The organism is Pontibacter amylolyticus (assembly GCF_014638845.1).
In the GTDB taxonomy this organism is placed as follows: Bacteria; Bacteroidota; Bacteroidia; order Cytophagales; family Hymenobacteraceae; genus Pontibacter; species Pontibacter amylolyticus.
Window position 1 is genome coordinate 57,672 of record NZ_BMFP01000003.1, and the last position, 115,343, is coordinate 173,014.

The window sequence follows — 115,343 nt, forward strand, 5'->3', positions numbered from 1 at the left end:
ACCAGTTGCTCCACCAGCAGTCTGTAGCTCTGATAGGTCAGCGGATTGATAAGTTCGGGGGTGAGTATATCGGGGGTGTTCATGTGTTAAATTTAAATTTCATGCAATTCTACCTATTTCCACCTCTACATAAAATGACTTAAGTCACTCACACACAATATTTAACAAACCTTATTTCAGCTGTAAAAACAAATACACATAAAATGATCTATGTCATTATTTGGACTAACTATACTCATTTTCGGGGTGTAGGAACAGGGCTAACTTGTGCCTTCATCCAGGCTCAAATTTACCTGCCATGCTGTATCGATTATTTGGTGGTTCACGCGCTCATTCGTCAACTATACCAGTCGCAGGCTTTGCCCTGCTGACGGTACACATACGCTGCACCTTGCTCACCATATAAAATGCCATACCTGAATTAGAAACACATTCATCCAAAGAACAGCCACATACATGAGTACGACAACCATACAACCGACCAGCACTTTCGACCCGAACGATTTGAAGATCGCCTTCAGCAACAAAACGGACAAGGAGCTCAAACTCGCCTACTTCCTTTTTAAGATGATGGGCAAACCCACTTTGGTGAAGTTGGGCGGTGTCGCCTCGGTCTGGGCGCTCAAGCTGGGACTTCCGATCAAGGGTCTCGTGAAAGGCACCATTTACAGCCACTTCTGCGGGGGCGAAACAGCACAGGAGGCCCAGCGCGCCATCCGCCGCATGGCCAACGCCAGGGTACACACCGTGCTCGACTATGCCGCCGAAGCCAAGGAAGACGAAGCCGGGTTCGACCATGTGCTCGACGAGATCATGCGCAACATCCGGTTGGCAAAAGTGACAGGCGAGATCCCTTACATCAGCGTGAAGCTGACAGGTATAGGCTCCCGCGATATTTTCCAAAAACTGCAGGAAGGCGCGCCACTCACTACAGAAGAACAGGCCGCTTTCCAGCGTACGGAGAGTCGCCTGGATATCATTTGCAAGGCCGCTTACGAAGCCAACATTACGGTATACCTTGACGCGGAAGAAAGCTGGCTGCAGCAGCCCATGGACGAGTTGGCCGAGAAAATGATGCTGCGCTACAACGAACACCGCGCCGTGGTGTTCAACACCTTGCAGATGTACCGCACCGACCGCATCGCCTACCTCACCGATCTGCTCAAGCGAAGCGAAGGCTACGATGTGATACTGGGTATAAAAATCGTGCGCGGCGCCTACATTGAGAAAGAACAAGAACGGGCCGCCGAGCATGGCTATCCGAGCCCGGTCTTCCACATCAAAGCTGACACCGACCGCAGCTTTGACGGGGCCATTGACATCTGCCTGCAGAACCTGCACCGCGTGGAGCTTTGTGCTGCTACGCACAACGAAGCCAGCACCCGCTACCTTGTCAACCAGATCAACCGCCAGGGTATAGCCGACCACCAGAAGCGCATCCACTTTTCGCAGCTCTACGGCATGAGCGACAACCTGACCTACAACCTGGCCAACGCCGGTTTCAACGCCTCCAAATACCTGCCTTACGGCGACGTAGCTACTACCCTGCCTTATATGATCAGGAGAGCGGAGGAAAACACATCCATCGCCGGGCAAATGGGTCGGGAGTTGAGCTTGCTGGAGGCGGAGATAAAACGGAGGGGACTTTAACCCCTCCCCGACCCTCCCCTAAAAACAGGGGAGGGAGTTAGTACACCCTCGCTCGCCTCTGGCGAGTGTGAGTTACTCGGCGGACTCTGGCCGCTAGTATCTGTGCCTATCGGCACAAGTGGCGGGACGTCACTGGATAACTCACAGTCGCGGGACGCGAGCGAGGTCAAAAAGTAAAAAGAAAGGAATAAATAAAGACTCTCAACTCCCCCTCCTGTTTTTAGGAGGGAGCTGGGGGGAGGTTAAATCAACCCGATACAGCATTTTCATTCATGATCAAAAACACACCGCACACCTTCCACATCCCAGTAATGGGCCTGGCCTTTTCCATCGATTCGCCCATGAAAGTGGCGCAGTATGGTATCTCTTCGGTTGTCTCGCTCAGCGACGACACCCTGATCGAGCAGATGCGTGAATATTACAGCCAGGTATACCAGGAACCCTTCACGCCGATCACGCCAAAAGAAGAAGACTACCGTGCCCGTCGCATAACGGCCTACCTGAACCTGGCCGACCGCATCGTGAAACTCCAGGTACAGGCGCTGAAACAGGAGCCCTTTGACTCGGAATCGCGCCTGACCAAGTATTTTTTGCTGCTGCCTGACAATGCCCCGTTGAAGGCGATGTACCGGAAAATGCTGCAGACCAGCAACCCGGAGCTGAAAAGAATCATGCAGGATGAGTTACGGCAGGCGGTGGTGCCCGGAAGCATCGATGTGAACATCATGACGAAGCTCGACAAAACCAATTACGACAAAGACGGCAATCCGCTGCCATCGGAGTACTCCGACGCGCTGGCGGCGCTGCGTGGTTTTGCCAAAAGCACAGTGCATGCTTCAGTGATTTTCTCGGCAGGTATGAACATGCGCCTCTACAGTTACCTGGAGCAATTCCCGTGCTTCTTCCCAAATAAAAACGGCCACATAGAAAAGCAAGTGGTGATCAAAGTGAGCGACTACCGTTCGGCTTTCGTGCAGGGCAAGATACTGGCCAAGAAAGGCATTTGGGTATCGGAGTTCCGCATCGAGTCTGGTCTGAATTGCGGTGGCCACGCCTTCGCAACCGACGGTTACTTACTCGGCCCAATTTTGGAGGAGTTCAAGCAAAACCGACAGGCCATGCAGGACGAGCTCTATACCTTGTTCAGCAACAACCTCGCGGCTAAAGGCCTTGCTGTACCTGACACTGCGCCTACCATGCACATTACCGTGCAGGGCGGCATCGGCACGGCGGACGAGCACAACTTTTTGCTGGAGCACTATGGCATGGACGCCGCCGGATGGGGCACGCCGTTTTTGCTCGTACCCGAAGCCACCACGGTCGATGCGGACACCATGGAGAAGCTGGCCCGTGCGAAAAAAGAAGACCTATACCTGAGTCCGATCTCCCCGCTTGGCGTACCGTTCAATTCCCTGCGTGGCACTACCTCCGAGGCGCTTACGTTGGCGCGCATTGAAAAAGGCAAGCCGGGCAGTCCCTGCGAAAAGAAGCACCTGGTCTCCAACACCGAGTTCACCAAAGAACCGATCTGCACTGCCTCCCGCAAGTACCAGCGCAACAAACTGGTGGAACTGCAAGGTATGGGGATGCCGGAAGCCGAGTACAAAGCGGCTGAAGCTAAAGTGCTGGAAAAAGAATGCCTCTGCGAAGGCTTGGCCAACACTGCTCTGCTGAAGTTTGGCATCAGCCGCAAAGCCGTTGCCTCACGCCCTGTCGCGATCTGCCCTGGTCCCAACCTGGCTTACTTCTCCAACATCTTCAAACTGCAGGAAATGGTCGACCATATCTACGGCCGCGTGAACGTGCTGAACAACACCTATCGTCCGCATGTGTTCATCAACGAGCTCAGCATGTACGTACAATACTGGAAGAACAAGAAGGCTGAACTGCAGGAGACCATGACCGATAAGCAGGAGAAATACCTGCAGAGCTTCTGGCAGAACCTGCAGCAAGGTATAGCCTATTACAAAGAACTGGTGCCGACGCTTTTCAAAGACCAATTGGAGAAGCGTGTGTTGATGCTGAATGAATTACTGGAGGCTGAGAACCAGTTGCAACTGGCGAATCAGAAAATCTAACAGCACATGAGTAGAATACGATTAACCCGCCTGTTCACGTTTGAAGCCGCGCACGCCCTGCAGAATTACAAGGGTGGTTGCCGCAACATTCACGGGCATTCCTATAGGCTCGAAGTAACCATTATCGGCACTCCCATCGTGAGCGAGATGCACCCGAATGACGGCATGGTAATGGACTTCAAGGACCTCAAAAAGATCGTCCAGGAGACCATCATCGACCCGATCGACCATGCGTTACTGCTCCGTCAGGACGCGCCGCTGGAGTTGGTAGAGGCGCTCCGCCACTTGGATCATAAACTGGTGCTCACGCCGTTTCAACCGACCTGCGAGAACATGCTGATTGATTTCAAACAGCGGATCAAGCACTTGCTGCCGGATTACGTGGAGTTGCACAGCCTCAAGCTTTGGGAAACGGAGAAGTCCTTTGCAGAATGGTACGCAGCGGATAACGTATAGCCAAGAATCCTTCCCTTCAAAACCGCCCTGTTCGCCTGACTTAGGTCATGAACGGGGCGGCTTTTTTGTGTCTCCTCCATCAGGTTGTAACTGGTTTTCAGCACGATACTTTGAAACGAAGCCACTTTAAACTCGTTTTAGAGAGTTTAAACCAATACGTACGACTATGAAAAAGACACTTATAATTTTTGTTGGTATTTTCTTCTTCTCCTGTAGTTCTGACAACACCACACGCGACACCGCCGATGACGCCAATACACGTGACGCTGAAACAATAGATGAAAGCGTAGAAATCGGAGCTGGTGAAGAGGTAAGCCCACAACTTGATATGCAGGACGACACCGCGGCCTTCGACGTAGACACGGTATCGAACACAACCGATACGACTCAACAATAGCCTAACAGGCATAAAAAATCCCCGGCTTTCGCAAGGCGGGGATTTTTTGTGGGGTGTAACTCAGGTATGTTACTGATCTGCCAGCCCTACAGATCCCTTCTGGTGAAGGCCCTTCTGGAAACCAGCAGGGGTACGAGCACCCAGAGCACGAGTATCATGAAGGCGATGCCCACGCCCCACCCGCTACCAAAGATGCTCTTGTACAAAGCGCCCGTGTAGCCCATCATGGCCGAGACATCCAGGTTGAGCAGCACCATCACCCTGCCCAGATCCACCGGATTCAACGCCGTCAGCGCCAGGGTGGCGTACTCAAGCGGGTAGTCGCCAAAGGAGTAAAGGATGAAGAGTACGATGCCGTCGTAGATCAGGGCAAAGTAGAACCAGAGCATCAGCGCTATACCTATACCCTTGGCCTTGTCGCGGGTGATGACCGAGGCCAGGAAGGCCAGGGCCACGAAGATGAAGGTGATGAACACACCCGTCAGCACCAGGTACAGGCCTGTGGCGCCCGGCGCGAACAGCAATACCGGTATACCTACGCCGATCAGAAAAGCGGCGGATAGCGAGAGGGACACGCCCAGGTACTCACTCATGAAGATCTTGCTGCGGCGGATAGGCTGCGACACCAGCAGCTCCATGAACTCGTAGGAGTTGTAGAAGTGGGTGGTGGCGAAGACTATGCTGATCAGGGGCACGGTCAGCAGCACCAGATTGAGCAAACTCAGCAAACCCTTGTCCGGGCTGCCGCCCAGGTTGAAAAGGCCGATGGAGAGCAACAGCAGGAACAAGGTATAGGCGACGATGATCTTGCTGCGCAAAATGTCATACAGTACGTACTTGATGATCTTGTTCATGGCTTATTGCATCCTCCCTTCGTTCATGATTTTAGCGACCGCGCGGCTCAGGCGTGTTTCCTGCGTTTGCGCCTTCAGGTCAGAAATAGTTTCATAGAACATCACGTTGCCGTCTACCAGGCAGAGTATCTCATCGGCCACTTCCTCAATCTCGCTCATCACATGCGAGGTAATGAGCACCAGCTTTCCTTTCTTTTTCTCTTTCAGGATTTTGCCTTTCAAAATCTCCGCCGAGATCGGGTCGAGGCCGGCAGTAGGTTCGTCCAGAATCAGGATCTGCGGGTCGAAGAGGAAGGCCAGCGCGGCGCTTACTTTCTGCTTCGTGCCGCCCGACAGGGAGCCCATTCTTTTGTCGTACATCTCTTCCAGCCTGTACAAACCGATCAGTTCTTCGTCAACGGCGGCCTTTTTGCGGATGTCGCGCACCATCTCGATCACCTGCCGGATCTTCATGTTCTCCGGGTACTTCCCGATCTGGGGCATGTAGCCGATCTGGCTGCGGTAGAGGTGCTTTTTGAGCACACTCTCGCCGTTTATTTTGATATCGCCGCTGTCGGGCAGCACCATGCCCAGGATGCACTTGCTCATGGTGGTCTTGCCTGCCCCGTTCGGGCCTATGATCGATATCACTTTACCTTCTTCGAGCTCAACGCTCACGCCACGGAGCACTTGCAGTTTGCCGTAGGACTTGTACAAATTCTCTATTGTTATCATGATCTATCTTCTTCATTAGCGGCTGTTCGTCAACCAGGGTTTGGGGGATGATACTCGGCATTACTTTTTCCATGTTGTCCAGCAGGTCTACCATAAAGCTGCGCATGAACATGATGGAAGGCGGCACCTGCTCCACCAGCATGGAGTACAGACTCACCGGCCGGTACGGCACATCGCCTACGCCGTCTTTATCCAGGTCGTAACCCGTGTACTTGTCCCAGTAGTTGTGCTCAAAGTAATTGTGCTGCGCATTCCCGTTGGTACTGATGTCAAAAGAGTTACCAGTAAAGTTGTTCAACCGGAAAGTATCATCTATACACGTGGTCATCAATTTGATAGCCCAGCCGTTGCGCTCAAAGTCATTGTTTTTGAAATCCAGGCGGCTGGAGCTTTCCATGTGTATACCGGTGGTGTTGCGCCGGAAAATGTTGTTGTGAATAAAACTGTTGTTTATTTCTTTCAGGAGGAGCCCGTAGGAGGCGGCACCCCAGTTGTCCTCGAAGGTGTTATACTCCATGTGGACGTTGGTGGTATACATCACGGCCACACCGGCACCGTTCTTCCGGAAGGTGTTATGTGTGTACACGTTGTTATCCGAGAACATGAAGTGCAGGCCATAGCGCATGTTTTGGCGACTGGTGTTACGCACTACCTTGCTGTTCTTCACCGTCTCCAGGTAGATGCCGTCCCGGTGGCCCTGCACATCATTCCCGATGATCTGCACGTCATCTGTGTAGTAAAGGTGGATGGCGTTGCCAAGCGAGGACTCAGTCTTGCCCAGATTCTCCCCCTTTATCACGTTGTCTTTAATTACGATACTGTCCGAGTACTGCAGGTATATCCCGAAGTAGGTCTTCAGGATGGTATTGTTCAGTATCCGGATATTGTTCTGCTGCCTGACCCGGATGGCCGCATCATCGCGGGTATAGCTGGTAGCCACGTTTTGCAGCGTGAAGCCCTGGATCGTGACATTGTCAGAAGCCACCGTAATGATCTGGCCGCTGTTGTTGCCGTCTATCACCGGGTTGTTTTGCCCGATCAGGCGGATGGGTTGGGTGATGGTTATACCTGACTCTTTGTACGTGCCTCCATCCACAAGCACCACATCGCCGGCTTTCGCCTTGCTGACGGCCTCTTTCACGGAGCGGTACTCGCAGGTAGAGCACACCTTTAGTGTGCCACCGACAGCCTGCAGGCTCGTCAGCAGCAGCACGAAGGCGCATGCCGTCCAGATGATGATATGTTTACTCGGGTCTTTCATTATTTCTTACGGCTTGTTTAACTTCCTCCCAGTTCAGCAGGCGGCCCCCATACTCCTGTTGCATCTTGTTGGCCGTCGCCTCGTCCGCCACAGCAGTCAGGAACATGCCCATGGGACTGGGCAGTTCTGCGCTTTGCAGAAAGTGCGCCTTGTCCACCTCAATCAGTGTATTCGGGTTGGCAAAGTCTGTTACCAGCAGATAAGCCGCTTTGTCGCTTATCTCAGCCTGTTCCAGGGTATAAGACGCCAGGCACTCGGCCGCATCGAAGTAAAAAGCCTTTCCTTTGTCGTTCACCAGTTCAGCGCCATACCGGTTGTCCGACACGGTCATCTGGCAATGGGTGCAATTGGCCTCACCATAAGGCACAGGTTTTGGCTCCACTGAGCAGCCCGCAGTTCCAAAAAGTAGGAGTAGGAGGCTCAGTGTGTAAAGGGTGGGATTGTGTAACATGTCGAAGATTTTCGGGTTAAGTAGAATTGATTTTACGCCTGCTCAATAGGTATACGAGTCCGCCTATGACGATAGCCAGGAAGATGCCTATGCTCCCCCAGGCGGGCAGCGAGAGCGCATTGAAGTTGAGTAGTGCTTTGTGGCCCAGCAGGGGCGGAATATACGTCATGCCTGGTACTTTGATCGGAGCAGTCGGATCGAGGTTGGTTCCGAATTTGTACAGCCACCAGTAGAAGTCGGCAATACCGACAGCGCCAGCTACAGCCAACAGGATAACCCAGTACAGCACCAGATTCCTCCTGCCAAGCAGCCCCACGATCACGCCCGTCACCATAAAGAAAATGACAATATAGGGTATATACTTGAGCTCGGCAAAAGATTCGGGGTGAATGGCCTCCATTCCGATGTAGTGATTCAGGATATTGAAATTCTGCAGCACGTGGTCCGAGCTGCCGCCCAATTTGTTTATCCAGATGTGCAGTTCTAATCCCTCGGGATATTGCGGCGCCTCCAAGTATATCTTCCACATTGGGAAAAAAAACAGTGTGCCTAGTGACAAAGCTGCCACTACCATCAATATTCTCAGGTATATGCGCATCTTTTCCTATTTAGTTCGGAGGTATAAAAAGACAGCGAAGCCTGGTTTTAACAAACTCCGCTGTCCTTCACAATCAGCTAATCTTAGTTAACACTTGCCTGGGCCGGTGGAACCGGTCGCTTCTCGCCAGTCGAGAACTTGATGGGAACGTTAGATCCCCTTGGCGACACCCGCACATAGCCCTGCATTTCCTGGTGGAGGGCGGAACAGAAGTCCGTACAGTAGAACGGATATACGCCTGCCTGCTTCGGCACCCAGCGCAGCGACTGCGTGGCGCCCGGCATGATCAGGGCCTCTGAGTTGTTAGCACCCATCACGGCAAATCCATGCGGCACGTCCCAGTCCTGCTCGAGGTTGGTCACGTGGAAGATAACGGTATCGCCTACCTGCACACCTTCGATGTTGTCTGGTGTAAAGTGGCTTCGGATGGAGGTCATTTTAATTTTCACTGTCCTGCCATTGCGCGTCACACTCACGTCCGACTCCTTTTTCACGGCGTCCGGGTGGGTGTTCTCACCAAGTTTGAAGAACTTGACGCTATTTGGCGCCACTTTATCCGCCGCAATGGCCTGCGCGTAATGCGGTTCAGCCAGGGTCGGAAAGTCTAGCAGCAGCCTCATTTTCTCGCCGCTGATATCGATCAGTTGGGCAGAGTGTACCAGTTCAGGTCCGGTTGGCAGGTAGCGGTCTTTGGTGATCTTGTTCATGGCCACCAGGTATTTGCCGTTTGGCTCCTTGGTATCGCCACCCGGAATCATTAGATGGCCCGGCGAGTAATAAACCGGAATTCTATCCAATACCTGCAGGTCTTTCACATTCCACTTCACCACTTCCGATGACACGAACATGGTAGAGTAACCGTTGCCTTTGTTGTCGAACTCGGTGTGCAATGGTCCCAGGCCCGGCTCTTTTACTTCGCCGTATAGTACAGACTCGTACTTGAATACCGGAATACCGTTCACCTCACCGTCAAAGTCCTTGTTCTCGATGGCTTTCTGCATTTTAGAGAAGGAGAACACCGGCAATGACGAAGCCAGCTTACCATTCACCACCATGTACTCCCCTGTCGGGTCCACGTCGATGCCGTGCGGCGACTTAGGCGCCGGAATCAGGTACATCATGCCCGGGCATTCTTCTGGTAGCAGGTAACGGACCTTTTTTATAACGTTAGACTTTGCGATGTGCGAACCGTGGTCCATCGTGTTGTGGTAATAGTTGGCTGGCATCTCATGCGCCTTTCCTTCTGCTGCATACTTGGCAGCCAGTTTCCAGTTAATGGCCGCCAGGTAGTCGCGGTCGTTTTGCGAGGCGCCCAGTTCCTTCAAGGTACGGGCTCTCTCCGTGTTGTAAGTCGTAAAGAATACCCAATCCTCAGAAGGTCCTTTACCACCGTTAGCCAGGTCATAGTCAAAACCGGGCACCAGCACCTGGAAGTCCAGCTCCATGTGGCCGTCCTCTTCATTTGTTTTGATGAAAGAGATAGAGCCGCGGAACTTGTCTTTATACTCCTCCAGACTTGCATCTCCCATTCCACCTTTTTCCAGATCGAGTGGAACCGAGAAACGGGTACCGGCCAGAATGTATTCGTTGTTGTTGGTAGGGTATGGCGAGCAGTGGTTACCGGCAGAGTTCGGTATTTCCATGATCTCCACTGTTTCAAAAGTAGTCAGATCCACTTTTGCCACACGTGGCGTGTTGTTGCCGTTCACATAAAGGAACTTACCATCCGCCAGACCATCGGTTCGCGACAGCTTCGGGTGGTGCAGGTCATCCCAGGGCACAAAACCATGCGAGGTCATCAGCATTGGTTTTGTTTCCTCGTTGTAGCCGTAGCCGTTTTCGGCAAACTGGGAGAAAACTGGAATTACCTTCAGCAGCCTGCCCGAAGGAAGGCCGTATACTGATACCTGCCCGTTAAAACCTCCAGAAAGGAAAGAATAATACTCGTCGTGCTGTCCTGGTGGAACATAAACTGCACTTGAGGCCTCAGAGTCCACTGCATCTGATTTCTGACTTCCTTCCCCTCCTCCACATCCCTGCAGTACCACACCCGCCATCAGCGTAAACAAAACGCCAATGCCGGGTGCTGTCATTTTGAATTTGCGGTCAATTACTTTCATGATCTCTAGGGTTTAATTATTTTCCTTGTGCCTGGAGGTCATTCTGTCTTAAGAACTCCAGTATAGCGCGTGCGTCCTGCTCGTTAATGTTCTGGTTGGTCATTTGCGTCAGGTGCTCAGCCAATAGTTTTTTGGCGGTGGGGTCTTTTTTGGTCATCTCCTCCGGGTTGATCACCATGTTCATGATCCACTCCGGCTTGCGTTTTTCTGTTACACCCAACAAGCCAGGGCCAACAATTTTCTGGTCAGTGAGCTGGTGGCAGGCAGAACATTTCCCTTCAAATATTGTCTTTCCCTCAGCGGCCAGGGCATCATCAATGTTCTCACTTACTTCTATCGAAGAAACTGGTCCTATACCTTTGCCATCATCCTCTACAGGGGCCTGCTCCTGCTGGTGAGCCAGCCCGGTTTGCTCCTGTGACTCAGTTGCATTTTTTTCATTATCACCTGATGAACAACTAAAAAGCAGAGTGCCACAAAAAAGGGCCACAACGCCATACCTGATAGATCCAGGCAATTGATCTCGCAGTAATTTGTTTAATGAATAAGACTGATTTGTCATAGTTTTGATGGTTTAGTTGGATTACTATTAAACATTACTGCGATTGTGTACGCACTATAGTGCTTACGGTTTATTCCGGAGGCGTTTCCTATGCCCTTCCAGCATGCTCCAACTGCTTAGTTTTTAACACTTTTCCTGTCTGCGGAGGCGGAAATCCGGAAGTAGAAGAACTCCCTAACCGGTCGAGAAAGGCTTTGGCTAAAACGCAAAAGAGCGCCGGCCCTTCGACCTGCGCTCTTTTGCACACAAACACTGTTAGTTTTTATTATGCAGAAACGGGGATGTGTTATTTCTTACAGGTCCCGCTTCTGAAACACCCTTCTGGAGCTCAGCAAAGGAATAAATACCCACAGCACCATCACACCAAACGATAGGCCAATCCCCCACATGCTGCCGAAGATGCTCTTGTAAAGGGCACCCGTATAGCCCATCAGCGCCGACACGTCCAGGTTGAGCAGCACCATGATGCGGCCCAGGTCCACCGGATTCAGCGCCGTCAGCGCCAGGGTGGCGTACTCCAATGGGTAGTCGCCGAAGGAGTAGAGGATGAAGAGCACGATGCCGTCGTAGATCAGGGCGAAGTAGAACCAGAGCAGCAGGGCTATACCTATACCTTTGGCCTTGTCGCGGGTGATGACCGAGGCCAGAAAAGCCAAGGCCACGAAGATGAAGGTGATGAACACGCCCGTCAGCACCAGGTACAGACCTGTGGCGCCCGGGGCGAACAGCAATACCGGTATACCTATGCCAATCAGGATCGCGGCTGACAAGGACAAGGTTACGCCCAGGTACTCACTCATGAAGATCTTGCTGCGTTTGATGGGTTGGGACACCAGCAGCTCCATGAACTCGTAGGAGTTGTAGAAGTGGGTGGTAGCAAAAACGATGCTGATCAGGGGCACGGTCAGCAGCACCAGGTTCAGCAAACTCAGCAGACCCTTGTCCGGACTACTGCCCAGGTTGAAAAGGCCGATGGAAAGCAACAGCAGGAACAAGGTATAGGCCACTACGATCTTGTTCCGGATAATGTCATACAGTACGTACTTGATGATCTTGTTCATGGTCTAGTCCTCTTCATTCATAATTTTGGCAATGGCACGGCTCAGGCGCTCCTCGTTGGTGTTCTGCTTGATACCGGAGATCGTGTCGTGGAATTTCACGGCGCCGTCCATCAGGCACATCACCTCGTCGGCCACTTCCTCCACCTCGCTCATGATGTGTGAGGTGATCAGGATGAGCTTGCCCTTTTTCTTTTCTTTCAGGATCTTACACTTGAGTATCTCCGCCGAGATCGGATCCAGACCGGCGGTTGGTTCATCGAGAATAAGCACCTGCGGGTCGAACATGAAGGCCAGTGCCGCACTCACTTTCTGCTTCGTGCCGCCCGACAGGGAGCCCATTCTTTTGTCATACATATTTTGGAGGCCATAGAGGCCAATCAGTTCTTCGTCAATCACGGTGGCGTCTTTGCGGATGTCGCGCACCATCTCGATCACCTGCCGGATCTTCATGTTCTCGGGGTACTTCCCGATCTGGGGCATGTAGCCGATCTGGCTGCGATAGGCGAACTTATTCAGCACGCTCTCCCCGTTAAATTTAATGTCGCCGCTGTCGGGCAGCACCATGCCCAGGATGCACTTGCTCATGGTGGTTTTGCCTGCCCCGTTCGGTCCGATTATGGATACTACACGGCCGCCGTCAAAGTTCACGCTCAGGTTATCGAGCACAACCAGCTTACCGTAGGTTTTGGACAAGTTTTCTATCGCTATCATGATTTATCTTCTTCATTTGAGGTCGGTCATCGACCAGACTTTCAGGTATAAAACTCGGCAGCACCCGCTCAATACTATCCATCAGGTCTACCATAAAACTGCGCATAAACATCACCGAAGGCGGCACCCGCTCTACCAGCATGGAGTACAGACTCACCGGCCGGTAGGGCACATCGCCTATCTTGTCTTTGTCGAGGTCGTAGCCACTGTATTTGTCCCAGTAGTTGTTCTCGAACAGGTTCATGGTCGGGCTGCCGTTGGTGCTCACATCAAAGGAGTTGCCGGTAAAGTTGTTGAGCCGGAACGTATCCTGAATGCAGCTGGACAGCAGGCGTATGGCCCAACCGTTGCGGTCGAAGTCGTTGCTGGTGATGTCGAGCCGGCTGGAACTTTCCATGTAGATGCCGGTGGTGTTTCTGCGGAACGTGTTGTTGAGGATTACACTCTGTGAGATATCCTTCAGGAGGAGTCCGTAGGCGGCTGCCCCCCAGTTGTCCTCAAAGGTATTGTGCTCCATGCGAACGTTGCGGGTATACATCACCGCCACGCCGGCCCCGTTCTTGCTGAAAGTATTGTGGGTGTACACGTTGCCATCCGAGAACATAAAGTGCAGCCCGTAACGGTTGTTGCGCTCGCTGATGTTGCTGTGCACCCGGCTGTTGGTGACGTATTCAAAATAGATACCGTCCCGGTGTCCCTCTACTTTGTTGTTGCTTATTTCAGCTCCGTCGGTGCGCCACACGTGTATGGCGTTGCCGAGTGAGGATTCGATCTTGCCGGTGTTCTCCCCTTTCACCACGTTGCCCTTCACCACGCTGTTGTCAGCGTTCTGCAGGTATATCCCGAAGTAGGTGTTGAGCACGGTGTTGTTGAGAATCTGGATGTTCTCGCGGTCGGCCACCCGGATGGCGGCGTCGTCGCGCATGTAGCTCACGGCCACGTTTTGAATGGTGAAGCCCTCTAACTTCACATTGGAGGATTTGATGGTGATGATCTGACCGCTGTTGCGGCCGTCAATCACCGGGTTGTTGCGCCCGATCAAACTGATGGGCCGGGTGATTTCTATACCTGACTCCAGGTATACGCCTCCATCCACGAGCACCACATCGCCGGCTTTCGCCTGCCTGACGGCCTCTTTCACGGAGTGGTACTCACAGGTGTTGCATACCTTTAGTGTATCGCCGAGTGCCACAGGGCTACCCAGCAGCCACACCAAAGCGCATGCTGACCAAACTACTAAATATTTACTCAGGTTTTTCATTGTTCTTTACGGCTATCAGAGCCTCTTCCCAGTTCAGCAGGCGACCGCCTACTTCCTGTTGCATTTTAGTGGCTGCGGCTTGATCGGCCACAGCGGTCAGGAACATGCCCATCGGGCTTGGGAGTTCTTTGCTCTGTATAAAACTGACGCTTCGTGCGTCGATCAGTTCGCCTGGCTTTGTGAAATCTGTCACCAGCACAAAGGCGGCTTTTTCTGCCTGCTCCGGGTTTTGGTCTAGGTATTGGGCCAGGCACTCGGCTGAATCGAAGTAAAACGCCTTGCCTTTGTCATTGACCAGCTCTGCGCCATACCGGTTGTCCGAAACAGTCATCTGGCAGTGGGTGCAGTTCACCTCACCGTAGGCGATGGGCTTTGGCTCTACCTGGCAACCGGCCAGCAGCAGTATGACCAAAAGCACCAGGCAGCTCAGGTATAGGTTCAGTGATTTCATGCCATTACTCTCTTAGCTGTTTTCACTTGCACCGTGTTGCGGCTGAAGTAGAATACCAGGCCTGCCAGCAGTATGGCCAATCCTATTCCCAGGCTACCCAAAGCGGGCAGCGACAAGGCTTCGAAATTGAGCAGTGTCTTGTTTCCGAGCAGTGGTGGCACATAAGTCATACCGGGTACTTTAATCGGGGCAGTCGGGTCGAGGTTGGTACCGAATTTAACCAGCCACAGGTAGAAGTCGGCTATACCTACAGCGCCGCCTATCATCAGCAGCACGGTCCAGGAGAGGACCAGTTTTCTGTTGCCCAGCAGGGCTACCAGTATACCTGCCACCATAAAGAAGATGACGATGTAAGGCATGATCTTGAGTTCGGCGAAAGAGTCGGCGTGGATAGGCTCCATACCGATGTAGTGGTTTAGAATATTGAAGTTCTGGATCGCTCCATCCGTGTCACCTGAAATCTTGTTCACCCAGATATGCATCTCCAGTCCTTCCGGATACTGTGGAGCTTTGAGGTAGATCTTCCACATCGGGAAGAGGAATAACAAACCGAGAGACAGCGAGGCTATCATCATCAGCACTTTGTGGTAAGCTTTCATCCTTTTTTAGTTTAAGGTGAAAATTTAAAAATTAAGCGGAGGCTGCTTTGGGCAACCTCCGCTTTTGTTTTGCCCAGCTTTTAACTTCTGGTTAATTATACCTTCTGGTTAAGCAGCAGGCTTCTTTTTGCCTGTAGAGAAGGAAATCGGCACAGGAGATCCCTTAGGAGATACTCTGATGTAACCTTGCATTTCCTGGTGTAGTGCAGAGCAGAAGTCGGTGCAGTAGAATGGGAACACACCGGCTTTCTTCGGTACCCAGCGCAGCGTTTGCGTAGCGCCCGGCATGATCAGCGTTTCGGCTGTGTTGGCGCCCATCACCGCGAAGCCGTGCGGTACGTCCCAGTCTTGCTCGAGGTTGGTCACGTGGAAGAGTACGGTGTCACCTACCTGCACACCTTCGATGTTGTCCGGGGTCATGTGGCTACGGATGGCCGTCATTTTCACTCTCACGACGTTGCCTTCGCGGGTCACGCTGGCGTCAGACTCTTTCTTCACCGCATGTGGGTGCTTGTTCTTGGCCAGGTCGTAGAATTTCACACTGTTAGGCGCTACTTTCTCAGCTTTAATAGCCTGTGCGTAGTGCGGTTCAGCTACGGTCGGGAAGTCAAGGAGCATGCGCATTTTCTCGCCGCTGATGTCGATCAACTGGGCAGAGTGCGCCAGCTCAGGACCGGTTGGCAGGTAGCGGTCTTTGGTGATCTTGTTCATCGCTACCAGGTACTTGCCATCAGGAGTGTGCGTGTCACCACCAGGGATCATCAAGTGACCAACTGAGTAGTAAACCGGCATTCTGTCCACTACGGTGAAGTCGCTCAATTTCCATTTCACGATCTCAGAAGACACGAACATGGAGGTATAGGCGTTGCCTTTTCCGTCAAACTCGGTGTGCAATGGTCCAAGACCTGGCTCCGGCACTTCTGCTTTCAGCACAGACTCGTATTTGAACACTGGGATACCGTTGATCTCGCCGTCGAAAGACTTGTTCTTGATGGCTTCCTGCATTTTAGAGAAAGAGAACACCGGGATGGTGGCAGCCAGTTTACCGCTCACGACCATGTGCTCGCCGCTTGGGTCCACGTCGATACCGTGTGGTGACTTAGGCGCAGGGATCAGGTACATCATACCAGGGCAGTCCTCCGGAAGCAGGTAGCGAACCGTCTTCTTAATTGTAGACTTGGCGATGTGCGTATCCTTGTCCATTTTGTTGTGGTAGTAGTAGGCTGGCATTTCCTTCGCCTTGCCTTCTGCGGCATACTTGGCAGCCAGTTTCCAGTTCACAGCAGCCAGGTAGTCGCGGTCGTTCTGCGATGCACCCAGTTCTTTCAGTGTACCTGAACGTTCTGTGTTATAGGTGGTGAAGAACACCCAGTCAGAAGACGGGCCTTTGCCACCGTTGGCCAGGTCGTAGTCGAACCCTGGTACCAGGATCTGGAAGTCGAGTTCCATGTCACCTTTCTCCTGGTCCACCTTAATGAAGGAGATAGAACCGCGGAACTTGTCCTTGTACTCGTCCATGCTCACGTCAGCTGTGCCGCCTTTCATATCGAGTGGCACAGAGAAGCGTGTACCTGCAATCACATACTCGTTGTTATCGGTTGGGTATGGCGAGCAGTGGTTACCGGCAGAGTTCGGGATCTCCATGATCTCTACTGTCTCGAAGGTAGTCAGGTCGACACGGGCCACACGTGGGGTGTTGTTACCGTTGGCAAACAGCCAACGACCGTCGGTCATACCGTTGGTGCGTGACAATTTCGGGTGGTGCAAGTCGTCCCAGGGCACAAAACCGTGTGAGGTGTTGAGCATGGCCTTGGACTCCTCGTTGTAGCCGTAGCCGTTCTCGCCGTGCTGCGTGAACACCGGAATGATCTTCAGCAGTCGGCCGGAAGGAAGTCCGTACACAGACATCTGTCCGTTAAAACCGCCTGACAGGAAAGAGTAGTACTCGTCATGCTTGCCAGGGGCTACGTACACTGCCTGCGCAGCGTCTGAGGCAACACCTGCAGCCGTGGCGCTACCTTCGCCAGGTCCGCTGCTGCAACCCTGCAGTACCGCACCGCCGGCCAGTGCCAGCGTAAAGGCCGCAGCAGGAGCTGCTTTTTTGATGGTGGTGAATAATGATTTCATCGTGGTTATGGTTTTTGCTGTTTTTTTGGATTAGGAATTTTTGTCGTTCTGACGCAGGAACTCAAGCAGGGCTCTGGCGTCTGTCTCGTTGATGTTCTGGTTGGTCATTTGGGTTAAGTGCTCAGCCAGCAGTTTCTTGGCAGTAGGGTCCTTCTTGGTCATCTCCTCCGGGTTGATGATCATGTTCATTACCCACTCCGGCTTGCGCTTCTCTGTTACTCCCAGCAAGCCCGGGCCAACAATTTTCTGGTCAGTGAGCTGGTGGCAGGCAGAACACTTGCCTTCGAAAATGGATTTGCCCTGAGAGGCCAGTGCCTCGTCTACTTCCGCTCCTACTTCAACTGATGTGATAGGTCCGATACCTTTTCCGTCATCCTCTACTGGGGCGGCAGGCGCCTGATGGGCCAGGCCTGATTCCTGAGTTGCTTCAGTAGTGGCGGTGTTGTCAGAAGAGCAGCTGTAGAATACCAGCGCAGCAAGAAAAAGTAAAGCAGCGGATTTGATGGATTTCATCATGGTTGTTTTTTGTTTTTTGGATTTCATGGTTTTTACTGTTTTGCACTGTGAGAGTCAGATCCTGCTTTGGGTGTTTCGTGTTTCAAGTGCTGACCTCTCGTTACTGGGTACTTTTTGGCATTCATTTACATTACAAAGGTATTTCTGATGTGCTTTTTAATAAAAGACCTTTATCTCTTTTAATAGTGACCTTCGTCATCTTTTTCGCTTTTGCCTTTGAAATATACACGCGGAGCTGTAAATCTTTTTAAGACTGACACTCAAGTTGCCTGGGCTTTGGAGGGAAGCGGGGAAACGGTCAGCAGAAACGCGCCCTCTTCCAGCGCCTCGACGCTGTGTCGCACATGCGCCTGCAGCGTCAGCATTTGTCCTTTCGCCAGCTCCACCGACTCCGCTTCAGTGTTGAATCGGATCCGGCCTTCGATTACCTGCACACTGATGGGCCCCGGCGCCTGGTGCGGTTTTATTTCAGATCCCGCCTTCATCACGTTCAGCAGGATGCGCAGTGTTTCGGACTTGAGGATCGTCCTGGACCCTCGCCCGATCTTTTCCCAGTTCTCTTCCTCCTTCAGCACAAGCGCCAGGGCGGTAAGGTCTGTGGTGAGTAAAGCCCTGTCACTCCCGCTGCCCTGAGAGCTGCCGGATTGGGGTGCCTTGTCTGCTTCTTCTTTCATGTGGCTCTGTATTATTAAGAGTGGGTCAGGTATAGCTGCTTTCGGTAGCCTTAACCTTGCACAAAGGTATCCCCGGCCTGTCTTTTAATAGAAGACCTTTGTCTCTTTTATTAATGACCTATGTCATTTTTCTCCTTGCCACCCAGTAAGACCTTTGCAGCAGTTCAAAAACAAATGAATTGAGAATACCATGAAACGGCTTGCTATTATATTGTGTGTGCTGTGTGTGCTGGTGCAGCCCCTGAGCAAGCAGGGCATTATGATGGTATACCAACTCAACAGGGATTACATCGCCAGCGAGCTTTGCGAGAACAGGTTTATACCTGGCTCTGACTGCCAGGGCAAGTGCCATCTCCGCAAAGAGCTCAAAAAAGACACGGAGCGAAAAAAGGAGGCGCCACGCCAGCAACGCACAGTCGACATGGTGGTATATAAGGCAGAAATGCTTCATTTGGCCCTTGCCATACCTCAGGAAGAGGAAAACGAACGCTGCCTATACCTGGCCGGTGTTTATGCCTCTCCGGATTTTTCCATCTTCCATCCCCCAAGCTTCATGGCTTAACTCCTGACACCGGCGCCTCTTCGGTGCCACCCTTTTTATTTAACATTTCAAGAGAACCAAGTCATGAAAAAGATATTCCTGATCATCATTGCCCTTTTATCGATCAACATCAGCAGCCGAGCCTGCGACAAAGGCTGCACCATGGGCGGCAGTTACATGGGCATTCTGCCTCAATTCCATAAAAACTTTGTGGGACTGCGCTATACCACACGCTCCTACACCACTACCGCCACGCACGGCCACCACGTGCAGGTAACTGAGGAACATTTTGCCACCGCCGAGTTGTGGGGCCGCTTCGTACCGGTCAAAAATGTGCAGGTCTTCGCCTTTGTACCTTACATGCTCAACGAGCAGGCAGGTGGTCACCATACCATCACCAGCAGAGGCTTCGGGGATGTGACCTTGATGGCCAACTACTCGATCATCAACACCGGCGACAGAATGGACCGTAACCTGAAGCACACCCTGCAGGTGGGTGGCGGCGTGAAACTGGCTACAGGCGCCTACCGCAACCAGGAAAATGGTGAGCAGCTGGCTCCCAACATGCAGCCCGGCACCGGCACCACTGACTACCTCGTGAACGGTATGTATACCATCCGCTACAAGCAACTGGGCCTGAGCAACGACGCTACCTACCGCTTCAACAACGAGAACAGCAATGGTTATCGCTTTGGCGATCGCGTCAGCGCTGCTTCCAACCTGTTTTACTGGCAAAATGTGAAGGGCATCTCGCTGCTGCCGAGCGCGGGTGTGTACTACGAGCATGCCGAGGGTGACCAATACGAAGGGGCTCCCAACCTGCAGAAAGGCGGCGACTCTTTCTTCACTAACCTGGGCCTGAGCGTGTATGTGAAAAACATCGCGGTAGGCGGCACCCTGCAACTGCCTGTAAGCAGTACCGAGGCGCACCACCACACCGAAGGCAAGCGTCGCAGCATGATCAACCTTACTTACATGTTCTAAAAGACCATGGCAGGAATCCCGGCTATAATTCTCAACTCTAATTCAATATAAACCACTCAAATTTTTACCCTTTATGAAATACAGAAACCTATGGCTGGGGTTCATTGCCGTGATAGTCGGCTCCTTCGCCGTTCTCGGATACTACGGTATCGAGATTTACAGAGAAGCACCACCTATACCTGCCAAAGTGGTCACCACTTCCGGAAAAGTCCTGTTTACAGGAGATGACATCAAAGACGGACAAAACGTGTGGCAGTCGACGGGCGGCCAGCAGCTGGGCTCAGTTTGGGGCCACGGCGCCTACATCGCCCCTGACTGGAGTGCCGACTGGCTGCACAAAGAAGCTATGTACTTCCTCGACTACTGGGCACAGCAGGAAAAGGGCGTGCTCTATGACGACCTGGACGAAGAGACAAAGGCCATGCTGGAGGCCCGTCTGCAGAAGCAGATCCGTGCTAACACTTATGATCCGGAGACAGGTATACTGACCGTGTCGGATCTGCGTGCCGAGGCGATTGCAGAAGTGGGCAAGCACTACACCGGTCTGTTCATGAACGACCCGGCATTGGCGAAGCACCGCGATGCCTACGCCATGAAGGACAATACCGTGGAAGACCCGGTGCGAATGGAAAAGCTCAACACCTTCTTCTTCTGGACATCCTGGGCCTGCGTGACGGAACGTCCGGGCAAAAAGATCACCTATACCAACAACTGGCCCGCCGAGAAACTGGTGGCCAACGAGCCTAGCTCCGATCTTATCATCTGGACCGGTTTCTCGGTGATCATCCTGATCGCGGGTGTGGGGATGCTGGCCTATTATTATGCGTCTAACCGCGAAGAGGAGATCGACCACTCGAAACTGCCGAAGCAGGATCCATTGCTTGGCCTGACGGCCACGCCTTCTATGAAAGCGACGCTGAAGTATTTCTGGATTGTGACTGCGCTGATTCTCGTGCAGGTGACACTTGGGGTTGTCTCGGCGCACTACGGCGTGGAAGGTCAGGCTTTGTATGGCTTCCCGCTGGCTGAGTATCTCCCTTACTCCATTACCCGTACCTGGCACGTGCAGCTGGCCATCTTCTGGATCGCGACTTCCTGGCTGGCTACTGGTCTGTACATCGCGCCTGCCGTGTCGGGTCATGAGCCGAAATTCCAGAAACTGGGTGTGAACTTCCTGTTCGTCTGCTTGCTGATCATTGTGGCGGGTTCACTGGCTGGTCAATGGTACGGCATCATGCAGAAACTAGGCTATGCGGAGAACTTCTGGTTCGGTCACCAGGGCTATGAGTATGTGGACCTGGGCCGCTTCTGGCAGATTTTCCTGCTAGTGGGTCTGTTCCTGTGGCTGGGCCTGATGGTGCGTGCCATCCTGCCTGCCTTCCGCAACGACGTAGAGGGACGCCACCTGCTGGGTATGTTCCTGATCTCCTCGGCTGCCATTGCCATCTTCTACGCTTCTGGCCTGATGTGGGGACAGCATACGAACCTGGCCATTGCCGAGTACTGGCGCTGGTGGGTGGTGCACCTGTGGGTTGAGGGCTTCTTCGAAGTGTTCGCCACCGTGGTGATTGCCTTCCTGTTCGTGCGCATGGGACTGCTCGACACCAAAATCGCTACCACTACCGTACTGTTCTCGACCATCATCTTCCTGTTCGGCGGCATCCTGGGCACCTTTCACCACCTTTACTTCAGTGGCACACCGACTGCTGTAATGGCTTTGGGTGCAACCTTTAGTGCGCTCGAAGTGGTGCCACTGGTACTGATCGGTTTCGAGGCCTACCACAACCTGCAGATCAGTAAGCTCACGCTCTGGATCAGAGCTTATAAGTGGCCGATCTACTCTTTCGTGGCAGTGGCCTTCTGGAACCTGGTAGGTGCCGGTGTGTTCGGTTTCGTAATCAACCCGCCGATTGCGCTCTATTATATGCAGGGCCTCAACACCACACCGGTGCACGCCCACACGGCCCTTTTCGGGGTATACGGCATGCTAGGAATCGGCCTGATGCTGTTCGTACTCAAAGGGCTGTCTAAGCGCCGCCGCTGGAAAAACGGGGTGATCAGCTTCGCTTTCTGGTCCATCAACATCGGCCTTGCCCTGATGGTGCTCATCAGCGTACTGCCGATCGGTTTGATGCAGACCTGGGCGAGTGTGGAGCACGGCCTGTGGTACGCCCGCTCCATGGAATTCATGCAGACCGACACGATGAACGTCCTGCGCTGGCTGCGAGTGATCGGTGATACGATCTTTGCGGGTGGTGTGCTGGCCCTGGCCTGGTTCATCATCGGCCTCAAGACCGGCTGGTCTTTGGAAGAGGACGAGGATGTGACACCGCTGATCGAAGAGGAGGCTCCGGCAAAACAGGTGCGTTCTTAAGCTATACCTAAAAGCAACGCTCCCAAACAAAGCTCATTATACCTAAACCCTTTCCTTGCAAGCCCTTCTGCCTTTGGTGGGAGGGCTTGTTTTTTTTGTCACCTATACCTGTGGCTTCATGGGAAGCACGAGGATCTATGCAGGAATAGCCTATACCGTAGGTCCCGTTTATGCGTAAGGTATAGGCAGGTTTAGCTAGAAGGTGGTGACACGTAATGGCCTTTGGGGATTTACAGATCCTGAGGTAAACTCTTGGGCATGGATGTCGGGCAAATGGGATCAACAGGTTAGAACCCGTCCGAATCATTCCCAATCATTTATTCAACAACAAAACCAAAAACCATGGGCATCAAGAAAATAGTCGATAAAGTAAAAGAGGAAATTAACGTGCTGAAGGGCGACGAATCCAAAGACAAGCGATACCAGAACGAACAGGACTACCCGGATGTGGCCAGTGCGCGAGCGGCTTTTGAGGAGTCAAAGAGAAAACTGTTTAATGTGAATTTGTGGTCAAAACTGGAGGGCATCAATTCCACCTTTGAGCTGTACGATGACCGAGGGTGCAAGACGACGGCGGAGATACCGGAGATTGGTTATTATGTAAAGATCACGCTGCCGGCCTCCAATGTAGAAAACTGGGTGAATGTATCCAGTATCCGTCAGGAGGACAACCTGGCGGAGTTTACGGTACACCCCAGCGAAAAACCCAATCCACCAGCCGAGGAGGAGGCAGTTACCAAGCACTTTTTCACCAAAGAAGCCAGCAGTACCTTTCGGGTGGAACTACAGGGCACAAAACTCATTGCCTCCGAGATTGGCGAGAATGAATACATCAACAATCAGGGCGAAGAATCCGGTAACCGCTCCGTGCTGAACACCCTGATCGCGGAAGGTGGCTGGGCCGGTTTCCAGGGACTACAGTGGGACAAACTCACCAGCTACCTGGTGCATCAGGTGGAGACCAAAAGCGAATAAGACAAGCGTATACCTGAACCAGCAAACATGCGGTATGAAGATTCTGAGCCTGCTGCTCTTCCTGACCTTGCTCACCATCCTGACCTTTTATCTGGGGAGGGCAGAGCGAAGAAAATCACGCAGAAAACAGCCGCCAAAGCCCTAGTCTATACCTGAAGGGCAGCTACAAAGGTATGTGCCATACCTACATTTCCCTTATATTTGGTGACTAAACCAAACTGATCTGAATGAAACGCTTCCTCTTTCTGGCCCTTTCCTGCGGTCTTTTGCTGCAAGGCAGTGCCTTCGCCCAAAAGCTGGCGCTTGACAAACCGGTTGAAAAATCGCTTAAAAAAGTAAAGCCCAATGATATAAAAGCCCACATCCAATACCTGGCTGATGATCGTCTGCTGGGTCGCAAACCCGGCACGGAAGGCTACCAGATGGCCGTGGACTATGTGGTGGAGCACTACCAGAAAGCAGGTATAGAGCCTGGCGGTGAGAACGGCACCTACCTGCAGCTGGTGCGCCTGCGCCAGTCGTTTCCAGGCAAAGAGGCCAGCATGACGCTGGCCGACTCAATGGGTGCTGAAATACAATTGACCTACAACAAAGACTTCTCGGTATACCCGCATGCTGAGGAACCGGAGGTGCGTGTAGAAGCCCCGCTCGTGTTCGCAGGCTACGGCATCAGCGCCCCTGACCTGGGCTACGATGACTACGCAGGTATAGACGTGACCGGCAAAATCGTGGTGGTGATGCGCGGCGCTCCTGCCAGCTTCCCTTCCACGGTGTCGGCCTACAGCCGCGACATGATGACGGTGCTGAAGATCGCGGCCGAAAAAGGTGCCGTGGGTGTGATCGTGGCGACAGACAACCCCAAAGCGGGCGTTGCCAACCTCGAGCGCGGTACTTACAGCGTCATGGACCCGAACGGAAAAGTGGCCGTGTCGCGCAACTACGTGTCGGACAAGATCCGTGTGCTGGCCAACATCAACGCTGCCACGTTTGAACAGCTGCTGAAAGGAACAGGTATAGAAATGGCCAAACTAGGCGAGCAACTGAAGCAGGGCAAGCCTGCTTCTACCCCACTCGCCCATACCCTGCGCACGAGCTATACCTCCAACTACAACGATTTTGAAAGCCACAACGTGATCGGCAAGATCACCGGCTCTGACCCACAGCTGAAGAACGAATATGTGGTGCACAGCGCTCACCTCGACCACGTAGGTATAGGTCGCCCCGTAAACGGTGACTCCATCTACAACGGTGCGCACGACAACGCCTCGGGGGTGGCCAGTGTGCTTGAGATCGGCAAGGTATACTCCAGACTGAAAGAGAAACCGAAACGCTCCGTGCTGCTTGTGATGGTAACTGCTGAGGAAATGGGCTTGCTGGGTTCTGCCTACTTTGCCCGCTACCCAACGGTGCCGAAAGAGCAGATCGTGGCCAACATCAACACCGACATGCCGACCATCATCGCACCGCTTCTGTCGGTGGTGGGTCTGGGCGCCAACCACTCAACACTGGAGAATGAGGTGGCCAATGCCGCGCGCCATCTGGGCATGACGGTAGAGGAAGATCCGGAGCCGGAGCAGATGCGCTTTATCCGAAGCGACCAGTACAGCTTCGTGATGCAGGGTATACCTGCCCTGCACATCAAGTATGGCAACAAAACCAAAGACGGACAGAACAACCTGAACAAGCAGGTGGAGCAGTGGCGCAAGGTGCACTACCACCTGCCACAAGACGAGGTGACGAGCACCTTCGACTTCGACGCCGGCAAAAAATACGTCCAGCTGAATTTCCTGATCAGCTACCAGGTGGCGAATGCAGCCGAGCGACCAAGCTGGAAGAAGGGCGATTTCTTCGGAAGCCGCTTTGGACGCCAATAATGGACTGGACTTCTTGACAAAGGACAATTAGACAATTGATTTTCGTTTTTAAATAAAAAAGACGCTGCGCTAGGGATAGCACAGCGTCTTTTTTATTTTCAGACAAGACCAACCGAACGGATATTTTTCAATTCTGCTTATAAGAATCAGATAGCCGTCATGCACTAGTTAAAGGTCATTTGTCCTTTGTCAAAAATTCCTTTTTCAAATGGATCAATACATCTGCTCGTAATACTGATGGGCCATGCGGTCTGAGTCGAAGAAAGGCATCACATCGCGCATGCTCTGCTTCACGACATTCATCCACTTGACCCGGTCCTTGTAGTAAGTCGGAATGACCTCTTTCTCCAAAATGTTCATCAGGTTTTTGTGGTCAATCTCGTCCTGCATTGAGTCGGGCAAGTTAGTGTCAACCACGGGTAGTACATAGCTGTTCTCGCCGTGTCGGGCAAACTCCGGCAGCCAGCCGTCCAGCACCGACAGGTTCACGGCGCCGTTCATGGCAGCCGTCATGCCGCTGGTACCGGATGCTTCGCGCGGACGGCGCGGCGTGTTCAGCCAAATGTCGGCTCCTTGTTTCAATTTGCGGGACAAGCCAATTTCGTAGCCCGTGAGCACAGCAAAATTTTTGCGCTGGTGCGACAAGTGTACCAGGCTGTTGAACACACTCACAGCACCCTCGTCAAACGGATAGGGTTTACCGGCCCAGATGACCTGCACAGGCTGCGACTTGTTCGAGATCATCTCAAAAAAGCGCTCGATATCATGCACCAGCAAGTCAGCCCGCTTGTAGGCGGCAAAGCGACGCGCCCACACCACAGTCAGCACATCTTTCCGAAAGAGTTTGCCGGTCTGGTCAGCCACAATTTCGAACAGGTCCTGTTTCATATCAGCCTTTCGCTGCACCAGGGCCTGGGTATCGTCGCGCTCCAGGGCCTGCCGCATGGTGTTGTCCATCCAGAAGCGGGCGTTCTGGGCATTGGTGATGGCCTTGATCTCGCACACGCCTTCGTTTTCGTACCACATGTCGCGCGCCACCTGGCCATGCAGTTGCGATACGCCATTGGCGATCCTGGCGATCCGTAAAGCAGCCAGTGTGTAGTCAAAGAAGTTGCCGTGCATGCCGGTCATGCGGCGTGCCTCTTCCAGGGAGGTATTGTTGAAAAAGGACATTTTGTTGAGCAGGTGGATGTCGTGCACCTCGTTGCCGGCTTTTTCCGGGGTGTGGGTCGTAAACACAACGCGCTTTCGCACCTCCTCCGCGTTGCCGAATTTCTCGTGCAGGTAAAAAGCCAGTGGCAGGGCATGCCCCTCATTCATGTGGTACAAGTCAGCCCCACCCAGTTCCTCTACTACCTTGGCACCGGCTATACCCAGCACAATGCTCTGCGCAATACGGGTAGAAGGCTCCCTGTCATAGAGATGGAAGGTAATGGTGCGCGCCAGGTGATCATTCTCCTCGATGTTGGTGGTCAGGAAATACATGGGCACCGTGCCAAACACTTCGGGGCGCAGCACCAAGGCTTTTACTTTTACGGGGTGGCCGTTCACGTTCACGGTCACCATAATGCCGGAGTCTTCCAGGTAGGTATAGTACTTCTTCTGAAACTGCACCCGCATGGTCTGGTCATCGTTGCGGGTCTGGTCGTAGTAGCCGTATTTCCAGAGTATACCAATGCCGATCATGTTCTGGCGCAGGTCGTGCGCACTGCGCATGTGGGAACCGGCCAGGAAACCCAAACCCCCGGAATAGGTCTTAAGCGCCTGGTGAATGCCGAACTCCATGCTGAAATAGGCCACGCGCTTCTGATACTTCTCGTTGATCTCGTAAGGATGATACCACTTGTTGTATACTGTCATAATTAAATGCTACTTGTTTATTTTTGTTCAGAGGCTTGCTGTGGCACTCGCCCCTAGCCTCCGCTATGTACTAAAATGAAAGCAGTGAACAGCGTAATACCTCAGAATTTGAAAATATCACCCATTCTACTGCTTGTGTGCCGTTTTCGGCAATTGTCGCTGGGATGCAGCCTCAACAAAGGCGTCGCAAACGGACTCGTGCCCGAAAAAGCTTAAGTACAATATACTTATAACACGGCCAAAGTGATACAGTTTATTTCTAATGAGCTAAATCTACCTCACAAAAAAGGCCCTCCCAATCAGGAGAGCCTTTTTCAGGTTGATTTGCTGGTGTTTTATTTTGCCAACAGCATTTTATTGGAGAATACCTTCTGTCCTGCCTCTACCTTGTAGATGTAGGTACCGGCTGGCAGATTGTCTCCTCTGAAGTCGACCTGGTGCTCTCCGGCGGTTTTGTTTTCTGATACAAGCGTGCGCACTTTCTTGCCCAGTATGTCAAACACCTCCACCAGCACCGGACCGTCCTGCTCGACGGCGTAGCGGATGGTGGTCACCTCTGTGAATGGATTCGGGTAGCTTACCAGTTTGCCTTCTGCTGATATGGCCAGGTTGGAAGTGCCTTCTGCCGCCAATGGCTGTGCTCCGCTGTTCCACAAGCTGTGTGTGCGTGTCACGATCACGGCAAAGTCAGCGCGCGTTACGTCCTGCAGCGGCTTGAAGCTGGCATGCAGCACCGGCTCCAGATCATAAGGACCTTGTGTGGCGGTGAAGAAGGCATTGATCATGTTCAACTCCAGCGCCACGCTCACATAACCTTCCAGACCGGCAGGTATAGCGGCGGCGTCTTCTATCGGATAGCTCTTGCCATTGTAGGCTACGGTTGGTGTTTTGCCGTTGCGCTCCAGCGCATAGGCTTGTAGGCCCAGAGCTTGCACCAGCGAGTAAGCCACTTCCGCGCGGTTCACTTTGCCGTTCGGGTTGAACTTGCCCGGAGCGGCTGCCAGCATGATACCGCTCTGCTGGAGTTTCTGATCCCGCAGGGCAGCACCCATCGCGGTTACCGACTCTGCGATCAGGTTGCGTTCTTTTACGTCAGTCAAGGTATAGGAGCCGTTTACAGGCAGGTGCTGGCGTATGCCTTCGCCCATCATCAGGTAGTCTGCCATGTCGATGCGCTTCAGCAATTCGTCTGGCTTGTAGCTGCCTCCACTCAGGCCGTCGGCCAGTCGGGCGCTCACAGCCAGGATGATGGAGGCTTCAGCCGGGTGACCGGCTATATCGCTCAACCCGGAAGTGCCGGCTGCTGTCATCATGTTCACAGTACCGCTGATCTGCTCCGGGAATGCTGCTCCGTTCAGACCGGAGATACGTACCGTCCAGGTACCCGCCTCAGGAGAGGCCACTGCCACGCCACGGTCATAGCTCAGCGCAAAAAGCACCGGTATGCCCGAACGTGTTTCAGCGCCGGATGGGGAGATCAACGCCAGGTTCACAGGGTTGCCCGTTTCACCCAACAGCCCGGTTGTCTTGATCTTGGCTTCAATGGCCGTGGTGCCCTCTGCCACCTGGAAGGTATAGTCGTTGGTGGCAGTGGTCGCAGGGTTATAGTCTATCGTGAAGTTCTCTGTGATGTTATTTGCATTCACACTGCTGCGGAAGGTGCGGCTCATGTTCAGCGTCGAGCCATACGGAGCGGTTGCGCGATAAGCTCTGTCCACAGCAGCGTAGGCGTTTACATAGCCGGCACCCACTTCCCATTTCTCACGGTTCGGAATGTTGGTTGCGGTTTGCTGCAGAATTTCCTTTACCTGGTAAGGCGTCAGAGTAGGATTAGCTTCCAGCAGCAGGGCCACTATACCTGCCACATGCGGTGCGGCCATGGAAGTACCGCTCATGTGGGTGTAGTAAGGCACATGCGCCGGGTCCAGTTCCGTGGCATCCTTATCAATAGAAAGCGAAGACACCGGTGCAATGACACGGGCAGCCACAATGTCCACACCCGGAGAGGTCACCGTCGGACGGTCTTCCCAGGTATAGGCCTTGCCATCGAGTGTGAAAGAGCCTCCCTTGTTTCGGATGCCGCGCGAAGAGAAGTCTGCCAAGCGGCCGGACTTGTCGCCAGCTGCCACGGCGATAACCCAGGGCGCTTTTTTGTACTGCCCCGTGATGGTGCCGGACCCCGGACCGGAGTTACCCGCTGAGAATACCACGACAATGTTGCGGTCCACGCAGCGCTTGGTGGCCAGCGTGATCGGGTCGGCGGGGTTCACGTCGGTGCCTGTGTCGCTGGTGGTGCCGAACGAGTTGGTGATGACGCGGATGTTGTAACGGGCCTGGTTGGTAATGGCATAGTCAAAACCGGAGAGCACGTCGAGCAGTAGCAGGGCCGCGCCGGAGCCGTAGCCGATCAGATCGACGCCTGGTGCCACTCCTTCATACAAGCCTTGCGAGGCCTGCCCGGTGCCGCCCACTATACCTGCCACGTGCGTGCCATGGCCACCCGTAGCATCGGTGTTCGGCACGTTTTCCAGGATCAGGTAGGGCAACAGCGAGGATACCGCATTGAGGTTGGTGGCCGCCGTGACGTTCTGCTTCAGGTTGCGCCCAAACTGCAGGTCAGGGTGGGTACCGTCCACGCCACTGTCGTTCACCACAACGCCAACCCCCTTGCCGGTGAGTGGCATTCCGCCGTTACGGCTCATAAAGATTGGCTCGGTGCGCAGTTTGTCTACCCCGGTCAGGGCAGTAGCGGAGTTATTCTCATACTGAAGTGATTCGTTCAGGTATAGCGAGAGCACACGGGGACTTTTGGCGAGGAGCTCTACCTGCAAACCGGTGGCCAGCACACCCGCTATGGGAAGGGATTTGAGCGTGAGGCCTTTAGTGATACCGGCTTGTGTGAGAGCGGAAAGGTCGAGCAAAGTGGGGGCACTTTCGCCTTTGAATGTTACTACTACCTGCACCAACCTGGTCTTGTCGGTGATGGCAGCCCGGAGCTTGTTATCCAGGTAAGCCTGTGCAAAAACGTTGCTGATTGCCAGGAGGCTTAATGCAACTACTGCGAAGAGTTTTCTCATAAAAACAGGGATTAGTTAAACGTGTTACATAAGGTGTTTTAAGGTAAAAAACTGCCTTGGCCTAAAAGGAAGGCAGTAGGGCGGAGAAAAAATTGGTTAATAAAGGCGTCGTTGTAAAAAGTATAGTACGACACATCATCACAAAATAATTACATTAAAAAAACAAGGTATAGCATATAAAAGGGATAAAATCAATAAAACACGATCATTTACTCGATGTTATACCTTTAAATAGTTATAATCAGAATTATGTTACAACATAGGACAGAGAGCAGTTTTGAACTTTCGGCTAAGGGGATACGGAGACTTTATCTTTTGTTGATGCGGTCTATACTGGACTGCATAATTGACTCAGCATTGCTTTGGAGGTGAAGGAAATTGAAAGTGGCCAGGTACCTTTCGTATAGCAGCGCAGTAGGGACGGGTTGATTGATTGTAGGAGAATAAAAGGGAGCAGGCCTCCAACTGCCATTTTGTGAGACGGGGGAATACCGACGGATAGCCCGTGTTGAGAGGGCGCAACAAGGCGCAGTGCAGCATGACATGCCCGAAAGTTTGCAGAAAGACGGGCTCGCGCGGCTGCTGTCCTGTTGGTGTTGCTTTAGAGAGAACTGATCAACTCCCCTTACTCGAATAGCATGCCCATCTTGCCCATCTGGTAGTCGCGCATGGCCTGCATCACTTCGGTTTGGGTGTTCATCACAAAGGGCCCGTGCATGGCCAGCGGTTCATCGAGCGGCTTTCCTGATAGCAGGAGCAGACGCGTGTCCTGGCGGGCGGTGATCGTGCAGGCTTCGCCATCTCTGTTCAGGAGGGCCAGGTGCAGGCCGTCAAGCAGTCCATAGCCTTCCAGTGCTACCTGGCCATCGAGCAGGTATAGCATGGCGTTGTGATCGGCAGGTATAGGTATGGAGCACTGTCCACCCGGCTGCAGCGTGAGACGCAGCACCATCACAGGGCTCGGCGAGTTGACGGGGCCTCTTGTGCTTTTGTATTCTCCTGCCACCACCGCAAGCTGTACGCGCCCTTCGTCTTCAGAGATGGTAGGGGTATCTTCGGCTTGCAGGGCGAAATAAGCAGGCAGCTCCATTTTAAGAGCTCCCGGCGTGTTCACCCACAGTTGCACAATCTCTTGCACGCCCCCCTGCTCCTGCATTTCACGGGGAGGGCGCTCGCTGTGCACGATGCCCCGCCCGGCATTCATCCACTGGGTACCGCCGGCCCACACCACACTGTCGTTGCCGCGGGAGTCGCGGTGGTGCACGCCTCCCTGGTACACCAATGTGACCGGCGAAAAGCCACGGTGCGGATGCGGGTCCACCCCAAGCTTATAGGGATAATCTGACTGCTGGACGGTGGTGGTAAGATGGTGCAACAGCAGAAAAGGGTCGTGCTGCTCTACCTGGCGGGTGGGCAGTGGCTGCCGCAGCGGCAGGCCGCCCATGTCTGTTTCTTCAGCAAAAAGGAGTCGTGCGACGGTTCGGTTCTGTTGCATGGCGTTCCGGGGCAATGGTTTCATTTCAGCATACGAAATTACCAAAGCCACGGAACTTTGCCATACCCAAAAGGTGAGATGCGAAACGTCATGCCTGCCGGCAAATGCGCCGGGAGAAGCAGTGCTTATGCTACATCAGAAAGTTTATGCTACCTCAGGAAATCAGTCCGCGCTGCAGGGCGTATTTGATGAGCGCCGCTGTATTTCGGGCTTTGGTTTTGTCGAGCAGGTTCTGCCGGTGGGTTTCGACAGTGCGCTTGCTGGTAAACAGCTTATCGGCAATCTCGGCATTGGTAAAGCCCTCCCCGATCAGGGAGAGCACCTCCAGTTCGCGCTTGGAGAGCTCGCGGTGCTCTTCCTCATTTCCGTTTGATGAGGGCAGTTCGATGGGCAGCTGCTTTATTTTGCGGAGCAGCTCCAGCGTCACTTCCGGACTGATGTAGCGGCAACCATGCGCTATGAGTTGCAGGGCACAATGCAATTCGTCTTTACCCGCATTTTTCAAAATATAGCCTGACGCGCCAAGCTCCATCATCCGTTGCACGTATTTTTCGTGACTCAGCATCGAGAGCACCACCACTTTCAACTCCGGGTAGCGGTTGAAGATCTGGGTTGCCGTATCAAAACCGTCCATTCCTGGCATACTGAGGTCCATCAGGACAATATCAGCTTCTACCCCAGGCAATATATCCAACAATTCGCTACCACTGGCAGCTTCACCAACCACACGCACAGCACCATGGTCTTGCAGCAAAGCTTTCAAGCCATCACGCACTATTTTGTGGTCATCCGTGATTATAAGGTTTATCATGGTTCAAGTTTGAATCAAAGGTCACGAGTGACCTCTTCGTCCAGCAGTTTCAAGGTCATGAAAAGTAGAAAAAAGCCGGACATGCTATAAAGAAGATCGAATAAAGGGCAATCGGTCTAAAGATGATTCAACCAGACTGCCCCTATTGCCAGCAATTTTCAACATAAATAACTGAATGTACAATCACAAAAGCCCCGCATTACATTTAAAACTGATGCATTAGTAAAAAATAAGTATTTCGTGCAGAATCGTATACGTATTTACTACGATTATAATCGGAATTAAACAGCATGAGGACACAGACTGGTAGGTATAGCATTGAAAGGAAGATTTTTCTTTTAACTTTGAAAGCGGTGGCCCCTGCAGCAAGACAGCCTGCGTTGCATTTTTGCGTATGAGAGGCAATAACACAAACTGATCGCTTTTTTGCGGGATATAACCCAAAAAACTGCGACTGATCACGAGAACAAAACAACGATAGATGAAAACTTTTAGCGTTACGACAGATACGATTGGCAAGGGGGCATTGCTTCGGTTCAAGGGAGAGCTTGACGCCAGTTCGTCTGTATACGCCGACAACGCACTGGAAGAGGCAATTGCTGCCTCGTCAGTCTTTGTTTTGATCGAATGCGGTGAGCTGACCTACATTTCTTCGGCCGGTCTTGGTGTGCTGCTGGCTGCCTTTCAGGCCTGCAAGCTAAAGGAGATGGACCTGGTGATGGTGAACATGCAGCCCAAGATCCGCAACGTGTTTGAGATCCTGGGCCTCGACCGCCTGATCAAGTCGGCGGAAACCGTGGAAGATGCCAGACAGATGATTGCCAAATAAAAAGGGACCGCTGCATGCAGTCCCTTTTTTTATTCCAACATAGAGTCTCTTAACGGTCCCAGTCACTGCCGAAGCTTTGGTCTGGCTGTCCCCGGCGCGACTGCTCCCGGCGGGAGTAATCATAGTCAGAGCCACTGTAGCCGCCTGTGCTGCCCATGGAGCTGCTTCTGCCCTGTGTGCCCGGTGCCGAGCTGCCGCCCACGTCACGCTGCGAGCCGCTGCCAGCCCTGTAGCCCGCGGTGCCGGTGTCGCCGTAAGGTCCGCCGCTCCAGGGTCCCGCTCCGCTTCCGAAGTAGCCACCTCCCATAGAGCCGGAGCCGCCACTCCCGTAGTCGGAGCCGCGCGGAAAGCCCATGGAGCTTCTGCCGTAGCCTGCTGAAGAATCCCCGTAGCCGGCAGTGCTGCCGTAGTCGCGCTGTGAGCTGCCATAGTTTGTGTGTCCGGAAGCACCGTACTCACTCCCGCTGGAGCCGGCTCCATAATGAGAGCCACTGCCACCATAACCACTGCCCTGCGAACTACCACCATAGCCACTTCTACCCCGGGACTGGCCACGTTGCTCTGGAGAGCTTCCGTAATCAGACATACGGCCGCTGTAGCCGCTGCTCCATCCTTGCCCGGAGCGGGAAGTTTCCCCGTAGTTACTGCCCTCTGAGCGCTGTGGACTATACCTGCCCAAATGCGATTCCCCGTAGCGGTTGCCCTGCTCCCGGCTTTCCCAGGTACCTGAACCGTAAGGCGATGAGCGGTATCCTCCGCGGTCATGCTCTCCCGAATAAGGGTAATGGGCAGTGCTGCTGTGGCGGTAAGTGTCCTCATCACCGGTCATCCGCTCCCATGCATTGCTGATTTTATCACCTACCCGGTCAAAGAATCCCCTCTCCTGATCGTCTTGAGAGCGGTAGCTTTCCCTTCTATAGTCATCCTGATGATCTCTTGCCATAGCTTTCTCATTAATACAATTATAGAACTTATTGAATATATAATTAGACAAAATATGCACTTATTAAACGGTTTAGTTGGGATGGGGTTTGTTAAATTAACGGGTCCTTCCCAGCTGTTCACTGAAAAGGCGTACAAATACGGAAGGCAAACCGGTACTAAACACTTGCTGGGTTGCTCTAACTGTTCAAACTACTCATTTTCAGGAAAATCATACCTCATTTGCCTCCCCGACGTTCTCCCAAAGCCTGGCTAATCCGTACAAAACTTATGCACAGCCCTCACGGCCCGCAACCAGTTTTATGCGGGCTCTAACCTGAAGCATGAAAGCAAATGAAAATACTTGAACTGAGGATCATGCGTGGGCCTAATTACTGGTCCATCAAGCATCCTAAAATAATCGTCCTGAAGCTCGATCTGGAGAACCTGCAGGATGTTCTCACCAATGAAGTGCCACAGTTTCCGGAGCGGTTAGAAAAGCTTTTCCCGGGTATGTATGAGCATCGCTCATCCAAAGGAACGCCCGGTGGCTTTTTCAGACTTGTGCGCGAGGGCACCACCTTTAGCAAGGTGGTGCAGCACATAGCGCTCGAGCTGCAAACGCTGGCGGGTATGAACAGTGGCTATGGCAGGCGCTACGCCGGCCCCGCACCTGGTGTGGACTTCGTGGTCTTTTCCTATCAGCAGGAACGAGCCGGCGAGTACGCGGCCCATGCCGCGGTACGCATCGCCGAGCTCATGGCCAAAGGCAAGAAGCCCAGCATTGTGCAGGACATCGCCAAGCTGCACCAGATCCGGGAGGACGAGTACTTTGGCCCCAGCACCGAGGCCATTATAATAGAGGCCGTCAACAGAGGCATACCCTATATCAACAACCACCGAAGCGGACTTATTCAGCTGGGGTACGGCATCCATCAAAAACACATACAGGCTGCCATGACTTCCCGCACCTCTTATTTTGCGGTGGAGAATGCCGGCAACAAAAACGCCACCAAGTTGATCCTGGACGATGCAGGTATACCAGTTCCACTCGGCAGCATTGTGCAGGATGCCGATGACCTGGAGACCGCAATAGAGGAGCTGGGCTATCCTGTGGTAGTCAAGCCGCTGGACGGCAACCAGGGCAAGGGCGCCACCATCAATATCCATACCTGGAAAGAAGCGCTGCGGGCGCTGGCCGAAGCGCAGCGCTTCAGTAAAAAAGTGATGGTGGAGCAGTTCATCACCGGCGACGACTACCGCCTGCTGGTCATCAACGGCAAGTTCACGGCCGCTGCTAAACGCACACCCGCCATGGTCACCGGCAACGGCATCTCGACCATACAGCAACTGGTGAAGGAGGTGAACAAGGACCCGAGACGAGGTATAGGCCATGAAAAGGCGCTCACGCACATCAAAATCGACAGGCACACCCGCAGCCTGCTCAAAGACAAAGGCCTGACGCTGCAATCGGTGTTGCCTGCCGGCGAGGTGCTTTACCTGAAAAGCACGGCTAACCTGAGCACAGGCGGCACTGCCACCGACGTGACGGACCTGGTGCATGCTTACAATGTGCTTATGGCCGAGCGCATCGCCGGCATCATCGGGCTGGACGTGTGCGGTATTGATGTGATGACGACCGATATCGCCATCCCGCTGCCCGAGACAAGGGGTTCTGTGATTGAGGTGAACGCTGCCCCCGGCCTGCGCATGCACATCTCCCCGACCGAGGGCCTGCCGCGCAACGTGGCGGAGCCGATCATCAGCATGCTCTTCCCGCATGGCAACCCGACCCGCATACCCATTGTGGCCGTTACGGGCACCAATGGCAAAACGACCACCACCCGCCTGGTGGCGCACATGCTCAAGTTCAAAGGCTACCAGGTCGGGTATACCACCACAGACGGCATCTATATACAGGACAAAAAAATCATCAAAGGCGATACTACTGGGTCTTACAGCAGCGAGTTTGTGCTCAAAGACCCCACCGTGAACTACGCCGTGCTGGAGTGTGCCCGGGGCGGCATGCTGCGTTCCGGCCTGGCTTTCCGGCAGTGCGACATCGGCATCGTCACCAACGTGTCGGCCGACCACCTGGGGCTGGGAGACATCAACACGGTAGAGGAAATGGCTGAGGTGAAGGCGGTGATCCCGCGCACGGTATGCCCCGACGGGTATGCGGTGCTCAATGCGGACGATGACCTGGTCTTCGAAATGGCGACCGGCCTTTCCTGCAAGGTTGCCTTCTTCAGCCTGGACGAAAACAACCCGCGCATTCTGCAGCACATCAGCAAAGGCGGTTTGGCCGCCGTGCTCGAAAACGGGTATATCTCCATCTTCAAGAACACTTACAAGATACGAGTCGACCGTGTTGCCGACATCCCGCTGACCTTCGGGGGACGTGCCCGCTTCAACATTCAGAACGTGCTGGCCGCCACGCTGGCAGGGTATATCAACCACTTTGAGATTGCCGAGATCAGAACTGCCTTGCGCACCTTTATACCTTCCGCCGAGACCACGCCGGGCCGCATGAACCTTTTCAAGCTGCCCCGCTACGAAGTGCTCATCGACTATGCCCACAACATCGCCAGCATGGAGGCCATCGCCGATTTTATTGACAATGTGCAGGCAAGCTACAAGATCGGGATCATAGCGGGCGTGGGCGACCGGATGGAGGAGGACACCATTGAAATCGGGCGTATTGCGGCTGAAACCTTCGACGAGATCATCATCCGGCAGGACAAGGACCTGCGCGGCAAACCCGGACACGAGATCAACAGCCTCCTCAAGCAGGGCATCGGGTCTGCAAAGCCGAATATGAAAGTAACCGAGATCAACCAGGAAAGTCGTGCTTTGGCCCACGCCCTGGAGTACGCGCCGGAAGGTGCCTTCATCGCCCTGTTCTCGGAAGACATTCCGGAGTCAGTGAAAATGGTGGAGAGTTTCCGCATCATTGAACACCGCCACATCTCCTCACTCGAGCAGGATTCATTTTAAGTAAGATTTTCTACTCCAGCGGCTGCCTCTAAAACCAGATGTCGGCCGCTGAACGATTGAACTATGCCCTGAAAAACCAGGGGCAGATTGCCTCGTAATTACCAGAGGCCCTATTAAGGGGAACAAACAACTATGAAAAAATTTGCAATTGCGATACACGGAGGCGCAGAGACTATAACCCCCGGCGAGCTTGACAAGAAAAAGGAAGAGGCCTACAGGCAAGGTTTGGCAGATGCCCTGAAAGAGGGGTATGACGTGCTTGAAAAAGGCGGCAGCGCCCTGGATGCCGTAGAAGCGGCTGTCAACAGCATGGAGCGTAACCCGATGTTTAACGCCGCACGGGGCGCCAGTCTGACCCAGCGGGGCGAGACGGAGTTTGACGCCGCCATCATGGACGGCAACACCCTTCGGGTGGGGGCTGTGGGCGGCGTGCGCTATGTGCAGCACCCGATCAGTCTGGCTAAGGTAATCCTGCAGAAGTGCAAACACTGCCTGCTGGTAGGTACCGGTGCCGAGGAATTTGCCCTTGCCAACAACCTGCCACTCAAAGGACCGGAGTACTTCATAACACCTGAGAAAAGAGAGGCCTGGCTCGACAAGCAGCAGGAAAAGGCAGGGAAGAAAACCATGCCCGGCTCCATGACGGACACGGTAGGTGCTGTTGCCCTGGACATCAACGGCAACCTGGCAGCGGCCACCTCCACCGGCGGACTGACTAACCAAATGAAAGGACGCGTCGGGGATACCCCCATTATCGGCGGGGGCACCTTTGCCAACAACGAGGTATGCGCCGTGAGCTGCACCGGCGAGGGCGAAGCGATCATGCGCGGTGTGCTCGCACATGAGGTATACGCGATGATGAAGTATGCCGGCAACTCCTTGCAGGCGGCCACCGACAAAGCCATTCAGCTGCATGCCGATAAACTGCAGGGCGACAGGGGCATTCTATCGATGGACGCTGCCGGCAAGGCAGCCTTCGGGTTCAACACCGGCTTTATGAAACGGGGCTATTGGGCTGCAGAAGAAGAGCCCTTTGTGGCCTTGTGGGAGTCAGAAAAGCATAAGAAGCCTGTTAAGCTGAAGGAGATGGAAAAGTAGTCTGAAACCAAGCACTGGCTATACCTGCAAGGCATTGGCTGTATACCTGGGTATATGGCCAATGCCTTGCAGCTTCGGAGAAGATATAGCTGACTTGGATGGGGATGGCTGAAGGTCTGAAGACCTGCGTGAACCGCTAGTGGTACATGGGGATTAGGAAATCCCCTACCGTTTACTTCGGGATTTAAAAATCCCGAAGAGCCCTCAGATGCTGCAGGTTTACAAATCCACTCGAAACGAATCTCCCGACGATGCTCTTTCGGACATCTGTGTCCGGAAGTATTTCTGATGGGGACATCCTTGTCCCCGTATACCTACAAAGCAGGCACATGAGCAACAGGCTCTTTCGGATTTATCAATCCGAAAGCTAACGGTAGGGGATTCCCTAATCCCCGTATACCTGCTGACCTACGCACGGGGATGTGCACATTCCCAACAGAATGCTTCGGGACATGAATGTCCGAAAGAGCAAATAAGCATTTGAAAGAGCATTTAAAAAGATAAAGCCATTGGATGTTATACCCACTTTAATCTGCTATACCTGCCCCGTACAAGATGCAATGATCTCGACGAGCAACTGTCTTTTGAAAAGCAATTCACCAACTGGAGCGAACTTGTAGCTCGTGTCTATACCTTCCTCCGCAGCTATACCTCCGGCACGAATAACAGTATGAGCTACAAGCTCATACTAGCAGTTAGTCTTTCTGAAACCTAAATACCCAGCACCAAACCAAGGGCTAGTCCCATACCTCATTAAATTCTTAAAATTTATTTAGCCCCAAAGCTTGACTTTACGTAAACCCGTATTAACTTTGAAACTCAAAGTACTTTACCATGAATCAGCAGCAAGACCAGTTAGAAGCCCTGCATGAGATCCGCAACATCATGGATCGCTCTTCCCGCTTTATCTCCCTGAGCGGTTTGTCCGGCGTATTCGCGGGCTTGTCGGCCCTGGTGGGTGCAGCGGTGGTGAAGTGGTACTTCAGCCAGCACAACATTAATTACTACAGCGACCAGGCTTCGAACTTCAGTCGCCAGGATATTCTTTTTTTGCTGGCGGTGGCGATCGGCGTGCTAGTACTGGCCTTTGGAACGGCTACCTACTTTACGGCGCGCAATGCCCGCAAGAAAAACCAACGCACCTGGGACAACCAATCGAAGCGGTTGCTGGTGAACCTGGCTATACCTTTAGCGACCGGTGGTGTGTTCTGTGCTATCCTGCTCTACCATGGCATCCTATACCTGGTGGCGCCTGCCATGCTGGTTTTTTATGGCCTGGCCCTGCTCAACGGCAGCAAGTATACCCTGGGCGATATCCGCTACCTGGGCATTATCGAGATCATCCTCGGCCTGGTGGCCTGCGTGTTTGTGGGCTATGGCCTGATGCTGTGGACGGTGGGCTTTGGCATGTTGCACATTGTGTATGGCGCGCTGGTGTACTTTAAATACGAACGCTAGCAAACCGGTGAAAGAATACCTGGAAAATATAAACAAGGCCTTCGAGAGCAAGGCGCGGCTAGGCATTATGTCGGTGCTGCTGGTGGACGACAGGGTGGACTTCAACACACTGAAGGAAACCCTGCAACTGACCGACGGCAACCTGGCCAGTCACCTGCGGGCGCTGGAAGAGGCTAAATACCTGCAAGTGGAGAAGCAGTTCGTCGGGCGCAAACCCAACACCACCTACCAGGCAACAGAGGCAGGCCGCGAGGCTTTTAAAAGTCACCTGGACGCCCTGGAGCAACTGATTTTGAACAACAGACAAAGCGACTGATATTTTTTTTGTCGCTACACTTTGAACTTCAAAGTACTTTAATAATCAACAAAACAGACATACACACAAACACAAGATCAACATGGTACAGCAAAACGACTTTCAAAAACAAAACGCACTTGCCGCCGCGGCAGGCCGACGCGCACTCACAGGCGCTGCCTTCGCCCTAGCCCTGATTGCCCTCTTTCTGGCTGGTGTGCAGCACCCTGATCCGGCCTGGGGCAAACTCTGGATGATCAGACCACTCCTTATTGTGCCCATGGCAGGCGCACTGAGTGGCTTCATCAACTACATGCTGCTCCACTATCACCGCAGGCTCGGCATACACAAGGCCATTGCCGTGGTGCTGAGCGCGCTGATCTACCTGGTAGGCCTTTGGCTGGGCTCTGTGCTGGGTCTGGCCGGTACGCTGTGGGACTAGGGCGCAGCAGTGGTCTGGCAAAATGATCTTCAAAAATAACCTTACAGGTATAGTCCCATGAAAGAGCAAATACTATCGCACCTCGACAACCCCGGGCAGCTCGAGAAGCTGTACCGCGCCAACAAGTCTGGCTTCAAACAGGAGTTCAGCGGCATTTACCCCCAGCTACAGGACAAGGCGCTGGCCGGCTTCTGGTACGAGCGACTGAATTACGAAACAGAGGATGTTTTCTGGCGCTTTAACCGGGAGTTCCTTTTCGTGATCATCGCCGCGCTGGTCGCAGGTATACTCGTCAAACTGCCGGCCATCTTCCCCATCAGCGAGGAATTCTACTACCCGCGCAACCTCAGCTTTTTTGTGCTTCCGCCCCTGATGGCCTACTTCGCTTGGCGGAACAAACTGCCGGCAAACCGGATCGCATTTATCACTGCCATCACGGTTGTTTGCGCCCTTTACATCAACCTGCTGCCCGACAACCAGAGCGACACGCTGGTGCTGGCCTGCATCCACCTGCCTTTGCTGCTGTGGGTGCTGCTAGGGGTTTCGTATACGGGTCGGGAACTGCACCTGGCCGACAAGCGACTCAGCTTCCTGCGCTTCAACGGCGACCTGGCTGTGATGTCGGCACTTTTGGTGATAGCCGGTGGGATGCTGACAGGTATAACGATCGGCCTGTTTGCGCTGATCGGGCTCCGGATAGAGGAGTTTTACTTTGAGTACATCGTCGCCTTTGGATTGCCGGCAGTTCCCATCGTAGCCGCCTACCTGACCCAGAACAACCCGCAGTTGGTCAACAAGGTGTCGCCGCTTATCGCCCGCATCTTCAGTCCGCTGGTGCTGGTCATGCTGGTGATCTACCTGGGGGCCATCATTTACTCTGGCAAAGACCCTTACAACGACCGTGAGTTTCTGCTGCTCTTCAACGTGCTCCTGATCGGGGTGATGGCGCTGATCTTTTTCTCGGTGGCGGAGAGCTCGGGCAAGTCGGGGGCGCGCTCGGAGGTATGGGTGCTGCTCCTGCTCTCAGTGGTGACGGTGGTGGTGAATGGCATCGCGCTGTCGGCCATTTCATTCCGTATTTCGGAGTGGGGCATTACGCCAAACCGAGTGGCCGTGATGGGCGGCAACGTGCTCATGCTGGTGCACCTGCTCATCGTGTCGGTCATGCTGTGGAAGGCTGCTACTCGTAAGGCAGCCGTCACCGAGGTAGGTCGCTCCATCGTGCTCTACATTCCGGTGTACTTTGCCTGGACCATCATGGTCGTGTTTCTCTTCCCGCTCATCTTCGGGTTCGAATAGTAAGCAGTAAAAATTCTCTTCATCATAAACCAAAAACACATCATGGAAAAAACATTGCAAATCGGGAGTGTGGTCAGCTGGCTGTTTGGCTTCCTCTTTCTGGCTATCGGGTTCATCAACACTTTTTGGGGCAATGACGCCGGGTATGGCCTGTTCATCATCCTGCTGTCATTCGTTTACTTTCCTCCCATGACGGATATTCTGCGGGAGTCAACAGGCTTTTCCATTCCGTTGGCGGCCAAGGTCATCCTGGGTATCTTTATCATCTGGTCTGCGTTGGGCGTGGCCGAACTGTTTGACAAGATCGACCTGATGCTGCTTGATTTTTAACATTACAGGAATCAGGAAAACAAACCACTTTCATCATAAACTAAAACAGATATGGTAACGCAAAACAAAAGACTTATCGGCATAGTGCTCACAGTAGTAGGCCTGCTACTCATTCCGCTTATCGCCATGCAGTTCACCAGCGAAGTAGACTGGGATCTGCGTGATTTTGTGATCATGGGCATTCTGCTGCTCGGCACGGGGCTCGCGGCTGAACTCGTGCTCCGAAAAGTTAAAAACACCGAGTCGCGGCTCGTCCTCATCGGGCTCATTCTACTGGCCTTATTCCTCATTTGGGCGGAACTGGCAGTGGGTATTTTCGGAACTCCATTTGCAGGCAGTTAAACAGCAGCACTATGAAAGCCCATACCTTGACCTATCCCCTGCTCGGCTGGTTTTTCGGCCTGGTGGTCGCGGCCGTTGGTGTCCTGAACCTGGTGCTGGTGCATCCTGTGCCAGGTATAGCCTACCTATTGCTCTCGCTCGTCTATCTCCCTCCGGCCAACGACCTCCTGAAGCGACATCTGAACTTCTCTATACCTGTGGCGGTTAAAATCATTCTGGCCATCGTGTTGTTTATGTTCACACTGGGCGTAAGCGACCTGGGCGATATGCTGGACAAAGCGCTTCTTTAAGAACATCCGGCACGACATAAACGGGGCGGTTTACGGCAAAAGCTGTGAGCCGCCCCATTTTATAACAGAATTTGCTATGGATGCTTGACACATGGCCGTATCTTTACGGTAGAAAATTGATTGATCAAAAGACAATTTTAAATGGACAGAATAACAACTGATATATGCATTGTGGGTGCAGGACCTGTGGGACTGTTCGCAGTGTTTGAGGCAGGCCTGCTGAAAATGCGCTGCCACGTAGTAGATGCCCTGCCGGTGGTAGGCGGACAGCTATCTGAAATATACCCGAAAAAACCGATCTACGATATACCTGGCTTCCCGTCGATTCTGGCTGGCGAACTGGTAGACAACCTGATGAAGCAGATCGAGCCCTTCCACCCGACCTTTACCTTGGGTGAGCGCGTGGAAGAACTCGACAAACAAGAGGACGGCTCGTTCATTGTGCGCACTTCCGAAGGCACCGAGATCGCCTGCAAGGTAGTGGCCATTGCCGGCGGACTGGGTTCGTTTGAGCCGCGCAAGCCGGCCATCGACAGCCTGGAGAACTTTGAAGGCAAAGGCGTGACCTACATGGTACGCGACCCGGAGCTGTTCCGCAGCAAGAAAGTAGTGCTGGCCGGTGGCGGCGACTCTGCCCTGGACTGGGCGATCTACCTGGCCGGTGTGGCTGAAGAACTGACGCTCGTTCACCGTGGCTCTACCTTCCGGGGAGCGCCCGAGTCGGCGGAAAAAGTGCTGACCATGGCCGAGGAAGGACAGATCAAGCTGCTGCTCAAGTCGAACGTGACGGAGGTGCAGGGCAATGGCAAATTGGACGTTGTAACCGTACTCATCGACAATAAAGATGAGTATAAGATCGAGACCGATTACTTCATTCCGCTTTTCGGTCTGGTGCCAAAACTTGGGCCGCTCGAGAACTGGGGACTGGAGCTGGAGAAGGGCGCCATCGTGGTGAACACCGTGGACTACTCTACCAACATTCCGGGCGTGTACGCCATCGGCGACATCAACACCTATCCGGGCAAGTTGAAGCTGATCCTGTGCGGTTTCCACGAGTCGGCCTTAATGGCACAGAGCGCTTACAACATTATCTATCCGGACAAGAAGTTTGTGCTCAAGTACACCACCGTGAACGGCATACAGGAGCTAAGCTAATGGAGGAGCTGATCAACATACACGTGGAGCTGCCCGACGGTAGCCGCGTAACCCTGGAAGCCCCTACCGACATGGGCCTTTCGGTAATGGAAGTGATGAAGGCCAACGAGCTGGACGTGCCGGCCATTTGTGGCGGCATGGCCATCTGCGCCACCTGCCACGTGGAGGTGCTGCAGAGCGGCGAGTTGCCCGAGCCCGGCGACGACGAAGCCTACATGCTCGAGACACTGCCACACGCCACCGCAACCAGCCGCCTTTCCTGCCAACTACGCGTAAACCCCGACCTCGATGGCCTGGTGGTGCGCCTGATGCCGGAAGCCTAAGCGCTATACCTTATACCTGAAAATCCGGAAAGCCATACCTGTAAAGGGTATGGCTTTTTTGTTTGCGCTATACCTGAAGCCCCTTCAGCATGATGTTGCTTGCTATACATTAGACAGGAAAAATCCGCTCCTTGGCTTGTTTCTGGAACTGCTCCGGCGTCTGTCCGGTCATTTTTTTGAAGAACCTGCTGAAGTAGGATCTGTCATCAAAACCAAGGCCGTAGCCCACTTCCTGTATCGTCTTTGCGCTGGCGACAAGCTGCTGCCTGGCCTCCACTACCAGGCGCTCCTGCAACAACTGCGTGATTGTTTTTCCGGTCTTTTGCTTCAGGATCTGGTTCAGACGTTTGGGTGTGATGTTCAGTTTATCGGCATAGAACGCCACTGTTTTCTCTTCCCTGAAGTGGTGCTCCAGCAGCAGCAGGAAATGGTATACCCGTTTCTCATTAAGCCCCTGTCTGGTTAAGGTCTGTACCTTATACTGCATTAGCTTCAATAAAAATGCCTTCAGCAGCGCTTTAAGCACCAGGAAATTCTCTTGCTGCTGCTCATACTCGTCTTTGATGATCCAAAGAATGCTCTCCAACGTAACGGCCATGTCCTCTTCCAGCAAGATGGTGGAGAAGTTACCCGCGCCTTTCCCAAGAAAAAGCCTGATCACATCCAGCGAAAATTCCTTTACCTCATAGTCCAGCACCGATTTATGAAAGGCGATCAGCGTTCCTTTTTTGCCGGATTTTCTGGGGCGTGGGGAGCGGTTAGCCGGAATCAGGTATAGCCAGTCTCCTTTCACGCGGGGAGTACCCTCTTGTATAAAATGGATAGGCTCCTCATCCTTCAGCCAGGCAATTTCAAAGTAATCTTCCCGAGCAGGACTTTGAAGGTACGCGGTCAGCGGGGCGTCCAACGGGCTTATAAAAAACAGTTCCTTTTCCGGGCTCATAGGCTATCAGGCTTTTCGTAACATCTGGCAACACTTACTCTGGCGGTTTCCTAAGCTATACCTTGCTATTTTTCAGTAATTTCCCTTTTGTCCTACCTTATGGGTACTCTGTACTACCCCCTGCGCCTGGTATTGTTGTAAATTTGTAACAGATGCAGAGACAGTGGCATGCCGCACTTAAATATATTCAAACACATTTAAAGATATAAAATTATGAGCACGACAGTATTAGAACCTATCATAGGAAACGGAAAAGCAGAAAAGAAACTATATAAATTCCCACAACTCAAAGGCAAAGAGTTGCCACGCGATAACTTTATCGGGGGGCAATTTGTCCCACCAGTAAAAGGAGAATATTTTGATAACATTTCACCGATCAACGGGAAAGTTTTTGCGCAGGCAGCCCGTTCCACCAAGGAGGACGTGGAGCTGGCGCTGGACGCGGCACACAAGGCCTTCCCAAAATGGAGCAAGACATCTGCCAAGGACCGCAGTAACACACTGCTTCGGGTAGCCCAGACCATTGAAGACAACCTGGAGTATCTGGCTACAGTTGACACCATTGACAACGGTAAGCCGATCCGGGAGACGCGTGCTGCAGACCTTCCGCTCGTGATCGACCACTTCCGCTATTTTGCCGGCGTGATCCGCGCAGAGGAAGGCGGCGTTTCCGAGCACGACGAAAACACGGTGAGCATTGTGTTGCACGAGCCGATCGGGGTGGTAGGGCAGATCATTCCATGGAACTTCCCGCTGCTGATGGCCGCCTGGAAAATTGCCCCAGCACTGGCTGCCGGTAACACGATTGTTCTGAAACCGGCTGAGCAGACCCCAACCAGTATCCTGGCCCTGATGGAACTGATCAGTGACGTACTACCAGCTGGTGTGCTGAACGTGGTGAACGGTTTTGGAGCCGAAGTTGGTAAAGCCCTGGGTACTTCCCCAAGGATCAGCAAGCTTGCGTTTACCGGCTCCACGGCAACAGGTAAACTGATCATGCAGTACGCCTCCGAAAACATCATTCCTTCCACCATGGAACTGGGCGGTAAATCGCCGAACATCTTCTTCCCGTCTGTGATGGATGCCGACGACGAGTTCTTTGACAAAGCCCTGGAAGGAGCCGCCTTCTTTGCCCTGAACCAAGGGGAGATCTGTTCGGCACCAACCCGACTACTGGTGCACGAAAGTATAGCCGACGCCTTTACGAAACGCGTGATCGAACGCGTGAAAGCCATTAAAGCCGGTAACCCGCTGGACGGTGAAACGATGATCGGCGCGCAGGTGTCGAAACCACAGTACGACAAGATCCTGAACTACATCAAGATTGGTAAAGAAGAAGGAGCCGAAGTACTGCTGGGCGGTGAACCGCAGAAACTGGAGGGCGAATTAGCGGATGGTTACTACATCCAGCCAACCATCCTGAAGGGCCACAACAAGATGCGTGTGTTCCAGGAAGAGATCTTTGGTCCGGTAGTGGCTCTGACCACTTTTAAGACGACTGAAGAGGCCATCGAAATCGCTAACGATACGATTTACGGACTGGGCGCCGGCGTCTGGACCCGTGATGCCCATGAAATGTACCAGGTGCCGAGAGCCATACAGGCCGGCCGTGTCTGGGTAAACCAGTACCATACCTACCCGGCGCACGCTCCGTTTGGTGGCTACAAGCAGTCGGGCTACGGTAGAGAGAACCATAAGATGATGCTCGACCATTATCGCCAGACCAAGAATATGCTGATATCTTATGATAAGAAAAAGCAAGGTTTCTTTTAAGAGCTAAAGTTTGTCATTAACCTGAAATCACCTGGGGCTTCCCCAGGTGATTTTTTTTAAACATTTAATATGTAGAGATATGGAAAAGATACTAGTAACCGAAAAAGCAAAGGAAGTGATCAGCCAGTTGAAAGAGCGCTACGGCGAGCTGCTGTTTTACATGAGTGGCGGCTGTTGCGAGGGCTCTCAGCCCATGTGCTACGAGAAAGGTGAGTATAAAACTGGCTCCCGCGACGTGCTGATCGGCAAGGTGGAAGGCTGTGAATTTTACCTGTCGGACGAGCAGCACCAATACTACGAGTACTCCCAGCTGCTGTTGGACGCGGCACCTGGCATGGGCGGCGGCTTTTCGCTGGAATCTGTGCTGGGTATGGCCTTTAGTATCACGACCCACGCGCTGATCCCAAAGGAAAATGCCGCAGTAGTATAACCATCCCTGTTTGCAAGGCATATTAGATCGGCTTTCAGGAAGGATCTCAGGTATTGGAAAATACCAGCACAGCTGAAAAGGGCCCGCAGGCGAAATGCTTAGGGCCCCTTTTCATTTACGCTGATAAAGGCAAAAACATTTTATGCGACAGACAGCCGAAGAATTGACCACCCTCATTGAATCGGGAAAAGATCAGCATAAATAGCGCATTTAAGATTGCGTTTAAATATGCTGAAAAGAAACTTGCTAAGCCAAAGCCTTATACTTGCCCTGGAAACATTGTGACCTTAGCAAGAATAAGGTATAGACTGGCTGAAGCTTCGCACAATTGTATACTTTTGCAGGAATTCCCACGTCTGTACCCATGAATAAACCGCGCCTTGCCCTGCTCATCGGTATTATCTGCATCTCCATTTTCCCGGTGTTGGTAAAGCTAAACTTCACACCGGGCTTGATATCGGCCTTTTACCGGATGGCCATCGCGGCCGCGCTGCTCCTGCCCTTTGTGCTGCTGACCAGACGCCTGCACATACCGCCAACTCCAATCCTGTTGCTGGCCATGCTGTCGGGTATCTTTTTCGCATCGGATGTAGCTGTTTGGAACATCGCGATTCAACAGTCCACAGCAACGCAGGCCTCGCTGCTCACCAACCTGGCCCCGGTGTGGGTGGGTGTGGGCTCATACCTGTTTCTGGAGAACAAGCCGTCGCGCAACTTCTGGATCGGAACGGTGATTGCCCTGATGGGTATGGTAGTGCTGGTGGGGCATGAGTTTTTCCTGGAGCTGCGCTTCGACCTGGCCTTTATGTTCGGAGTGCTGTCGGGCATTTTCTACGCCGTGTACATCCTGCTGAGCAAACATGTGCTCGAACGCATGTCGGTCCTTTCGTTCATGACGATCAACTTGCTCTCCTCCTCTGTTTTTCTGGCTGTGGTCTCCTACTTACTGAACGAGCCTTTCAGCGGCTTTTCGGAGATGGGCTGGCTGGTGCTGTTTGTGCAGGGTATCCTGTGCCAGCTGGTGGCCTGGCTCCTCCTGAGCTATGCCACGCAGCACATGCGCGCCACCCGCGTCTCCCTCAGCCTGCTCAGTCAGGCACTGCTGGCCTCGTTTCTGGCCTGGTTGTTCCTGGACGAGCAAATTACGCTGCGGATGATAGCCGGTGGCCTGATCCTTTTGTTCGGGATCGGGGTCACGTTTTATGCCAATGACATCTCGCTGCGTAAAATCCTGGGCCGGTCCAGACAGGTATAGCTCAGCGTTTCTGCAGGTATGCGCCTAATCAAAAAAATACGTTACATCAATTTATAATACTATGAAGAAATACCTTATTATCGCCTCTGTTTTCGCTCTCACTCTGAGTGGATGCAGCACAGCTAAAAATGCTGACCAGGCTGCCAATAACGGCACCGTCCCTACCACAGGTGTGGAACAACAGGAGCCCACCATTACCGAAAAGCGCTGGAAACTGGTCGAGCTGGAAGGCCAACCCGTTACCATGTCCGAAGACCAGCAAGCCGAAGCGCATTTCGTGCTCCAAACGGAGGGCAATAAAGTAAGAGGCAACGGAGGGTGCAATGCCTTTAACGGTACGTACGCGCTTTCTGAAGGCAACCGGATCCGCTTTTCCGGGATGGCGATGACCAGGATGTACTGCGCGGGCGTGGAAAAGGAAGATGAGTTTATGAAAGTATTTGAGTTGGCCGACAACTATACCCTGCACGGCGACACGCTGATGCTGAACGTAGGCCGTCGGGCGCCACTGGCTGTGTTCCATGCCGTATACCTGCGCTAGTTTGATTATCCATAGAATGTACTAACTTGGCCCCTTCTCTGTACCTGAAATAATCGCACCCCTATGCGCCCCATCCTTCGCAACATTCTGGCTGTCGTGGCAGGCATCGTAATCGGCAGTAGTGTCAACATGGCCCTGATCTCGGTGAGTGGCACTATTATTCCGCCGCCAAACGGGGCCGATGTCACCACGACGGAGGGCCTGCAGGCGACCATGCATTTGTTCCAGCCGAAGCACTTTCTGTTTCCTTTTCTGGCCCATGCGCTGGGTACACTGGCAGGGGCTTTTCTGGCCACCACGATCGCGGCTACGCATAAGTTTAAGTTTGCCATAGCCATCGGGGTCTTTTTCCTGGCCGGAGGTATAGCGAGCGTGTTCATGCTCCCCTCCCCTGTCTGGTTCACGGTGCTCGACCTGACGGTAGCCTATCTCCCGATGGCTTATATAGCACACTTGCTTTCACGGCGGTTAATTTTTGCCCGAGCCTGATAACACAGTAAGAATCCGTAGCCGCTATACCTGGCTGGGGCTTCAGAAATTTCGTAAGTTGCACCTATGAATCACAGATCACCGGAGATCCGGACCGTAAACGTTATCCGCTACATTACCCCTTTGCGCGAGGGTGGGTCCCTGCCCGCCATTGTGGAGGCGGACGACGAGTTTCTATACGTCCTCAAATTCAGGGGCGCAGGCCAGGGCATCAAAGTACTGATCGCCGAACTGATCGTGGGCGAGATGGCCCGGGCGCTGGGCTTCCAGATCCCTGAGATCGTGTTCATGCACCTCGACGAAGCCTTTGGCCGAACCGAACCCGACGAAGAGATACAGGACCTGCTCCGCGCCAGCGAAGGCCTCAACCTGGGCTCTCACTACCTGCAGGGCGCCATCACCTTCGACCCTGTTGTCACGACCATCGACGCCGGCTTGGCTTCCCGCATCGTGTGGCTAGATGCCCTGGTGACTAACGTGGACCGCACTGCCCGCAACACCAATATGCTGATGTGGAAGAAAGAGCTCTGGCTGATCGACCACGGCGCTTCCCTCTTCTTCCACCACTCCTGGGATAATTGGGAAGAGCAGGCCAACCGCCCATTTGCCATGATAAAGGACCATGTGCTTCTGCCGCATGCCAGCGAACTGGAGGCGGCCGACAAAGCCGGCCGGGAGACGCTGACGTCTGCCCGTATACAGGAGATCCTGGCGCTGATACCGGACGAGTGGCTCACCGGTGTGGAGTCGCCTTTTGAGACTGCTGAGGAGCACCGCCAGGCCTACGCCCGCTTCTTCGAGATTAGATTAGCCCAATCAGACATATTTGTGAAAGCCGCCCAAGATGCAAGAAAGACACTTATTTGAGTACGCCGTCATTCGGGTGGTACCACGGGTGGAGCGGGAGGAATTTCTGAATGTGGGCGTCATCCTGCTCTGCAACTCGCGGGGCTTTTTGCAGATCCGCTATACCTTGAATGAGGCACGCCTGCAGGCTGCGTTCGGCGAGTTGGACATGGAGGAACTGCGGGCACGCCTACAGGCTTTCGAGAAGGTATGCGCCGGCCGTCGCGAAGGCGGGCCGATCGGCCAGCTGGGCACGGCCTCGCGTTTCCGCTGGCTCACGGCCAACCGCAGCACCATCGTGCAGACCTCGGCTGTCCACCCCGGACTTTGCCTCGACCCCGCCGAAACGCTGGCGAAGCTGCACCGCGATCTGGTATTATAGGCACATTTGCTGCAACTCAACTTGCTCCGCTTTTTGTTATATTCGCATAGACCAGACGGCACTTTATGAACATCTCCCGCATCATCACCATCGTCCTGACCATCGGCGCTATCGCGTTTTTAGTTCTGATCCTCTCTGACCCTTACTTTTTTGCGAGCACCAAAAAGATGCGGAAGAATGCGGAGGCGAAGCTGGAGGAAGGCATTATGGGTAACCCGACAGCGTTTAAGGAGGCCAGTTATTTCTTCAATTCCCTGATCGACCAGGGCCACGGCGACCGCCAGACCTACGACCTCCTCTACTGGAGCTACCGCTACGACAAGAACTTCATCGAGGCCGAGGAAGCCCTGAACGAGGCGCTGGATGCTTATCCAGATGATCTTGGCTTTCTGTATCACCGCGCCGAAATGCGGCTGGAGTTGGGCAGGTATGAAGAGGCGCTGGAAGATTACAATGCCGTTATACCCGCTGCCGGAAGCGAAAGCTTCTATTACGACGCGCTTTACGGCCGTGGCGCCGTCCGGTATAAGCTGGGCCAGGAGAAAGAAGCGGAGGCAGACCGGGTGAAAGCGCAGGCGCTGACGCAGGATACGCTGCAGACGTATACGGTCTTTTTTAAGGAGTAAAGACCTTATATCTCCGGGATTTCCGAACGCAAGGCAGGGTGCCCGGGCTATTCCGGTTGGACGTGTTGTTTACTCGTTGATGTTACGGGCCCCCGTTGCCCGGCCCAAAGCCAGAGCAGGATCAGCAGCAACTCTCCAACGGCATCGAGCAGGTATACGTTTCGGATCACATCGTTCAGGCTGTAGTACACATCGACAAACCCAAGCCCGGCAGCACCGCCTATGCCCAGCCATTTGATCTCGGTCGTTACCCGTTTTTTTATACCTGCCGACAGCAGAACCAGCCCGATCACCGTGATTAGAATACTGACCGTGCGCACCAGCCACAGGTCATCCTTCGGGCCGGTTACCCAAATAAAGCTGGGCATGTGCACGAGCGGCCATATACCTGTCATGGCCCAGTAGACCCCCTGAATTTTTGATATAAGCGAAAGCCTCTCCAAGCACTTACAATCGTTTACTGTCTAAATATGCAACTGGTCGTAGATAGGCAAGGTATAGGTATCGCCTGCCGCCAGCAGGTGCACTTTCATATCACGCACCGAAAAGGGTTCGCCTGTCTTGATCTCGTATATATTGGTCTCGGTAATCCCCGTACCGTCCACGATCGTGACCAGACCGGAGCCAAGCACTTTTACCTCATTTCCTTTGGTGACGCAGATAGCCGTGTCCTCTTCCAGCCCGATGCCAATACAGCCCGGGTTGGTGGCAATGCACTGCGACACCCGGATAATGCGCCCCCGCTGTATAAAGTGCGTGTCGATGGCCACATTTTTAAGGAACTCCAGGCCGGTGGTGATGCGCACATCGCCTTTGATGTAGCCCCCCTGCGTTTCGCCCTCGTAGATCATGGGCGTGGACATGGCGGCGGCTCCGGCGCTTGTGCCGGCTATCATAAAACCCTCGTCGTAGGTATAGCGCTCCTTCATGAGTTGAAGCACCGGCGAGCCGCCCAGGATGGAGGTGAGCCGCAGCTGATCCCCCCCCGTGATCATGATGCCAGCCGCCCGCTCCACCATCTCCAGAAACTCAGGTTTGGCCGCGTCCGCACGATTGCGTATATCGAGGATCTCCACGTTCTTCACGCCCAGCTTTTGAAACTCCCTGATGTAGTCCTTCGAGATCTCATCCGGTTCGGTTGAGGCTGTTGGCACCACGACCACCACAGGGTCCCTGCCTTTGAGCATCTTCACAAAATACTTAAGCACCTCCTCGCTCTCAAAGTCAGTATTTTTGCTCTGTTCCTCTGACAGCTCTTTTTCTCCTTTGTCCTCACGGCCTCCTATGGCCAGCAGACAGCCTTTAGGTACAGGGGCCTCTTTGTGATGCTTGTGTCGGTCAGATACTTTTTTCTTCGCCATTTTTATTTGCTCCTTTTCTTATAGCTTTACTGGTTAAGGTCTTTTGTAACTCACTACACGGGCCATTAGCGTATCGGCGCTGGCCGGGTCTTCTTTGAAGTTCACCCAGCCTTCCCGTTTTGAATCCTTCGGGGAAAAGGCGATGCTCAACTCGGCTCGCTCCACTTCCTCTCCTCCCCTTTCGGTGGTGAGCTCTACCTGCACTTCCTCTGCGGTTTCTCCTCCCCTGTTTTCTACCACCACCCGGTAGCGGTGCGGCGCGTTGGCGGAGGGGTCGCTATAGTACTCGACGGCCAGGTCGGGCGTGGATGGTTTGTGGGTATAAGCCATGTAACTCAGGTATACCAGTATAGCCAGCACCAGCACCAGGCTGACGCCAAACACGGTCCACTCCAGGGCGTTTTTATCATCGTCATCTCCAGCCCTGTCCGACTGTTGCTTCTTGTCAATAGCTTCTTTTTCTTTCATTATTCCGGTTACTTAATCAGCAGACGCCCTGCTGAGGCGCCTAAACTGGACAACACCCCCAGCACAATGCATTGGGCAAAGGCTACCTCAAAACTAACCCCCTGGAAGCGTCCAAAAAACCAGAGCAGAAATGCCGACGCCGCCAGCGCCGTGAGGTAACTCAGGCAGGTGTCGAGCGTAATGGCAAAGGCCAGATCGCCCTGCCGGTGTTGCCCCGTCCCCTTGAAATCGCTGAAATAGACCACTACCATACTCATGGCGAGCGAGAGCACCGCCATGAGTAAAATATGCACCGGCCTGGCCCCGATTGCAAGCACCAGTACCTCCTCGGTGGGGGCCACGTTGCCGCCCACCACGATGCTGCCGCAAAGCGCCAGCACCACCAGACTGACCTTGCTATGCAGCCCGGTGCGCCAGCCAGCCTCCTTTGCCTCTGCCTGCACTTCGTTCTCTTCTTCTGCCTCATCGTCCGCGCCACCCAGCTGCGCCGTTCCGATGGATACGCCGATGGATACGGCCATGGCCTCGACAACGATCTTTCCCATGATCTCATCGATTGACATCTCCCCGAACTGGATGCGGTTGAGCACAAACAGTACGCCGAAGGCCAGCACAATGCCCAGGCCCATTTCCTCCACCGAGTCAATGAAGACGCTTCGCCACGAGACCCCGGGCCGCATACCTGCATAGCGGTTATACCCCAGCAGCAACAGGTAAGTGACAATAACCATGATCAGTAACTGAGCGGGCGAGGCAATAAAACCCGCCCACCATACCTCCATGGTATACAGCAAAGGAAAACTGAACAGCAGCCCTCCCGCTATACCCCGGGCATACTCCTGCAGCGATTTCCGGACGGGTCTTATGTTCTTCTTATCTACCATACCTACTGCCGGACGTTAACGGGGTAAGCGAAAGGCCAGACCCGTGGTGATAAAATGGTTGGGAGCTGCTTTGTTCAGCCGCCTACCCGCCGCCACATCAAACTGCAGATTGGGTAACAGCAGGTATAGTATTCCCATATCGGCCTGGTGCTCTGCCGGCTCGCCTTTGCCCTTACTCCCAAAGACCTCCAGGTATAGCGACACTTTATTGATAAACTGCCGGGTGATGTTGGCACCGTAGGATGGTTCAGGGTTGCCATCGGTCCAGCCATAGCCCAGGTTATACGTCAGGTCCACGTTTTCGGAGAGTGCATTGCTAAAGCCCAGATTGAACTGGGGCTCTACGTTATCAGGTTTGAAAACCTCACTGGCCAGAGGCAAGGCCAGCATGGCGCCTATAGCGGCCTCCGGGCGCCAGCCGCTTTCTTCCCATAACCGCACCTTGGTTCCGACACTCAGCGGCCCCCACCCTTTGATGTGGCGCCTTGTCCCGTTCTCGATGACAGAGTCCTTTACGGCACCCTGCAGGCGCAGCTCAACACCCTCCAGTAAGCCTATGCGCAGAAGAGCTGTTGGGTAAGCATATGTCCTGATTCTGGTGTTAAGCTTCTGGTAGTTATAACCCGCCTCCAGCTGCACATACCCTCGGGAGACCACGCCGGGTCCCTGTGAATTGTCCGGCCTGTCTGCGTTCAGCTCCTCCCGTTCTTCCTGCGCCTGTGCCGGTAGTATAGGTATACCGAACAGCAGGCTCAGCAGTACCAGCATGCGCATTTTCGTTGATTTCATTGCCCTTGTGCACGTCGGTGCGTTTGTTGCGCTTTATACGCTAAAGTATGCTGCAGGGAGGCTACACAAGGCACAAATACCGCTTTGCACGGAGCAAGGCCGTATATTACCGCAAAGCATGAACAAAGGCCGAAAGTTTATAGAATTACTGTGATCTATTTGGCAAAAACAATACAGTAGCTGTTGGCCAGCCGGGGGACAAGTTGAATCTGAAGGGAAGTTTTAAGAGGGGAAAAAAGGGAGCCGGTTCCAACCGCCTGCATAAAAAAAACAGATACCGGCTCCCCCATAAACATGCACAAACCGCTAAACGCACCCCAGATAGCGGCAAGCACACGATCATCTTAAAAACAACGTTCGTTTCGGCAGGGTACTAATTAATAGTAAGCCCACATGGTTTAACCAACCTAAAACCAAGAGGCTCCACTGCCTTATCCGTGTTTTGATTTCTTATACGGCAACAGTTTGGGGAGGTGGACTCAGAAGCCACTAATTAGCTGACTTTGAGCCATTTTCAGTATTCCCAACCTCGGAGCTACGTGTTTCTACGCAGATAAAAAAAGACGCACACCTGCACTATCGACTTCAGCACCTTTCCTACATTATAATATTCCAATATTTCTATACTGGCACACTAATTGCCCTTCCTGTGCATGAACCTTAAAAAACAAACATGAAGAAAATCTTTACAACTGCCATGCTGGCATTGCTGGGTGCCGGGGCCTATGCCCAAACGATTCCGCAAACAACACAAGGATCCATCGTTGTATCAGGGTCCGTAAATCTTAGTAACGAAACCTCCGAAAACACGAGCTATGACCCTGCAAGTAAAAACACCTACCGCTCCATCAATCTGTACCCCTCGATAGGTTACTTTATTCAGGATGGCCTCGAAATAGGTACAGGTTTGAGTTTGAGGCATCAGACCAGTATAAGTAAAACAGAGGAACTTAAGCAAACCAGCAGAACGAAAACGATCAGCCTCAGCCCCTACGTCCGGAAGTATATACCGCTTCATGAGCAGCTTCATCTGCATGGTACGGCCTACGCATCTTTCGGAATTGGCAACACTACCGGCAAAAATAACCAAGGCTCATCATCGGTGGTTGTGAGCACCCACCATAATGTAGCTATAGGTGCTTACCCCGGGCTCACGTACTTTGCCACGCCCCGTCTCGGGTTCACAGCTACATTTGGCTCGCTCTCTTATGAAAACAGCAGGGAAAAGGCGAAAGAAGGGCAGGCCTCCGACTGGAGCAGAAGAAGCAACTATTTCAGGGCAGATCTTTCTCCAAACAGCATCAGCCTGGGTTTAAGTTATTTCATTTCACGCTAACCCGACGATGATGAAAAAACTGACTTTATTAGCGATTGCGGGTTTGCTGGCATTCAGCGCCCAGGCACAAACCACAAAAGGCACGCTGGTGCTGACGGGAAAACTGGGCTATTCACAGTCTAAATCCAAGCATGACAGGGATAGAAACACCCCTCGTTCTGAGTTCGAACAATACAACTATACTGTTTCTCCCTCTATAGGATTTCTGATCAAAGACAACCTGGAAATTGGGGTGAGAGCGCACAGGTATAAGTTACATCACGGGGATGCAAATTATTTTGAAAACGTCAAAAGTAACTGGGAAAATGGTGAAAACAACAAAGGTGTGAGCGTGTATGCCAGGCAATACAAGTACCTGACAGAGAAACTGGCCCTGCACGGTACCCTTTCGTCAGGAATCAGCAATCAAGTCATTACTTATGCGAGTAATACGGATGGACCGTATCCTTACACAAGCAGAGAGGAACGGGATGCCATTCTGGTTAATGGCTCTCTTTCACCGGGTATTACGTTTTTTGTCTCCAAAAAGCTGGGGATTCAGGCGGGACTGGGCGCGCTCACTTTCAACCACTCTGTTACCGATTCCTTTAGAGAGTACACGCTTTATAATACCCCTCCTTATGAGTTGCAACGCAGGGAAGATACCATAAAAAGGAATGTGCTACAATTTGACTTCTCAAGTATGCACCTGAACTTCGGGCTCTCTTATTTTATAGGTCAGTAAGGTCCTTTATACCTGTAAATAAGCAGCGGCCTCACCCTTCGTCAGAGTGAGGCCGCTGCTTTATACCTATACCTGTATTTTATACCTTACCAACCACTGGCCAGCACGTCGGCAATGTGCATGGTTTTGATCGGTTTTTTGTTCTTCTGGATGTAGCCGTTCAGGTGCATCAGGCAGCTGCTGTCAGTGGAGATGATGTAGTCGGCGCCGGTAGCCAGCGCATTTTCCACTTTCTGTTCGGCCATCGCCACCGAAATGGCCTCGAACTTCACGGCGAAGGTACCGCCAAAGCCGCAGCAGGTTTCAGTGTCTTCCATTTCGATCATTTCCAGACCGTGTACGCCCTGCAGCAGTGCACGCGGTCCTTCCTTGATGTGGCATTCGCGCAGGGCACTGCAGGAGTCGTGGTAGGTGGCTTTGCCGTCGAGGCGGGCACCGGGCACCTGCGATACCTTCAGCACATCGGTCAGGAACTCGGTCAGCTCGAACACCTTTTTCTGCATGGCGCGGTACTTCACCAGTTTGGATGACTTCACGAAGATGTCCTGGTAGGCATTGCGCACCATCCCGACGCAGCTTGCCGAGGGTGCCACAATGTAATGGGAGGTTTCGTTTGAGAAATCGTCGAGAAACTTATTGGCCACTTCACGGGCTTCATCATAAAAACCAGCGTTGAAGGCAGGCTGTCCGCAGCAGGTCTGGTTGGGGTTGTAGTTTACCTCGCAGCCCAGTCCCTCAAGCACTTTCACCATGCTCATGCCCGTCTCGGGGTGCAACTGATCCACGAAGCAGGGAATGAAAATATCTACAATTGTTCTTCTTGCCATAATCAGGAGAAAACAGAGCCTGAGGCTGCCAGCGCGGCAGCGAAAGCCTCTTTGTCGAGCTCCAAATTTAAGGCATTATTTTCGAAGTAGCTGACCAAATTTTCAGTCGCCATATTGCCCACCAGTTCGTCTTTGGCCATCGGGCAACCACCATATCCGCGCATGGCCCCGTCAAAGCGACGACATCCCGCCTCGTAAGCAGCCTCTACTTTCTCGTGCCAGCTGGTCGGCGTGGTGTGCAGGTGCGCCCCAAATTCGATATGCGGGAAAGCGGGTACCAGCTCAGTGAACAGGTAGGTAATGTTCTCCGGATTGGAAACGCCGATGGTATCTGAAAGGGAAATGATGGTCACACCCAGCTTATCCAACTCCTCCACAAAACGAATGACAGTGTCCGCATCCCAGGGATCGCTGTAGGGATTGCCGAAGCCCATGCTGATGTAAGTAACGAGCGTTTTGCTATTGCTCCGGCAAATATGCTGGATCTGGCCCAGTTGGGTCATGGCCTCGGCGATGCTTTTGTTGGTGTTACGCTGCTGAAACGTCTCCGACACCGAGAGCGGAAAGCCCAGGTAGTCGATCGCTTGGTGTGTAGCCGCTGCCTCCGCTCCCCGCACATTGGCGATGATGGCCAGCAGTTTGGAACGGGTGCGGCTCAGGTCCAGCCCAGCCAGCACTTCGGCCGTGTCGGCCAGTTGCGGAATGGCTTTGGGGGATACGAAACTACCGAAATCGATCGTGTCGAAGCCTACCCGGAGCAGCTTGTTGATGTAGTCGATCTTGGTCTGCGTAGGTATAAAATCATGGAGGCCCTGCATGGCATCGCGTGGACACTCAATTATTTTGATGGGATCGTTTATCATAGCAAAGCGATTTTGGTCGTTATGCCAAAGATACAAAGAAGCATAGGTTTGAGTTGGGAATTACCGTGAGAATTTATACCTGACACAGCCAGCAGCATTGATGGCACAACACCTATGCACCCACCCGAAACGCGGCCAGGTATAGCAGGGTTTTGTTTACGCTTTGTGCATGCATCTTATTGAGGATAAGGGTATAAAAAATTTTTGTATGTGAGCTGAATCTCCTATATTATGCTTGCGAAATGCACCCAATGTCTAAAACAACAGCATGACCCGCATCTGAACCCGCAACCAAACTCCAACCCCACACCCGCTATGAATGCAACAAACACCTTTGTCACCAAGGTCAGCCCCGCCAGGGAAGCAGACCTGCAGGCCGTGCTGGACCTGGTGCAGCAGCAACGCGCCTTTTTTGCCGGAGGCCATACCTTAGACGTCAGTTTCCGAAAAGGGCAGCTCCAAAAACTGCTGGAGGCTGTGCGCAGCCATGAACAGGAGCTGATTGATGCTATGTACGCCGACTTCCGGAAACCAGCTTTTGAGACGTATACCACTGAGATAGGCTTCGTCGAAAAAGAACTGCAGCTGGTGCTCAAAAATGTCGTGCGCTGGGCCAGGCCAAAGTCGGTGGGCGAAACACTCCTCAACTTCCCGGCCCGCAGCTACATCTACTCACAGCCTTATGGGGTGGCCCTCATCATCGGTCCCTGGAACTACCCGCTGCAACTGGTGCTCAACCCCTTGATCGGCGCCCTGGCGGCTGGCAACTGCGCTATCGTCAAGCCGTCGGAGCTCACGCCTGCCACCTCAGCGGTCATCGCCCGCCTGATCGCCAGGACATTTGATCCGCGTTTAGTTGCCGTGGTGGAAGGGGGCGTGCCCACGACGCAGCACCTGCTGGCCCAGCGCTTCGACTACATCTTTTTTACGGGGAGCACCCAGGTGGGCCGAGTGGTGATGAAGGCAGCCGCCGAACACCTGACACCTGTGACGTTGGAGTTGGGCGGAAAGAGCCCCGTGATCGTGGCTGAAGATGCAGACCTGGGGTTGGCGGCACGGCGCATCGCTTGGGGCAAGTTCATGAACGCCGGCCAGACCTGCGTGGCACCCGACTACCTGCTGGTGCAGGAGCAGGTGAAGGACGAACTGATCGAGCGACTGCGCATCGCCATTCAGGAGTTTTATGGCGACTCGCCCCGGCACAGCCCGGACTTCGCCCGCATCATCAACGACCGGCACTACCAGCGCCTGAGCAGCTACCTGCAGGACGGTATGGTGCGGATCGGCGGGCAGCACGATGCGGAGAGCCGCTTCATCGCCCCCACGGTACTGGACCAGGTAAGCTGGCAACACCCGGTCATGCAGGACGAAATTTTCGGGCCTATCCTGCCGGTGCTCACTTATACCCACCTGGACGAAGCCATCCGGCAAGTGAATGCCAGAGAGAAGCCCCTTGCGCTTTACTTTTTCTCATCGGACAAATGGGAACAACAGCAGGTGCTGGAGCAGGTGCACTTTGGTGGCGGCTGCATCAACGATACCATCTCGCATCTCATCAATCCCAGACTGCCTTTTGGCGGAGTAGGCGAAAGCGGCGTGGGCAGCTACCACGGGCAGGCCAGCTTTGAGCTGTTCTCTAACCAGAAAAGTGTCGTGCACCGCGGTACCTGGCTTGACCTTCCGCTGCGCTACCCGCCCTACGGTAATCGCTTGGCCTTTATAAGGAAGGTGTTCAAATGGCTCTAGGCCAGGGTATAGGTATCCCTTTTTTAACCATGTAGCCGTGCCATGGCGCTTCTCGTATGAAAATATATGGGCCAATTGCCGTATAGGAGTTGTACACCCTCACATACCTGAAACACTATGGAAAACCTGATAGAATACCTGGATGAATCTCTTGTTCCACTGGAGGAAAAAGTAAAAGAGTACCTGCATGTGGAGCGTGACATCCGGCTGCTGGAAGTGGAACTGCTGTCGCTGCAGAGCATGCGGCCCGACTTTGACCCGGAGCAGACGATGGAACAGCATCTAAAAGACGCGCAACCGCAGAACTCGTTGAATGATAAAGAGCAGAAGCTGAAAGATCTGCTCGCAAAGTATAAGGCCCTGCAGCAGGAGGTAATCGGCATGCTGCCTGAGCGGGACAAGTTTGTGGAGCTGAATCTGGGCTATGGACCGAGTATGGTGGGCTATTTTACGGTAGATCCGGAGACCCGCACACCGCTCGAGGAGCCGGTGCTGCGCGTGGTGCACTAATTTCAGTATCTTTGATGCCTTCATCTTTGACGTTCCAGGATTAGGGTTGTCACAGACTAACCAAAATCGTATCCACCTACATGGGTTTACTATTCCTATACCTTATTATTTCACTTGTATTTTCATTTTTATGCTCTCTGCTCGAAGCAGCTTTGCTCAGCATAACGCCCTCGCACGTAAGCATCACCTCGCAGGAGAACCCGACGGTAGGCAAGCACCTGAAGGAATTTAAAGACAACATAGACCGTCCGTTGGCTGCCATACTAACGGTAAACACCTTTGCGCATACCATCGGCGCAGCCGGTGTGGGTGCACAGGCCCAAATCATTTGGGGTGAGGAATACCTCTCGCTTATTTCAGCTATCCTCACAATTATCATCCTTATCCTCTCTGAGATTATACCTAAGACACTGGGCGCTAACTATTGGAGGCAGCTGACGCCCTTCACCGTGACCACGCTGCGCATCATGATCTACTCGCCTTTGTATCCGCTCATCGTGCTTTCCCAGTTTATTACCAAGCGTCTGAAGCGTGACAAGGACAAGAGTGTGCTGAGCCGCGCCGACTTTTCGGCCATGGCGGAAATAGGTATAAAGGAAGGCATTTTTAAGAGAGGCGAGTCCCAGATATTGCGCAATGTACTGCGCTTTAACAAAATTCTGGTGCGCCATGTGATGACACCGAGAACCGTTGTGTACGGTGCGCAGGAAGGCATGCTGATCGTTGATTTTTTCAAGCAGGCGAAAACCCTGCGCTTCTCCCGTATCCCGGTTTACCAAAACAGTCTGGACGATACAGACGGCTATGTGCTGAAGGACGAAGTACTTTCCAAACTGATCGACAACCAGGGCCACCTGCCCCTGAAAAGCATTAAACGCAGTATAGAAGTGGTGACAGAATACATGCCTATACCTGAGCTGTTCAGTCGCCTGATCAAAGAGCAAAACCACATCGCACTGGTTGTGGATGAGTATGGTGGCACGGCTGGCATCGTAACCATGGAGGACATCATCGAAACGCTGTTGGGGATGGAGATCATGGACGAGATGGACAACGTGGAAGATATGCAGAAATGGGCCCGCGAGAACTGGGAGAAACGCGCCAAAGGCATTGGGTTTAAGACAGAGTAAACGGCCATCCTATACCTTTCGGATACCCAAAAAGAAGAACTCCCCGCTGTCTGATCGATAGCGGGGAGTTCTTCTTTTGTGCGGTCAGTCAGTGCTTAATGAAACTGTTCTTCTTCGGTAGAGCCGACCAATGCGGCGGTAGAGGCAGTGCCAGACGTAACAGTGTTCTGGATGGCATCGAAGTAGGCGGTACCGACAAAGGACTGGTGTTTCACCGCCTTGAAGCCATCTTTCACTAAGCCGAACTCCCGCTCCTGCAGCTCGGAGTAACCCGCCATGCCGCGTGCCTTGTAGGCCTTCGCCAACTCGAACATGCTGGTGTTGAGCGCATGGAAACCAGCCAGTGTGATGAACTGGAACTTGTAGCCCATCTTCGCCAACTCTTCCCGGAACGTCTCCATTTCCTTTACACCCAGTTTCGCAGCCCAGTTAAAGGACGGCGAGCAGTTATACGCCAGCAGTTTGCCAGGGAATTCCGCATGGATGGCTTCTGCAAACCGGCGGGCCTGCTCCAGGTCTGGCTTAGACGTTTCCATCCAGATCAGGTCGGCGTAGGGCGCATAGGCCAGGCCGCGGGCTATACCTTGTTCAATGCCGCAATTCACTCTGTAAAAACCCTCGCTGGTACGCTCACCCGGTATGATAAAAGCATGGTCTCGTGGATCGATGTCACTGGTGATCAGGTTGGCGGCATCGGCATCGGTGCGGGCTACTAGCAGTGTCGGCACGCCCATGACGTCTGCTGCCAGTCGTGCGGCTACCAGTTTGTTGATGGCCTCCTGGGTAGGCACCAGCACTTTGCCACCCAGGTGTCCGCACTTTTTGGCGCTTGATAGCTGGTCCTCAAAATGCACTCCGGCAGCCCCTGCCTCGATCATCATTTTCATCAGCTCAAAGGCATTCAGGTTACCACCGAAACCAGCCTCGGCATCGGCCACGATCGGCACCATCCAATCGATTTCCCCCTCACCGGTCACACTCTGTATCTGGTCGGCCCGCAGCAGTGCGTTGTTGATCTTCTTGATCACGTTCGGCACACTGTCGGCTGGGTATAGGCTCTGGTCCGGGTACATGTGCCCGGCCAGGTTGGCGTCGGCCGCCACCTGCCAGCCGCTCAGGTAAATAGCGTTAAGGCCGGCCTGTACCTCCTGCACCGCCTGGTTGCCCGTCATGGCGCCCAGTCCGGCCACGTACTCTTCGGTGTGCAGCTTATGCCACAGTTTCTCCGCCCCGTTGCGGGCCAGGGTATACTCGATTTTAACGGAGCCCTGTAGTTTCACAACTTCATCGGCAGTGTACGGTCTTTTTATACCTGCCCAACGTGGGTTTACCAGCCAGTCCTGCTGGATAGCCTGAATTCTTTCGGTCTTGTTCATGGGAGTTAAAGAGTTTAGGAGTTTGAGAATTTAAGAGTTTAAGAAGTAAGAATTGATAAGTTGGGGGTTTTGGAGTTGAGGAGTTTGGGAATCAGAAATTTGAGTTAGAAGCAAGTGGTGTGGGATTGAAAAAATGAGTCACTTTCGAGCGTCTTCTCTTTTTCCTATAATCTTACATTATTGACTCCTCAACTCTCAAACTCCCCACCTCCCCAAACTTCAATCGATGTACTTATAAGCCGGGAGTGTCAGGAAATCGACGAAACAGGTAGAGAGCACGAGTTCGGAGAAGAGTTGTGAGGCGCGTTCGAAGTGGCAGTTTTTGAACATGGCCAAACCTACTTCCTCTTTGATGTGCTCAGTCTCCTCTTTGATCAGTTGCAGCACGCGCGCTTCTGTGATCGGCTCTCCTTCGGCGGTTTTGGTGCCTTCGTGGTGGAGCCACTGCCATACCTGTGCCCGGGAGATTTCGGCGGTGGCGGCGTCTTCCATCAGGTTGTGGATAGCGGCTGCCCCGGTGCCACAGAGCCAGTTGCCGATGTACAGGATACCCACATTGATGTTGAGTCGCAGCCCCGCCTCTGTGATCTTGCCTCCTTCTATGTTAAAGTTGAGCAGGTCATCAGCTTTTACCTTAACTTCTTCGCGAAGCACTTCTTTCTGGTGCGGTTTCTCACCGAGCATTTTGTCGAAGGCTTCCCGCGCCACCGGAATCAGATCCGGGTGGGCTACCCAGGTGCCGTCAAATCCGTTTCTGGCTTCAAAATCCTTGTCGGCTTTCACTTTTTCAAAGGCAGTCTTATTCACGGCCGGGTCGTGGCGATTAGGGATGAAAGCCGCCATACCACCCATGGCATGTGCGCCGCGCTTGTGGCAGGTTTGTACGAGCAGATCGGTATACGCTTTCATAAAAGGCACCTGCATGGTGATGGCCGTGCGGTCCGGGAAAATCACATCCGGCTGGTTGCGGAATTTCTTGATGGCGCTGAAGATATAGTCCCAGCGGCCGGCGTTCAAGCCGACGATGTGCTCACGCAGCTCGTACAAGATCTCGTCCATCTCGAAAGCCGCCAGAATGGTTTCGATCAGCACAGTCGCCTTAATGGTGCCGACAGGTATAGCCAACGCCTCCTGCGCCGCTACAAACACCTCGTTCCACAAGCGGGCCTCCAGGTGATTCTCCAGTTTGGGCAGGTAGAAATAGGGTCCTGTGCCCCGGGCGATCAGCTCTTTGGCATTGTGGAAGAAGAAAAGTCCGAAGTCGAATAAAGCGGCCGAGATCGGCTTACTGCCGATCACAAGGTGCTTTTCTGTCAGGTGCCAGCCGCGTGGACGAACTTTCAGCAAAGCCACCGTATCTTTGAGTTGATATACCTTGCCATTCTGGTAGGTGATAGTGCGCCGCACTGCATCGTATAGGTTGAGCTGTCCCTGCACCACGTTTTCCCATGTAGGTGAGTTCGCGTCCTCAAAGTCAGCCATGAACACATCAGCCCCGGAGTTCAGCGCATTGATCACCATTTTGCGGTCCACCGGCCCTGTGATCTCCACGCGCCGCATTTGCAGATCGGCAGGTATAGCACCCACTTGCCAGTCTCCTTCCCGAACGGCCCTGGTCTCCTTCAGAAAATCAGGACGCTCACCGGTATCGATCCTCTTCTGCCGCTCCGCTCTTGCTTTCAAAAGCTCCTCTCTTCGAATGTCAAAACGCTCGTGCAACATAACCAGGAAATCCAAGGCTTCGGGTGTCAGAACTTGCTCTATACCTTTAACAGGCAAACCTTTTACTTGGGCTGTACTTTCAACTAACATAACTATAAATTTGAAGTGATGGATTGTAATTTTATCATCTATACGCGAACATTTTATTTTTGGCGAATTTTCGCTAATAATTTTATTTACGTTTTTAGGAAATAATCGCAAAAGCCCGTTTATTAGCATAAAGACCTAGAAAATAAATTTAAATGAGGCTACAGGAAGATGTCATCCGGCTTATACTCGGACTGAAAATCAAACAGTTAAGGTCAGAAAAGAACATCTCACTGACCGACCTGGCCACCAGCACAGGTATATCAGTGTCGTACCTCAATGAGATAGAGAAAGGGAAGAAACACCCCAAGCCCAGCAAGATTGCCGTGATTGCAGATGAACTGGGGGTAACGTACGATTACCTGGTATCCCTACAATTGAGCAAGCGCCTGCAACCAGTCGGAGAACTTCTGCAGTCGAACATTCTGTCCGAACTTCCCTTGGAGCATTTTGGACTCGACATCAGCCGCCTGCTGGACCTGTTTGCCACCGCCCCGGCCAAGCTGAGCGCTTTTGTGAACACCCTGCTGGAAATATCGCGCGCCTTCGACCTGCGGGTAGAGCAGTTCTATTTCTCCGCCCTCCGCTCCTACCAGGAGCTGCACGACAATTACTTCGAGGAACTGGAACTGGAGGTGGAACAGTTCATGGAGGCACACGGCATTAGCCCGGAACTTACCCCTACTTTTGCGCAGTTGGCAGGTATACTGGAGAATGTATTTAACATAATAATAGCAACTGAGGCATTCGATCAGCACTCCGAACTGACCCCGCTCCGTTCTATCCACATACCTGGTGCAGCACCTGTGCTTTTGCTCAACCCGAATCTGACAGAGCAGCAGCGCGCCTTTGCGGTGGCCCGCGAGATTGGCTTTGAGGTGCTGCAGTTGAAACCACGGCCGCACACCTCCACCTGGGTGAAAGTAGGCTCCTTTGAAGAGGTGCTCAACAACTTCAAGGCCTCTTACTTTGCGGGAGCCCTGTTGCTCAACCGCGACCGCCTGGTACAGGACATGCAGAAGTTTTTCGCGCAGCCTACCTGGGAGCCCAACCTGTTGCTGCAGCTCATGGAAAACTACAGCACCTCACCGGAGACGCTCCTGCACCGGCTCACCTCCCTCCTGCCTCGCTTCTTCAGCATCAAGCAACTGTTCTTTCTGCGTTTTCACCACGATGTGGCCTCAAACCACTATTCACTGACCAAAGAGCTGCACCTTTCAGGGCTCCACAACCCGCACGCCTCGTTCCTGAACGAGCACTACTGCCGCCGCTGGATCTCGCTCACGCTTTTCGAGGAAATGGATAGGCAAAAACGGACGGGTCAGCTTGGGCAGCCGCTGGTAGGTATACAGCGCTCCTCTTACATCAACTCGACCAACGAATACCTGGTGCTCGCCCTGGCCCAGCCAACTGAAAGTCTGACCGGTACGATCAGCATCGGCCTGCTGCTCAACGAGAACCTGCGCCGCAAGGTCCGCTTCCTCGACGACCCGGCCATCGTGCACCGCTACGTCAATGAAACCTGCGAGCGCTGCCCCGCCCTCGACTGCCTCGAACGCGCCGCCCCACCTGTGGTTCTGGAAAAGCAGCTGTGGCAGGAGAAGGTGATGCAGACGCTGGAGGGGTTGAAGACTGTCTGAATCAGGATTTTCAGGATTAGAGGATTGACAGGATTCTCGCAGATGCCAGTAGAAGATGCCAAGACCTCGCAGCGTCTCCCAGACCTGCGAGTGTCTAATAGATCTGCCTTCGCCCAAACAGATACAGGTATAGTCGGTGCAGCTGAGTGAGACACTCGCGGGAGCTGCGCACACCGCGAGGTCTGGAGGAACAGCTTGACTGAGTCAGGAGTTAAGAATTTCAGGGACGCTCGTGCACGATTAACATCCCCCTGCCCCCTTCGAAGGGGGACTTTCTGCTACTACTATTTCACAGGTATAGGCGTTGTAGCTAATGTTACACACCACTGTCAGGTATAGCAAGAGTAACTTGCCCCGCTGGCAATGAAACAGATCACCTTTGCCAGGTGCATAAACGACGATTTTGTGTTTGAGCGGTCAGCGAGTTTAAAATCGTCTTGATTTTTTTGCCTATTTTTTTCTTTATCGAGGGCCCCTACCCCCATCAAGGAAAAAAGTAGGGCCCGACCGGCCAGGGCAAGCTATGAAACAACTTAGGTTGCTATACCTGCATAAGCAGTCCCTACAGATTCAGCTATTACAAAAAGAAGCCCATGCGTAGCTAAAACAATATTCATTAAAGGACGAAATCCCATAACGCTTTAAACAGATTTCACCGAAAAACCCTATCTTCGGGATTAGATTCCTCACACTGCCCATGGCCCAGTTTTATTTCAGCCAAACCTCCGTTACGCAGGAGTTTCACGCTCCGCTTTCGCTCTTCGAACTGCACCAGCAGATCCGGGAAGAGCTGGAGTTGGCGTTTCCGGACAGTTACTGGGTGGTGGCGGAGATATCACAAGTCACACCGGACAGACGCAAAGGGCACTGCTACCTCAACCTGGTTGATAAAGGCGATAACCCTCGCGGGGCCATACAGGCGCAGGCCCGGGCTACGATCTGGAGCAGCCGCTTTCAGATGCTGGGGCGCTACTTCGAGGAAAAGACCGGGCAGCCGCTCAAAGCCGGACTCAAGATCCTGTTTCAGGCGCAGGTGCGCTTTCATGAACTCTATGGCTTGAGCCTCGACATTGTCAACATCGACGCCAACTATACCATCGGGGATTTGGCCCGACAGCGGCAGGAAACCCTGAAGCGACTGGAAGCTGAGGGATTGCTCACAGCTAACAAAGAATTGGAAATGCCGCTGGTACCACAGCGACTGGCCATTGTGTCGTCGGCGACGGCGGCGGGCTACCAGGATTTCATCCACCAGCTCGAGCATAACAGCTACGGCTATACCTTCGACACGAGGCTTTTTCCGGCCACGGTGCAGGGCAACGAGGCACCCGCCTCCATTGTTAAAGCCATGGACCTGATTGCCAGGTATAGCCACCTGTTCGACGCCGTCGTGATCATTCGTGGGGGTGGTTCGCAGACAGATCTGGGCTGCTTTGACGATTATAAAGTAGCTGCTGCCATTGGAAACTCCCCGCTACCTGTGATAACAGGTATAGGCCATGAGCGCGACGAAAGTATCTCCGATCTCGTAGCGCATACCCGACAGAAAACACCGACGGCTGTAGCAAATTACCTGCTGGAGAAAGCACTTGCTTTCGAAACGGAGGTAGAAGGGCTGTTCGACAGCATTTACATGTTCGCCGGCCAGCAGCTTCGCCTCACAGCCGATAAATTGGAGCGGCAGAGCCTGAAAATCGCGAACCTGACCAGTAACTTTTTGCAGGAGAACCGGGAGCAGCTGGAGCATTTCTCTAAGAGCCTACTGCTCAAGCCAAAGAACTTCCTCCACAACCAAAAGCTCCTCCTGAGCGACAAAGAACAACTGATACGGGCCAATACCAAGGAACTGCTGCACCTGCGCGGCAAGGAACTAAGCCACCTGACCGTTTGTGTGGAAGGAATAGGTCAGCGCTGGCTGCACATGAAGGAGCAGGACCTGAACAAGCTCGTGCACTGCATTGAGACCGAGGCAAAGGACAAGCACAAGCGAAGTCAGCTGAGCTTTGTGAAATGCAGCGACCGCCTGCAATACAGTGCCCAGAAAAAACTAAGCGCCGATAGCCACCGGCTCGAGCTGCTCGAAATGCGCATACAGGCCAACGACCCGGAGAAGCTTTTGCTGCGTGGCTATACCCTAACGCTGCTCAATGGCAGGATCATCAAGCACATGGGACAGGTGAAAGAGGGAGATGTGATTGAAACGCGCCTGCAGGACGGCAGGGTGCATAGTTTAGTTGTAAACACAGACAAAGATGAATAACAAAGACATAAGTAAAATGACGTACCGCGAGGCCACCCAGGAACTCGAGGAAATCCTGCGGGCCATCGAAAGCGACTCCGTGGATGTGGACGAACTTACCCAGAAAGTGCAGCGCTCTTCCCTGCTAATCAAATTCTGCAAGGACAAGCTGCGCCATGCCGAGAACGCCATTAACCAGGTGTTCAACGAGGAGAACTGCGAAGAGCCGGCATCGAAATCTGAGAAAGGCAACGGAGCGAATGGCACCTTGTTTCAGTAGGTATAGCCGAACTCCCCGTGAAAAAATTTGCCCTCGTTCTGATCATGCTACTGATCGGATTGATCATTTATAACCTCACCAACATTGATTTCTCCGGCTCACTCACTTCTGTGCCTAATCAGCAGGTATACATGCGGTTGGTAGCCAACGTGCTGGTACTTTTATCGCTGGCATACAGTTACCGCAGGTATAGCAAAAGAACGGAAGAAAAGCGCTAAGCCCACCAGGCATCGTTAAAACGAAAAGCCCCGTACTGTTATGCAACAGCCGGGGCTTTTCCTGTTTCACTAAAACCAATCTACTGCAATTCTTTTGGAAGCTTTTTCTGTTTAAGCCCCACCAACCTCGAGAGCAGTTTGCGGGCCTCCTCACAGCTATCCAGGTGGTATTTGGCCACGGAGTGCGAGTTACCGATCTTCACGGTGTAGGCCTCGCGTGGCATCGCTTTGAAAATGTCCTCGTCCCCCCAGTCGTCGCCAATGGCCAGCACAAAGTCGTGCGGGTACATGTTGAGCCAGTACCCGGTTGCCTTGCCTTTGCTCACTTCCTGCGCCTTGATCTCGACAGCCATTTGCCCGTCGAGCACCTGCAAATTGCTGTTGGTGGCCAGGAAATTGAGGTGGCTCACGAGCTCACGGGCACGCAGCTCGCCCAAACCGGTTTCTACGCGGCGGTAGTGCCATACCAGCGAGTACTCTTTCTCTTCAATAAACGAGCCAGGCGTACGGTCCACATACAGGTCCAGGATCAGGCGGATATCGCTCTTCCAGTCGTCGATCAGACTGGTCATGGTCTGCCAGCCGGTGCCGCGCTGCTTGATCCAGACACCGTGCTCGGCTATCAGGTCAATGTTCAGATGCCCCAGCCAGCGCTGCATATTGTCTTTCTCGCGGCTGCTGATCACCACTACCCGGTTTTTGGGATTGCTGTTCAGCATCTGTAAAAGTTCCAGCAGGTCTTCGTCAGGGGCAGCCATGAGCGGACGGTTATGATAATCGACCAACGCACCGTCGTACTCCAGGAAGAACAGGCGGGAACTGGCCTCATCGTATGAGTTGCTGAGTTCCTGGTATGTCGCTTCGTCGAGGTAGGTGGTGGCCATGGAAAGCTGCTTGATCTTCACATAAGAGAGGCGGTCCATGAACATGCTCACCCAATGGTGGATGTTATACCTGCGCAGCGATTCCTGCATGTGCTGCATGTGCTGCTTCTGAATGTCTTCGGGCATGGTGAGGGCCGTGTGCAACGTCTCCACCATCTGATTAATGTCATTCGGATTGATCAACAGCGCCTCTGAAAGCTCTTTGGAAGCACCTGCCATTTCGCTCAGGATCAGCACGCCGGTCTGGTCGAGCTTGCTGGCCACGTACTCCTTGCAGACCAGGTTCATGCCATCGCGCATGGGGGTAACCAGCGCCACATCGGCCATTCGGTAGAAGGCGGACAACGTTTCGAGCGGATACGAGCGGTAGAAGTACTGGATCGGGTTCCAGTTCATGTGGCTGTACTTGCCGTTGATGCGGCCCACCAGCTCGTCCACTGCCTCTTTCAACTCCTTGTATTTCTCCACCGCGTCACGCGAGGGCACCACCAGCATCACCAGGGTCACTTTTTCATGAAACTCCGGGTAGCGCTCCAGAAAGAGCTCAAAGGCCTGCAAGCGTTGCGGTATACCTTTGGAGTAGTCGAGCCGGTCGATTGAAAGCACTATCTTCTTGGAGTGCAGGTTGTTGCGGTACATCTTTTCCCGCTTCATTACCTCCTCACTGGCAGCCGTCTGCTCATACTTTTCATAATCGATCCCCATCGGGAAAGAGTCAACGAGCAGGGAGCGGTTGCCGGTGTTGATCCAGCCATGCGTGCTGCCGTGGCCCACCAGGCGGTTGACCGAGCTGAGGAAGTGGCGCATGTCGTCGTAGGTATGGAAGCCGATCAGGTCGGAACCCAGCATACCTTCCAGCAGCTCCTTGCGCCAGGGCAGGAGGCGGAACACTTCGTAGGATGGGAACGGGATGTGCTGAAAGAAACCGATGGTGCTCTCCGGCAACTTTTCGCGCAGCATGGAAGGCAGTAGCAGTAACTGGTAATCGTGCACCCAGATCGTGTCGTCGGGCTCCGCCACTTTCATCAACTCATCGCAGTACTTCTGGTTTACCTCTACGTACGTCTCCCAGAGCTGGTGCTCATAAATGGCGTACTGACTGAAATAGTGGAAAGTAGGCCACAGCGTTTCGTTGCTGAAGCCCTCGTAAAACTCTTTTATTTCTTTCTCGGACAAAAAGACCGGATGCATGTTCTGCCCGTTCAGGTTGTCAGTGATCTGCTGTTGCTGCGACTCATCTTCAACCACCATGCCCGGCCAGCCAACCCACAGGTTGTTCTTCTTTTTGTAGATGGAGCCTAGTCCGGTAGCGAGGCCTCCCTCACTTGGTTTAAAATCAAGCCGGCCCTCACTTTCCTGTAGTTTTACAGGGAGCCGGTTTGATACAATAATCAATTTCGCCATGCGATTACACCTTATGTCTGGCATCTGCAGCAGCCAACCCAGGGTGTGAGCCAGCTGCATTCAGGGTCCGGATTTTGAAAAATATGCTTTGTTAAAAAAATTATGACACAAGCATCCTTTATAGCATACGGAGAAAATTGAGCGCACGTTTTGGCTATATAGTAAAATTAATATGAAATAAATTCCCTTCCTGACACTGAAGTATTTACTTCAAAGCGAAGCTTCCTTCAGCCCATAGAGCATACCTGGCGTTATGTTACCATATTCGCCAAATACTTAGTATCTTTATTTGTGAGCCCCGCCCGGAGGCTTTGCATGAAGCCCGGGCCACTGCCGATTAGAAAACTATTTCTGGTCGTTGGCAGTAACAGCTTACACATTAGCCAAAGAACAAAGCACCCCATGGATTACTTTAAAGGAATTGACCCAGAAATCGTCAATTGGGTCATTATACCTGCCCTTATATTTTTTGCCCGCATTATGGATGTGACGCTGGGAACCCTCCGCATCGTCTTCATCTCGAAAGGTGACAAGACCATCGCCCCGCTGCTGGGTTTTGTGGAAGTACTGATCTGGCTCGTCGCCATTACGCAGGTGATGCAGAACCTCAACAACGTTGCCTCCTACTTTGCCTGGGCGGCCGGTTTTGCCGCAGGCAACTTTCTGGGCCTGCGCATCGAACAGTTGCTGGCGCTGGGCCAGGTGGTGGTGCGGGTGATTACGGTAGATTCAGGCGACGAGCTCATCAGTCGCCTGACCAACAGGGGTTACCGCCTCACCGCGCTGGATGCCAAAGGCTCACGTGGCAAAGTGAACCTGCTTTTCATGATCGTGAAGCGCAAGAAAATGACAGAGGTCATCGACATCATCCGCGACTACAACCCCAACGCTTTTTACTCCATCGAAGACGTACGCTCGGTTGCGGACACAGACCTCCCCAGCGAAGAGGGCGAACGCAAAAGAAGTTTCACCAAGTTTCTGCCGCTGAGGAAGGGGAAGTGACAGCTGGGTGAGTCGGGGTTTACAGGATTCACAAAATTCTCCGGTACGATTGTGCCCATCCCTATCAGGAGGAGGATTGTCTGAATCAGGATTTGCAGAATTTAAGAATTTTCAGGATTCTTGTGCACGATTGACACACCCCTGCCCCTCTCAAGAGCGGATTTTAGGCATTGTCAACTCACAGGTGTCAGCACTGAGGTAAAGGTATACCTGTGAACACCGTCATCCCCCTGCCCCTTCGAAGGGGGACTTTTCTGTAGCTGCTAATTTGCAGGTATAAGCGTTGTAGTTTCAGTAGTTCCTTTGCAATACCGGGTCCAACCACCCCTAACCCCTCCTTGTCTAAGGCGGGGAATCTGTAACTACTACTTTACAGGTATAAGTTTTGTAGCACAGACCACTGGCAGGTATAGCAAGACTAACTTGCCCCGGAGGCTATGAAACAAATAGCATTAGCCAGGTGCACTTATCGGCGCTCCACTGTTCGAGCGTTCAGCGAGTTTGGAGCGTCTTGATTTTTTTGCTTACTTTTTTCATCAAGGAAAAAAGTGAGGCCCGCCCGGCCAGGGCAAGCTACAGGGCAAAGCAGGTTGCTATACCTATAAGCGCTGCTACGCCAGTTGCAAACTGGTATCAAACTCAATATAAAACAGTGATTTAAAGAAAAAAAGAGCGTCTGTCCAAAATCGGACAGACGCTCTTTTCTTTTATCAAAAATTAACCAAAAATCGCTACACAGGCTGGTACTTAAAATACACCACCGCCATAGGCGGCAACTTCAGGATAATGGAGTAGTCATGCCCGTGGAAGGAGTCAGGTATAGCCTGCAGGGTACCGTGGTTATGGAAGTTACTGCCACCAAAAAGACTGTCATCGCTGTTGAACACCTCAATCCAGTTACCACCCGTGGGCACGCCCAGGCGGTAATTGTCGTGTACGCCTGGCGTGAAATTGCAAACGACCAGCAACTGCTCTTCCGGCCGCTCCCCTTTGCGCAGGAAACTGATCACGCTGTTGTGGGCATCGTTAAAGTCAATCCACTCAAATCCTGCCGGGTCAAACGCTTTGCCGTATAACGCTGGCTCTTCCCGGTAAGTATGGTTCAGTGCGCGAATGAGTTTCTGTATACCGGCATGGTAGCCGTAGTCCAGCAAGTGCCAGTCCAGACTGCTGTCGTGGTTCCACTCGGTGCTTTGGGCTAGTTCGGCGCCCATGAACAGGAGCTTGGCACCCGGGTGGGCGTACATATAGGTATAGAGCGCCCGCAGGTTGGCAAAAGCCTGCCACTCGTCACCCGGCATTTTGCGGATCAGGGAGCCCTTGCCGTGCACGACCTCATCGTGTGAGAGCGGCAGCATAAAGCGCTCACTGAACGCATAGATGATGCTGAACGTGATATCGCCCTGGTGATGCCTGCGGTAGATCGGGTCTTTGGAGAAATACGTAAGCGTGTCGTGCATCCAGCCCATCATCCACTTCATGTCGAAGCCCAGACCACCGTCTGCTACCTTGCCCGTCACCTGCGGCCAGGCCGTGGACTCTTCTGCAATCGTCAGCGTTTCAGGGAACTGCGTATGCACAGCTTCATTGAAGTCTTTTAGCAAAGAAATCGCCTCCAGGTTCTCCCGCCCGCCAAACTCGTTGGGAATCCACTCGCCCTGCTTGCGGCTGTAGTCCAGGTATAGCATCGAGGCGACGGCGTCTACGCGCAGGCCATCCACATGGTACTTATCGAGCCAGAACAAAGCATTGCTGATCAGGAAAGAGCGTACCTCGTTGCGACCGTAGTTGAAAATGTAGCTGTTCCAGTCCGGGTGGTAGCCCTTGCGCGGGTCGGCGTGTTCGAACAGGTGTGTGCCGTCGAAATAGGCCAGCCCGTGCTCATCGGAAGGAAAATGCGAAGGCACCCAGTCCATGATCACGCCAATGCCCTCGCGGTGCAGGGCATCGATCAGGCACATCAGGTCTTCGGGCGAACCGTAGAGACTGGCGGCTGCAAAATAACCCGTGATCTGGTAGCCCCAGGAACCGCTGAAGGGATGGAACATCACCGGCATAAACTCCACGTGCGTAAAGCCCAGATCCTTGACATAGGCAGGCAGTTCCTCGGCCAGCTCGCGGTAGGTCAGCGGCCGGTTGTTGTCTTCGGGCTTGCGGCGCCAGGAACCCACATGCAGTTCGTACACGGAGTAGGGCTGCGGCTGGCCATGGCGCGCCTTGCGTTGCGCCAGCCAGTCCTGGTCCTGCCAGGTATGGTGCAGCTCGTGTACCACCGAAGCAGTCTGCGGCGGTTTTTCGCGGCGCAATGCAAAGGGGTCGCTCTTCTCGACATGGTACATGTGGTAGCGCGAGCGGATGTGGTACTTATAGAGCATACCTGCCTGCACATCGGGTATAAAGCCTTCCCATATGCCGGAGTTATCACCTCTTGCTTGCAGCTGGTGACTCTCGCGGTTCCAGGAGTTGAAATCGCCCATCACGGATACCTGCTCGGCATTCGGAGCCCACACGGCAAAGTAGGCGCCTTTCATACCCTGTCGTTCCATCAGGTGCGAACCCAGCTTTTCGTATAGGTTGAAGTGGCGGCCTTCGCGGAACAGGTATACATCGAACTCGGACAGTCGGCTGATGTCGTAGTAGACCGGTCCGGTTTGCTCCTGACGTGGCTGCTCCACCACCGGAGCAGGGGTGGTCGACAGACCTACCTCCTGTGCTTCCTGCTGCAGCGTTGCGGACTTGGCCGATCTGCCCCGCTTCGGTTTCATTTCACCTGGCACGGCAGTAGGTTCCGCTGACGTGGCCTGGACTGCACGCCCCCGCTTTGGCTTCACCATCATTTCCTGGGCTGCACTTTCCGTTGCGGGGCTGTCCGTTTTGCGCGGCCTGCCCCTTTTGGTCTGCGCCGCAGCAAGACCAGACTGCACCTCCACAGTGGCTGCACCTTCGGCCTTGTTGCTTTTCTTTCTGCCCCCGGCTTTGTTCGGCTGCATGTTTTCGTTCAAAGCCGGACCGTTACCGGTTTCTATACCTGTCAGCGGGTTCTGTTGTGTGTTTTCCTCTTCCTTCTTCTTAGCCATTCTGATATTTCCTCATGATGTACTTGATGCCCCTGATCGGGATGAGCACCCAATCCGGACGGTTATTCAGTTCATAGCCCAGCTCGTAGATCGCCTTCTCCAACAGGTAGGTCTCCATCAGCACCTGTATGTCTTCTTCGTTTGCCGGCACCACGCCCGAGCCCTTGGCTATACCCAGGTAGGTATGCATAAAGAAACCGCTTGCGTAGTGGTACCATTGCTCGGCCCATTGCTCCAGGTAGTCGCCGTCTTCTTTGCGGAAACTGTCCTGCTGGAACAATGCATTGTAAGCAGCATAGTGGAACGAGCGGATCATACCGGCCACATCGCGCAGTGGGGAGCGTTTCAGTCGGCGCTCACTGAACGAGCGGGCCGGCTCCCCTTCGAAGTCGATGATGGTGAAGTCGCGGCCTGTAAACAGCACCTGCCCCAGGTGGTAGTCGCCGTGGGTCCGGATCTTCATGGTGTCGATCTTGCGGCGGAAGATCATCTTGAGCCGTTCCAGCACTTGCTGGCGCATTTGCAGCACTTCCTCTGCCTCCGCCCGCACGCTCTCCGGCAGGTTGGGCAGGTGCTTGCGCAGGCTGTCGAAATTGCTGCGCACCAGAGAGGTGAGCGACGAGTAAAGGGAGCGCTGGTAATGGAGCGAAAACTCCTCCGGCGAAAAGTCTTTGGAATCGGTGATGTCGGCCAGTGCCAGGTGCATTTCAGCCGTGCGCTGCCCCAGTAGCTCGATACGCTCCACAGAGGCTCCCCCTAATTGCAACTGCATGTGCTCCGGCGCTTCCGCGAACGGAACGGGCCGTGCCAATGTGCCATTCGTGTCAGACAGCGGCTCCCGGTCTTTGTGGGTTTGCAGTCGCTCAAAGAATCGCTTCAGCGAATCTTCCATGTAAGTCCACGCATCGCCCTGGTTTGGCACCAGTTCCTGCAGCATCACGAGCACCATCGGTGGTTTGCCTTCTTCCTCGTGCTCCACCGAACCCAGGTACATCGGCACGTTCGGAAACTCCTTGTCGGTCAACGTTTGCACAATCTCCACATCCGGGTTCAGGGTACGGTCAAGCTTGCGGTATACTTTCAGGAAGAACTGGTTTTCATACAACACCGAGGTATTGCTCTGCTCCGCCCCCAGTATTTTGGAAGACAGCGTATGGCCTGTTTCTTTAATTTTGCTGGCAATGCTGCGGCTTCCGGTACCTATCACTTCGGCGCCGTCTACTTTAATGCTCCTGCGCTTGGCCATCAGGTTGAGCAATAGCTGGCGGTAGTCCTCAGAGTAAACCGCATCGTACAGAATGCCCTCTTTGCCGTCCATGGTCACGCGGGCGATCACGCTGTTGGGCTGCGTGGCAATCAGCTCCTCTTCCTGCTCACTGCTGGCAAAAGCGATCGGCAACTGGTACAGTTCGGGCAGCCCTTCGTTGTAGCTCACTTCGATGAACAGCAGCGAAGCGGCAAATCGACCTGCTACCATCGGCGTGTTGTTCACCACCTGCATGCGCTGTATCGTGCGGGCTTTGCCCCCGAACCAGCGACGGTTCATCACGTAAGGCGGCAGCACCTTGCTCTCGAGTGTTTTGAGCGCACGGGAAGGTATAGGCTGACTGAGTGGCGGCAGCTGCATGGCTGGTTTTTTCATGTCGAGCCCTTCGCGGCCACTCACTTCCTGCGGTTGCAGTTCGAACCAGTAGTAGCCGTGCGCGCCCATCGTGAGCACGTAACTGTCCTCCTTTATCTGCGGAAATTTGTTCTTGCTGAACACCTCTACCGGCACATAGCCTCTGAACTCGGGCAGGTCCAGCTCCACCGCCTCCGGGAAGCGCGACAGGTTAGCGATCACGAGTATGTTTTCGTCCTGGTATGAGCGCACGAAGGCCAGCACCTTCGCGTTAGCCGGATTCAGGAAACGGATCTCACCACGACCGAAGGCCTTGTAACGCTTGCGCATGTTGATGATGCGCCGCATCCACCAGAGCAGGGAGTTGGCGTTGTGCTGCTGCGTATCCACATTCACCGACTCGTATTTGTACTCCGGATCGATGATCACGGGCAGGTATAGCTTCTGTGGATTGGCCGTCGAGAAGCCCGCGTTGCGGTTGTCGTTCCACTGCATGGGCGTGCGCACCCCGTCGCGGTCGCCGAGGTAGTAGTTGTCGCCCATCCCGATCTCGTCGCCGTAGTACACCACCGGCGTGCCGCGCATCGAGAACAGGAGCACGTTCATCAACTCTATCTTCGCCCGGTCGTTGCCCAGCAGCGGGGCCAGGCGGTGGCGTATACCCAGGTTGATTTTGGCCAGCGGGTCGCGGGTGTATACCTTGTACATGTAGTCGCGCTCCTCGTCGGTCACCATTTCGAGCGTCAGTTCGTCGTGGTTGCGCAGGAACATGGCCCACTGGCAGGTTTCCGGTATGGCGGGTGTCTGGTCGAAAATGTCGATGATCGGGTAACGGTCCTCCATCTTCACGGACATGAACAGGCGCGGCATGATCGGGAAGTGGTAGTTCATGTGGCACTCGTCGCCGTTGCCGAAATACGAAGCCGAGTCCTCCGGCCACATGTTCGCCTCCGCCAGCAGCAGTTTTCCGGTATACTTGCTGTCCACGTGGGCGCGCAGCTTTTTCAGGAAATCGTGGGTTTCGGGCAGGTTCTCGCAGTTGGTGCCATCGCGCTCAAACAGGTAGGGCACGGCATCCAGACGGAAGCCGTCCACGCCCATGTCGAACCAGTAATCGAGCATCTTGAACACTTCCTGCTGCACGTCCGGGTTGTCGAAGTTCAGGTCGGGCTGGTGGTGGAAGAAACGGTGCCAGTAGTACTGCCCGGCCACCGGGTCCCAGGTCCAGTTGCTCGGTTCGTAATCGGTGAAGATGATGCGCACGTCCTTGTACTGCTTCGGATCGTCGGTCCAGACGTAGTAGTTGCGGTACTTGGAGCCTTTCTTAGCGCGACGCGCCCGCTGGAACCAGGGGTGCTGATCAGAACTGTGGTTGATAACCAGCTCGGTGATCACCTTCAGCCCACGGCGGTGCGCCTCTTTCACAAACAGCTTGAAATCCTGCATGTTGCCATAGCTCGGGTTGATGCTGTAGTAATCGGCGATGTCGTAGCCGTCGTCTTTGAGGGGCGACGGGTAGAAAGGCAAGAGCCAGATTGCCGTTACGCCCAGTTCTTCCAGGTAGTCGAGCTTCTGCATCAGGCCTTTAAAGTCGCCGATGCCGTCGCCGTTGCCATCCATAAAGGCTTTGATGTGCAACTCGTAAATGATGGCGTCTTTGTACCAGTGAATGTTGTCGTCGAGAAGGGTGTTGTCCTCTGCCATATTTTTTTTCTGTTTTATTCGTGTTTGCCGTGGTCATCAGGCAGCCAGTTGTCATCCAGACTGTCGTGGCCCATGCCAGGGGTTGCGGTTTCGATGCGGAACACATGCACGGGCATTTCGTGCGGCCGGAGCTCCACGTAATTCCACTCGCTGTTCCAGGTATATTTGTGTTCGGTCATCAGGTCGTGCACCATGTACTGCTGCGTGCTGTCCATGTGCAGGGCATGCAGCGGCACCTGTACCCAACCGGCCTGCGTGTTGTGCGGGTCCAGGTTCACGACCATCAGCATTTTGTTTCGCCGTTCGCTGTCCCACTTGGCATAGCACAGCAGCTGCGGATTGTCGGTTTCGCCGAAGGCGATGTTCCAGGTGGTCTGCAGTGCCGGATTGACCTGCCGTATCTTGTTTATCTTGGTAATGACCTCCCGTATCTTGGTCAGGCGGCCCCAGTCCCACTGCATGATCTCGTACTTTTCAGAGTCCCAGTATTCTTCCTTGCCCTGCACAGGTGTGTTGATGCCAAACTCGTACACAGGGCCATACATACCATAGTTGGACGAGAGCGTAGCCGCCATCACCACACGGGTAATGTGCGCCGGCTCCCCACCTGACTGCAACTCATGCGGCAGAATGTCGGGGGTGTTAGGCCAGAAGTTTGGTCGGTAGAAGTCGCGCATCTCGGTTTGGGTGAGTTCGCGCATGTACTCTTTTATCTCAGCGGCCGTGTTGCGCCACGTGAAGTACGTATAGGACTGCGTGAAGCCGATCTTACCGAGCCGCTCCATCACACGCGGACGGGTAAAGGCCTCGGCCAGGAAGATCACCTGCGGGTATTGCTGGCGCACCTCCCGGATCATCCATTCCCAAAACGCGAAAGGCTTGGTATGCGGGTTGTCGACCCGGAAGATGTACACGCCCTGCTCGATCCAGTGGGTAACGATGCTCTTAAGCTCCAACCACAGGTTTTGCCAGTCCTGGGTCTCGAAGTTGACGGGCAGCACATCCTGGTATTTTTTAGGAGGGTTTTCGGCATACTGCACCGTGCCGTCCGGTCGCCACTTGAACCATTGCGGGTGCTCCTTCACATAGGGATGGTCGGGCGAGCACTGAATGGCAAAGTCCAGCGCGACTTCAATGCCGTGCTCGCGGGCAGACTGCACAAAATGTCGGAATTCGTCTAATGTACCCAGTTCCGGCAGAATGGATTTATGTCCGCCACTTTCGGCGCCGATGGCCCAGGGCGAGCCCGGCTCTCCGGGTTGCGATGTTACGGAGTTGTTCTTGCCTTTGCGGAACGCATAGCCAATCGGGTGGATGGGCGGTAGGTAGATCGTGTCGAATCCCATTTCAGCGATGCGGGGCAGCAGCCGTTCGCAATCCTGGAAGGTGCCGTGGCGGCCTGCCTCCTGTGCGGCAGAGCGGGGGAAGAACTCATACCAGGTGCTGAAAAGCGCTTTTTGTCGCTCTACTTCCACGGTAAGTATTTTGTGGTAAGTCGTCACGTTCTGCCGGTCACAGCAGGCGTGCATCAGGTCCGACACATCCGGACTGGTAGCCAGTGCCACGGCGTCGGCAACGGAGCCGGGTTTGTTCAGTTGCTCGGCCCACTTGCGCAGCCGCTTCTGCTGGCCGGGCTTGGCCGTGGCGGCCGATTCCTCGAGCAGTTGAGCGCCTATCTGTAACTCCACGGTGATATCCTGATTGGCTTCGAATTTCTTTTTGAGCCCCTTTTGCCAGGTATAGAAGTGGTCGACCCAGCCCTGCAGCGTATACTCAAACGTGCCCATGCTATCGGGTTTGAAGCACACGCGCCAGTGGTCGTTGCCCAGGAATTGCATCGGCACTTCGCTCCACTTTTTCTTTTTGGAATGGCGGTAGAGCAGCACGGCTTTTACTTCATCATGGCCGTCTCCAAACACATCTGCCGTCACTTCGACTTCCTCTCCCACAACGCGTTTGATTGGATACTGCCCACAGTTTACCTGCGGTTTCACGTTCTCGATGACAACCCTTTTGGTTCCTTCCAATGCTTCCATGTATGCTTTTTTTCCTGATTTGATGAAGAATAGCTAATAGGTACTGCATGCGCGCGTAATAGGTTTCGAAGCCGGAAGATGCTGCTATACCTACAACTAATGTTAAGCGGGCTATTGCATCACTTTATGATCAGAAAAGATTGGATTGGCCAAAAAAGAACAACCTATTTGCGTCTAAGCGAGTTAAGAATCAGGCGTAAAAACATTGAAAATGAGCATAACACGAGAGATAGGAGCACATTATACCCCCGGCAACGGCACCCTGTTCACGGTATGGGCCCCGTCCGCCGGGCAAGTGGATGTGGTATTAAAAGATAACGATAAGATAATTCCGCTGCAGCGCGAGTCCTTCAGTTACTGGACCGCCCTGAGCGAAGAAACAGGCCCGGGAGCCCGCTATACCTTGCGGCTTGATGAAGACATGGAGCGCCCCGACCCCGCCTCCCATTTCCAACCCGATGGCGTGCACGAGCCCTCAGCCGTGGTAGACCATACTTCCTTTCAGTGGACCGACAAAAACTGGAAGCCGCTGCCGCTGGAAGATTACATTATTTATGAGTTGCACGTCGGTACCTTTTCCGAGGAAGGCACTTTTCAGGGCGTCATCAACAAGCTCCCGGAACTGGTGGACTTAGGTATAACGACGATTGAACTGATGCCGGTGGCACAATTTCCGGGGAGCCGCAACTGGGGCTACGATGGCGTATACCCCTCGGCGGTGCAGGAAAGCTACGGCGGCCCGGAAGGGCTGAAAAAACTGGTAGACGCCTGCCATGCCGCAGGTATAGCCGTGGTGCTGGACGTGGTGTATAACCACCTCGGGCCGGAAGGTAATTACCTCAACGATTTCGGTCCCTACTTTACCAACAAGTACAACACGCCCTGGGGAAAGGCCCTCAATTTCGATGACGCCCACAGCGACCATGTGCGCAACTTCTTTATCCAAAACGCCCTGATGTGGCTGCGCGATTACCACATCGACGCGCTGCGCCTCGATGCCGTGCATGCCATTCTCGACACAGGCGCCAAGCACTTTCTGCAGGAGCTGCAGGAGCACGTAGAGCACCTGGAACAGCAATTGGGCAGACACTTTATTCTGATCGCAGAAAGCGACCTGAACGATGTACGTATCATTAACCCCGTGGAGAAAGGCGGCTATGGCCTGGCCGCGCAGTGGAGCGATGATTTCCACCATGCCGTACACGCACTGCTCACCAAGGAAGACACAGGCTACTACAGTGACTTCGGAAAGCTGGAGCAGTTGCAGAAAGCGCTGCAGCATGGCTTTGTGTACGATGGCCTTTACTCCGAGCACCGCAAGCGTACCTTCGGCAGCGACGCCACCGCCAACCCCGCCCGGCAGTTTGTTGTCTGCGCCCAGAACCACGACCAAGTGGGCAACCGCATGCTCGGCGAGCGACTGTCGCAGCTGGTTTCGTATGACATGCTGAAAGTAGCGGCGGGCCTGGTACTGCTCTCCCCGTTCACGCCCATGCTATTCATGGGCGAAGAGTACGGCGAAGAAAATCCGTTCCTGTACTTTGTGAGCCACTCCGACAAAGACCTGGTAGAAGCCGTGCGCAACGGCCGCAAAGAAGAATTTTCGGCTTTTGCCTGGCAGGGCGAAGAGCCGGACCCACAGTCCGAAGAGACCTTTCACCAATCGAAACTGCAGCGCAGCTACCAGCACAGGGAAAAGAACCGTCAGCTGCGCGACTTCTATAAGGCGCTGATCCGGCTGCGTAAGTCCGCCCCTGCCCTGACAAGACCTGACAAGGCCCGCCTGCATGTTTCAAGTGACAGCCACACCCAAGTGCTGCAAATGATTCATTCGGGTGAGAGTCCGTACCTCTATACCTTGCTTAACATAAGTAATCAACCCCAAAAAACCAGAGTCGTGAAAGAGGTGGGGGCATCGTGGAAGCTGGTGCTCGGTTCGGATGAGGACAGGTATGGCGGGACAGGTATAGGGTTGCCGCAGGAGTTAAGTGCAGGTCAGGAAATAGAATTGCCGCCCGCTTCCGTTACCGTATACCAAAGTAATATCATCCTTTAAAGAGAGATTGGCCCTTAGTCAGGTATAGTCTGTGCACGTTTTCGCAGGTATACCGGACAGTCCTTTGTCTTCTGTCAAACAGTCTTTTGTCATAACAACATGAACAAGTACATCTGCATTCACGGTCACTTTTACCAGCCGCCCCGCGAAAACCCCTGGCTTAACGAGGTGGAGCTGCAGGAGTCGGCCCAACCTTACCACGACTGGAACGAGCGCATCACGGCCGAATGCTATGCCCGCAATTCTGCCTCCCGCATCCAGAACGGCAAGGGACAGATTGTGGATATTATGAACAACTACGCCCGCATGAGCTTCAACTTCGGCCCGACTTTGCTGGAGTGGATGGAGAAAAAAGCGCCCGATATTTACCAATCCATACTCGATGCAGACAAGGAAAGTCAGAAGCGCTTCTCGGGACATGGGGCTGCCATCGGGCAGGTATACAACCACATGATCATGCCGCTGGCTAACGAGCGCGACCAGCATACGCAGGTGATCTGGGGCATTTACGACTTCCGGAAGCGTTTCGGCCGCGACCCGGAAGGGATGTGGCTGGGCGAAACGGCCGCTAACACGTCTACGCTCGAAGTGCTGGCCGAGCATGGTGTCAAGTTCACGATACTGTCGCCCTACCAGGCCAGGCGCTACCGCAAAATCGACGAGAAAGAATGGCACGATGCGACTGGCGCCAGGATAGACCCGCGCCGTCCCTACCGCTGTACGCTGCCTTCGGGCCGCACCATTGCCCTGTTCTTTTATGATGCGCCTGTGTCGCAGGCCATTGCCTTTGAAGGTTTGCTGGAGAGCGGCGAGAAATTCGCGCACCGCCTCACCACCACCTTCGACGAGCAAAGCAAAGACCCGCAACTGATGCACATCGCCACCGACGGCGAAACCTACGGCCACCACCACCGCTTCGGCGAGATGGCCCTCTCCTACGCCCTGCACCACATCGAACACGAGCAGCTGGCCAAGATCACGATTTACGGGGAGTACCTGGAGCTATACCCGCCCAGGTATGAGGCCGAAATTATCGAAAACACCTCCTGGAGCTGCATGCATGGCGTGGAGCGCTGGCGCAGCGACTGCGGTTGCCATACCGGCGGCCACGATGACTGGAACCAGGCCTGGCGCGCTCCTATCCGGGAGGCCTTTGACTGGGTGCGCGATCAGCTGGAGCCCCTTTACGAACGGGAAATGCGCAAGCTGGGCGCCGATCCCTGGCAGACGCGCAACAATTACATCCAGGTGATCATGAACCGGGATGAAAACCAGGTACGCGAATTCATTGACACGCACACCGACCGCGACCTGAGTAAAGGCGAGCAGATCAAGTTTCTGAAACTGCTCGAAATGCAGTACCACGCCATGCTCATGTACACCAGTTGCGGCTGGTTTTTTGACGAAGTGACCGGCATCGAAACCATGCAGGACATCCTGTATGCGACCCGTGCCCTGCAGTTGGCCAAAGACCTGAGCGGCGAGGATTTCGAAGCCCCTTTTGTCGAGTTCCTGAAGCGGGCCAAGAGCAATAACAAAGAGTATGGCAACGCCTCCAAAGCGTACTATAAAATTGTGCAGCCAACCCAACTGGACCTGATACGGGTCGGGGCGCACTATGCCGTGTCATCGCTCTTCACCGACTCGCCGGACGAGTTGCCGCTCTATAGCTACAAAGCGACCTCGGAGTATTACGAGATGCTGGAAGCGGGGCGTCAGCGACTGGCCATCGGCAAGGCCTCTATCCGCTCGACCATCACCTGGGAAGAAGCAGATGTGTCGTTTGGCGTGCTGCACATCGGCGATCACCAGCTGTTCGGGGGTGTGCGCAAATATGTGAGCGCCGAGGCCTTCGCCACTTTGCACCATGAGCTCACCACCGCCTTCGACAAAGGCAACATCACGGAAGTGATCATGCTCCTGGACAAACACTTTGAATCGCACAACTACTCGTTCTGGCACCTGTTCCGCGACGACCAGAAAAAGATCCTGGACCAGGTGCTAGAGCAGACCCTGCGGGCACTGGAGCACGACTTTCAGCAGGTATACGACAACAACTATCCGCTCATGGCAGCCATCAAAAGCGTAGACATGAACCTGCCGCGACCGCTGCAGATCACGGTAGACTACATCGTGACGGGTCGTTTGCTGGAAGCCCTGAAGGCTGAGCGGGTGGATGTGGATACCGTGCTCAAGCTGCTGAAAGAGGTGGAGCGTATGGGTGTGAAACTGGACGAAGGTGCCGTGAATTTCGCAGCCACCGCACACGTAGAGAAAGCCATGCGCCATCTGGAAGAGCACCCCGATGACACGGAGCACATGCTATACCTGACGGAGTTGCTCACCGTGCTGAATGGCTCCAGGCTGCAGCCGGAGTACTGGCAATCGCAGAACATCGCCTACAGGATGCATCAGACCACGTACGAAGCCAGACGCCAAAACCAAGGCGAAAAAAGTGCTGAAGACGACGCCTGGTGCAGGCAGTTCAAGGAACTGTACGAAAGCCTGAATTTGAAAATTTGAATGATTCAAATTTTGACAAGGGACTGTTTGACTATTTGACACAAGACTTTTCAGGATGAAAGATGATGTGACTAAAGACGGGGTAACTGACGCTTTTGGATAAGGATTGTTGAAATCTCGCTTGAAAAACCTATTCAGATTCGAAGGTATAGGAAGTCCTTTATGAGAAAGTCCTTTGTCAAGTAGTCGGCAAATCAAAATAATATCGATAAAACATGGTCTATATACCTTCCTCCACATACAGAGTACAGCTATCACCGCAGTTCACGCTGCGGGACCTGATAAACATTCTCCCCTACCTGCGCGATCTGGGCATCAGCACCATTTACGCAGCGCCTTTTTTCACGGCCCGGCCCGGCAGTGAGCACGGCTACGACGTCACAGACCCGCACCAGATCAACCCGGAGGTGGGTACCATGGAAGAGCTGCAGGAAATAGCCGAAGAACTGAAAGCGCACGGCATGGGCTGGCTGCAGGACATTGTACCAAACCACATGGCCTTCCACCCGAATAACGCCTGGCTAATGGACGTGCTCGAGAAAGGCCAGAAGTCGCGCTTCTATACCTTCTTCGACGTCAACTTCAACCATCCGGATTTCAAAGGTCAGTTGATGGTACCCTTTTTGGGGGAACCTTTGGAGGAGGTCGTAAAAGCGGGACAACTTCAGATCACATTCGATGAACAGGGCTTCCGTCTCAACTACTTCGACAACAGCTACCCGATCAGCATCGACAGCTATACCTTCCTGTTGGCGCGTGTCGCTGAAAAGCTCACGGCAAGTGATGGCAAAACACAACTGGCTGAGCAGACACAAAAGCTGGAGCAACTGATGGCCCATGACAAACTGGCGCCAAATGACTGGCTGCAGGCAAAACAGGCACTCTACCAAGCGGCGCAGGACCAGCCGGGAATAAAGCAAGGTATAGCCGACGTGCTGCAAGGTATAAACGACGACAAGTCAGCCCTTCAGAAATTGCTGGAGCAACAGTATTACATTTTGAGCCACTGGCAGGAAACGGAAAAAAGGATCAACTACCGCCGATTCTTCACCGTCAATGACCTGATCTGCACGGCCATGGAGCGGGAGGAGGTGTTTACCCATTACCATCAGTTCATCAAGGAACTCTGCATGCGGCAACTGGTGCAGGGACTGCGGGTAGACCACGTCGACGGCCTTTTTGACCCCGACAAGTACCTGACGCAACTGCGCGAACTGGCTGGCGAGCAGGTATACCTGGTGGTGGAGAAGATCCTGGAAGGTGAAGAAAACATGCCCGACTACTGGCCAATTGAGGGCAACAGCGGCTACGATTTTCTGGCCTGGGTGAGCAACCTCTACACCGATGCCGAAGGCGAACGCAAACTGACGCAGGTATACCGCCGCCTCGTACCCGAAGCTCCGCTCGACTACGAAGGACTGGTGTACGAGAAAAAGCTGCTGATACTGGAGAACTACATGCAGGGCGAGCTGCAAAACCTGCTGCGACTGCTGCGCGACAGCGAGCTGCTGCCTGCCTCGTCAGAAAACGAGAACTGGCACCATGCGCTGGCCACGCTGCTGGCTTCCTTCCCGGTATACCGCATCTACGGCCATACCTTCCCGCTGGCGCCGGAAGCCCTGGAGGTGGTGGAGAAGGCTTTTACCATTGCGCATGAAAAAGCCCCCGATCTGAAAGCCGAGCTGGAGCATTTGCGCACCTTGTTTGCGTCCGGTGGGCAGGACAGCGAAGAACAGAGGCGCAACAAGCTCTACTTTGTGATGCGCAGTCAGCAGTTCACCGGGCCGCTGGCCGCCAAGGGGGTGGAAGATACGACCTTCTACAACTACAACCGGCTGCTGGCGCTCAACGAGGTGGGCAACAGTCCGGATGTGTTCAACCTCGACCGCCGCGACTTCCACGAGCGCATGCAGTACCGCATGCAGACCTATCCGCACTCCATCAACGCCACGGCCACGCACGACACCAAGCGCGGCGAAGGTTCCCGCATGCGGCTGCAGGTACTGAGCGAGTTGCCGGAGGAGTGGGAGAAAAACGCAAAAGCATGGATGCAACTGGCACAACGGCACAGCCACGAAAACGGCCCGACGGCAAACGACCTCTACTTCATTTTGCAAACCCTGCTGGGCGTTATGCCGATAGATAGCCAGGTGGATGATACGCTGGTGGAGCGGGTGCAGGAGTACCTGGTAAAAGCTTTCCGGGAGGCTAAGGCCAACACCAACTGGTCGGAGCCGAACGAGGGCTATGAAACGGCCACGAAAGAACTGGTGCAGAAACTGCTGCAGGAAGATGAGGAATTCATGGCATCCTTCCTGCCCTTCTTCCGAAAAGCGGCGCACTTCGGCTGGCTCTATTCCCTCTGCCAGACGCTCCTCAAAACCACCTGCCCGGGCGTGCCCGACGTGTACCAGGGCTGCGAACTCTGGGACTTCAGCCTGGTGGACCCCGACAACCGCCGCCCTGTGGACTACGAATTGCGGCAACAGTTTTTACAGGAGATAAAAGCAAGCCAACAACCTGAACAGATGCTGCAGCAACTGCTATCATCCCCGACCGATGCCCGCGTCAAGCTATACCTGCTGCACCAGGTGCTTCACCTGCGCAAGGCGCAAAAAGCACTCTTCGACAAAGGCGATTATATTCCACTGCAGCTGAAAGGCAAGCACAGCATACAGGCCATGGCCTTTGCGCGTCACCACGAAGAAAACTGGTGCATCGTCGTGGTGCCGCGCCTTTTGACCGATATCATCTCCGAAAACGAACTGCCACTGGGCGAGCAGGTATGGGGCGACACATCGGTAGAACTGCCAGCCGAATCCCCGCAGGAATGGCACCAATTGTTTGGCGGGCAGCACGTACAAGCGAAGCGCGCTATACCTTTGGCTGAAATATTCAAGTCTTTCCCGGTTGCACTCTTAACATCCACGAAGCTATGATCATACCCAAAAGAAGTAGCGGCATTCTGCTCCACATCACCTCTCTCCCATCGGCCTACGGCATTGGCGATCTGGGCTCGGAAGCCTACAAGTTCGCCGACCTGTTGGCCGAGGCGGGCCAGCGCTACTGGCAGATACTGCCCCTCAACCCGACCGAGATCGGCTCAGGCAACTCGCCCTACAGCAGTCACTCTGCCTTCGCCGGCAATCCGCTGCTGATCAGCCCGGAAAGACTGGTAGAAGACGGCCTGCTTGATAAAAAAGACCTGCGGGCAGGCGGCGGTTTCAACAAGGCGAAAGTAGACTACCCAAGGGTGGCGGACTACAAGGTAAAGCTTCTTCGGCAGGCGTACGACAACTACAAAGACGGCAAAGCGAGCAAGCTACAGGGTGAGTTCATTCGTTTTCAGGAAGCCCACAAATCGTGGCTGACGGACTTCACGCATTATGTGGCTTTCAAACAGTACTACGACCGGAAACCCTGGACCGAATGGCCTGAAAAAGTAAAGACCAGGCAAGTGCACGCCATGGAAGCGCTGACAGCCGAGTTGGCTGGCGAAATAGAACGGGAGGCTTTTCTGCAGTTTCTCTTTTACCGACAGTGGGAAGCCCTCAAATCCTACTGCACCTCCAAAGAGGTCACGTTTATTGGCGATATGCCCTTCTATGTCAGCCACGACAGCGCGGACGTGTGGTCGCACCCGCATCTTTTTAAACTGGACAGAGCCAATATGCCGACGGCTGTATCGGGTGTGCCGCCGGATTACTTCAGTGAAACAGGCCAGCTGTGGGGCACCCCGGTGTTTGACTGTGCAGCGCTGGAAAAACAGGACTTCGACTGGTGGCTGCAGCGCATTGCTCATAACCTGGAGCTGTTTGGTCTACTTCGACTCGACCATTTCCGTGCTTTCTCCGCCTACTGGGAAGTGGCGGCCGGGGAAGAAACCGCTATCAACGGCAAGTGGGTAAAGACACCCGGAACCGAGTTGCTTACGGCTGTCAAAAAGAAATTCCCGGCCATGCCCATCATCGCCGAAGATTTGGGAGAGATCGACCAACCGGTGCGCGACCTGATGGCAGCTTTTGATTTGCCAGGTATGCGTGTGCTGCTTTTTGCCTTTGGCGAGGACCTGCCGCACAGCCTGTATGCACCGCACCACCACGTGCAGAACGCCATCGTGTACACGGGCACCCACGACAACAGCACCGTGCGGGCCTGGTATGAGCACGACGCCAGCCGCGAAGACAAAAAACGCCTGAGCGACTACAGCGCCCAGCGCCTGTCGAAGGAAAACGTGAGTAGCGTGATGGCCCGATTGGCTTATATGTCGGTGGCGCAACTGGTGGTGTTGCCTATACAGGATGTGCTGGGCCTGGGCAAGGAAGCGATCATGAACAAACCCTCCACCGCTAACGGCAACTGGCAATGGCGCCTGCAGCCAGGCCAATTTACCAGGACGGTAGCACATAAGTTGAAGCAGGAAGTGGAGTTGTATGGAAGGTAGGTGAATATTCATTTTCCTGTGTATATTGTTAGCGCAATATTGTGTGTACTAACCTTATCACGGAACATGAACAAGAACCTTTCCCTTAGCCTCGCATTGCTGTTGGTATGCGCCACGCCCTTGCTGGCGCAGATGGGCGATGCTACAGAAGTAACCCAAACAACCGTCATCGAAAAAGGTGTGGGGCTGGGTTCGGTGATTGCCATAGTGGCCTCCTGGTCACGCAATCAGTCCATCCTATGGGCGATACTGCACGGGATCTTCAGCTGGTTCTATGTGATCTACTTTGCCATCACCAGAAGCTCAAGGGATCGATAAAGAAGAAAATCAACAGGTGAACGATGCCTGTTGATTTTCTTTTTTTATTCCTGCAAAAATCTTACATTGATTCAGCTTTCAGGTATAGCCTGGAAGATTCTCTCACCTAAATCTACAGCGTTATGCCATTAGCTTCCACAGCATTACCTCTGGGCACTGTAGCACCCAACTTCGCCCTGCTCGACACGGTTTCCGATCAGATCGTCTCGCTACAGGATGTCGCCTCTAACAAAGCCACGGTGATCATGTTCCTCTGTAACCACTGCCCCTATGTGCAGCACATCCTAACCGAACTGGTGCAGGTGGCCAATGAGTATCAGCAGAAAGGCGTGCGTTTTGTAGGTATCAGTGCAAACGATGCCGCCAATTCCCCACAGGACGGACCACAGCAAATGCGCGCACTGGCTAAGGAGAAAAGCTTCCCGTTTCCATACCTGTACGACCAGACCCAGCAGGTGGCCCGCACCTACCAGGCCGTTTGCACACCTGAGTTCTATGTGTTCGACCGGAACATGCGCCTGGCCTACCATGGGCAGTTCGATGATGCACGGCCTAAAAACGACGTGCCTGTAACAGGTTGCGACCTGCGCCAGGTACTGGATGCCCTGCTGGCCGGTCAGCCTGTAGTCGCTGACCAGAAGCCAGGTATAGGCTGTGGCATTAAATGGAAAACTCCGCTGGCGGAAGCTGGGTAGGCTGCGTGCTGGCCATGTAGCCCGCCACGGCATTGGCATTGTCCAGGTAGTGCGAAGTATACTGCTTGTCGCCTGAGTGAATGTACAAAGCCGTTCTTCCTGTAATAGCATCGATGATGCTTTCGTGCTCGCCCAGTGGCACCGCCGGACAACCCAGGCTGCGGCCCAGTCTGCCGTATTTGTTCATAAAGTCTTCAGTAGCGTATTCTGCTCCGTGCATTACCACCGAACGGTCGCGGGCGTTCGTATTGTAGCCTTCGTCCAGGCCGTCGAGCCGTAGCGATTTGCCGTGCTTGCCGTGGTAGATGTCGTCCGTCACATAAAAACCCACGCTGCTCATAAACGATTTGTGCTCGTTGGAGAAGGCTTGTGCCCTTACCTCACCGGAGTTACGCCCGTGCGCCACGTAGGTATTGTGCAGCACCTCGCGGCTGTTGAGGTCGAGCACCCAGAGTCTTTTATCGTTGGAGGGCTTCGTGAAATCCACCACCGTCAGGATGCCTTTGTCGGACAGGCGCCCTTCGTTGTACATGCCGTAGTAGCCCATCAGCGCGTTGTTAAACGCATCATAGCTCAGTCCGGCAGCGCTCAGTTTCATCTGGGTATAGAGGTCGAAGGAGACCTGTTCAAAGCGGATGACGGAAAGCGCCGTCACGTCGGCCTTTGCTTTTTTGTCGATCGACACATACTTGCCTGCCCCTATCGAAGCGGAGGGTGATAGTATGAGCGGGGCAAAGAGCGGTAACAGGCGTTTGCCCATCTTTCTCCTGCGGTTGCGCCACCGTTCTTTGATGCTTTTCTTTCTGACGTTCGTTCTCACAATCCGATCTCATTGGTACAGATGTTTTTTACGTGTTCGCTCATACACTGTTCGGGTTTTCCCTAAAGGTCCAACATGGCGCACAAATCATTCTATATCAGGCGAAAGGAATCAAACCGGGTATCATCTTTGTATAGATAGGGACACACATCTGTCATCCGGAAACAAAAACAAGCATGAACAGCAAGCCGATCAGCTATTCTCCTTTTATATATTCTCTATTGATCACCCTCTTTCTCACCGGTTGCGGAAGCCGGGAAACCCTGCGGGGTGTGTTCAAAAAAGAATCCCCCTACGAGGCCTATGTCTCTTCCCTGAAATCCGCCAAACTCGATGAAACCGCTGTAGGGCAGGACTGGCTGGCAGCAGGTCAGACGGCTCTGCAAACGCCTACACCGGTTACGCTTCCTTTTAAGGAAACTGGCTATTTTCCGGCTGACAAACCACGGGCACTGGGTTACAAAGTAGAGGTAAAACGCGGCGAGAAACTGGTCGTGAATCTGGAGATGAAAGCCCGCCAAACCATGCAAGTGTTCATGGACCTGTTTGAGGCTGGCACTGATCCTGCAACTGCCCCTAAACGCGTCGCCTCTGCCGATTCTACAGCCACCATCCTGACCTATGTGGTAGACGAAGACATGGCCCATCTGCTGCGGATTCAACCTGAGCTACTGCGGGGCGGCTCGTATACCATCACGATTCAGGCACAGCCTACGCTGGCTTTCCCTATACCTGGCAAATCGAGCCGCCACATCGCCAGCATCTGGGGCGACCCGCGCGATGCGGGCGCCCGCAGCCACGAAGGCATTGATATCTTTGCACCGCGTGGCACGCCCGTAATTGCATCAGTAGACGGTACGGTATCGCGGGTAGACGAGACGCCTCGCGGTGGCAGGGTTATCTGGCTTTCGGATAGGGAACGTGGGCAGAACCTGTACTATGCGCACCTGGACCAGCAGTTGGTCGCGGCCGGACAGCGCGTTAGCGTAGGCGACACCCTGGGGCTGGTTGGTAACACGGGCAATGCCCGGGGAACCGGTCCGCACCTGCACTTCGGGATATACCGCTACGGCCACGGCGCCACCAACCCCTACCCTTACGTGCATCAATCGGCTGCCCCTATACCTGCCGTAAAAGTGGATGCCGCTCACATCGGCAACTGGGTGCGGGTATCGTCTAAAATGGCCAATGTCCGGACTGCGCCTTCAGCCAAAGCCGGGCTGCATACCTCCCTCCCCAAAAACACGCCGCTGCGGGTGACGGGCGCTGCCAATGACTGGTACCGCGTGCGTCTGCCCGACCAGTCTGAAGCGTACATCATCAGCTCTCTTGTGGAAAGTATAGCCAAACCGATTGCCGTCAAGAAACTAAAACAGGAGCGTCCGTTGCTGGACGAGGCGCACCCGGAAGCCGGGCAAATGGACAGTCTGCCAGCGGGATTCGCTATACCTGTAGTGGCCGTTAACGGGCAGTTTGAGCTGGTGCGGCAATCGGACGGCAGACTCGGCTGGGTGCAGGCTGCTGAGTAAAATTGTTTTCCGGCTGCCTTATTTTAGTGGTTTAGAGCCTTTATGCGTACAGCATTAATACTTATATTTGGCTTGAAAAAGCATGTTGTACGCTCCTAAACAGATTATATTTGAAGTTAGCTGCTATTGATATCGGTTCGAACGCCGTAAGATGCCAGATCTCCAGCGTCCTGAATCAGAATGGAAACGTTATTTTTAAACGAATAGAATACATCCGCTACGCCATCCGATTCGGCGAGGATGTTTTCAGCAACGGCTTTATCAGCGAGTACAAAATTCAGAAATTCATCAAGCTCCTTCACGCTTTTCAACTGCTGCTCGACGTGCACGACGTGGACCACTACATGGTGTGCGCCACATCGGCCATGCGAACCTCCGAAAATGCCCCTGAAATCCTGGACCGCGTGCACCAGGCGATCGGCATGAACATCCAGGTGATCGACGGGGAAGCGGAGGCTGAGCTGATCAACAAAGTCATCGTGAACTTCCTGGACGAGCGCAACTACCTGCACATTGACGTGGGCGGCGGCAGCACGGAGTTTAACATCTATGTAAACCGGGAAAAAATGGCATCCCATTCTTTTGAGCAGGGCTCTATCCGCCACATGCACGGGGTTGACTCGCATGAGCTTTGGAACAGCATGCGGACCTGGATCGAAGAGAATGCCCGGAAATACCACCTCACCCGCGCCATCGGCACCGGAGGCAACATCAACAAGATTTTCGATATGTCAGGCAAGGCAGTTGGCAAGCCAATTTTCCGCAAGCAGATCGAGGAGATTACTCAGGGTATAGCGGCCATGACCATGGAGCAGCGCATTACCGAGCTCCTCCTCAACCCCGACCGCGCCGACGTCATCCTCCCCGCCGCTGAGATCTACCTGTCTGCCATGAAGTGGGCGAAGCTGGAAAGCATGCTCGTGCCTGCCGTTGGCCTCAAAGACGGAATGATCCATGCTTTGTATGAGCAGCACCATCAGGAGCGTTTTGTGATCAGTCAGATTAGCAGGTAGTTTTCGCTTTGCAGTCGGGGCTGAATTGCAGGTATAGCTTAATAGCGTACGACTGCTGGTCATTCATGGCGCGAGTGTCTGGTAGGGTGGGGCCTCTAGCCCCTTTGTCATGTATTACTGGCTGAATGGCTATACCTATACCTGGCGTAGCTTCTTCCTTTCCATACGTTATGCTATTTTGCTCCGTAGCTTGGCTTGGCCAGCCGGGCCTTACTTTTTTCCTTGATGAAAAAAGTAAGCAAAAAAATCAAGACGATTTTAAACTCGCTGAACGCTCAAACACAAAATCGTCGTTGGTGCACCTGTCTGATGCTATCTGCTTCGTAGCTCCCTGCAAGTTAGTCTTGCTATACCTGCCAGTGGACTGTGCTACGGGGCTTATAGCTTCGAAATGGCAGCTACAGACTCCCCTCCTTTGACAAGGAGGGGCAGGGGTGGTTGGACCCGGTATTGCAATATAACTGCTAAAGCCACAGTGCTATACCTAAAAAACCGGCAGCGGCAGAGAGTCCCCCTTCGAAGGGGGTAGGGGGATGACAATCGTGCAAGAGAATCCTGTTAATCCGTGGGGGTAGGGGCCCTCTTAAATCTTGTAAATCCTGATTCTGACAAAAAAAGCCCCCTCCTGTTGTCAGAAGGGGGCTGAAACTATACGAGTTCTACTTCCTGTGCAGCATCCTCGAATACCTTTTTGTAAAACAGCTTGTGTACGTCAATGATCTCTTCGTTGGCGGCTGGTTTTTTGCGGGCGTAGGTGCCGTCTTCGCGCATGATGTAGGAGTTCTGGTTGTCGAGCAGGTTGTAGTAAAGGATGTTGATCGCCTCTTTCTTCAGCTCTTCATTCACGATCAGGAAAAGCGCCTCGATGCGGCGGTCAAAGCTGCGCACCATGATATCGGCACTGCCACCGTATACCTTGGATTCTCCGTTGTTATGGAAGTAGAAAATGCGACTGTGCTCCAGATACTCTCCTACGATCGACTTCACCGAAATATTCTCGCTCAGGTCTTCACGCCCCGGTCGCAGACAGCAGATGCCGCGCACGATGAGTTTGATCGGCACACCGGCTTTGGAGGCTTTGTAAAACTCGTCGATCACCTCCTTGTCTTCCAGCGAATTGATCTTAATAACAATGCCGCTTTTCAAACCTTTTTTGGCGTTGCGTGCCTCATTCCGGATCAGCTCGATCAGCTGCGAGCGCATGGCCTTGGGTGAAGTGAGCAGGTACTTGTATTCGTTCGGCCTGGAGTGGCCGGTGATAACATTGAAAAACTCCGACACGTCGTGCGCATACACATCATTCGTAGTCAGCAGGCTCACGTCGGTATACAGGCGGGCCGTCTGCTCGTTGTAGTTGCCGCTGCCGATGTGCACGTAGCGCGTTACCTTCTCCCCTTCCTTCCGGATGATCATGAGCATTTTGGTGTGCGTCTTGTACTTGCTGATGCCGTAGATCACAAAGCAGCCAGCCTTCTCCAGACGTTCGCCTTCCCGCAGGTTGCGTTCTTCGTCAAAACGGGCCTTCACCTCAAACAACACCGACACGTGCTTGCCGTTTTCAGCAGCCTTTAGCAGGGCAGCCGTCACCCGCGACTGGTCGGCCAGGCGGTAGATCGTCTGCTTGATCCCCAGCACATAGGGGTCTTCGGCGGCGCGTTCCAGCAGCTGCACGACAGGATCCATGTTGTTGTACGGGTGGTGCAACAGCACATCATGTTCCTTTAGATACTCGAACATATCCACGGACTCAGCAGGCAAACTGAGCGGAACAACAGGAGCGGGCTGCTTGAAGCCTTTGTCCTTAAACTGCCGGTGGTTGATGATCTGCCAAAGACCGCGCAGGTCAATCATGGTGGTGATGGTAAAGACATTGGCATTATCGATGGTCCAGCGCTCCTTCAGAACCTTCATCATGAAAGCAGACGGATTGCGCTCGATCTCCAGGCGCACCACACGCCCTTTCTTGCGCGTCTTCAGTTTCGACTTGATCTCCTGCACAAAGTCTGCTTCGATGTCGTCTGACTCCTCCAGCGTGAAGTCCCCGTTGCGGGTAATGCGGAAGAGGTTGACCGACACGATCTCCACGTTTCGGAACAGCTTTTTGATCTTCCAGCGGATTATCTCCTCGATCGGCACAAAGATGAGCTTGTCCTTGCGGTTGATCTCGTAAAAACGGGCCAGGTTCTGCGGTATCTGTACAAAGGTCACGCGGTCCTGCGCCTTCTGCTCCTCTGTCGTGCGGGTCACCACACCAAAGGTAAGCAGTTGGTTCATGAGCAGCGGAAAACCATGGTAATTGTCGAACACCATGGGGGTAAGCAGCGGGTAGATCGTGTTTTTGAAGTAGCTGTCCACCTTCTTTTGCTCGATCTCGGTCAGGTCGCCTACTTTCAGGATGTCAAATCCATTCTTCTCGAACAGCTCGGCCAGTTCGTTGTTGAAGGTCAGGTACTGATCGTTGACGAAGCGGTGGGCATAGTCGAGCAGCTTTTTGCGGAAAGGCATTTCGCGCAGACCGGAATAATCCAGTCGCTCTTTGCCGTAATCGATGTAGTTGTACAAGCTGCCCACCCGGATCATGAAAAACTCATCGAGGTTGGAAGCCGTGATGGCCATGAACTTGAGCCGGTCGAAAATACTGCGGCTGGTGTCGCGGGCCTGGTCGAGCACACGGTAGTTGAAGCGCAACCAACTCAGGTCGCGGCTGATGTATTTACTTCGTTTTATCTGGTCAGAAACCTTATTGATCAGCATGTTTTCGGATGTTAGGGAAGCCTCGTCTGTACCCGGAGAACAAAGGTTTCCGGACAGACGCAGGTATACGGGCTTCGCAAAAAGAACGCCCGAGTGCTAATATAAATTTTGTAAGTGAATTTGTCATGCCTTTTGCCGAAACCTTGCACAAATGTTTTTTAAAAGCATCTTCCAGCACCGAAAACACCTCGCCTATTCCTTTTTCTACACCGAAATCCCAAAACCAATCTGTCTGCCTCAGGTATAAAAAAGAGGCAGTTGAAAGAAGCCATGCAACAGACTGCCATACCTGATTGAGCTCCTGCCCTGACTCTGCCGCACTGGCCCATAGAAAACTTAAAGGTGTTGCGAGGTTACTCGAAATGACATGAAAATGACGCATTTTGGAAAACGCTTTCGTATCGGCATTTTATCATCCACAGTCCTGGTCCTTTCCATGATGTGGGCACCTGCTCTGGCTGGTGCCGCCTGGCAAAGCGATTCCACCCGATCAGCGATTAACATAGGCCTGACAGGGCACAGCGGCTTTATCATACCGCACTCAAGTGATATAAAGGATATATCCGGCTCCAATCCCTGGGGGATAGAAGCAGATGTGAGTCTGCACTTTACCAACGAACGTGCCTGGCAGTACCTGCAGGGCTACCCCAGGCTGGGCGCTGCGCTGGCTTACTACAATTTCGATAACCCGGATGTGTTGGGTAGTGCCTATACCTTGCTTTTGTATGTAGAGCCTTTCCTTTCGGCACACCGCCGCTTTAGTTTGTCTTTCCGCTTCGGTGCCGGACTGGCGTATATGGACAACATCTACCACCCTGAGACAAACCCCGACAACCTCTTTTACAGCACCCGAGTCAGCTTTCCGCTTGAGGTCAACCTGTTGGGCAACTACCGATTAAACGAGCGTTGGATGCTGCGGGCGGGCGGTACCTACAAGCATATTTCGAACGGTGGGCTGCGGCAGCCAAACAAAGGCATCAACTTTCCGTCGGCCACGCTGGGGCTCAACTATGCCCTGCGACCTGCTGCTTTCCCTGAAAGACAAGCATCAGCAGGTATGCGGGAGCAGCAGGAGCGCAATTTTCTGGTGGCTATATTTGGTACGGGCAAAGACCGCCGCGACGAGCCTTCGCGCAAGTTGCCACTGCTAGGTATAAGCGCCTATGTGAGCCAGCCCATCGGCCGCATCAGCGCCCTGACCGGCGGGGCCGAGTGGATAGCAGACTATACCTTGCGGAAGCACTTGCAGGACGAAGAAGACGGTCGTAATTTCCAGCGCGGTGCTTTGCTGGTGGGGCACGAGTTGCGCATCGGTCGCTTCCGCTTCAATCAGCAGCTAGGGGTATACGTATACTCCCCGTACAAAGCCCGGGACCCGGTGTATCAGCGCTGGGGTTTGGAGTACCATACAGCAGGGCATATGTTCTACGGCATCAACCTGAAGGCGCATCGCCATGTAGCTGATTTTCTGGACGCCCGTGTCGGGTTTAGATTTTAATATGATGAAGCACCTCACTTTCGCCATTTTCCTATTGATCTGTACCGCCTGCGCAGGTATAGCACAACCTTCCCAGTCGGAGCAACTGCTCACAAAACCCAGCGCCTATGGCATGGAAGAGACGTTGACCAAACTTCGAACGGCCCTACAAGGTATGGGAATCAACCTGATCGCGGAAGTTGACCACGCCAAAGCTGCCGCTGATAAGGGCCTGGAGCTCCGGCCAACGCATGTGCTTATTTTCGGCAATCCGCTGGTAGGCACCCACCTCATGCAAGCCGACCAGCGCGCCGGTCTGGACCTGCCTTTGCGTCTGCTGGTATGGGAAGACGAAAAGGGTCAGGTATACCTGAGTTACCGTCACCCAAACGAATTGAAACAGCACTTTGCCATAAGTGAGCAGCAGGCCGTGCTCGATAAAATGGGGAAGGTATTTGAGAAGCTGAGTGAGGTGGTGCGGGAGTAACGTATCTGCTCTGTGTTTGTGGTAATTATCGGTAAAACCCATTGTCTGTCAGGGTTGTAAAGGTGTACCCCGGCGCCTGAAATTTCCCCCTCCTGGTTCATTGCAATTACTTATAATTTAAATTATTATTGCGGTCTGAGGGCTCCTAATGGCTCTTATCACAAGCTATGCCCACACGTAGTCTACTCTCATTCGCAGCAGGGTTTCTCCTCCTCTTCGTCCTCTATCATTTCCCGGAGTTTTTCTCTGCTTTCTGGATAATGGCCCTGTTCAAAATCGGGTTCCTGGTGGCTGCTTTTTTCCTGGTCAGAGCTCAGGGGTGGCGAGGGCTTGGAGGTTATGGCTTGGCGCTGAAATCCAACTGGCTCGTGCAACTCCTGGTGGGACTATTGCTGGGTCTGGCATTCTTTGCGCTGTCGTTCTACCTCTCGATTCTGCTGGGCTATGAAAGCATAGTTTCCAGCACCTCCATCGCAGCTTTTGCCGGCCAAGTACCTATGCTCCTGCTCATGACCGTGGTTCCTTCTGTAGCAGAAGACATCTTAACGCGGGGCTACCTTTACGCACATCTGGAAAAGTACTTGAAGCCCGCTTACTGGGTGCTGCTTTCCGCTTTGGTCTATGTGCTCAATCATATCTGGCGATTAGGCGATGGCGCGGCAGTCCTTTCCTATCTGCTGTTACTCGGACTGGTACTGGCCTATGCGGTCATCATCACCAAATCACTCTGGCTTGCCTTCGGCATACACTGGGGCGCCAACATTTCCTACGAATCAACCAGAACATTATTCAGCACCGCTTCTTCATCTTCGAGCGATGCCAGCACCTGGATACTGACAGGCTGCTGGGGCTTTTTGCTGGTGCTATTAATCTTATGGCAGTCCTACAGGAAGCCTCGTGAAGTCAGGTATAGCGCTGGCGTCTGATGTTTTTATAGCGAACATTGAGGAATAAGATAAATAGAAGCGGCTGCCTTTTTCTGAAGCATTCTTTCCTGTTTAAGTTCGTGGATTTAACGGTCTAGTATAAATGACGGCGAAGGCCATAGGCTGAGATGACATTTATACCTTGTTGGGCAAAGGTTTTATTCATGGAATTCATACTTATAGAATTTAGGTATATATCCACGGATACTTTTTAATAGTCCATTGGTGTCATAGCTATAAACCAATTTATATTCATTAACCCTATCGTTCATAAATACCGACCTAATATCAGAGCTAATTAATCTGCCTGCTGCGTCAAACTTGTTTTCAATGATCTTATCATCTTCAAATCTTTGCAAATCAGAGTAATCTGAGAACTGAAACCTTGTAGTGTCACCTTCGTGAATAGCAAGTCCGCTTTTAAGCTTTTGCTCCAAATAAAAGCCATAAAACCTTTTAACATAGAAATCTCTGTCGTACTCCTTAGACTTCTGATAAAAAGTTAATGAGTCGTTGGTGCGGACGGTCGTTGACTTAAAGGGGCTATAATAATAGTTAGTAACACTATAAGGTTTCTGAAATGATCCTTTATAGTATTTAGAAGATGCTAAAAGTCCAGATGAGTTGTAGCTAAGGTAAGTATTGTTAACACTTACAGAATTACTAAAATGAAAAATAGTATCAATTACTTGAGTTGGTCTCTTTAGTGAATCATATAAGTAATGACTTATCTGTTCAACTGTTTTTGATCTGCGAGTCTTTCTATTGTAGGACGCACTATACTTAACAACCCTAACTTTATTTCCATCTTTATCACATTCTACAACTTCAGACAGATCTTTAGGTGAATTTAAGTAGACAAAGATCTTCTTAATGTTTCTGTTAATGTATACACTATCAGGCTGCCACCTATTCTCAACCTGTCCATAAACAGGCAAAGAGAGAAGCAATAAAAAGCATACTATTAGCCTGATCATTCTTTGAAGATTTATTATTTAAGTTCTGCCCAACTAGTGTAAAGCAGGAACACCTACCCCACTATCTGCACTATGTCTGGTATGTTACCGCTTTATCAGAAGCGCATTGTTATACCTAGTTAAACTCTTCTAATATAGGAAATCCGAATATACTCTCAATAAAATACAAACAAAAAAAGCGGCTGCCCTCTTTCGAGAACAGCCGCTTCTAAAATATGATATTCTAGTGCGATTACACGTCTACACGGGCATACTTGGCGTTGCGCTCGATGAAGTCGCGGCGAGGGCCTACCTCATCGCCCATCAGCATCGAGAACAAGTGGTCGGCCTCAGCGGCAGACTCGATCGTTACACGCTTCAGGCTGCGTGTTTCCGGGTCCATGGTCGTGTTCCAGAGCTGTTCCGGGTTCATCTCACCAAGACCTTTGTAACGCTGCACACCTACGCTGTCGTCCTTGCCCTTGCCCAGATCGGCGATGGCCTCGATGCGGTCCTGCTCACTCCAGCAGTAGCGCTCTTCTTTGCCTTTCTTCACCAGGTATAGCGGCGGCAAGGCGATGTAAATGAATCCTCTCTCGATCAGCTCTCTCATGTAGCGGAAGAAGAAGGTCAGGATCAGTGTACGGATGTGCGATCCGTCAACGTCCGCATCCGTCATGATGATGATGCGGTGGTAACGCAGCTTCTCCATGTTCAGCGCCTTTTCGCCCTCCGACGTTCCGAAGCTCACACCCAAGGCCGTGATCATGTTCTTGATCTCTTCGCTCTCGTAAATGCGGTGTTCCTGCGCTTTCTCCACGTTCAGGATCTTACCACGAAGCGGCAGAATCGCCTGGAACATACGGTTACGGCCCTGCTTGGCAGATCCGCCCGCTGAGTCACCTTCCACCAGGTATATCTCGCAGTTCTCCGGGTTATTGTCAGAGCAGTCGGCCAGTTTACCCGGCAAGCTGGTGCTGGAGAGCACGTTCTTGCGCTGCACCATTTCGCGGGCTTTGCGGGCTGCGTTACGGGCCTGCGCGGCCAGGATCACTTTCTGCACAATGATGCGGGCTTCCTTCGGATTCTCTTCCAGGAACTCGTTCAGCATTTCGCCAACAGCCACATCCACAGCACCACCCACGTCGGAGTTACCCAGTTTGGTTTTGGTCTGTCCTTCAAACTGTGGCTCCTGAACTTTCACCGAAATAACGGCGGTCAGGCCTTCGCGGAAGTCATCACCGGCAATCTCGATCTTCACCTTGTCAAGCATACCCGACTTGTCGGCATAGGCCTTCAGGGTACGGGTAAGGGCGCGGCGGAAACCACCTACGTGCGTACCGCCTTCAATGGTGTTGATGTTGTTCACATACGAGAAGATGTTCTCGGAATACGACGTGTTGTACTGCAGCGCAATCTCAACAGGCACACCGTTCTTCTCACTCTCGATATAGATGGGCTCCGGGATCAGGTTCTCACGCGTCTCATCCAGGTAGGCCACAAACTCCCTCAGACCACCTTCTGAATAGAACGATTCAGAAAGAGGCTGTCCGTCCTCACCAATCTCACGCAGGTCCGCCAGGTTAATGCGGATGCCCTTGTTCAGGAATGAGAGTTCGCGCAGACGGCTGGCAATGGTGTCGTACTTATACTCTGTGGTTGTAAAGATCGAGTCGTCCGGCTTAAACTGCACGGTGGTACCGGTTTTGTCGGTCGTTCCGATCTCGCGCACCGGGTAGGCAGGCGCGCCGATGTTGTAATGCTGCTCGAATATCTTGCCGTTGCGGTGCACGGTTACGTGCATGTCGGTTGAGAGTGCGTTCACGCAGGATACACCCACGCCATGCAGACCGCCGGATACTTTGTAGGTGTCCTTGTCGAACTTACCCCCGGCGTGCAGCACGGTCATAACCACCTCCAGGGCCGAGCGGCCTTCTTTCTGGTGGAAGTCGGTTGGTATACCACGGCCGTTGTCAGAAACCGTAACGGAGTTGTCTGTGTTGATGGTCACATTGATCGTGTCGCAATGACCGGCCAGGGCCTCGTCAATGGAGTTGTCCACAACCTCCCATACCAGGTGGTGCAGGCCTTTGATGCCAATGTCGCCGATGTACATGGCAGGACGCTTGCGTACGGCCTCGAGCCCTTCCAGTACCTGAATACTATCTGCTGAATAATTGTTATGCAATTGTTTTTCTTCTACTTCACTCATTTGTGTCATTGGGTAGATTGAATAGGTAAAATTACCAATTTATTTCGTTTTATCTATGCTTTCGGGACAGTATTTGCACCGATTGCCGCGCACCCGCCGGGCAGTAGGCTGCCCGAGCCGAAGGTGCCTCTTTTTAAACAAAATATATACATCTTTAGTGCCTGTTTTACAAACACTTATCCCATAAAAACACAAAAAGACCGCCTCTTCTGGAGACGGTCTTTCTGCTTACTTCGAATGCAAATTATATTGGCAAAAAAGTGCCGGAGCTTTCACCCGCAACTGTTCTTCCTCGCCCTTAGGAGCGGCACGCAGGCCGGCCCGGTTTTTTTCATAGCTCAGTCAGGCATTGCATCGTGTTGTAAACGAACATACTGCCCCGGCATTGCGAAGGTTGCCGAAAATTTCTGTTGCCATCAGGTCGCCTTGTGTTAAATTTCGGGCATGAAAACGATCCTTCTCCTCCTTATCTCCAACATCTTCATGACCTTCGCCTGGTACGGTCACCTCAAGTTCAAAGACACCGTACTCTGGAAGGTCATTCTGGTCAGCTGGTTCATCGCCTTCTTCGAGTACATGTTCCAGGTGCCGGCCAACAGGATCGGCCACGGACAGTTCACGGCCTTTCAGCTCAAGACCATTCAGGAAGTGATCACGCTCGTGGTGTTTGTGGCCTTCTCGGTGCTATACCTGAAAGAAGAGGTAAAGTGGAATTACATCGTCGGGTTCGTCTTCATCTTATTGGCCGTGTTCTTTGTGTTCAAGAAGTGGTAGTTGAATGGTTGAATGGTTAACTGATTTTTTCCGCAGTATAAGCTTATGATGAGGTATAGTTTTCTTGATCCTGCGTTGCTGAAAAAGGCTTTTTTCGATCCCATGCGGCCGGATGAGATCTGCTGGAAACCCCGGGATATAGAGGCGGGGATCAGAGCACTTACTACCCATGGAAAGTCGATCGGGGCAATATCGATTTACTTCAAGTCAGGAGATGGGGTTTATTGTCCTGTGTGGGGAGATTGCCTGCTGCTGGAGGGTGTTAATGATGCATATTGGCAGTTGTTCGAGGGCCTTCATTTTCAGCAGGAAGTAACCCTGGAACTGGTGTATCAGTTGATAAACCGGTTTGCCCTTGTAAAGCCACAATCGTATGACTGGGCTGAAGACGCAGCATGTTTTAAGACGGCTATCGCATCAGAACTCACCCGGTATAATTTAAGTGAAATGTACTTCTGTTTACAATTGGACTAGAAGGTATACCTTTGACGCTATACCTGTATCTTTGCAAGAACAGCGTTGCGTAGAAGAAAGCAGCGTTGCTCTGATTGAAAGAAAACCTATACCTATCATGAAAAAGTGGTTGCTATACCTGAGCCTGCCCCTCACCCTGGTCGCTTGCCAGGGCGGTGCCAGCGAAGAAGACCGCCAGCAGACGCTGGAAACCGAAGTGATGGACCTGCACGACGAAGCGATGGCCGACATGGGCAAGATCTACCGCCTGCGCCGCAACCTCACCAGCCTCCGCGACTCCCTGCAGGCGCATTCCACTGACATGGCCATCATCAGCCTGCTCACGCGCCGCATACAGGAACTGGAAAAGGCCGATGAAGCCATGATGGAATGGATGCGCCAGTACAAAGCACCCGACACGCTCGCGCACCAGCAGGCCATGCTATACCTGAATGAAGAGCATCAGAAAATGGCCCGCGTCAAAGCCCTGATGGACAGCACCATCACCAACGCACAAGAAACCTATGCAACTTATGGAAAGAAATAAACGAAGCACCTTTTTTTCAGCGATGCTGCTTGGCCTTTCGGCGCTTGGCTGGCAGGCTTGCTCTCAAAGCTCTTCTGAAACCAGCGACCTCCCCTACCTGGGCGAACGCCAATTGGTGCAGCGCGAGGTCGATGGCCAGCAGGTAACCGACACGGTATACCACCGCATACCTGACTTTGCTTTCATCAACCAGGACAGTCAGGTGGTAACCAGCCTCACCGTGCAGGACAAGGTATACGTCACCGACTTTTTCTTCACTACCTGCCCCACCATCTGCCCCAAGATGAAGAGCCAGATGCTGCGCATTTACGAGGCTTTTGAAGATGACCCGCGGGTGATGCTCCTCTCCCATACCATCGACCCGCAACACGACACAGTGGCCGTGCTGCGTGACTATGCCGACCGCCTGCAGGTGAACAGCGACAAGTGGCACTTTGTAACCGGCGAGAAAGACAGCATCTACAGCATTGCGCTGCAGTACATGGTGTCGGCGATGGAAGACGAAGAGGAGCCCGGTGGTTTTGTGCACAGCGGTGCCTTTGTGCTCGTGGACCAGAACCGCCATGTGCGCGGCATCTACGACGGCACCGACCCTGCCCAGGTCGACCGGCTGATCCGTGACATACCCGCCCTGTTGCCTAAAAAGAAAAAGAAGGATGCTGATAAAAACTAAAATCTTGCTGTATGTGGCAGGTATAGCCGCTCTGTTCACCCTGACCCGCTGTTTCTACTCAGACAAGCAGAACGAAGGGGAGCAACTCTATACCCAGTACTGCGCCAACTGCCACATGGACGACGGCAGCGGCCTCCGCAACCTGATTCCACCCCTGGCTGGCGCCGACTACCTCGAGAACCATCGCGACGACCTGGCCTGCATCATCCAGCACGGGCAGACGGGAAACATTGTCGTGAATGGCAAAAATTATAACCAGGGCATGCCTGCTTTTGAGCACCTCAAGCCTGGCCAGATTACTAACATCCTCAACTACGTGCAAACCAACCTCGGCAACAACAATCCACGCTTTACCATACAGGAAGTGGAAAAGCAGCTGAGAAAATGCCGCCACCTGCTGGAGGATTAAGTTACCCCAGTTGAAATCATAAAAAAGGCGCTGCAGTTTATTTGCAGCGCCTTTTTCTATACCTGTGCGTTCTGGGTTTATCTTCCAAAATCGTCCTGCACACGCACAATATCGTCTTCGTTTGAGGGGTTGGCGGCATCAGTGTGCTGCCAGATCTCAGCCAGTACGCCCCAGCCATCGAGGCCTACAAGACGATGGCGCTCTCCCTGGCGCAGCGTGATCAGGTCGCCGGGGTGAAGCACTTTCACTTCGCCCTCCTCGTCTGTGTCGCTGGTTACTACACCCACGGTGCCTTTCACCACTTTCCAGATCTCGGCGCGGCGGTGGTGGTACTGCCAGCTCAGTCGCTTCTTCGGCGCCACCAGCAGTATTTTCGGGCTCAGCTTACCCGATATCTTCAGCTGGTCAACCGGCATGCTGTCGAAATAAGCGTTGGCAAAGTCTTGTGCCTGCGTTTCGTCGATCACAAAAAATCCGCCCCAGGGACGGGTCTGGTCCTGGTTGCTGATGTTAAAATGCTGTTGCTTGAGTTGCTGTTCTACTTCTGAGAAAAGGGCTGCTTTATCAGTTGTGTCGGTAGTCATGTTCTATTGGTCTTTAAGGGTGATAGCATTACACGTGCAGGTATACGCTAACGGAAGATTCAGGCCGCCTGTTGAGGCTTAGGGCAAATTTAGTAAAATTCTCCAGATACCAAGGTGATGCTGCGGGCAGTCCCTTTTCATGCTTACAGGATCTCCCCTTGTCCTCAAGGGAGTTGTCTCAGGGAATGAAACAGCCCTTCTTCAAAGGCGGCAACTTATACCTGAAATGCAAGATTTAGGGGATGTCAAACTTCCTTGCCCGCTAAAATGCCCTGGAAGAAACGCTCGAAGTTTTTGTTCAGGGCGCCCCATTTGAACTCGTGGTTGGGCGTGCGGTAACTGTAGCCGGCAAAGGTGTTTTTGGTCACCACCGGAAACTGGCTGATCCGTTGCCCGGTGACCCAGCCGTAAAATCCGACCTGCTTTTGCGCAAAGTCCACCCAGCCCACGATCACATAGTCTTTGGAAGCCGGTTTCTGCTCCTGCGGGTAGCCGTAGGTCCAGTTGTCGTTCGGCGGCCTGTCGGTTGATTTCTTCGCGACTTTCACATCTATTTTGCAGCCGCCTATCAGAAAATCAAACGCATCTGAATTCCTGTTTTCGAAGCCCGCACGATCCACCTCGTAGGTATAGCCACGTGACTTGAGCCAATGTTCGAAGGCATACTCGCCCATACACCCCAGCACAGCCTTGTCAAGCCGCTCTTTCGCTGTAAGTTTAAAGCGGGAGTACAGGCCGTTGCGCACCATATCCGCTGCACACTGCCGGGCTATCGTGAGGTTGGCGTCGAAGTCAAAGTTTTGCACGAGCATTGCTGTTCATCAGATTGATTTAAAGTCAATACCGATGTCCTGCAAAGTTAGTTGTAGATTGGTCTTATCTATTTCGTTCAGCTGAAACAGGGAGTCCGGACAGATGAAGGCTCTGGGCTTCAGCTCGATCGCTTTTCTGAGCACCTCTTCGGTGATCGTATCCAGCCCAAACAGCAGTCCTTCCTGCACCACTTCGTACAATACGGCATCGCCTACCGCCACCTCATTTACAGTAGCCGTCAAAGGCATACCTGACCTGAGGAGCAACTCCCACAGCATGCGCTCCCGCTGCGTCTGATCTTTCTCAGTGCCCGTAAAGAGCTTGAGCTGCTCTGCTTTTCGGTCGATGTTCGCGTGCCCATGGCTGAAACTGGAAGGAGCGAGTTTGAAATGCCTAAATCCGGTGTCTATACCCACAGCACCCTCCTGCCCTTGCAGCTTTTCATGCTGCAGGAGTAGGCGCTTTCTTGTGATCTCGGAAATGGTTCTGAAGCCCTGCTGGTAGGCTTTGGTGGTTTGGGCGATCTGCTCGTCGAGCTGCACGCAGATGTACTTCCGGTTGCCGCCATCCTGCTGGTTCATTTCGAGCACGGCCTGGGCAGTAGCACCCGAACCGGCAAAGAAGTCCAGGAAGATGCCATCCGGATCGTCGGAGAAGCCCAGCAGGTACTTGATCAGGCTGGGCGGTTTCGGAAAGTCAAACACCTTTGCCCCAAACAGGGCTTCCAGTTGGGCGCTGGCGTTTTCGTTGGTGCCCACGCCCACCTTTGCGTTGATCAGGTTCGGCGGCACTTCTTTGTCGTACACCAACTTTTCGTACGAGGGGCTCAGCTTGATGGTCGGTATACTGATCTTGGTGCCCTTGCGGATCTCCTCGTCCAGCTTAGGCTGTGACCACTTGAACTTGGCTTTCAGCACAACAGGTTTTACAAACAGTCCACCCTTCACCACGGTGTCCTCCAACAATTCGATGGCATACCTGTCGGTGCCGTAACTGCCTTTCGGCAGCGGGCCGTCTTCCAGCCGGGTGGTCACCACATTAGCCGGGAATGTCAGGATGCCGGGTTTGTTGGTCTGGTTGAGCAGTCCGTTGGAGCTGGTGCTGTTTTTTTGGACGCCCTTAAATTTTTCGCTGTTCTTATTTTTCTGGTAGCAAAGCACATACTCCACCACTTTCTTGCTTTTCCTGGAAAGGTTGGCCGGCGTCTCGGACTTCGCCCAGGAGAAGTAGTCGATGAAGTTCTCTTCGCCAAACACCTCGTCCATAACCAACTTGAGGTTAGCCAGCTCGTTGTCATCGATGCTCACGAAAATAATGCCGTCTTCGCGGAGCAGCTGGCGGGCCAGAGACAGCCTGGTCAGCATCATGCTGAGCCAGTTGGAATGGCCGTTCTGCTTGCGGTCAACCACGGAACGACCGGATCTGCCTGCAAAGTTGTCGGCGTAGATGAAGCTGTTGGAGCCGGTGTTGTACGGTGGGTCGATGTAGATGCCTTTTACCTTGCCATGATAGGCCTTCTGCAGCACTTTCAGCACCTGCAGGTTCTCCCCCTCAATGAATACATGCTGCGTTTGCTGCCAGTTAACGGACGCATCGGGCACAGGTATAAGCGTGTCGGTTACAGGTATGTGGAGTTGTTTGTAGGCCTCTGCCTTGCCCGTCCAGGACAGTTGGTATACCTCCGGCTCCGGGTGCACCTGGTCCCCCAGCAGTTCCTTCAAATGCGCCACGTTCAGCTTACCTTCGGTAAAGGCCGCCGGAACGATCTCCTTCAGTTTGAGCAGCAAGTCTGTAGGTATAGGTAAGGACGCGCCCTTCATGGTAAAATCTTCTGTTAATCTGTATTTTAAATGGGTTGCCAGGTATAGCAAGCTCAGTTGCAGCCCTACGAGCTGTGCTCTTTCGTTAGCACGGTAGCGTCCGGGTTGAACTATGCCGCAGGGCCTATACCTAGTTTCGAGGAAATTAATCTGGAACGGGAGGAAGCGGCTATACCCTGGCAAAAGTTGAAGATAGCGAATAAAGGAGATATGGGAGGAAGGAAATTTTAGATTAGAGTGAAATCTTAAAAAGCAAGCCCTGACGGCAGATAATATGACTTAAATAAGGCGTCAAAGGTATAGCTATCGGGTTCAGTCCTCAATTGCCTCAATCCCCTGCTCCTTCAGTCGTGCCAGGTGCTCTTTCATGGCCTGGAGCTGCTCCGGCGCATGCCCCTGCCATTCGGTCACCTCGCCCGTAACGCGAAGCGGATGCCGGGTCCGGTAAGACTTTGTCGGATTGCCGGGAAATTTCTTGTCCGTCAGATTGGGGTCATCTTCTATCGGGCCAGTCGGCTCTACGATGTAGATTTTACCCTTTCCTTCGCCCACAGCCAGTTCAGCGCCCCAGATAGCAGCATCCATTGTGGCGGTCAGGTATACGAAGTTCGCCTTTCTGCGCGTGCCGTAGTTGGAGGTGTAGCCCGGCGCAATCAGTTCGCCTTGCTTCAGGTTAGCCTTGGTGCCGTGATAGAGTGGCTGTGCGTTCAGATCGTGGGTAGCCTTCGGTGAATTGGCCTTGTTGCTATTCTGTTCCATTGCCTTCATCTTATTTGTACTCAACTTTTTTTTCTGGCTATAACCGATACGTGATTTAGCGGGTACTGGTCCAGCTCCAGGTGCCGGCACTGACAATTGCACCCGGCCAATATTCTCAGGTTCGCGTCTATCCCGATGGAACTGTAACCGAACTTCTCACCCAGCCAGCTATCCTCGTGCGCTCCCTCCGCATCGCCAAAGGTATAGACCAGTATACCTTGCGGGTTCAGGAACCGGCAAAGCTTCCCGATGACAGGTTCCTGAAACTCCAGCGGCAGGTGAAAAATGCTGTCCCAGGCCACGATCAGATCAAACCTTTTTTCTGTTTCCCATTCAATAATATCGGCCTTTTCAAATTTCACATTCGGATGATTTTCCCTGGCTAATTTCAGCATCCCCTCCGAGACATCGATGCCGGTTAATTCGAACCCGTTATCCAGAAGTCGGTTGATGATGCGCCCGCCGTTCCCGCATCCTACATCCAATGCGGTTCTCTTTTCAGCGCAGTACTGCATGGCCCGCTCGATCATGGAGACGCCGTAGTCAGATCCGATCATATCGGCGTTCCACTGCCGGGCAATTTTGTCGTAGCTTTTGGCGATTTGTGAGGGGTGCAAGGTTGGAGGTGGTTTGGGTTTTGAAGCGGCTTTGCTATCCGAGTGATCTTAATGCCTTTTATATGCTGCCGTGTGCTCGGTATTTTTTGCTTTCAGTATGATCCAAACCAGAACTGAGAAAGCAAGTGTCAGGACGGCGAATAACTTTTCAAAATTGGTTTTCGCAAACAGGTTGCCAATCGTATTTAAACCGAAAAGAATAAGAAATACCCACAGTATTACATTCACAGTTCTTACAGAGAGCACCTGTTTTATATAGCTCCCTTTCATGAGCAGCGTGAAGATGAAGAAGATATTTATGAGGATGGAAACTGACTCAAAAACATACATCTCAGCGTCATTTTTCAACCTCCCTCCCCATGTGATTTCGTAAGGGATGATCTTAAAGATAATACAGAAATGAAAGACCGTTACCGTGGTTACCAGCAATAACATTGTTTTAATGGCAGTTCTTAAATTCATATTTCTTATTATCTCAAATCTATGACATACATAGTACGTTTGTTGGCACTATGTACCCAGGTATAGGCAGCAACTTTAAGCAGTTCCTTAAGCACCCCTACATTGCAAGTCATCTTTGTCCCGAATGATTGTTACCTGCGTTGTTGTAATAACTAAGGCTACCAGCAAAATCGGATTTTCATACTTGCAAATTTGGCACAATGGGCTACAATACGTTGTCGGGTAATGTTATACTTCTGAAGCTAAATCTCTTTCTAGTTGTTTGATGAAACCTCCCCACATGCCGCTGCCGGTTTTTTCAGTTATCCTTTCTTCTGCCTTAACCAGTAATTCATGTGCCTTTTGAAGGTTCTTATCAACTCCCCTACCTTTGTAGTGATAGAAAGCTAGGTCAGACAAAGCATTGTAGTTACCCAGTTCGGCGCATTCTTGGCCATACTGAATGCCCTTCCCTTGATCTATTTTGCCGCCAGTGCCCCTCATGTATATCCTCGACAGTCTCAGCAGTGCACGCTCTCTGTACCATTTGTCCGCTAACAAACTTTCTAACAGTAGAACTGCCCTATCTACCTCTTCTGTTTTCTCGTCAATTATGTAATCTGCCAACTCTAAAACATCCGCTTTGCTGCCCAGTGCAATAGCTTTCTCTCTCCATTCAATCACTTTATCTGCGTCAACGTTCTCCTGGAAATAATAATGGTCAGCTATTTCGTGAGCAGCCTCAGGATGCCCCATTTCTGCTGCTTTGAAAAATAACTCCAGTGCCTTTTTACTTCTGTCTTCAGAAGTATCATGATACTCAGATGCGTTAAGCGCAAGAGCATACTGAAACAGGCTTCCAACACAGTTCTCAATCTCGCCTAGATCCTGATTTACAAAACCTACGCTTTCAATCTCTTCCATTAGCTTCTGCGTCTTCCTATAGTTTGTAAACTCTGTCAATGAGTAGGCATAGAACGTGCCATCATACTCTTCATCCAAATGGCTAATCTTTGTACTTGTCTTCTTAGAGTTTTGGTAGAACAGAACTTCATTATCCTCATTTACTGCAAAAGCAAAGTCGTTTTTTGTCAACGTACCGCTGTTTCTCAGCTTAATAGTATGCTCAAATGAAGTATTTAAATCCCAGAACAAACAGTTCTCCATCCTAAAGAATACTTTGGTTTCCTGATTGATTCGTTCGCCCCGGTAATTCAAATAATCGACAGGAACATCCATACCTAATTCCATTTCCACGGTTTCTACCTTCATTTTTGACGTAAAAGACAGTTTCTATAAAGAAGTGAGATGGTTGATATTATGCTGATCAAACAAGGCGCGTTTGCTTTCAATATTAATTTGCCCAACGGTTAGTACAGGCTGCGAACGAGGCTCAGCCGAATGTGGAGCCTGTGCCTTGTTGTGGTTTGTATTTTTATTTAGCCCATTTCAGTAGCTGAAGCAAGAGAAAAAGCATGGCACTGATTACTGAACCCCAAACGGTTATTCTTGCTAACATCTTTTTATATGGCGAGTTTATGTTCTCCGTTCCAATGTAAAAGACACCATATTTTTTGAGATAGAATTCTAACCTTTCGTAGTTAGCATAGGAGTCTCTGATGAACACAATCTCCTTACCTTCAAGAGGGACAAGAGTAATATAATAATCTAAGCCATGCCTTGTGTAAGTTTCCTTGAATTTATACCCTTTTATGTCCTGCCTCTTCAGTGTTTTTGAGTTAAGTCCAAGCCAGTACTTCACTTTCATTGCTTCGCCTCTAATCACAAGGCTCTTGTAGTTATAGTTGAAAAGCCAACCTAAGGAGCACATGGCAATAATTACCCCTAAAGCTATTATCAGGTAATCATATTCACCTTTGAGACTGTATTGCCAGATGCACACAACCAGTAGGAATGAAAAGAACAGCAAAGCCAAAATAGCTTCATAAGGAAAGATTATCTTCAGCTTGTAATCCTTATCTTTTTTCATCATTGATATAAGCCACAACTACCTCAAAAGCGTGAACATACGCTTATTGGCACTATGTGCGAAGGTGTAATTTGCCTTTCGCAGTACTTTCACTCCACTAGCGACCGTCTTTCACTTCTTTCATCTCTTTATATTCACCTCAGCTAATATACTATAATACTACAAAGATCCACAGGACTTATACTGATATTTAATTTTTGGTAGCAGAGACATTCTTCTGTCAGGAATAGCTGATCAACTAGAATTTTTTCAGGTATAAGTGATACAGGAAATTGCTATATTGTCAGAGAGAAACAGGCTAGTTTATACCTTTGAATCAGCAATCCATTATACTTGCCTCTCCACATGGTACAAATGCAGCCTGTTCATACCTCTTCCCTACCCCTACTATGAATATAACACACGTTCACCCGGCACCGCTCCGACATCTGATCAACATCAGCCTGCTACTGTGCCTCCTTTGCATATTCAGTTGCCGCAGCAAAAGCGACGAATTGCGACTGAAAAGCAAAAATTTCGAACAGGAAATTGCACGGGAGCAGAACCTGGTGTTCACCTTCGACAAAGATTTGGTGGGCGATTCCCTGCTGAACCAATGGGACACGATTCCATATCTGACCATCACGCCGAAGGTAGCCGGCAAGTACAAATGGACAGCTCCGAACGAACTGGTTTTCTCGCCCGATAAGCCTTTTGCCCCAACCACCGATTATAAGGCAGAGCTTACCGAAAACCTGCTCCAGCACGCCGCCACCAAGTATAAAATTCCGGCCGGACAAGGCTTCACTTTCCATACGCCTTACCTGAGGCTGCAACAGGTGAAAAGCTATTGGGTAGCCAACGAGAACAGCCCGAACCAACTGGAGGCAAACCTGCAGCTCGACTTTAACTACCCCATCCTTTTTCAGGAGCTACGGGAGGATTTAAAAGTATATGCAGGCACCAAAGAGCTACCCGTAGAGCTGACCAGCGGCAACCGCGATAACATCACCATCCGCGTGAAGCAAGTGGAGGGGCAGCAAGACAAGGAAATTCCGCTACGCCTAAGTATAGCCAAAGGCCTGAGCGTGGCAGGCAGCACCAACCAGACCGACCATACCATCGAGCGTGATATTCTCTTGCCCAGCCGCCAGCGCATGATGGTAGCGGAAGTGCTTACGGCATTGGAAGAGGGCCAGGAGCGCATTTACATCCTCACCACACAACCTGTCACCAACAGCAACATTGGCAACCTGATACAGGTAAGTCCGCGACGGGAGTATACCGTAGAGCGCCTGCAGAACGGGTTGGTACTGAAGGGAAATTTTAACCAGAGCAGCACCTATACCCTCACGCTTTCCGGCGACCTGATGGGCATGGAAGGCAAACCAATGGGCCAACCCTACCGGCACAGCGTGACCTTTGCCAGCGCGCAACCAGGCATCAGTTTCGCCAGCGGCAAGAGCGTCTACCTCAGCAGCCAGGGGGCTCGAAACCTTGCCCTCAATCTGAATCAGGTGCCGCGCATTAAAGTGAGCATCAGCAAAGTATACGAAAACAACATTCTACATTACCTGCGCGAGGGCAAGCTATACGACGGCTACTACGACGAGGAGACAGAGGAGTATTACTCCAGCTCTTACTACGACGTGAACGAGAACAACGGCAACACGCTTTTTGAGCGCGAGTACAGCACCGAAAGCCTGCGCAAACAAGGTAGTTCCTACCTGCTCAATCTCAACCTGAACGA

The 115,343-nt window shown here is 53.0% G+C and carries 104 protein-coding genes (2 of these 104 cut by a window edge); 56 read left to right on the forward strand and 48 right to left on the reverse strand.

Translation table 11 applies throughout. From position 1 onward, the window contains the following. Positions 1–83, reverse strand: the beginning of a protein-coding gene (locus tag IEV97_RS08380) for a thioredoxin family protein (protein WP_188501078.1). 562 nt of this gene lie to the left of the window's left edge; the window shows 83 of its 645 coding nt (coding positions 1–83); it begins with the start codon at positions 81–83; its stop codon lies off the left edge, out of view. A gap of 373 nt (positions 84–456) precedes the next feature. Here IEV97_RS08380 and IEV97_RS08385 point away from each other — a divergent pair, with 373 nt between their 5' ends. From IEV97_RS08385 to IEV97_RS08400, 4 genes are all read left to right on the forward strand, one after another. Further along, positions 457–1,650, forward strand: a complete 1,194-nt coding sequence (locus tag IEV97_RS08385) for a proline dehydrogenase family protein (RefSeq protein ID WP_229733861.1) — start codon at positions 457–459, stop codon at positions 1,648–1,650. Positions 1,651–1,922: 272 nt separating this feature from the next. Next, positions 1,923–3,728, forward strand: coding sequence for a hypothetical protein (locus IEV97_RS08390; RefSeq protein WP_188501079.1), 1,806 nt, complete (start codon positions 1,923–1,925; stop codon positions 3,726–3,728). Positions 3,729–3,734: 6 nt separating this feature from the next. Continuing rightward, complete coding sequence (locus IEV97_RS08395) at positions 3,735–4,184, forward strand: 6-pyruvoyl trahydropterin synthase family protein (protein ID WP_188501080.1); 450 nt, start codon at positions 3,735–3,737, stop codon at positions 4,182–4,184. 166 nt (positions 4,185–4,350) lie between these two features. Next, positions 4,351–4,581: a hypothetical protein gene (locus tag IEV97_RS08400; RefSeq protein WP_188501081.1), complete on the forward strand. Its 231-nt coding sequence runs from the start codon at positions 4,351–4,353 to the stop codon at positions 4,579–4,581. Positions 4,582–4,667: 86 nt separating this feature from the next. Here IEV97_RS08400 and IEV97_RS08405 read toward each other — a convergent pair whose 3' ends face one another. From IEV97_RS08405 to IEV97_RS08475, 15 genes are all read right to left on the reverse strand, one after another. After that, entirely contained in the window at positions 4,668–5,435 is a 768-nt protein-coding gene (locus IEV97_RS08405; protein WP_188501082.1) for an ABC transporter permease subunit, read from the reverse strand. Positions 5,436–5,438: 3 nt separating this feature from the next. Beyond that, a complete protein-coding gene (locus IEV97_RS08410) occupies positions 5,439–6,149 on the reverse strand; it encodes an ABC transporter ATP-binding protein (RefSeq protein WP_188501083.1) in 711 nt (236 codons plus the stop codon). Beyond that, on the reverse strand, positions 6,082–7,410 hold the full coding sequence (locus IEV97_RS08415) for a nitrous oxide reductase family maturation protein NosD (protein WP_188501084.1): 1,329 nt from the start codon (positions 7,408–7,410) through the stop codon (positions 6,082–6,084). The genes IEV97_RS08410 and IEV97_RS08415 overlap by 68 nt, the downstream gene beginning before the upstream one ends. Next, positions 7,394–7,792: a nitrous oxide reductase accessory protein NosL gene (locus IEV97_RS08420; protein WP_229733862.1), complete on the reverse strand. Its 399-nt coding sequence runs from the start codon at positions 7,790–7,792 to the stop codon at positions 7,394–7,396. The genes IEV97_RS08415 and IEV97_RS08420 overlap by 17 nt, the downstream gene beginning before the upstream one ends. Positions 7,793–7,877: 85 nt before the next feature. Beyond that, the gene (locus IEV97_RS08425) at positions 7,878–8,459 is read right to left on the reverse strand and encodes a hypothetical protein (RefSeq protein WP_188501086.1); all 582 of its coding nucleotides are present in this window, start codon (positions 8,457–8,459) and stop codon (positions 7,878–7,880) included. Positions 8,460–8,542: 83 nt separating this feature from the next. Beyond that, positions 8,543–10,579, reverse strand: coding sequence for a Sec-dependent nitrous-oxide reductase (nosZ, locus tag IEV97_RS08430; RefSeq protein ID WP_188501087.1), 2,037 nt, complete (start codon positions 10,577–10,579; stop codon positions 8,543–8,545). 16 nt (positions 10,580–10,595) lie between these two features. Beyond that, positions 10,596–11,096 (reverse strand): c-type cytochrome, encoded by a 501-nt coding sequence (locus IEV97_RS08435; RefSeq protein WP_229733864.1) that lies wholly within the window; start codon positions 11,094–11,096, stop codon positions 10,596–10,598. 338 nt (positions 11,097–11,434) lie between these two features. Then, positions 11,435–12,202, reverse strand: coding sequence for an ABC transporter permease subunit (locus IEV97_RS08440; RefSeq protein ID WP_188501088.1), 768 nt, complete (start codon positions 12,200–12,202; stop codon positions 11,435–11,437). Positions 12,203–12,205: 3 nt separating this feature from the next. After that, complete coding sequence (locus tag IEV97_RS08445) at positions 12,206–12,913, reverse strand: ABC transporter ATP-binding protein (protein WP_188501089.1); 708 nt, start codon at positions 12,911–12,913, stop codon at positions 12,206–12,208. Further along, entirely contained in the window at positions 12,876–14,174 is a 1,299-nt protein-coding gene (locus tag IEV97_RS08450; RefSeq protein WP_188501090.1) for a nitrous oxide reductase family maturation protein NosD, read from the reverse strand. Before IEV97_RS08450 ends, IEV97_RS08445 begins: the two co-directional genes overlap by 38 nt. Then, positions 14,158–14,625 (reverse strand): nitrous oxide reductase accessory protein NosL, encoded by a 468-nt coding sequence (locus IEV97_RS08455; protein WP_188501091.1) that lies wholly within the window; start codon positions 14,623–14,625, stop codon positions 14,158–14,160. Before IEV97_RS08455 ends, IEV97_RS08450 begins: the two co-directional genes overlap by 17 nt. Continuing rightward, positions 14,622–15,224: a hypothetical protein gene (locus tag IEV97_RS08460; RefSeq protein WP_188501092.1), complete on the reverse strand. Its 603-nt coding sequence runs from the start codon at positions 15,222–15,224 to the stop codon at positions 14,622–14,624. Before IEV97_RS08460 ends, IEV97_RS08455 begins: the two co-directional genes overlap by 4 nt. A gap of 108 nt (positions 15,225–15,332) precedes the next feature. After that, complete coding sequence (nosZ, locus tag IEV97_RS08465) at positions 15,333–17,351, reverse strand: Sec-dependent nitrous-oxide reductase (protein WP_188501093.1); 2,019 nt, start codon at positions 17,349–17,351, stop codon at positions 15,333–15,335. Between the two features lie 30 nt (positions 17,352–17,381). Continuing rightward, complete coding sequence (locus IEV97_RS08470; RefSeq protein ID WP_188501094.1) at positions 17,382–17,894, reverse strand: c-type cytochrome; 513 nt, start codon at positions 17,892–17,894, stop codon at positions 17,382–17,384. Positions 17,895–18,127: 233 nt separating this feature from the next. Next, positions 18,128–18,541 carry a cupin domain-containing protein gene (locus IEV97_RS08475; protein ID WP_229733865.1) on the reverse strand — a complete coding sequence of 138 codons (414 nt, stop codon included), beginning with the start codon at positions 18,539–18,541 and terminating at the stop codon, positions 18,128–18,130. 190 nt (positions 18,542–18,731) lie between these two features. Between IEV97_RS08475 and IEV97_RS08480 the strand changes: the two genes are divergently transcribed. From IEV97_RS08480 to IEV97_RS08500, 5 genes are all read left to right on the forward strand, one after another. Then, on the forward strand, positions 18,732–19,103 hold the full coding sequence (locus IEV97_RS08480; RefSeq protein WP_229733866.1) for a hypothetical protein: 372 nt from the start codon (positions 18,732–18,734) through the stop codon (positions 19,101–19,103). A 63-nt stretch (positions 19,104–19,166) separates the two neighbouring features. Beyond that, a complete protein-coding gene (locus tag IEV97_RS08485) occupies positions 19,167–20,066 on the forward strand; it encodes a hypothetical protein (RefSeq protein WP_188501095.1) in 900 nt (299 codons plus the stop codon). A 73-nt stretch (positions 20,067–20,139) separates the two neighbouring features. Then, on the forward strand, positions 20,140–22,440 hold the full coding sequence (locus tag IEV97_RS08490) for a nitric-oxide reductase large subunit (protein WP_188501096.1): 2,301 nt from the start codon (positions 20,140–20,142) through the stop codon (positions 22,438–22,440). Between the two features lie 342 nt (positions 22,441–22,782). Then, on the forward strand, positions 22,783–23,415 hold the full coding sequence (locus IEV97_RS08495) for a hypothetical protein (protein WP_188501097.1): 633 nt from the start codon (positions 22,783–22,785) through the stop codon (positions 23,413–23,415). 227 nt (positions 23,416–23,642) lie between these two features. Further along, a complete protein-coding gene (locus tag IEV97_RS08500) occupies positions 23,643–25,289 on the forward strand; it encodes a M28 family metallopeptidase (protein ID WP_188501098.1) in 1,647 nt (548 codons plus the stop codon). 213 nt (positions 25,290–25,502) lie between these two features. Here IEV97_RS08500 and glgP read toward each other — a convergent pair whose 3' ends face one another. The 4 genes from glgP to IEV97_RS08520 form a co-directional block, all read right to left on the reverse strand. Continuing rightward, positions 25,503–27,149, reverse strand: a complete 1,647-nt coding sequence (gene glgP / locus IEV97_RS08505) for an alpha-glucan family phosphorylase (protein WP_188501099.1) — start codon at positions 27,147–27,149, stop codon at positions 25,503–25,505. 335 nt (positions 27,150–27,484) lie between these two features. After that, on the reverse strand, positions 27,485–30,226 hold the full coding sequence (locus IEV97_RS08510) for a S8/S53 family peptidase (RefSeq protein WP_188501100.1): 2,742 nt from the start codon (positions 30,224–30,226) through the stop codon (positions 27,485–27,487). Between the two features lie 625 nt (positions 30,227–30,851). Further along, positions 30,852–31,721 carry a pirin family protein gene (locus IEV97_RS08515; RefSeq protein WP_188501101.1) on the reverse strand — a complete coding sequence of 290 codons (870 nt, stop codon included), beginning with the start codon at positions 31,719–31,721 and terminating at the stop codon, positions 30,852–30,854. A 154-nt stretch (positions 31,722–31,875) separates the two neighbouring features. Then, positions 31,876–32,532 (reverse strand): response regulator, encoded by a 657-nt coding sequence (locus IEV97_RS08520; protein WP_188501102.1) that lies wholly within the window; start codon positions 32,530–32,532, stop codon positions 31,876–31,878. Between the two features lie 481 nt (positions 32,533–33,013). On the opposite strand from IEV97_RS08520, the gene IEV97_RS08525 reads away from it, so the two are divergent. Then, positions 33,014–33,361 (forward strand): STAS domain-containing protein, encoded by a 348-nt coding sequence (locus IEV97_RS08525; RefSeq protein ID WP_188501103.1) that lies wholly within the window; start codon positions 33,014–33,016, stop codon positions 33,359–33,361. A 49-nt stretch (positions 33,362–33,410) separates the two neighbouring features. Here the strand turns inward: IEV97_RS08525 and IEV97_RS08530 are convergent, their stop codons facing one another. Then, positions 33,411–34,304 carry a hypothetical protein gene (locus IEV97_RS08530; protein WP_188501104.1) on the reverse strand — a complete coding sequence of 298 codons (894 nt, stop codon included), beginning with the start codon at positions 34,302–34,304 and terminating at the stop codon, positions 33,411–33,413. 332 nt (positions 34,305–34,636) lie between these two features. Between IEV97_RS08530 and cphA the strand changes: the two genes are divergently transcribed. The 11 genes from cphA to IEV97_RS08585 all read left to right on the forward strand — a co-directional run bounded on the left by cphA (position 34,637) and on the right by IEV97_RS08585 (position 44,311). Then, complete coding sequence (gene cphA, locus IEV97_RS08535; RefSeq protein WP_188501105.1) at positions 34,637–37,279, forward strand: cyanophycin synthetase; 2,643 nt, start codon at positions 34,637–34,639, stop codon at positions 37,277–37,279. 132 nt (positions 37,280–37,411) lie between these two features. Next, the gene (locus IEV97_RS08540) at positions 37,412–38,377 is read left to right on the forward strand and encodes an isoaspartyl peptidase/L-asparaginase family protein (RefSeq protein WP_188501106.1); all 966 of its coding nucleotides are present in this window, start codon (positions 37,412–37,414) and stop codon (positions 38,375–38,377) included. Positions 38,378–39,211: 834 nt separating this feature from the next. Then, on the forward strand, positions 39,212–39,835 hold the full coding sequence (locus IEV97_RS08545; protein WP_188501107.1) for a hypothetical protein: 624 nt from the start codon (positions 39,212–39,214) through the stop codon (positions 39,833–39,835). Positions 39,836–39,842: 7 nt separating this feature from the next. Continuing rightward, the gene (locus IEV97_RS08550; RefSeq protein WP_076665597.1) at positions 39,843–40,151 is read left to right on the forward strand and encodes a winged helix-turn-helix domain-containing protein; all 309 of its coding nucleotides are present in this window, start codon (positions 39,843–39,845) and stop codon (positions 40,149–40,151) included. 82 nt (positions 40,152–40,233) lie between these two features. Next, positions 40,234–40,572: a potassium transporter KefB gene (locus IEV97_RS08555; protein WP_188501108.1), complete on the forward strand. Its 339-nt coding sequence runs from the start codon at positions 40,234–40,236 to the stop codon at positions 40,570–40,572. Between the two features lie 57 nt (positions 40,573–40,629). Next, a complete protein-coding gene (locus tag IEV97_RS08560; protein ID WP_188501109.1) occupies positions 40,630–41,871 on the forward strand; it encodes a DUF4153 domain-containing protein in 1,242 nt (413 codons plus the stop codon). A 42-nt stretch (positions 41,872–41,913) separates the two neighbouring features. Continuing rightward, complete coding sequence (locus tag IEV97_RS08565) at positions 41,914–42,201, forward strand: hypothetical protein (RefSeq protein ID WP_188501110.1); 288 nt, start codon at positions 41,914–41,916, stop codon at positions 42,199–42,201. Between the two features lie 51 nt (positions 42,202–42,252). Further along, on the forward strand, positions 42,253–42,543 hold the full coding sequence (locus IEV97_RS08570; protein ID WP_188501111.1) for a hypothetical protein: 291 nt from the start codon (positions 42,253–42,255) through the stop codon (positions 42,541–42,543). Positions 42,544–42,554: 11 nt separating this feature from the next. Next, positions 42,555–42,833: a hypothetical protein gene (locus IEV97_RS08575; RefSeq protein WP_188501112.1), complete on the forward strand. Its 279-nt coding sequence runs from the start codon at positions 42,555–42,557 to the stop codon at positions 42,831–42,833. 141 nt (positions 42,834–42,974) lie between these two features. Then, entirely contained in the window at positions 42,975–43,988 is a 1,014-nt protein-coding gene (locus IEV97_RS08580) for an NAD(P)/FAD-dependent oxidoreductase (protein WP_188501113.1), read from the forward strand. Continuing rightward, positions 43,988–44,311: a 2Fe-2S iron-sulfur cluster-binding protein gene (locus IEV97_RS08585; protein ID WP_007660406.1), complete on the forward strand. Its 324-nt coding sequence runs from the start codon at positions 43,988–43,990 to the stop codon at positions 44,309–44,311. Before IEV97_RS08580 ends, IEV97_RS08585 begins: the two co-directional genes overlap by 1 nt. Positions 44,312–44,420: 109 nt before the next feature. Here the strand turns inward: IEV97_RS08585 and IEV97_RS08590 are convergent, their stop codons facing one another. Continuing rightward, positions 44,421–45,254 (reverse strand): helix-turn-helix domain-containing protein, encoded by an 834-nt coding sequence (locus IEV97_RS08590; RefSeq protein ID WP_188501114.1) that lies wholly within the window; start codon positions 45,252–45,254, stop codon positions 44,421–44,423. A gap of 213 nt (positions 45,255–45,467) precedes the next feature. On the opposite strand from IEV97_RS08590, the gene IEV97_RS08595 reads away from it, so the two are divergent. From IEV97_RS08595 to IEV97_RS08630, 8 genes are all read left to right on the forward strand, one after another. After that, entirely contained in the window at positions 45,468–47,027 is a 1,560-nt protein-coding gene (locus IEV97_RS08595) for an aldehyde dehydrogenase family protein (RefSeq protein WP_188501115.1), read from the forward strand. Between the two features lie 79 nt (positions 47,028–47,106). After that, the gene (locus IEV97_RS08600; protein ID WP_188501116.1) at positions 47,107–47,457 is read left to right on the forward strand and encodes a DUF779 domain-containing protein; all 351 of its coding nucleotides are present in this window, start codon (positions 47,107–47,109) and stop codon (positions 47,455–47,457) included. A gap of 364 nt (positions 47,458–47,821) precedes the next feature. Further along, positions 47,822–48,712 (forward strand): DMT family transporter, encoded by an 891-nt coding sequence (locus tag IEV97_RS08605; RefSeq protein WP_188501117.1) that lies wholly within the window; start codon positions 47,822–47,824, stop codon positions 48,710–48,712. Positions 48,713–48,773: 61 nt separating this feature from the next. Beyond that, complete coding sequence (locus IEV97_RS08610) at positions 48,774–49,253, forward strand: META domain-containing protein (RefSeq protein WP_188501118.1); 480 nt, start codon at positions 48,774–48,776, stop codon at positions 49,251–49,253. Positions 49,254–49,316: 63 nt separating this feature from the next. Next, complete coding sequence (locus IEV97_RS08615) at positions 49,317–49,742, forward strand: hypothetical protein (RefSeq protein ID WP_188501119.1); 426 nt, start codon at positions 49,317–49,319, stop codon at positions 49,740–49,742. 66 nt (positions 49,743–49,808) lie between these two features. Then, positions 49,809–50,609: a HipA family kinase gene (locus IEV97_RS08620; protein ID WP_188501120.1), complete on the forward strand. Its 801-nt coding sequence runs from the start codon at positions 49,809–49,811 to the stop codon at positions 50,607–50,609. After that, positions 50,587–50,970, forward strand: a complete 384-nt coding sequence (locus tag IEV97_RS08625) for a DUF3037 domain-containing protein (protein WP_188501121.1) — start codon at positions 50,587–50,589, stop codon at positions 50,968–50,970. Before IEV97_RS08620 ends, IEV97_RS08625 begins: the two co-directional genes overlap by 23 nt. 65 nt (positions 50,971–51,035) lie before the next feature. Beyond that, positions 51,036–51,596 (forward strand): tetratricopeptide repeat protein, encoded by a 561-nt coding sequence (locus IEV97_RS08630; protein WP_188501122.1) that lies wholly within the window; start codon positions 51,036–51,038, stop codon positions 51,594–51,596. A gap of 47 nt (positions 51,597–51,643) precedes the next feature. Here the strand turns inward: IEV97_RS08630 and IEV97_RS08635 are convergent, their stop codons facing one another. The 5 genes from IEV97_RS08635 to IEV97_RS08655 form a co-directional block, all read right to left on the reverse strand. After that, a complete protein-coding gene (locus IEV97_RS08635; RefSeq protein ID WP_229733867.1) occupies positions 51,644–51,991 on the reverse strand; it encodes a hypothetical protein in 348 nt (115 codons plus the stop codon). Positions 51,992–52,060: 69 nt separating this feature from the next. Beyond that, on the reverse strand, positions 52,061–52,957 hold the full coding sequence (locus IEV97_RS08640; protein ID WP_188501124.1) for a cyanophycinase: 897 nt from the start codon (positions 52,955–52,957) through the stop codon (positions 52,061–52,063). Between the two features lie 33 nt (positions 52,958–52,990). Beyond that, the gene (locus IEV97_RS08645; protein WP_188501125.1) at positions 52,991–53,425 is read right to left on the reverse strand and encodes a hypothetical protein; all 435 of its coding nucleotides are present in this window, start codon (positions 53,423–53,425) and stop codon (positions 52,991–52,993) included. Between the two features lie 8 nt (positions 53,426–53,433). Continuing rightward, positions 53,434–54,309 (reverse strand): TIGR02587 family membrane protein, encoded by an 876-nt coding sequence (locus tag IEV97_RS08650; RefSeq protein WP_188501126.1) that lies wholly within the window; start codon positions 54,307–54,309, stop codon positions 53,434–53,436. A 15-nt stretch (positions 54,310–54,324) separates the two neighbouring features. Next, entirely contained in the window at positions 54,325–55,098 is a 774-nt protein-coding gene (locus IEV97_RS08655; RefSeq protein WP_229733868.1) for a transporter, read from the reverse strand. A gap of 673 nt (positions 55,099–55,771) precedes the next feature. On the opposite strand from IEV97_RS08655, the gene IEV97_RS08660 reads away from it, so the two are divergent. Next, a complete protein-coding gene (locus IEV97_RS08660) occupies positions 55,772–56,434 on the forward strand; it encodes an outer membrane beta-barrel protein (protein WP_188501127.1) in 663 nt (220 codons plus the stop codon). A gap of 7 nt (positions 56,435–56,441) precedes the next feature. After that, complete coding sequence (locus tag IEV97_RS08665) at positions 56,442–57,158, forward strand: hypothetical protein (protein WP_188501128.1); 717 nt, start codon at positions 56,442–56,444, stop codon at positions 57,156–57,158. Positions 57,159–57,244: 86 nt separating this feature from the next. Here IEV97_RS08665 and IEV97_RS08670 read toward each other — a convergent pair whose 3' ends face one another. Then, positions 57,245–57,985, reverse strand: coding sequence for a (Fe-S)-binding protein (locus IEV97_RS08670; RefSeq protein WP_188501129.1), 741 nt, complete (start codon positions 57,983–57,985; stop codon positions 57,245–57,247). 2 nt (positions 57,986–57,987) lie between these two features. After that, a complete protein-coding gene (locus IEV97_RS08675) occupies positions 57,988–58,848 on the reverse strand; it encodes a hydroxymethylglutaryl-CoA lyase (protein WP_188501130.1) in 861 nt (286 codons plus the stop codon). Positions 58,849–59,163: 315 nt separating this feature from the next. Between IEV97_RS08675 and IEV97_RS08680 the strand changes: the two genes are divergently transcribed. From IEV97_RS08680 to IEV97_RS08690, 3 genes are all read left to right on the forward strand, one after another. After that, positions 59,164–60,594 (forward strand): aldehyde dehydrogenase, encoded by a 1,431-nt coding sequence (locus IEV97_RS08680; RefSeq protein WP_188501131.1) that lies wholly within the window; start codon positions 59,164–59,166, stop codon positions 60,592–60,594. A gap of 117 nt (positions 60,595–60,711) precedes the next feature. Continuing rightward, positions 60,712–61,104 (forward strand): hypothetical protein, encoded by a 393-nt coding sequence (locus IEV97_RS08685; RefSeq protein ID WP_188501132.1) that lies wholly within the window; start codon positions 60,712–60,714, stop codon positions 61,102–61,104. An 80-nt stretch (positions 61,105–61,184) separates the two neighbouring features. Further along, the gene (locus tag IEV97_RS08690) at positions 61,185–62,234 is read left to right on the forward strand and encodes a CNNM domain-containing protein (protein ID WP_188501133.1); all 1,050 of its coding nucleotides are present in this window, start codon (positions 61,185–61,187) and stop codon (positions 62,232–62,234) included. Between the two features lie 95 nt (positions 62,235–62,329). Here IEV97_RS08690 and aceA read toward each other — a convergent pair whose 3' ends face one another. Both aceA and aceB read right to left on the reverse strand, forming a co-directional pair. Beyond that, positions 62,330–63,610, reverse strand: coding sequence for an isocitrate lyase (aceA, locus tag IEV97_RS08695; protein WP_188501134.1), 1,281 nt, complete (start codon positions 63,608–63,610; stop codon positions 62,330–62,332). 219 nt (positions 63,611–63,829) lie between these two features. After that, the gene (aceB, locus tag IEV97_RS08700; protein ID WP_188501135.1) at positions 63,830–65,422 is read right to left on the reverse strand and encodes a malate synthase A; all 1,593 of its coding nucleotides are present in this window, start codon (positions 65,420–65,422) and stop codon (positions 63,830–63,832) included. A 152-nt stretch (positions 65,423–65,574) separates the two neighbouring features. Here aceB and IEV97_RS08705 point away from each other — a divergent pair, with 152 nt between their 5' ends. From IEV97_RS08705 to IEV97_RS08720, 4 genes are all read left to right on the forward strand, one after another. Further along, positions 65,575–67,059, forward strand: a complete 1,485-nt coding sequence (locus tag IEV97_RS08705; protein WP_188501136.1) for a helix-turn-helix domain-containing protein — start codon at positions 65,575–65,577, stop codon at positions 67,057–67,059. Positions 67,060–67,756: 697 nt separating this feature from the next. After that, complete coding sequence (xseA, locus tag IEV97_RS08710; protein WP_188501137.1) at positions 67,757–69,319, forward strand: exodeoxyribonuclease VII large subunit; 1,563 nt, start codon at positions 67,757–67,759, stop codon at positions 69,317–69,319. Further along, on the forward strand, positions 69,312–69,578 hold the full coding sequence (gene xseB / locus IEV97_RS08715; protein ID WP_188501138.1) for an exodeoxyribonuclease VII small subunit: 267 nt from the start codon (positions 69,312–69,314) through the stop codon (positions 69,576–69,578). Before xseA ends, xseB begins: the two co-directional genes overlap by 8 nt. Positions 69,579–69,595: 17 nt before the next feature. Next, on the forward strand, positions 69,596–69,796 hold the full coding sequence (locus tag IEV97_RS08720; RefSeq protein ID WP_188501139.1) for a hypothetical protein: 201 nt from the start codon (positions 69,596–69,598) through the stop codon (positions 69,794–69,796). 80 nt (positions 69,797–69,876) lie between these two features. On the opposite strand, the gene IEV97_RS08725 is transcribed toward IEV97_RS08720, so the two are convergent. Continuing rightward, on the reverse strand, positions 69,877–72,084 hold the full coding sequence (locus IEV97_RS08725) for a bifunctional alpha,alpha-trehalose-phosphate synthase (UDP-forming)/trehalose-phosphatase (protein ID WP_188501140.1): 2,208 nt from the start codon (positions 72,082–72,084) through the stop codon (positions 69,877–69,879). Between the two features lie 402 nt (positions 72,085–72,486). On the opposite strand from IEV97_RS08725, the gene IEV97_RS08730 reads away from it, so the two are divergent. Further along, on the forward strand, positions 72,487–73,086 hold the full coding sequence (locus IEV97_RS08730) for a DUF2179 domain-containing protein (protein WP_188501141.1): 600 nt from the start codon (positions 72,487–72,489) through the stop codon (positions 73,084–73,086). A 731-nt stretch (positions 73,087–73,817) separates the two neighbouring features. Here IEV97_RS08730 and glgB read toward each other — a convergent pair. From glgB to IEV97_RS08745, 3 genes are read right to left on the reverse strand one after another with little or no spacing between them, the layout of a single operon-like run. Further along, entirely contained in the window at positions 73,818–76,163 is a 2,346-nt protein-coding gene (gene glgB / locus IEV97_RS08735; protein WP_188501142.1) for a 1,4-alpha-glucan branching protein GlgB, read from the reverse strand. After that, on the reverse strand, positions 76,156–79,488 hold the full coding sequence (treS, locus tag IEV97_RS08740) for a maltose alpha-D-glucosyltransferase (RefSeq protein ID WP_188501143.1): 3,333 nt from the start codon (positions 79,486–79,488) through the stop codon (positions 76,156–76,158). Before treS ends, glgB begins: the two co-directional genes overlap by 8 nt. A 14-nt stretch (positions 79,489–79,502) precedes the next feature. After that, positions 79,503–81,524 (reverse strand): alpha-1,4-glucan--maltose-1-phosphate maltosyltransferase, encoded by a 2,022-nt coding sequence (locus IEV97_RS08745; protein WP_188501144.1) that lies wholly within the window; start codon positions 81,522–81,524, stop codon positions 79,503–79,505. Positions 81,525–81,735: 211 nt separating this feature from the next. Here IEV97_RS08745 and treZ point away from each other — a divergent pair, with 211 nt between their 5' ends. From treZ to IEV97_RS08775, 6 genes are all read left to right on the forward strand, one after another. After that, entirely contained in the window at positions 81,736–83,580 is a 1,845-nt protein-coding gene (treZ, locus tag IEV97_RS08750) for a malto-oligosyltrehalose trehalohydrolase (RefSeq protein WP_188501145.1), read from the forward strand. 99 nt (positions 83,581–83,679) lie between these two features. Further along, the gene (locus tag IEV97_RS08755; RefSeq protein WP_188501146.1) at positions 83,680–86,103 is read left to right on the forward strand and encodes a DUF3536 domain-containing protein; all 2,424 of its coding nucleotides are present in this window, start codon (positions 83,680–83,682) and stop codon (positions 86,101–86,103) included. A gap of 215 nt (positions 86,104–86,318) precedes the next feature. After that, entirely contained in the window at positions 86,319–89,042 is a 2,724-nt protein-coding gene (gene treY / locus IEV97_RS08760) for a malto-oligosyltrehalose synthase (RefSeq protein WP_188501147.1), read from the forward strand. Further along, positions 89,039–90,547, forward strand: coding sequence for a 4-alpha-glucanotransferase (malQ, locus tag IEV97_RS08765; protein ID WP_188501148.1), 1,509 nt, complete (start codon positions 89,039–89,041; stop codon positions 90,545–90,547). The genes treY and malQ overlap by 4 nt, the downstream gene beginning before the upstream one ends. 66 nt (positions 90,548–90,613) lie before the next feature. Beyond that, complete coding sequence (locus IEV97_RS08770) at positions 90,614–90,865, forward strand: hypothetical protein (RefSeq protein WP_188501149.1); 252 nt, start codon at positions 90,614–90,616, stop codon at positions 90,863–90,865. Positions 90,866–90,987: 122 nt separating this feature from the next. Next, positions 90,988–91,560 carry a thioredoxin family protein gene (locus IEV97_RS08775; RefSeq protein WP_188501150.1) on the forward strand — a complete coding sequence of 191 codons (573 nt, stop codon included), beginning with the start codon at positions 90,988–90,990 and terminating at the stop codon, positions 91,558–91,560. Here IEV97_RS08775 and IEV97_RS08780 read toward each other — a convergent pair. Continuing rightward, the gene (locus IEV97_RS08780) at positions 91,526–92,380 is read right to left on the reverse strand and encodes a murein L,D-transpeptidase catalytic domain family protein (protein ID WP_229733869.1); all 855 of its coding nucleotides are present in this window, start codon (positions 92,378–92,380) and stop codon (positions 91,526–91,528) included. The genes IEV97_RS08775 and IEV97_RS08780 overlap by 35 nt on opposite strands. Positions 92,381–92,556: 176 nt before the next feature. On the opposite strand from IEV97_RS08780, the gene IEV97_RS08785 reads away from it, so the two are divergent. Together IEV97_RS08785 and IEV97_RS08790 are read left to right on the forward strand one after the other, a co-directional pair. Then, positions 92,557–93,909: a peptidoglycan DD-metalloendopeptidase family protein gene (locus IEV97_RS08785; RefSeq protein WP_229733870.1), complete on the forward strand. Its 1,353-nt coding sequence runs from the start codon at positions 92,557–92,559 to the stop codon at positions 93,907–93,909. A gap of 110 nt (positions 93,910–94,019) precedes the next feature. Continuing rightward, positions 94,020–94,922: a Ppx/GppA phosphatase family protein gene (locus IEV97_RS08790; protein ID WP_188501151.1), complete on the forward strand. Its 903-nt coding sequence runs from the start codon at positions 94,020–94,022 to the stop codon at positions 94,920–94,922. 648 nt (positions 94,923–95,570) lie between these two features. Here the strand turns inward: IEV97_RS08790 and ppk1 are convergent. Both ppk1 and IEV97_RS08800 read right to left on the reverse strand, forming a co-directional pair. Further along, positions 95,571–97,676, reverse strand: a complete 2,106-nt coding sequence (gene ppk1, locus IEV97_RS08795) for a polyphosphate kinase 1 (RefSeq protein ID WP_188501152.1) — start codon at positions 97,674–97,676, stop codon at positions 95,571–95,573. Next, positions 97,663–98,058 carry a hypothetical protein gene (locus tag IEV97_RS08800; RefSeq protein ID WP_188501153.1) on the reverse strand — a complete coding sequence of 132 codons (396 nt, stop codon included), beginning with the start codon at positions 98,056–98,058 and terminating at the stop codon, positions 97,663–97,665. The genes ppk1 and IEV97_RS08800 overlap by 14 nt, the downstream gene beginning before the upstream one ends. On the opposite strand from IEV97_RS08800, the gene IEV97_RS08805 reads away from it, so the two are divergent. The 3 genes from IEV97_RS08805 to IEV97_RS08815 all read left to right on the forward strand — a co-directional run bounded on the left by IEV97_RS08805 (position 98,044) and on the right by IEV97_RS08815 (position 100,566). Next, positions 98,044–99,174, forward strand: coding sequence for an acyloxyacyl hydrolase (locus IEV97_RS08805; RefSeq protein ID WP_229733871.1), 1,131 nt, complete (start codon positions 98,044–98,046; stop codon positions 99,172–99,174). The genes IEV97_RS08800 and IEV97_RS08805 overlap by 15 nt on opposite strands. Before the next feature lies 1 nt (position 99,175). After that, entirely contained in the window at positions 99,176–99,640 is a 465-nt protein-coding gene (locus IEV97_RS08810; RefSeq protein WP_229733872.1) for a DUF302 domain-containing protein, read from the forward strand. A 167-nt stretch (positions 99,641–99,807) separates the two neighbouring features. Then, complete coding sequence (locus IEV97_RS08815; protein WP_188501154.1) at positions 99,808–100,566, forward strand: CPBP family intramembrane glutamic endopeptidase; 759 nt, start codon at positions 99,808–99,810, stop codon at positions 100,564–100,566. 158 nt (positions 100,567–100,724) lie between these two features. Here the strand turns inward: IEV97_RS08815 and IEV97_RS08820 are convergent, their stop codons facing one another. Both IEV97_RS08820 and gyrB read right to left on the reverse strand, forming a co-directional pair. Next, positions 100,725–101,543 carry a hypothetical protein gene (locus tag IEV97_RS08820; RefSeq protein WP_188501155.1) on the reverse strand — a complete coding sequence of 273 codons (819 nt, stop codon included), beginning with the start codon at positions 101,541–101,543 and terminating at the stop codon, positions 100,725–100,727. Positions 101,544–101,775: 232 nt separating this feature from the next. Continuing rightward, positions 101,776–103,734 (reverse strand): DNA topoisomerase (ATP-hydrolyzing) subunit B, encoded by a 1,959-nt coding sequence (gene gyrB, locus IEV97_RS08825; protein ID WP_188501156.1) that lies wholly within the window; start codon positions 103,732–103,734, stop codon positions 101,776–101,778. A 444-nt stretch (positions 103,735–104,178) separates the two neighbouring features. Between gyrB and IEV97_RS08830 the strand changes: the two genes are divergently transcribed. The 5 genes from IEV97_RS08830 (at position 104,179) to IEV97_RS08850 (ending at position 106,590) form a co-directional block, all read left to right on the forward strand. Continuing rightward, positions 104,179–104,508: a DMT family protein gene (locus IEV97_RS08830; protein ID WP_188501157.1), complete on the forward strand. Its 330-nt coding sequence runs from the start codon at positions 104,179–104,181 to the stop codon at positions 104,506–104,508. 45 nt (positions 104,509–104,553) lie between these two features. Beyond that, on the forward strand, positions 104,554–104,982 hold the full coding sequence (locus tag IEV97_RS08835; protein ID WP_188501158.1) for a hypothetical protein: 429 nt from the start codon (positions 104,554–104,556) through the stop codon (positions 104,980–104,982). Between the two features lie 97 nt (positions 104,983–105,079). Continuing rightward, positions 105,080–105,508, forward strand: a complete 429-nt coding sequence (locus IEV97_RS08840) for a hypothetical protein (protein WP_188501159.1) — start codon at positions 105,080–105,082, stop codon at positions 105,506–105,508. Then, a complete protein-coding gene (locus IEV97_RS08845) occupies positions 105,495–106,181 on the forward strand; it encodes an SCO family protein (RefSeq protein WP_188501160.1) in 687 nt (228 codons plus the stop codon). Before IEV97_RS08840 ends, IEV97_RS08845 begins: the two co-directional genes overlap by 14 nt. After that, positions 106,165–106,590 carry a c-type cytochrome gene (locus IEV97_RS08850; protein WP_188501161.1) on the forward strand — a complete coding sequence of 142 codons (426 nt, stop codon included), beginning with the start codon at positions 106,165–106,167 and terminating at the stop codon, positions 106,588–106,590. The genes IEV97_RS08845 and IEV97_RS08850 overlap by 17 nt, the downstream gene beginning before the upstream one ends. Positions 106,591–106,667: 77 nt before the next feature. Here the strand turns inward: IEV97_RS08850 and IEV97_RS08855 are convergent, their stop codons facing one another. From IEV97_RS08855 to IEV97_RS08890, 8 genes are all read right to left on the reverse strand, one after another. Further along, entirely contained in the window at positions 106,668–107,174 is a 507-nt protein-coding gene (locus IEV97_RS08855; protein WP_188501162.1) for a cupin domain-containing protein, read from the reverse strand. A 245-nt stretch (positions 107,175–107,419) separates the two neighbouring features. Next, positions 107,420–107,986, reverse strand: coding sequence for a hypothetical protein (locus IEV97_RS08860; protein WP_188501163.1), 567 nt, complete (start codon positions 107,984–107,986; stop codon positions 107,420–107,422). Between the two features lie 9 nt (positions 107,987–107,995). Next, positions 107,996–109,807 carry a site-specific DNA-methyltransferase gene (locus tag IEV97_RS08865; RefSeq protein WP_188501164.1) on the reverse strand — a complete coding sequence of 604 codons (1,812 nt, stop codon included), beginning with the start codon at positions 109,805–109,807 and terminating at the stop codon, positions 107,996–107,998. Positions 109,808–110,119: 312 nt separating this feature from the next. Next, positions 110,120–110,566: an NAD(+)--rifampin ADP-ribosyltransferase gene (gene arr, locus IEV97_RS08870; RefSeq protein ID WP_188501165.1), complete on the reverse strand. Its 447-nt coding sequence runs from the start codon at positions 110,564–110,566 to the stop codon at positions 110,120–110,122. A gap of 20 nt (positions 110,567–110,586) precedes the next feature. After that, positions 110,587–111,183, reverse strand: a complete 597-nt coding sequence (locus IEV97_RS08875) for a class I SAM-dependent methyltransferase (RefSeq protein WP_188501166.1) — start codon at positions 111,181–111,183, stop codon at positions 110,587–110,589. A gap of 48 nt (positions 111,184–111,231) precedes the next feature. After that, the gene (locus IEV97_RS08880) at positions 111,232–111,645 is read right to left on the reverse strand and encodes a hypothetical protein (protein ID WP_188501167.1); all 414 of its coding nucleotides are present in this window, start codon (positions 111,643–111,645) and stop codon (positions 111,232–111,234) included. Between the two features lie 228 nt (positions 111,646–111,873). Continuing rightward, a complete protein-coding gene (locus IEV97_RS08885) occupies positions 111,874–112,896 on the reverse strand; it encodes a tetratricopeptide repeat protein (protein WP_188501168.1) in 1,023 nt (340 codons plus the stop codon). Between the two features lie 163 nt (positions 112,897–113,059). After that, a complete protein-coding gene (locus IEV97_RS08890; protein ID WP_188501169.1) occupies positions 113,060–113,617 on the reverse strand; it encodes a hypothetical protein in 558 nt (185 codons plus the stop codon). Between the two features lie 386 nt (positions 113,618–114,003). Here IEV97_RS08890 and IEV97_RS08895 point away from each other — a divergent pair, with 386 nt between their 5' ends. Continuing rightward, positions 114,004–115,343 carry the start of an alpha-2-macroglobulin family protein gene (locus IEV97_RS08895; protein WP_188501170.1) on the forward strand. Its footprint extends 4,096 nt past the window's final position, so only the first 1,340 of its 5,436 coding nucleotides appear in the window; it begins with the start codon at positions 114,004–114,006; its stop codon lies beyond the right edge, outside the window.

Coding starts and splice junctions, on each gene's coding strand:
- IEV97_RS08385 (WP_229733861.1), top strand. CDS start 457: ATGAGTACGACAACCATACAACCGACCAGCACTTTCGACCCGAACGAT.
- IEV97_RS08390 (WP_188501079.1), top strand. CDS start 1,923: ATGATCAAAAACACACCGCACACCTTCCACATCCCAGTAATGGGCCTG.
- IEV97_RS08395 (WP_188501080.1), top strand. CDS start 3,735: ATGAGTAGAATACGATTAACCCGCCTGTTCACGTTTGAAGCCGCGCAC.
- IEV97_RS08400 (WP_188501081.1), top strand. CDS start 4,351: ATGAAAAAGACACTTATAATTTTTGTTGGTATTTTCTTCTTCTCCTGT.
- IEV97_RS08405 (WP_188501082.1), bottom strand. CDS start 5,435: ATGAACAAGATCATCAAGTACGTACTGTATGACATTTTGCGCAGCAAG.
- IEV97_RS08410 (WP_188501083.1), bottom strand. CDS start 6,149: ATGATAACAATAGAGAATTTGTACAAGTCCTACGGCAAACTGCAAGTG.
- IEV97_RS08415 (WP_188501084.1), bottom strand. CDS start 7,410: ATGAAAGACCCGAGTAAACATATCATCATCTGGACGGCATGCGCCTTC.
- IEV97_RS08425 (WP_188501086.1), bottom strand. CDS start 8,459: ATGCGCATATACCTGAGAATATTGATGGTAGTGGCAGCTTTGTCACTA.
- nosZ (WP_188501087.1), bottom strand. CDS start 10,579: ATGAAAGTAATTGACCGCAAATTCAAAATGACAGCACCCGGCATTGGC.
- IEV97_RS08440 (WP_188501088.1), bottom strand. CDS start 12,202: ATGAACAAGATCATCAAGTACGTACTGTATGACATTATCCGGAACAAG.
- IEV97_RS08445 (WP_188501089.1), bottom strand. CDS start 12,913: ATGATAGCGATAGAAAACTTGTCCAAAACCTACGGTAAGCTGGTTGTG.
- IEV97_RS08450 (WP_188501090.1), bottom strand. CDS start 14,174: ATGAAAAACCTGAGTAAATATTTAGTAGTTTGGTCAGCATGCGCTTTG.
- IEV97_RS08455 (WP_188501091.1), bottom strand. CDS start 14,625: ATGAAATCACTGAACCTATACCTGAGCTGCCTGGTGCTTTTGGTCATA.
- IEV97_RS08460 (WP_188501092.1), bottom strand. CDS start 15,224: ATGAAAGCTTACCACAAAGTGCTGATGATGATAGCCTCGCTGTCTCTC.
- nosZ (WP_188501093.1), bottom strand. CDS start 17,351: ATGAAATCATTATTCACCACCATCAAAAAAGCAGCTCCTGCTGCGGCC.
- IEV97_RS08470 (WP_188501094.1), bottom strand. CDS start 17,894: ATGAAATCCAAAAAACAAAAAACAACCATGATGAAATCCATCAAATCC.
- IEV97_RS08475 (WP_229733865.1), bottom strand. CDS start 18,541: ATGAAAGAAGAAGCAGACAAGGCACCCCAATCCGGCAGCTCTCAGGGC.
- IEV97_RS08480 (WP_229733866.1), top strand. CDS start 18,732: ATGAAACGGCTTGCTATTATATTGTGTGTGCTGTGTGTGCTGGTGCAG.
- IEV97_RS08485 (WP_188501095.1), top strand. CDS start 19,167: ATGAAAAAGATATTCCTGATCATCATTGCCCTTTTATCGATCAACATC.
- IEV97_RS08490 (WP_188501096.1), top strand. CDS start 20,140: ATGAAATACAGAAACCTATGGCTGGGGTTCATTGCCGTGATAGTCGGC.
- IEV97_RS08495 (WP_188501097.1), top strand. CDS start 22,783: ATGGGCATCAAGAAAATAGTCGATAAAGTAAAAGAGGAAATTAACGTG.
- IEV97_RS08500 (WP_188501098.1), top strand. CDS start 23,643: ATGAAACGCTTCCTCTTTCTGGCCCTTTCCTGCGGTCTTTTGCTGCAA.
- glgP (WP_188501099.1), bottom strand. CDS start 27,149: ATGACAGTATACAACAAGTGGTATCATCCTTACGAGATCAACGAGAAG.
- IEV97_RS08510 (WP_188501100.1), bottom strand. CDS start 30,226: ATGAGAAAACTCTTCGCAGTAGTTGCATTAAGCCTCCTGGCAATCAGC.
- IEV97_RS08515 (WP_188501101.1), bottom strand. CDS start 31,721: ATGCAACAGAACCGAACCGTCGCACGACTCCTTTTTGCTGAAGAAACA.
- IEV97_RS08520 (WP_188501102.1), bottom strand. CDS start 32,532: ATGATAAACCTTATAATCACGGATGACCACAAAATAGTGCGTGATGGC.
- IEV97_RS08525 (WP_188501103.1), top strand. CDS start 33,014: ATGAAAACTTTTAGCGTTACGACAGATACGATTGGCAAGGGGGCATTG.
- IEV97_RS08530 (WP_188501104.1), bottom strand. CDS start 34,304: ATGGCAAGAGATCATCAGGATGACTATAGAAGGGAAAGCTACCGCTCT.
- cphA (WP_188501105.1), top strand. CDS start 34,637: ATGAAAATACTTGAACTGAGGATCATGCGTGGGCCTAATTACTGGTCC.
- IEV97_RS08540 (WP_188501106.1), top strand. CDS start 37,412: ATGAAAAAATTTGCAATTGCGATACACGGAGGCGCAGAGACTATAACC.
- IEV97_RS08545 (WP_188501107.1), top strand. CDS start 39,212: ATGAATCAGCAGCAAGACCAGTTAGAAGCCCTGCATGAGATCCGCAAC.
- IEV97_RS08555 (WP_188501108.1), top strand. CDS start 40,234: ATGGTACAGCAAAACGACTTTCAAAAACAAAACGCACTTGCCGCCGCG.
- IEV97_RS08560 (WP_188501109.1), top strand. CDS start 40,630: ATGAAAGAGCAAATACTATCGCACCTCGACAACCCCGGGCAGCTCGAG.
- IEV97_RS08565 (WP_188501110.1), top strand. CDS start 41,914: ATGGAAAAAACATTGCAAATCGGGAGTGTGGTCAGCTGGCTGTTTGGC.
- IEV97_RS08570 (WP_188501111.1), top strand. CDS start 42,253: ATGGTAACGCAAAACAAAAGACTTATCGGCATAGTGCTCACAGTAGTA.
- IEV97_RS08575 (WP_188501112.1), top strand. CDS start 42,555: ATGAAAGCCCATACCTTGACCTATCCCCTGCTCGGCTGGTTTTTCGGC.
- IEV97_RS08580 (WP_188501113.1), top strand. CDS start 42,975: ATGGACAGAATAACAACTGATATATGCATTGTGGGTGCAGGACCTGTG.
- IEV97_RS08585 (WP_007660406.1), top strand. CDS start 43,988: ATGGAGGAGCTGATCAACATACACGTGGAGCTGCCCGACGGTAGCCGC.
- IEV97_RS08590 (WP_188501114.1), bottom strand. CDS start 45,254: ATGAGCCCGGAAAAGGAACTGTTTTTTATAAGCCCGTTGGACGCCCCG.
- IEV97_RS08595 (WP_188501115.1), top strand. CDS start 45,468: ATGAGCACGACAGTATTAGAACCTATCATAGGAAACGGAAAAGCAGAA.
- IEV97_RS08600 (WP_188501116.1), top strand. CDS start 47,107: ATGGAAAAGATACTAGTAACCGAAAAAGCAAAGGAAGTGATCAGCCAG.
- IEV97_RS08605 (WP_188501117.1), top strand. CDS start 47,822: ATGAATAAACCGCGCCTTGCCCTGCTCATCGGTATTATCTGCATCTCC.
- IEV97_RS08610 (WP_188501118.1), top strand. CDS start 48,774: ATGAAGAAATACCTTATTATCGCCTCTGTTTTCGCTCTCACTCTGAGT.
- IEV97_RS08615 (WP_188501119.1), top strand. CDS start 49,317: ATGCGCCCCATCCTTCGCAACATTCTGGCTGTCGTGGCAGGCATCGTA.
- IEV97_RS08620 (WP_188501120.1), top strand. CDS start 49,809: ATGAATCACAGATCACCGGAGATCCGGACCGTAAACGTTATCCGCTAC.
- IEV97_RS08625 (WP_188501121.1), top strand. CDS start 50,587: ATGCAAGAAAGACACTTATTTGAGTACGCCGTCATTCGGGTGGTACCA.
- IEV97_RS08630 (WP_188501122.1), top strand. CDS start 51,036: ATGAACATCTCCCGCATCATCACCATCGTCCTGACCATCGGCGCTATC.
- IEV97_RS08635 (WP_229733867.1), bottom strand. CDS start 51,991: ATGACAGGTATATGGCCGCTCGTGCACATGCCCAGCTTTATTTGGGTA.
- IEV97_RS08640 (WP_188501124.1), bottom strand. CDS start 52,957: ATGGCGAAGAAAAAAGTATCTGACCGACACAAGCATCACAAAGAGGCC.
- IEV97_RS08645 (WP_188501125.1), bottom strand. CDS start 53,425: ATGAAAGAAAAAGAAGCTATTGACAAGAAGCAACAGTCGGACAGGGCT.
- IEV97_RS08650 (WP_188501126.1), bottom strand. CDS start 54,309: ATGGTAGATAAGAAGAACATAAGACCCGTCCGGAAATCGCTGCAGGAG.
- IEV97_RS08655 (WP_229733868.1), bottom strand. CDS start 55,098: ATGAAATCAACGAAAATGCGCATGCTGGTACTGCTGAGCCTGCTGTTC.
- IEV97_RS08660 (WP_188501127.1), top strand. CDS start 55,772: ATGAAGAAAATCTTTACAACTGCCATGCTGGCATTGCTGGGTGCCGGG.
- IEV97_RS08665 (WP_188501128.1), top strand. CDS start 56,442: ATGATGAAAAAACTGACTTTATTAGCGATTGCGGGTTTGCTGGCATTC.
- IEV97_RS08670 (WP_188501129.1), bottom strand. CDS start 57,985: ATGGCAAGAAGAACAATTGTAGATATTTTCATTCCCTGCTTCGTGGAT.
- IEV97_RS08675 (WP_188501130.1), bottom strand. CDS start 58,848: ATGATAAACGATCCCATCAAAATAATTGAGTGTCCACGCGATGCCATG.
- IEV97_RS08680 (WP_188501131.1), top strand. CDS start 59,164: ATGAATGCAACAAACACCTTTGTCACCAAGGTCAGCCCCGCCAGGGAA.
- IEV97_RS08685 (WP_188501132.1), top strand. CDS start 60,712: ATGGAAAACCTGATAGAATACCTGGATGAATCTCTTGTTCCACTGGAG.
- IEV97_RS08690 (WP_188501133.1), top strand. CDS start 61,185: ATGGGTTTACTATTCCTATACCTTATTATTTCACTTGTATTTTCATTT.
- aceA (WP_188501134.1), bottom strand. CDS start 63,610: ATGAACAAGACCGAAAGAATTCAGGCTATCCAGCAGGACTGGCTGGTA.
- aceB (WP_188501135.1), bottom strand. CDS start 65,422: ATGTTAGTTGAAAGTACAGCCCAAGTAAAAGGTTTGCCTGTTAAAGGT.
- IEV97_RS08705 (WP_188501136.1), top strand. CDS start 65,575: ATGAGGCTACAGGAAGATGTCATCCGGCTTATACTCGGACTGAAAATC.
- xseA (WP_188501137.1), top strand. CDS start 67,757: ATGGCCCAGTTTTATTTCAGCCAAACCTCCGTTACGCAGGAGTTTCAC.
- xseB (WP_188501138.1), top strand. CDS start 69,312: ATGAATAACAAAGACATAAGTAAAATGACGTACCGCGAGGCCACCCAG.
- IEV97_RS08725 (WP_188501140.1), bottom strand. CDS start 72,084: ATGGCGAAATTGATTATTGTATCAAACCGGCTCCCTGTAAAACTACAG.
- IEV97_RS08730 (WP_188501141.1), top strand. CDS start 72,487: ATGGATTACTTTAAAGGAATTGACCCAGAAATCGTCAATTGGGTCATT.
- glgB (WP_188501142.1), bottom strand. CDS start 76,163: ATGGCTAAGAAGAAGGAAGAGGAAAACACACAACAGAACCCGCTGACA.
- treS (WP_188501143.1), bottom strand. CDS start 79,488: ATGGCAGAGGACAACACCCTTCTCGACGACAACATTCACTGGTACAAA.
- IEV97_RS08745 (WP_188501144.1), bottom strand. CDS start 81,524: ATGGAAGCATTGGAAGGAACCAAAAGGGTTGTCATCGAGAACGTGAAA.
- treZ (WP_188501145.1), top strand. CDS start 81,736: ATGAGCATAACACGAGAGATAGGAGCACATTATACCCCCGGCAACGGC.
- IEV97_RS08755 (WP_188501146.1), top strand. CDS start 83,680: ATGAACAAGTACATCTGCATTCACGGTCACTTTTACCAGCCGCCCCGC.
- treY (WP_188501147.1), top strand. CDS start 86,319: ATGGTCTATATACCTTCCTCCACATACAGAGTACAGCTATCACCGCAG.
- malQ (WP_188501148.1), top strand. CDS start 89,039: ATGATCATACCCAAAAGAAGTAGCGGCATTCTGCTCCACATCACCTCT.
- IEV97_RS08770 (WP_188501149.1), top strand. CDS start 90,614: ATGAACAAGAACCTTTCCCTTAGCCTCGCATTGCTGTTGGTATGCGCC.
- IEV97_RS08775 (WP_188501150.1), top strand. CDS start 90,988: ATGCCATTAGCTTCCACAGCATTACCTCTGGGCACTGTAGCACCCAAC.
- IEV97_RS08785 (WP_229733870.1), top strand. CDS start 92,557: ATGAACAGCAAGCCGATCAGCTATTCTCCTTTTATATATTCTCTATTG.
- ppk1 (WP_188501152.1), bottom strand. CDS start 97,676: ATGCTGATCAATAAGGTTTCTGACCAGATAAAACGAAGTAAATACATC.
- IEV97_RS08805 (WP_229733871.1), top strand. CDS start 98,044: ATGAAAATGACGCATTTTGGAAAACGCTTTCGTATCGGCATTTTATCA.
- IEV97_RS08800 (WP_188501153.1), bottom strand. CDS start 98,058: ATGCGTCATTTTCATGTCATTTCGAGTAACCTCGCAACACCTTTAAGT.
- IEV97_RS08810 (WP_229733872.1), top strand. CDS start 99,176: ATGATGAAGCACCTCACTTTCGCCATTTTCCTATTGATCTGTACCGCC.
- IEV97_RS08815 (WP_188501154.1), top strand. CDS start 99,808: ATGCCCACACGTAGTCTACTCTCATTCGCAGCAGGGTTTCTCCTCCTC.
- IEV97_RS08820 (WP_188501155.1), bottom strand. CDS start 101,543: ATGATCAGGCTAATAGTATGCTTTTTATTGCTTCTCTCTTTGCCTGTT.
- gyrB (WP_188501156.1), bottom strand. CDS start 103,734: ATGAGTGAAGTAGAAGAAAAACAATTGCATAACAATTATTCAGCAGAT.
- IEV97_RS08830 (WP_188501157.1), top strand. CDS start 104,179: ATGAAAACGATCCTTCTCCTCCTTATCTCCAACATCTTCATGACCTTC.
- IEV97_RS08835 (WP_188501158.1), top strand. CDS start 104,554: ATGATGAGGTATAGTTTTCTTGATCCTGCGTTGCTGAAAAAGGCTTTT.
- IEV97_RS08840 (WP_188501159.1), top strand. CDS start 105,080: ATGAAAAAGTGGTTGCTATACCTGAGCCTGCCCCTCACCCTGGTCGCT.
- IEV97_RS08845 (WP_188501160.1), top strand. CDS start 105,495: ATGGAAAGAAATAAACGAAGCACCTTTTTTTCAGCGATGCTGCTTGGC.
- IEV97_RS08850 (WP_188501161.1), top strand. CDS start 106,165: ATGCTGATAAAAACTAAAATCTTGCTGTATGTGGCAGGTATAGCCGCT.
- IEV97_RS08855 (WP_188501162.1), bottom strand. CDS start 107,174: ATGACTACCGACACAACTGATAAAGCAGCCCTTTTCTCAGAAGTAGAA.
- IEV97_RS08860 (WP_188501163.1), bottom strand. CDS start 107,986: ATGCTCGTGCAAAACTTTGACTTCGACGCCAACCTCACGATAGCCCGG.
- IEV97_RS08865 (WP_188501164.1), bottom strand. CDS start 109,807: ATGAAGGGCGCGTCCTTACCTATACCTACAGACTTGCTGCTCAAACTG.
- arr (WP_188501165.1), bottom strand. CDS start 110,566: ATGGAACAGAATAGCAACAAGGCCAATTCACCGAAGGCTACCCACGAT.
- IEV97_RS08880 (WP_188501167.1), bottom strand. CDS start 111,645: ATGAATTTAAGAACTGCCATTAAAACAATGTTATTGCTGGTAACCACG.
- IEV97_RS08885 (WP_188501168.1), bottom strand. CDS start 112,896: ATGAAGGTAGAAACCGTGGAAATGGAATTAGGTATGGATGTTCCTGTC.
- IEV97_RS08890 (WP_188501169.1), bottom strand. CDS start 113,617: ATGATGAAAAAAGATAAGGATTACAAGCTGAAGATAATCTTTCCTTAT.